This is a genomic window from Pseudomonas sp. 1176_21 (assembly GCF_052850635.1).
The window spans coordinates 57,099-168,655 of record NZ_VXCV01000009.1 but is presented as its reverse complement, the minus strand read 5'-3'; the positions used below and the strand labels follow the sequence as shown (position 1 = coordinate 168,655).

General features: G+C 61.0%; 110 protein-coding genes, 5 tRNA genes and 2 pseudogenes (2 of these 117 cut by a window edge). 80 read left to right on the top strand and 37 right to left on the bottom strand.

The features are described from left to right. Positions 1-922: the 5' portion of a TRZ/ATZ family hydrolase gene (locus FW760_RS20345; protein ID WP_043862674.1), read on the bottom strand. Its footprint begins 410 nt before the window's first position; only the first 922 of its 1,332 coding nucleotides appear in the window; it begins with the start codon at positions 920-922; its stop codon lies beyond the left edge, outside the window. 109 nt (positions 923-1,031) lie between these two features. Here FW760_RS20345 and mtnA point away from each other — a divergent pair, with 109 nt between their 5' ends. The 27 genes from mtnA (at position 1,032) to FW760_RS20210 (ending at position 33,661) form a co-directional block, all read left to right on the top strand. Next, positions 1,032-2,108: an S-methyl-5-thioribose-1-phosphate isomerase gene (gene mtnA / locus FW760_RS20340; protein WP_116055187.1), complete on the top strand. Its 1,077-nt coding sequence runs from the start codon at positions 1,032-1,034 to the stop codon at positions 2,106-2,108. A gap of 257 nt (positions 2,109-2,365) precedes the next feature. Then, positions 2,366-5,005, top strand: a complete 2,640-nt coding sequence (gene gyrA / locus FW760_RS20335; protein WP_104572072.1) for a DNA gyrase subunit A — start codon at positions 2,366-2,368, stop codon at positions 5,003-5,005. 99 nt (positions 5,006-5,104) lie between these two features. Continuing rightward, on the top strand, positions 5,105-6,190 hold the full coding sequence (serC, locus tag FW760_RS20330; RefSeq protein WP_043862751.1) for a 3-phosphoserine/phosphohydroxythreonine transaminase: 1,086 nt from the start codon (positions 5,105-5,107) through the stop codon (positions 6,188-6,190). After that, the gene (gene pheA / locus FW760_RS20325) at positions 6,190-7,284 is read left to right on the top strand and encodes a prephenate dehydratase (protein ID WP_043862677.1); all 1,095 of its coding nucleotides are present in this window, start codon (positions 6,190-6,192) and stop codon (positions 7,282-7,284) included. The genes serC and pheA overlap by 1 nt, the downstream gene beginning before the upstream one ends. A gap of 40 nt (positions 7,285-7,324) precedes the next feature. Continuing rightward, positions 7,325-9,562 (top strand): bifunctional prephenate dehydrogenase/3-phosphoshikimate 1-carboxyvinyltransferase, encoded by a 2,238-nt coding sequence (locus FW760_RS20320; protein ID WP_054915856.1) that lies wholly within the window; start codon positions 7,325-7,327, stop codon positions 9,560-9,562. After that, positions 9,559-10,245, top strand: a complete 687-nt coding sequence (cmk, locus tag FW760_RS20315; protein WP_043862679.1) for a (d)CMP kinase — start codon at positions 9,559-9,561, stop codon at positions 10,243-10,245. Before FW760_RS20320 ends, cmk begins: the two co-directional genes overlap by 4 nt. Before the next feature lie 124 nt (positions 10,246-10,369). After that, on the top strand, positions 10,370-12,046 hold the full coding sequence (gene rpsA / locus FW760_RS20310; RefSeq protein ID WP_043862680.1) for a 30S ribosomal protein S1: 1,677 nt from the start codon (positions 10,370-10,372) through the stop codon (positions 12,044-12,046). Positions 12,047-12,362: 316 nt separating this feature from the next. Continuing rightward, entirely contained in the window at positions 12,363-12,656 is a 294-nt protein-coding gene (gene ihfB / locus FW760_RS20305; protein WP_043862681.1) for an integration host factor subunit beta, read from the top strand. Between the two features lie 24 nt (positions 12,657-12,680). Continuing rightward, the gene (locus FW760_RS20300) at positions 12,681-12,941 is read left to right on the top strand and encodes a LapA family protein (RefSeq protein WP_116055185.1); all 261 of its coding nucleotides are present in this window, start codon (positions 12,681-12,683) and stop codon (positions 12,939-12,941) included. Positions 12,942-13,383: 442 nt separating this feature from the next. Next, positions 13,384-14,451: an LPS O-antigen chain length determinant protein WzzB gene (locus tag FW760_RS20295; RefSeq protein ID WP_116055182.1), complete on the top strand. Its 1,068-nt coding sequence runs from the start codon at positions 13,384-13,386 to the stop codon at positions 14,449-14,451. 599 nt (positions 14,452-15,050) lie between these two features. Next, positions 15,051-16,328, top strand: coding sequence for a Vi polysaccharide biosynthesis UDP-N-acetylglucosamine C-6 dehydrogenase TviB (gene tviB / locus FW760_RS20290; RefSeq protein WP_116055179.1), 1,278 nt, complete (start codon positions 15,051-15,053; stop codon positions 16,326-16,328). A gap of 59 nt (positions 16,329-16,387) precedes the next feature. Continuing rightward, positions 16,388-17,413, top strand: a complete 1,026-nt coding sequence (locus FW760_RS20285; RefSeq protein ID WP_116055430.1) for an NAD-dependent epimerase/dehydratase family protein — start codon at positions 16,388-16,390, stop codon at positions 17,411-17,413. Positions 17,414-17,513: 100 nt separating this feature from the next. Then, entirely contained in the window at positions 17,514-18,596 is a 1,083-nt protein-coding gene (gene rfbB, locus FW760_RS20280; protein WP_353227326.1) for a dTDP-glucose 4,6-dehydratase, read from the top strand. After that, positions 18,593-19,465, top strand: coding sequence for a glucose-1-phosphate thymidylyltransferase RfbA (gene rfbA, locus FW760_RS20275; protein WP_116055176.1), 873 nt, complete (start codon positions 18,593-18,595; stop codon positions 19,463-19,465). Before rfbB ends, rfbA begins: the two co-directional genes overlap by 4 nt. After that, positions 19,462-20,586 (top strand): DegT/DnrJ/EryC1/StrS family aminotransferase, encoded by a 1,125-nt coding sequence (locus FW760_RS20270; protein WP_116055174.1) that lies wholly within the window; start codon positions 19,462-19,464, stop codon positions 20,584-20,586. The genes rfbA and FW760_RS20270 overlap by 4 nt, the downstream gene beginning before the upstream one ends. After that, entirely contained in the window at positions 20,583-21,278 is a 696-nt protein-coding gene (locus FW760_RS20265; RefSeq protein ID WP_116055172.1) for a WbqC family protein, read from the top strand. Before FW760_RS20270 ends, FW760_RS20265 begins: the two co-directional genes overlap by 4 nt. A 101-nt stretch (positions 21,279-21,379) precedes the next feature. Next, positions 21,380-22,270 carry a hypothetical protein gene (locus tag FW760_RS20260; protein WP_147303889.1) on the top strand — a complete coding sequence of 297 codons (891 nt, stop codon included), beginning with the start codon at positions 21,380-21,382 and terminating at the stop codon, positions 22,268-22,270. Beyond that, complete coding sequence (locus FW760_RS20255) at positions 22,252-22,779, top strand: GNAT family N-acetyltransferase (protein ID WP_116055168.1); 528 nt, start codon at positions 22,252-22,254, stop codon at positions 22,777-22,779. The genes FW760_RS20260 and FW760_RS20255 overlap by 19 nt, the downstream gene beginning before the upstream one ends. Positions 22,780-22,792: 13 nt before the next feature. Next, positions 22,793-24,301 carry an oligosaccharide flippase family protein gene (locus FW760_RS20250; protein ID WP_446443932.1) on the top strand — a complete coding sequence of 503 codons (1,509 nt, stop codon included), beginning with the start codon at positions 22,793-22,795 and terminating at the stop codon, positions 24,299-24,301. Next, the gene (locus FW760_RS20245) at positions 24,286-25,536 is read left to right on the top strand and encodes a glycosyltransferase (protein WP_147303888.1); all 1,251 of its coding nucleotides are present in this window, start codon (positions 24,286-24,288) and stop codon (positions 25,534-25,536) included. The genes FW760_RS20250 and FW760_RS20245 overlap by 16 nt, the downstream gene beginning before the upstream one ends. Next, complete coding sequence (locus FW760_RS20240) at positions 25,520-26,542, top strand: EpsG family protein (RefSeq protein ID WP_116055161.1); 1,023 nt, start codon at positions 25,520-25,522, stop codon at positions 26,540-26,542. Before FW760_RS20245 ends, FW760_RS20240 begins: the two co-directional genes overlap by 17 nt. A 59-nt stretch (positions 26,543-26,601) precedes the next feature. Further along, entirely contained in the window at positions 26,602-27,741 is a 1,140-nt protein-coding gene (locus FW760_RS20235) for a glycosyltransferase family 4 protein (protein ID WP_116055159.1), read from the top strand. 92 nt (positions 27,742-27,833) lie between these two features. Continuing rightward, positions 27,834-28,958 carry a glycosyltransferase family 4 protein gene (locus FW760_RS20230; protein ID WP_116055157.1) on the top strand — a complete coding sequence of 375 codons (1,125 nt, stop codon included), beginning with the start codon at positions 27,834-27,836 and terminating at the stop codon, positions 28,956-28,958. Positions 28,959-29,030: 72 nt separating this feature from the next. Next, on the top strand, positions 29,031-29,627 hold the full coding sequence (locus tag FW760_RS20225) for a sugar transferase (protein WP_116055155.1): 597 nt from the start codon (positions 29,031-29,033) through the stop codon (positions 29,625-29,627). Beyond that, entirely contained in the window at positions 29,624-30,253 is a 630-nt protein-coding gene (locus tag FW760_RS20220) for an acetyltransferase (RefSeq protein ID WP_116055153.1), read from the top strand. Before FW760_RS20225 ends, FW760_RS20220 begins: the two co-directional genes overlap by 4 nt. Before the next feature lie 84 nt (positions 30,254-30,337). Beyond that, positions 30,338-31,516, top strand: a complete 1,179-nt coding sequence (locus FW760_RS20215) for a DegT/DnrJ/EryC1/StrS family aminotransferase (RefSeq protein ID WP_116055150.1) — start codon at positions 30,338-30,340, stop codon at positions 31,514-31,516. 150 nt (positions 31,517-31,666) lie between these two features. After that, positions 31,667-33,661, top strand: coding sequence for a polysaccharide biosynthesis protein (locus FW760_RS20210; RefSeq protein WP_116055427.1), 1,995 nt, complete (start codon positions 31,667-31,669; stop codon positions 33,659-33,661). Between the two features lie 461 nt (positions 33,662-34,122). Here FW760_RS20210 and FW760_RS20205 read toward each other — a convergent pair. Further along, positions 34,123-34,655 (bottom strand): annotated as a pseudogene (locus tag FW760_RS20205) (IS3 family transposase); the annotation flags it as partial. Between the two features lie 81 nt (positions 34,656-34,736). Then, positions 34,737-35,576 carry a lipopolysaccharide kinase InaA family protein gene (locus tag FW760_RS20200; protein ID WP_446443931.1) on the bottom strand — a complete coding sequence of 280 codons (840 nt, stop codon included), beginning with the start codon at positions 35,574-35,576 and terminating at the stop codon, positions 34,737-34,739. A 195-nt stretch (positions 35,577-35,771) separates the two neighbouring features. On the opposite strand from FW760_RS20200, the gene FW760_RS20195 reads away from it, so the two are divergent. Further along, positions 35,772-36,098, top strand: coding sequence for a ComEA family DNA-binding protein (locus tag FW760_RS20195; protein ID WP_043862694.1), 327 nt, complete (start codon positions 35,772-35,774; stop codon positions 36,096-36,098). A 107-nt stretch (positions 36,099-36,205) separates the two neighbouring features. Here FW760_RS20195 and FW760_RS20190 read toward each other — a convergent pair whose 3' ends face one another. Next, complete coding sequence (locus tag FW760_RS20190; protein WP_078479756.1) at positions 36,206-36,373, bottom strand: DUF2897 family protein; 168 nt, start codon at positions 36,371-36,373, stop codon at positions 36,206-36,208. Between the two features lie 181 nt (positions 36,374-36,554). Here FW760_RS20190 and pyrF point away from each other — a divergent pair, with 181 nt between their 5' ends. Then, complete coding sequence (gene pyrF / locus FW760_RS20185) at positions 36,555-37,256, top strand: orotidine-5'-phosphate decarboxylase (protein ID WP_054915847.1); 702 nt, start codon at positions 36,555-36,557, stop codon at positions 37,254-37,256. A 72-nt stretch (positions 37,257-37,328) separates the two neighbouring features. Here the strand turns inward: pyrF and FW760_RS20180 are convergent, their stop codons facing one another. Continuing rightward, positions 37,329-38,333, bottom strand: a complete 1,005-nt coding sequence (locus tag FW760_RS20180) for an MDR family NADP-dependent oxidoreductase (RefSeq protein ID WP_116055146.1) — start codon at positions 38,331-38,333, stop codon at positions 37,329-37,331. A 228-nt stretch (positions 38,334-38,561) separates the two neighbouring features. Between FW760_RS20180 and FW760_RS20175 the strand changes: the two genes are divergently transcribed. Further along, positions 38,562-39,323 (top strand): SDR family oxidoreductase, encoded by a 762-nt coding sequence (locus FW760_RS20175; RefSeq protein WP_054915845.1) that lies wholly within the window; start codon positions 38,562-38,564, stop codon positions 39,321-39,323. Between the two features lie 38 nt (positions 39,324-39,361). Here FW760_RS20175 and FW760_RS20170 read toward each other — a convergent pair whose 3' ends face one another. Then, entirely contained in the window at positions 39,362-40,555 is a 1,194-nt protein-coding gene (locus FW760_RS20170; protein WP_043862698.1) for a benzoate/H(+) symporter BenE family transporter, read from the bottom strand. Positions 40,556-40,700: 145 nt separating this feature from the next. Between FW760_RS20170 and FW760_RS20165 the strand changes: the two genes are divergently transcribed. After that, positions 40,701-41,303, top strand: coding sequence for a glutathione S-transferase family protein (locus tag FW760_RS20165; protein ID WP_100634492.1), 603 nt, complete (start codon positions 40,701-40,703; stop codon positions 41,301-41,303). 43 nt (positions 41,304-41,346) lie between these two features. On the opposite strand, the gene FW760_RS20160 is transcribed toward FW760_RS20165, so the two are convergent. From FW760_RS20160 to FW760_RS20140, 5 genes are all read right to left on the bottom strand, one after another. Beyond that, a complete protein-coding gene (locus FW760_RS20160) occupies positions 41,347-41,718 on the bottom strand; it encodes a glutathione S-transferase N-terminal domain-containing protein (RefSeq protein ID WP_043862700.1) in 372 nt (123 codons plus the stop codon). Between the two features lie 61 nt (positions 41,719-41,779). Further along, entirely contained in the window at positions 41,780-42,325 is a 546-nt protein-coding gene (gene folE, locus FW760_RS20155) for a GTP cyclohydrolase I FolE (RefSeq protein WP_054915843.1), read from the bottom strand. A gap of 69 nt (positions 42,326-42,394) precedes the next feature. After that, positions 42,395-42,952: a Smr/MutS family protein gene (locus FW760_RS20150; protein ID WP_043862702.1), complete on the bottom strand. Its 558-nt coding sequence runs from the start codon at positions 42,950-42,952 to the stop codon at positions 42,395-42,397. 52 nt (positions 42,953-43,004) lie between these two features. Continuing rightward, positions 43,005-43,322, bottom strand: a complete 318-nt coding sequence (locus tag FW760_RS20145; protein WP_116055144.1) for a hypothetical protein — start codon at positions 43,320-43,322, stop codon at positions 43,005-43,007. Between the two features lie 73 nt (positions 43,323-43,395). Continuing rightward, complete coding sequence (locus tag FW760_RS20140; protein WP_054915842.1) at positions 43,396-43,986, bottom strand: cysteine hydrolase family protein; 591 nt, start codon at positions 43,984-43,986, stop codon at positions 43,396-43,398. A 190-nt stretch (positions 43,987-44,176) separates the two neighbouring features. On the opposite strand from FW760_RS20140, the gene prmB reads away from it, so the two are divergent. Further along, positions 44,177-45,085, top strand: a complete 909-nt coding sequence (prmB, locus tag FW760_RS20135; RefSeq protein WP_054915841.1) for a 50S ribosomal protein L3 N(5)-glutamine methyltransferase — start codon at positions 44,177-44,179, stop codon at positions 45,083-45,085. Positions 45,086-45,173: 88 nt separating this feature from the next. On the opposite strand, the gene FW760_RS20130 is transcribed toward prmB, so the two are convergent. Together FW760_RS20130 and FW760_RS20125 are read right to left on the bottom strand one after the other, a co-directional pair. Then, entirely contained in the window at positions 45,174-45,971 is a 798-nt protein-coding gene (locus FW760_RS20130; RefSeq protein WP_054915840.1) for a hypothetical protein, read from the bottom strand. A gap of 106 nt (positions 45,972-46,077) precedes the next feature. Further along, entirely contained in the window at positions 46,078-47,040 is a 963-nt protein-coding gene (locus FW760_RS20125; protein ID WP_043862707.1) for an alpha/beta hydrolase, read from the bottom strand. A gap of 145 nt (positions 47,041-47,185) precedes the next feature. Here FW760_RS20125 and aroC point away from each other — a divergent pair, with 145 nt between their 5' ends. From aroC to FW760_RS20110, 3 genes are read left to right on the top strand one after another with little or no spacing between them, the layout of a single operon-like run. Next, a complete protein-coding gene (aroC, locus tag FW760_RS20120; protein WP_043862708.1) occupies positions 47,186-48,277 on the top strand; it encodes a chorismate synthase in 1,092 nt (363 codons plus the stop codon). 38 nt (positions 48,278-48,315) lie between these two features. Then, on the top strand, positions 48,316-49,467 hold the full coding sequence (locus tag FW760_RS20115; protein ID WP_043862709.1) for an MFS transporter: 1,152 nt from the start codon (positions 48,316-48,318) through the stop codon (positions 49,465-49,467). Continuing rightward, positions 49,464-49,991: an acireductone dioxygenase gene (locus FW760_RS20110; protein ID WP_116055142.1), complete on the top strand. Its 528-nt coding sequence runs from the start codon at positions 49,464-49,466 to the stop codon at positions 49,989-49,991. Before FW760_RS20115 ends, FW760_RS20110 begins: the two co-directional genes overlap by 4 nt. Positions 49,992-50,083: 92 nt before the next feature. Here the strand turns inward: FW760_RS20110 and FW760_RS20105 are convergent, their stop codons facing one another. Then, on the bottom strand, positions 50,084-50,356 hold the full coding sequence (locus tag FW760_RS20105) for a DUF3509 domain-containing protein (protein WP_043862711.1): 273 nt from the start codon (positions 50,354-50,356) through the stop codon (positions 50,084-50,086). Between the two features lie 273 nt (positions 50,357-50,629). Here FW760_RS20105 and FW760_RS20100 point away from each other — a divergent pair, with 273 nt between their 5' ends. Together FW760_RS20100 and FW760_RS20095 are read left to right on the top strand one after the other, a co-directional pair. Further along, complete coding sequence (locus FW760_RS20100) at positions 50,630-51,154, top strand: ankyrin repeat domain-containing protein (protein ID WP_054915837.1); 525 nt, start codon at positions 50,630-50,632, stop codon at positions 51,152-51,154. 59 nt (positions 51,155-51,213) lie between these two features. Next, a complete protein-coding gene (locus tag FW760_RS20095; protein WP_116055140.1) occupies positions 51,214-51,744 on the top strand; it encodes a hypothetical protein in 531 nt (176 codons plus the stop codon). Here FW760_RS20095 and FW760_RS20090 read toward each other — a convergent pair. Further along, complete coding sequence (locus FW760_RS20090) at positions 51,741-52,682, bottom strand: ZIP family metal transporter (protein ID WP_043862714.1); 942 nt, start codon at positions 52,680-52,682, stop codon at positions 51,741-51,743. The genes FW760_RS20095 and FW760_RS20090 overlap by 4 nt on opposite strands. A gap of 129 nt (positions 52,683-52,811) precedes the next feature. Here FW760_RS20090 and FW760_RS20085 point away from each other — a divergent pair, with 129 nt between their 5' ends. Beyond that, positions 52,812-53,003, top strand: coding sequence for a PLDc N-terminal domain-containing protein (locus FW760_RS20085; RefSeq protein ID WP_043862715.1), 192 nt, complete (start codon positions 52,812-52,814; stop codon positions 53,001-53,003). A gap of 49 nt (positions 53,004-53,052) precedes the next feature. On the opposite strand, the gene FW760_RS20080 is transcribed toward FW760_RS20085, so the two are convergent. Further along, positions 53,053-53,526 carry a methylated-DNA--[protein]-cysteine S-methyltransferase gene (locus tag FW760_RS20080; RefSeq protein WP_054915836.1) on the bottom strand — a complete coding sequence of 158 codons (474 nt, stop codon included), beginning with the start codon at positions 53,524-53,526 and terminating at the stop codon, positions 53,053-53,055. A 186-nt stretch (positions 53,527-53,712) separates the two neighbouring features. On the opposite strand from FW760_RS20080, the gene FW760_RS20075 reads away from it, so the two are divergent. The 5 genes from FW760_RS20075 (at position 53,713) to FW760_RS20055 (ending at position 59,408) form a co-directional block, all read left to right on the top strand. Further along, positions 53,713-55,800 carry an LTA synthase family protein gene (locus tag FW760_RS20075; RefSeq protein ID WP_043862717.1) on the top strand — a complete coding sequence of 696 codons (2,088 nt, stop codon included), beginning with the start codon at positions 53,713-53,715 and terminating at the stop codon, positions 55,798-55,800. Between the two features lie 125 nt (positions 55,801-55,925). Then, positions 55,926-57,239, top strand: a complete 1,314-nt coding sequence (locus FW760_RS20070) for a hypothetical protein (protein WP_116055138.1) — start codon at positions 55,926-55,928, stop codon at positions 57,237-57,239. Further along, a complete protein-coding gene (locus FW760_RS20065) occupies positions 57,236-58,570 on the top strand; it encodes a T6SS immunity protein Tli4 family protein (RefSeq protein WP_116055135.1) in 1,335 nt (444 codons plus the stop codon). The genes FW760_RS20070 and FW760_RS20065 overlap by 4 nt, the downstream gene beginning before the upstream one ends. Before the next feature lie 73 nt (positions 58,571-58,643). Continuing rightward, complete coding sequence (locus FW760_RS20060) at positions 58,644-58,880, top strand: hypothetical protein (RefSeq protein ID WP_043862719.1); 237 nt, start codon at positions 58,644-58,646, stop codon at positions 58,878-58,880. A gap of 198 nt (positions 58,881-59,078) precedes the next feature. After that, positions 59,079-59,408, top strand: coding sequence for a ribonuclease E inhibitor RraB (locus FW760_RS20055; RefSeq protein WP_043862720.1), 330 nt, complete (start codon positions 59,079-59,081; stop codon positions 59,406-59,408). A 42-nt stretch (positions 59,409-59,450) separates the two neighbouring features. Here FW760_RS20055 and FW760_RS20050 read toward each other — a convergent pair whose 3' ends face one another. Then, positions 59,451-60,266 (bottom strand): c-type cytochrome, encoded by an 816-nt coding sequence (locus tag FW760_RS20050; RefSeq protein WP_116055133.1) that lies wholly within the window; start codon positions 60,264-60,266, stop codon positions 59,451-59,453. A gap of 548 nt (positions 60,267-60,814) precedes the next feature. Between FW760_RS20050 and FW760_RS20045 the strand changes: the two genes are divergently transcribed. Continuing rightward, the gene (locus FW760_RS20045) at positions 60,815-61,543 is read left to right on the top strand and encodes an amidotransferase (protein ID WP_043862722.1); all 729 of its coding nucleotides are present in this window, start codon (positions 60,815-60,817) and stop codon (positions 61,541-61,543) included. A gap of 3 nt (positions 61,544-61,546) precedes the next feature. Here the strand turns inward: FW760_RS20045 and FW760_RS20040 are convergent, their stop codons facing one another. The 3 genes from FW760_RS20040 to FW760_RS20030 all read right to left on the bottom strand — a co-directional run bounded on the left by FW760_RS20040 (position 61,547) and on the right by FW760_RS20030 (position 64,141). Continuing rightward, a complete protein-coding gene (locus FW760_RS20040) occupies positions 61,547-62,518 on the bottom strand; it encodes a magnesium and cobalt transport protein CorA (RefSeq protein WP_043862723.1) in 972 nt (323 codons plus the stop codon). A gap of 43 nt (positions 62,519-62,561) precedes the next feature. Beyond that, positions 62,562-63,305, bottom strand: a complete 744-nt coding sequence (locus FW760_RS20035) for a lysophospholipid acyltransferase family protein (protein ID WP_043862724.1) — start codon at positions 63,303-63,305, stop codon at positions 62,562-62,564. A gap of 146 nt (positions 63,306-63,451) precedes the next feature. Further along, positions 63,452-64,141 (bottom strand): crotonase/enoyl-CoA hydratase family protein, encoded by a 690-nt coding sequence (locus FW760_RS20030; RefSeq protein WP_043862725.1) that lies wholly within the window; start codon positions 64,139-64,141, stop codon positions 63,452-63,454. Positions 64,142-64,215: 74 nt separating this feature from the next. Between FW760_RS20030 and FW760_RS20025 the strand changes: the two genes are divergently transcribed. From FW760_RS20025 to FW760_RS20015, 3 genes are all read left to right on the top strand, one after another. After that, positions 64,216-64,413, top strand: coding sequence for a hypothetical protein (locus tag FW760_RS20025; RefSeq protein ID WP_143516616.1), 198 nt, complete (start codon positions 64,216-64,218; stop codon positions 64,411-64,413). Continuing rightward, positions 64,409-64,498: transfer RNA gene (locus FW760_RS20020), tRNA-Ser, on the top strand. The genes FW760_RS20025 and FW760_RS20020 overlap by 5 nt, the downstream gene beginning before the upstream one ends. A 78-nt stretch (positions 64,499-64,576) precedes the next feature. After that, positions 64,577-65,092 (top strand): DUF6630 family protein, encoded by a 516-nt coding sequence (locus tag FW760_RS20015; protein WP_088514077.1) that lies wholly within the window; start codon positions 64,577-64,579, stop codon positions 65,090-65,092. Between the two features lie 88 nt (positions 65,093-65,180). On the opposite strand, the gene FW760_RS20010 is transcribed toward FW760_RS20015, so the two are convergent. Beyond that, positions 65,181-67,340: a TonB-dependent siderophore receptor gene (locus FW760_RS20010; protein WP_116055130.1), complete on the bottom strand. Its 2,160-nt coding sequence runs from the start codon at positions 67,338-67,340 to the stop codon at positions 65,181-65,183. Positions 67,341-67,443: 103 nt separating this feature from the next. Beyond that, on the bottom strand, positions 67,444-68,634 hold the full coding sequence (locus FW760_RS20005) for an MFS transporter (RefSeq protein ID WP_043862728.1): 1,191 nt from the start codon (positions 68,632-68,634) through the stop codon (positions 67,444-67,446). 106 nt (positions 68,635-68,740) lie between these two features. On the opposite strand from FW760_RS20005, the gene FW760_RS20000 reads away from it, so the two are divergent. Then, complete coding sequence (locus FW760_RS20000) at positions 68,741-69,628, top strand: LysR family transcriptional regulator (RefSeq protein WP_054915830.1); 888 nt, start codon at positions 68,741-68,743, stop codon at positions 69,626-69,628. 38 nt (positions 69,629-69,666) lie between these two features. On the opposite strand, the gene FW760_RS19995 is transcribed toward FW760_RS20000, so the two are convergent. Together FW760_RS19995 and FW760_RS19990 are read right to left on the bottom strand one after the other, a co-directional pair. Next, positions 69,667-70,149 carry a GreA/GreB family elongation factor gene (locus tag FW760_RS19995; RefSeq protein ID WP_043862730.1) on the bottom strand — a complete coding sequence of 161 codons (483 nt, stop codon included), beginning with the start codon at positions 70,147-70,149 and terminating at the stop codon, positions 69,667-69,669. Position 70,150: 1 nt separating this feature from the next. Then, positions 70,151-70,543, bottom strand: coding sequence for a hypothetical protein (locus FW760_RS19990; protein ID WP_043862731.1), 393 nt, complete (start codon positions 70,541-70,543; stop codon positions 70,151-70,153). A gap of 137 nt (positions 70,544-70,680) precedes the next feature. Here FW760_RS19990 and earP point away from each other — a divergent pair, with 137 nt between their 5' ends. Continuing rightward, the gene (gene earP, locus FW760_RS19985) at positions 70,681-71,814 is read left to right on the top strand and encodes an elongation factor P maturation arginine rhamnosyltransferase EarP (RefSeq protein WP_116055128.1); all 1,134 of its coding nucleotides are present in this window, start codon (positions 70,681-70,683) and stop codon (positions 71,812-71,814) included. Positions 71,815-71,862: 48 nt separating this feature from the next. Then, positions 71,863-72,435: an elongation factor P gene (locus FW760_RS19980; protein WP_043862733.1), complete on the top strand. Its 573-nt coding sequence runs from the start codon at positions 71,863-71,865 to the stop codon at positions 72,433-72,435. A 78-nt stretch (positions 72,436-72,513) separates the two neighbouring features. Here the strand turns inward: FW760_RS19980 and FW760_RS19975 are convergent, their stop codons facing one another. Next, positions 72,514-72,972, bottom strand: coding sequence for a MarR family winged helix-turn-helix transcriptional regulator (locus FW760_RS19975; protein ID WP_043862734.1), 459 nt, complete (start codon positions 72,970-72,972; stop codon positions 72,514-72,516). 51 nt (positions 72,973-73,023) lie between these two features. Next, a complete protein-coding gene (locus FW760_RS19970; RefSeq protein WP_054915829.1) occupies positions 73,024-73,980 on the bottom strand; it encodes a LysR family transcriptional regulator in 957 nt (318 codons plus the stop codon). A gap of 105 nt (positions 73,981-74,085) precedes the next feature. Between FW760_RS19970 and FW760_RS19965 the strand changes: the two genes are divergently transcribed. Beyond that, a complete protein-coding gene (locus tag FW760_RS19965; RefSeq protein WP_043862736.1) occupies positions 74,086-74,835 on the top strand; it encodes a sulfite exporter TauE/SafE family protein in 750 nt (249 codons plus the stop codon). 48 nt (positions 74,836-74,883) lie between these two features. Here the strand turns inward: FW760_RS19965 and FW760_RS19960 are convergent, their stop codons facing one another. Continuing rightward, positions 74,884-76,230, bottom strand: coding sequence for a class II 3-deoxy-7-phosphoheptulonate synthase (locus tag FW760_RS19960; RefSeq protein ID WP_054915827.1), 1,347 nt, complete (start codon positions 76,228-76,230; stop codon positions 74,884-74,886). Positions 76,231-76,358: 128 nt separating this feature from the next. Here FW760_RS19960 and FW760_RS19955 point away from each other — a divergent pair, with 128 nt between their 5' ends. After that, positions 76,359-77,114: a spermidine synthase gene (locus tag FW760_RS19955; RefSeq protein ID WP_043862738.1), complete on the top strand. Its 756-nt coding sequence runs from the start codon at positions 76,359-76,361 to the stop codon at positions 77,112-77,114. Positions 77,115-77,436: 322 nt separating this feature from the next. Beyond that, positions 77,437-79,138 (top strand): annotated as a pseudogene (locus FW760_RS19950) (DEAD/DEAH box helicase). A 105-nt stretch (positions 79,139-79,243) separates the two neighbouring features. On the opposite strand, the gene FW760_RS19945 reads toward FW760_RS19950, so the two are convergent. Then, positions 79,244-80,011 (bottom strand): DODA-type extradiol aromatic ring-opening family dioxygenase, encoded by a 768-nt coding sequence (locus FW760_RS19945; protein WP_116055126.1) that lies wholly within the window; start codon positions 80,009-80,011, stop codon positions 79,244-79,246. A 105-nt stretch (positions 80,012-80,116) separates the two neighbouring features. Here FW760_RS19945 and FW760_RS19940 point away from each other — a divergent pair, with 105 nt between their 5' ends. Continuing rightward, complete coding sequence (locus FW760_RS19940; protein WP_116055124.1) at positions 80,117-80,770, top strand: thiopurine S-methyltransferase; 654 nt, start codon at positions 80,117-80,119, stop codon at positions 80,768-80,770. A gap of 51 nt (positions 80,771-80,821) precedes the next feature. On the opposite strand, the gene htpX is transcribed toward FW760_RS19940, so the two are convergent. Together htpX and FW760_RS19930 are read right to left on the bottom strand one after the other, a co-directional pair. Beyond that, positions 80,822-81,709: a protease HtpX gene (gene htpX, locus FW760_RS19935; RefSeq protein ID WP_043862742.1), complete on the bottom strand. Its 888-nt coding sequence runs from the start codon at positions 81,707-81,709 to the stop codon at positions 80,822-80,824. A gap of 203 nt (positions 81,710-81,912) precedes the next feature. Further along, complete coding sequence (locus tag FW760_RS19930; RefSeq protein ID WP_043862743.1) at positions 81,913-83,124, bottom strand: pyridoxal phosphate-dependent aminotransferase; 1,212 nt, start codon at positions 83,122-83,124, stop codon at positions 81,913-81,915. A 165-nt stretch (positions 83,125-83,289) separates the two neighbouring features. Here FW760_RS19930 and msrB point away from each other — a divergent pair, with 165 nt between their 5' ends. Next, entirely contained in the window at positions 83,290-83,685 is a 396-nt protein-coding gene (gene msrB, locus FW760_RS19925) for a peptide-methionine (R)-S-oxide reductase MsrB (protein WP_043862744.1), read from the top strand. 26 nt (positions 83,686-83,711) lie between these two features. Further along, a complete protein-coding gene (locus tag FW760_RS19920) occupies positions 83,712-84,200 on the top strand; it encodes a glutathione peroxidase (RefSeq protein WP_043862745.1) in 489 nt (162 codons plus the stop codon). Here FW760_RS19920 and FW760_RS19915 read toward each other — a convergent pair. Then, positions 84,197-86,563 (bottom strand): response regulator, encoded by a 2,367-nt coding sequence (locus FW760_RS19915; RefSeq protein ID WP_446443930.1) that lies wholly within the window; start codon positions 86,561-86,563, stop codon positions 84,197-84,199. The genes FW760_RS19920 and FW760_RS19915 overlap by 4 nt on opposite strands. A 76-nt stretch (positions 86,564-86,639) precedes the next feature. Between FW760_RS19915 and FW760_RS19910 the strand changes: the two genes are divergently transcribed. Both FW760_RS19910 and FW760_RS19905 read left to right on the top strand, forming a co-directional pair. Further along, positions 86,640-87,527: an ATP-binding protein gene (locus FW760_RS19910; RefSeq protein ID WP_058541064.1), complete on the top strand. Its 888-nt coding sequence runs from the start codon at positions 86,640-86,642 to the stop codon at positions 87,525-87,527. Further along, a complete protein-coding gene (locus FW760_RS19905; RefSeq protein WP_054915824.1) occupies positions 87,527-88,009 on the top strand; it encodes a GAF domain-containing protein in 483 nt (160 codons plus the stop codon). The genes FW760_RS19910 and FW760_RS19905 overlap by 1 nt, the downstream gene beginning before the upstream one ends. 75 nt (positions 88,010-88,084) lie before the next feature. Here the strand turns inward: FW760_RS19905 and FW760_RS19900 are convergent, their stop codons facing one another. Continuing rightward, positions 88,085-88,852, bottom strand: coding sequence for a hypothetical protein (locus FW760_RS19900; RefSeq protein WP_043862749.1), 768 nt, complete (start codon positions 88,850-88,852; stop codon positions 88,085-88,087). 333 nt (positions 88,853-89,185) lie between these two features. Between FW760_RS19900 and FW760_RS19895 the strand changes: the two genes are divergently transcribed. The 5 genes from FW760_RS19895 to FW760_RS19875 all read left to right on the top strand — a co-directional run bounded on the left by FW760_RS19895 (position 89,186) and on the right by FW760_RS19875 (position 90,008). Then, positions 89,186-89,261, top strand: a tRNA-Glu gene (locus FW760_RS19895). Between the two features lie 2 nt (positions 89,262-89,263). Continuing rightward, positions 89,264-89,339: transfer RNA gene (locus FW760_RS19890), tRNA-Gly, on the top strand. Positions 89,340-89,441: 102 nt separating this feature from the next. Next, positions 89,442-89,517 (top strand) — tRNA-Glu (locus tag FW760_RS19885). Between the two features lie 3 nt (positions 89,518-89,520). Further along, positions 89,521-89,596: transfer RNA gene (locus tag FW760_RS19880), tRNA-Gly, on the top strand. 76 nt (positions 89,597-89,672) lie between these two features. Continuing rightward, positions 89,673-90,008: a hypothetical protein gene (locus FW760_RS19875; protein ID WP_116055120.1), complete on the top strand. Its 336-nt coding sequence runs from the start codon at positions 89,673-89,675 to the stop codon at positions 90,006-90,008. A gap of 116 nt (positions 90,009-90,124) precedes the next feature. On the opposite strand, the gene FW760_RS19870 is transcribed toward FW760_RS19875, so the two are convergent. Further along, positions 90,125-90,538, bottom strand: a complete 414-nt coding sequence (locus FW760_RS19870; RefSeq protein WP_043862897.1) for a PA2817 family protein — start codon at positions 90,536-90,538, stop codon at positions 90,125-90,127. Between the two features lie 76 nt (positions 90,539-90,614). Further along, positions 90,615-93,062: an acyl-CoA dehydrogenase gene (locus FW760_RS19865; protein WP_043862896.1), complete on the bottom strand. Its 2,448-nt coding sequence runs from the start codon at positions 93,060-93,062 to the stop codon at positions 90,615-90,617. Between the two features lie 187 nt (positions 93,063-93,249). On the opposite strand from FW760_RS19865, the gene FW760_RS19860 reads away from it, so the two are divergent. The 3 genes from FW760_RS19860 (at position 93,250) to FW760_RS19850 (ending at position 95,726) form a co-directional block, all read left to right on the top strand. Further along, the gene (locus tag FW760_RS19860; RefSeq protein WP_058541066.1) at positions 93,250-93,873 is read left to right on the top strand and encodes a glutathione S-transferase; all 624 of its coding nucleotides are present in this window, start codon (positions 93,250-93,252) and stop codon (positions 93,871-93,873) included. 144 nt (positions 93,874-94,017) lie between these two features. Next, the gene (locus FW760_RS19855; RefSeq protein ID WP_043862894.1) at positions 94,018-94,950 is read left to right on the top strand and encodes an ABC transporter ATP-binding protein; all 933 of its coding nucleotides are present in this window, start codon (positions 94,018-94,020) and stop codon (positions 94,948-94,950) included. Further along, on the top strand, positions 94,947-95,726 hold the full coding sequence (locus FW760_RS19850) for an ABC transporter permease (protein ID WP_058541067.1): 780 nt from the start codon (positions 94,947-94,949) through the stop codon (positions 95,724-95,726). The genes FW760_RS19855 and FW760_RS19850 overlap by 4 nt, the downstream gene beginning before the upstream one ends. Here the strand turns inward: FW760_RS19850 and FW760_RS19845 are convergent. Further along, on the bottom strand, positions 95,694-96,233 hold the full coding sequence (locus FW760_RS19845) for a DUF2062 domain-containing protein (protein ID WP_043862892.1): 540 nt from the start codon (positions 96,231-96,233) through the stop codon (positions 95,694-95,696). The genes FW760_RS19850 and FW760_RS19845 overlap by 33 nt on opposite strands. Before the next feature lie 140 nt (positions 96,234-96,373). On the opposite strand from FW760_RS19845, the gene FW760_RS19840 reads away from it, so the two are divergent. The 8 genes from FW760_RS19840 (at position 96,374) to murB (ending at position 103,196) form a co-directional block, all read left to right on the top strand. Beyond that, a complete protein-coding gene (locus tag FW760_RS19840; RefSeq protein WP_178083071.1) occupies positions 96,374-98,596 on the top strand; it encodes a DNA internalization-related competence protein ComEC/Rec2 in 2,223 nt (740 codons plus the stop codon). Between the two features lie 62 nt (positions 98,597-98,658). Further along, complete coding sequence (locus tag FW760_RS19835; RefSeq protein ID WP_162484877.1) at positions 98,659-99,294, top strand: MotA/TolQ/ExbB proton channel family protein; 636 nt, start codon at positions 98,659-98,661, stop codon at positions 99,292-99,294. Further along, complete coding sequence (locus FW760_RS19830; protein ID WP_078479738.1) at positions 99,291-99,722, top strand: ExbD/TolR family protein; 432 nt, start codon at positions 99,291-99,293, stop codon at positions 99,720-99,722. The genes FW760_RS19835 and FW760_RS19830 overlap by 4 nt, the downstream gene beginning before the upstream one ends. Continuing rightward, positions 99,722-100,732, top strand: coding sequence for a tetraacyldisaccharide 4'-kinase (gene lpxK, locus FW760_RS19825; protein ID WP_116055116.1), 1,011 nt, complete (start codon positions 99,722-99,724; stop codon positions 100,730-100,732). Before FW760_RS19830 ends, lpxK begins: the two co-directional genes overlap by 1 nt. Positions 100,733-100,769: 37 nt before the next feature. Continuing rightward, on the top strand, positions 100,770-100,955 hold the full coding sequence (locus FW760_RS19820; protein WP_003247142.1) for a Trm112 family protein: 186 nt from the start codon (positions 100,770-100,772) through the stop codon (positions 100,953-100,955). Further along, complete coding sequence (kdsB, locus tag FW760_RS19815) at positions 100,952-101,716, top strand: 3-deoxy-manno-octulosonate cytidylyltransferase (RefSeq protein WP_043862888.1); 765 nt, start codon at positions 100,952-100,954, stop codon at positions 101,714-101,716. Before FW760_RS19820 ends, kdsB begins: the two co-directional genes overlap by 4 nt. Then, the gene (locus FW760_RS19810; protein ID WP_116055114.1) at positions 101,716-102,180 is read left to right on the top strand and encodes a low molecular weight protein-tyrosine-phosphatase; all 465 of its coding nucleotides are present in this window, start codon (positions 101,716-101,718) and stop codon (positions 102,178-102,180) included. Before kdsB ends, FW760_RS19810 begins: the two co-directional genes overlap by 1 nt. Next, a complete protein-coding gene (murB, locus tag FW760_RS19805) occupies positions 102,177-103,196 on the top strand; it encodes a UDP-N-acetylmuramate dehydrogenase (RefSeq protein ID WP_116055112.1) in 1,020 nt (339 codons plus the stop codon). Before FW760_RS19810 ends, murB begins: the two co-directional genes overlap by 4 nt. 127 nt (positions 103,197-103,323) lie before the next feature. Here the strand turns inward: murB and rne are convergent, their stop codons facing one another. Beyond that, positions 103,324-106,536, bottom strand: coding sequence for a ribonuclease E (rne, locus tag FW760_RS19800; protein ID WP_104572096.1), 3,213 nt, complete (start codon positions 106,534-106,536; stop codon positions 103,324-103,326). Between the two features lie 743 nt (positions 106,537-107,279). Here rne and rluC point away from each other — a divergent pair. From rluC to sppA, 3 genes are read left to right on the top strand one after another with little or no spacing between them, the layout of a single operon-like run. Continuing rightward, complete coding sequence (rluC, locus tag FW760_RS19795) at positions 107,280-108,236, top strand: 23S rRNA pseudouridine(955/2504/2580) synthase RluC (protein WP_043862884.1); 957 nt, start codon at positions 107,280-107,282, stop codon at positions 108,234-108,236. Continuing rightward, the gene (locus tag FW760_RS19790) at positions 108,226-108,903 is read left to right on the top strand and encodes an HAD-IA family hydrolase (protein ID WP_116055110.1); all 678 of its coding nucleotides are present in this window, start codon (positions 108,226-108,228) and stop codon (positions 108,901-108,903) included. The genes rluC and FW760_RS19790 overlap by 11 nt, the downstream gene beginning before the upstream one ends. 6 nt (positions 108,904-108,909) lie before the next feature. Further along, complete coding sequence (gene sppA, locus FW760_RS19785; RefSeq protein ID WP_058541100.1) at positions 108,910-109,893, top strand: signal peptide peptidase SppA; 984 nt, start codon at positions 108,910-108,912, stop codon at positions 109,891-109,893. Between the two features lie 63 nt (positions 109,894-109,956). Here the strand turns inward: sppA and FW760_RS19780 are convergent, their stop codons facing one another. Further along, positions 109,957-110,535, bottom strand: coding sequence for a Maf family protein (locus tag FW760_RS19780; protein WP_058541072.1), 579 nt, complete (start codon positions 110,533-110,535; stop codon positions 109,957-109,959). Between the two features lie 95 nt (positions 110,536-110,630). Here FW760_RS19780 and FW760_RS19775 point away from each other — a divergent pair, with 95 nt between their 5' ends. The 3 genes in view from FW760_RS19775 to plsX are tightly spaced (at most 13 nt apart) and all read left to right on the top strand, a layout consistent with a single transcriptional unit that may run on beyond the window. Continuing rightward, positions 110,631-111,158: a YceD family protein gene (locus tag FW760_RS19775; protein ID WP_054915811.1), complete on the top strand. Its 528-nt coding sequence runs from the start codon at positions 110,631-110,633 to the stop codon at positions 111,156-111,158. 13 nt (positions 111,159-111,171) lie between these two features. After that, a complete protein-coding gene (gene rpmF / locus FW760_RS19770) occupies positions 111,172-111,354 on the top strand; it encodes a 50S ribosomal protein L32 (protein WP_010223221.1) in 183 nt (60 codons plus the stop codon). Between the two features lie 3 nt (positions 111,355-111,357). Then, a protein-coding gene (gene plsX, locus FW760_RS19765) for a phosphate acyltransferase PlsX (protein ID WP_078479736.1) crosses the window boundary here: on the top strand, positions 111,358-111,557 show its beginning. It continues 808 nt past the right edge of the window; 200 of the gene's 1,008 nt are visible here — the first part of the coding sequence; its start codon is at positions 111,358-111,360; its stop codon lies beyond the right edge, outside the window.

The window sequence follows — 111,557 nt, the reverse complement described above, 5'->3', positions numbered from 1 at the left end:
TGCCTATGGCTACGTTGACGCCAGCCTGCCACAGGCGTTCCACCGGGCAGAAGCCGCTGGCCAGCTTGAGGTTGGATTCAGGGCAGTGCACCACGCTGGTGTTGCTTTCTACCAGCAGGGCCAGGTCGTCGTCGCTGACCTGGGTCATGTGCACGGCCTGCAGGCGCGGGCCCAACAGGCCGATGCGTGCCAGGCGCGCCAATGGCCGCTCGCCGCACTGATCGATGGACTGCTGCACCTCGAAGGCGGTCTCGTGCAGGTGCATGTGCACCGGCGCGTCCAGCTCTTCGGCGATCACCCGGACCTTTTCCAGGTTGGCGTCGCTGACCGTGTACGGTGCGTGCGGGCCCAGGGCCACGGTAATGCGCGGATGGTGGCGCAGGTCGCCGAACAGCTCCACGCCCAGGTGCAGGCCTTCGTCGAAGGTGCGGGCGCCGGGAATCGGGAAGTCCAGCAACGGCACTGCGATCTGCGCGCGCATGCCGCTGTCGTGCACGCATTCGCTGGCGATCTTGGGGAAGAAGTACATGTCCGAGAAGCAGGTGATGCCACCCTTGAGCTGTTCGGCAATGGCCAGGTTGGTACCGTCACGCACGAAGGCTTCATCGACCCAGCGGGCTTCGGCGGGCCAGATGTGCTCCTGCAGCCAGGTCATCAGCGGCAGGTCGTCGGCCAGGCCGCGAAACAGCGTCATCGCGGCGTGGCCGTGGGCGTTGATCAGGCCGGGCGCGAGCAGGCAGCCGGGCAGCTCGCGCACCTCGGTGGCCTGCAGGCGCAGGGCGTCTTCGCGCGGGCCGATGAAGGCGATCAGGCCGTCGCGGATACCGATGCCGTGGCCCTTGAGAACCACCCCGGCCGGTTCGACGGGCACCAGCCACGAGGGCAGGAGCAACAGGTCGAGGGGAGGGGCAGGCTTGGGCATGTGCGAAAATCCCGGTATCGCGGAAGGTGGGGGCGAAGTATACCCGAGCGTCCGCGGCTGGGGCTCGTTATAATCGTGCGCTTTTGATGTCCGAATGACGGGGTGAGGCATGCGCGATCGACTGTTGGCTGCGGAGAAGGTGACGGCCATCGATTGGCGGGATGGTGCCCTGTATCTGCTCGACCAGCGTGCGCTGCCGTTCGAGCAGCGCTGGCTGGCGTATAACGATGCCGTCGGGGTGGCCGAGGCCATCCGCACCATGGTGGTGCGCGGCGCCCCGGCCATCGGCATCAGTGCGGCCTATGGCCTGGTGCTGGCGCTGCGCCAGCGCCTGGCGGATGGCGATGACTGGGAAATGGCTCTGGAAGAGGACTTCGAGCTGCTGGGCGAAGCCCGTCCCACCGCCGTCAACCTGTTCTGGGCACTGAACCGCATGCGCGAGCGGCTGTTGCGGATAAAGGCCGGGGATGACGTGCTGGCGATCATGCTGGCCGAAGCCGAGGCCATCCACGAGAGCGACCGTGAAGCCAACCTGACCATGGCCCAGCTGGGCGCCGAGCTGATTCGCAGGCACCAGGGCAGCGAGCAGGCCATCCTCACCCACTGCAATGCCGGCGCGCTGGCCACGGGCGGGTTCGGCACTGCGCTGGGGGTGATTCGCGCCGCGTACCTGGAAGGCATGGTGGAGCGGGTGTATGTGGCCGAGACCCGGCCCTGGCTGCAAGGGTCGCGGCTGACCGCCTGGGAGCTTGCCGGCGAAGGGGTGCCGGTGACCATCGGCGTCGATTCCGCCGCCGCGCACCTGATGAAGACCAAGGGCATCACCTGGGTGATCGTCGGCGCCGACCGCATCACTGCCAATGGCGACGTGGTCAGCAAGATCGGCACCTACCAGCTGGCGGTCAATGCCATGCACCATGGGGTTCGCTTCATGGTGGTGGCGCCCAGTTCGAGCATCGACCTCAATCTGGCCAGTGGCGAGGAGGTGATGCTCGAGGAGCGGGATGTCAGCGAGCTGCTGGAGGTGGGCGGCGAACGGGTCGGGGCCGGGGTAGAGGCCTTCAATCCGGTGTTCGATGTGACGCCGGCAGATCTGATCGACGTGATCGTGACCGAAAAGGGCATCGTCGAGCGTCCGGACACGGCCAAAATGGCGCAGTTGATGTGCCGCAAGCGGTTGCATTGAGGTCCGCGCCGCGCCCTTTGCCGGCAAGCCGGCCTCAGATCGGGCGGCGGTTTGCCATACTCCCAAGCCTATCGGGACTGTGGTAACATCCGACGGTTTCCAAGACCGCCTCCCGAGGCGGTCTTTACTGCGCAGATCCATGGCATAACTCGTTGATTTGTCGTAAGTCGCTGCCGGTCATCTGCTTGCAGCGGCGAGCTTCGTTCGTCCCATATGGATGTGACGAGGTTTCACCAGAAAAAGGAATCAGGCTTCTCATGGGCGAACTGGCCAAAGAAATCCTACCGGTCAATATCGAAGACGAACTGAGACAGTCCTACCTCGACTACGCGATGAGCGTCATTGTCGGGCGTGCACTGCCCGATGCGCGTGATGGCTTGAAGCCCGTGCATCGCCGCGTTCTGTTTGCGATGAGTGAACTGGGTAACGACTGGAACAAACCGTACAAGAAATCCGCCCGTGTGGTCGGTGACGTGATCGGTAAGTATCACCCCCACGGTGATACCGCGGTCTACGACACCATCGTCCGTATGGCCCAGCCGTTCTCGCTGCGCTACCTGCTGGTGGACGGCCAGGGCAACTTCGGTTCGGTGGACGGCGACAATGCCGCGGCCATGCGATACACCGAAGTGCGCATGACCAAGCTGGCGCACGAGCTGCTGGCAGACCTGCACAAGGAAACCGTCGACTGGGTGCCCAACTACGACGGCACCGAGCAGATTCCGGCGGTCATGCCGACCAAGATCCCGAACCTGCTGGTCAACGGCTCCAGCGGTATCGCCGTGGGCATGGCGACCAACATTCCGCCGCACAACCTCGGTGAAGTCATCGACGGTTGCCTGGCGCTGATCGACAACGCCGACATCACGGTCGATGAGCTGATGCAGTTCATCCCGGGGCCGGACTTCCCGACTGCCGCGATCATCAACGGTCGCCAGGGCATCATCGAGGCCTACCGCACCGGTCGCGGGCGCATCTACATGCGTGCCCGCTCGACGGTCGAGGACATCGACAAGGTCGGTGGCCGCCAGCAGATCGTGATCACCGAGCTGCCGTACCAGCTGAACAAGGCGCGGCTGATCGAGAAGATCGCCGAGCTGGTCAAGGAAAAGAAACTCGAGGGCATCACCGAGCTGCGCGACGAGTCCGACAAGGACGGCATGCGCATCGTCATCGAGCTGCGCCGTGGCGAAGTGCCGGAGGTGATCCTCAACAACCTCTATGCCCAGACCCAGCTGCAGGCCGTGTTCGGCATCAACATCGTGGCGCTGATCGACGGCCGTCCGCGGGTGCTGAACCTCAAGGACCTGCTCGAGGCGTTCGTGCGTCACCGCCGCGAGGTGGTCACCCGCCGTACCGTGTTCGAGCTGCGCAAGGCCCGTGAACGCGGTCATATCCTCGAGGGCCAGGCGGTCGCACTGTCCAACATCGACCCGGTCATCGCCCTGATCAAGGCTTCGCCGACGCCGTCCGAGGCCAAGGAAGCGCTGATCGGCACGCCGTGGGAGTCCAGCGCCGTGCAGGTGATGGTCGAGCGCGCCGGCGCCGATTCCTGCCGCCCGGAAACCCTCGACGAGCAGTACGGCCTGCGTGATGGCAAGTACTACCTTTCGCCCGAACAGGCCCAGGCCATCCTGGACCTGCGCCTGCACCGCCTGACCGGCCTGGAGCACGAGAAGCTGCTGGCCGAGTACCAGGAGATTCTCAAGCAGATCGGCGAGCTGATTCGCATCCTGAACAACGCCGAGCGCTTGATGGAAGTGATCCGCGAAGAGCTGGAGCTGATCCGCGCCGAATATGGCGACGTGCGCCGCACCGAGATTCTCGATGCACGCCTGGACCTGACCCTGGGTGACATGATCCCGGAAGAAGACCGTGTGGTGACTATCTCCCACGGCGGCTACGCCAAGACCCAGCCGCTGGCGGCCTACCAGGCCCAGCGCCGTGGCGGCAAGGGCAAGTCGGCCACCGGCGTCAAGGACGAGGACTACATCTCGCATCTGCTGGTCGCCAACAGCCACACCACGCTGCTGCTGTTCTCCAGCAAGGGCAAGGTGTACTGGCTCAAGACCTACGAAATCCCCGAGGCGTCGCGTGCCGCACGTGGCCGTCCGCTGGTGAACCTGCTGCCGCTGGGCGAGGGCGAGGTCATCACCACCATGCTGCCGGTGGAGGAATACACCGAAGGCCACTTCATCTTCATGGCCACCGCCAACGGCACCGTGAAGAAGACCCCGCTGGAGCAGTTCAGTCGTCAGCGCAGTGTCGGCCTGATCGCGCTGGAGCTGGACGAAGGCGACATCCTGATTTCCGCCTCCATCACCGATGGTGAGCGCGAGGTCATGCTGTTCTCCGATGCCGGCAAGGTCACCCGCTTCAAGGAGTCCGACGTGCGTGCCATGGGGCGTACCGCCCGCGGTGTGCGCGGCATGCGCCTGGCCGAGGGGCAGAAGCTGATTTCGATGATCATCCCCGAAGAAGGCAGCCAGATCCTCACCGCTTCCGAGCGTGGTTTCGGCAAGCGTACCGCCATCGCCGAGTTCCCCGAGTACAAGCGTGGTGGCCAGGGCGTCATCGCCATGGTCAGCAACGATCGCAACGGCCGTCTGGTCGGTGCGGTACAGGTGCAGGAAGGCGAGGAGATCATGCTGATTTCCGACCAGGGCACCCTGGTGCGTACCCGTGTCGGCGAAGTCTCCAGCCTGGGCCGCAATACCCAGGGCGTGACGCTCATCAAGCTGGCCAGCGACGAGACCCTGGTGGGTCTGGAGCGGGTGCAGGAGCCGTCCGACGAGGAAGACGACGAAGATTTCGTGGTGGATGCCGAGGCTGACGTGGACGCTGGCGACGGGTCGTCACTGGACGCTGCAGCTGACGAAGAGACGCCGCAGGAATAAATTGTAGTAGCGCAACCTATGGGAGCGGCTGTGGGGGCGGGCAGGCCCGCCACTGCGGTGTCTGCTCCCACAGACATCAAGAGCAGAGCGAGAGTGGATGTGAGCAAACGAGCCTTTAACTTCTGCGCAGGCCCTGCTGCGCTTCCTGAAGCTGTGCTGCAGCGTGCCCAGGCAGAAATGCTGAACTGGCGCGGCAAAGGCCTGTCGGTCATGGAGATGAGCCACCGTAGCGACGACTACGTGGCCATTGCCGAGAAGGCCGAGCAGGACCTGCGCGACCTGATGTCCATCCCCTCCAACTACAAGGTGCTGTTCCTGCAGGGCGGCGCCAGCCAGCAGTTTGCCGAGATCCCGTTGAACCTGCTGCCCGAGGGCGGTACGGCCGACTACATCGAGACCGGCATCTGGTCGAAAAAGGCGATCGAGGAAGCGCGTCGCTATGGCAACATCAATGTCGCCGCCAGCGCCAAGCCTTACGATTACCTGGCCATCCCGGGTCAGAACGAGTGGAACCTGACCAAGGACGCCGCCTACCTGCATTACGCCTCGAACGAGACCATCGGTGGTCTGGAGTTCGACTGGGTGCCGCAGACCGGTGACGTGCCGCTGGTGGTGGACATGTCCTCGGACATCCTCTCGCGTCCGGTCGACGTGTCGCAGTTCGGTTTGATCTACGCCGGTGCGCAGAAGAACATCGGCCCCAGCGGCCTGGTGGTGGTGATCGTGCGTGAAGACCTGCTGGGCCGTGCCCGCAGCAGCTGCCCTACCATGCTCGACTACAAGGTCGCGGCCGACAACGGCTCGATGTACAACACCCCGGCAACCTATTCCTGGTACCTCTCGGGCCTGGTGTTCGAGTGGCTCAAGGAGCAGGGCGGTGTCGCTGCCATGGAGCAGCGCAACCGCGCCAAGAAGGACCGCCTGTACGGCTTCATCGACAAGAGCGACTTCTATACCAACCCGATCAGCAGCAATGCCCGTTCCTGGATGAACGTGCCGTTCCGCCTGGCCGACGAGCGCCTGGACAAGGCGTTCCTGGCGGGCGCCGACGAGCGTGGCCTGCTCAACCTCAAGGGTCACCGTTCGGTGGGCGGCATGCGTGCCTCGATCTACAACGCCCTGGGCCTGGATGCCGTGGAGGCACTGGTTGCCTACATGGGTGAATTCGAGAAGGAACACGCCTGATGTCCGAACAGGAACTCAAGGCCCTGCGCGTGCGCATCGACAGCCTCGACGAGAAGATCCTCGAGTTGATCAGCGACCGTGCGCGCTGCGCCCAGGAAGTCGCCCGGGTCAAGACTGCGACCCTGGCAGAAGGCGAGGTGCCGGTGTTCTACCGGCCCGAGCGCGAGGCGCAGGTGCTCAAGCGCGTGATGGAGCGCAACAAGGGCCCGCTGGGCAACGAGGAAATGGCCCGGCTGTTCCGTGAAATCATGTCGTCGTGCCTGGCGCTGGAGCAACCGCTCAAGGTCGCCTACCTGGGGCCTGAGGGCACCTTTACCCAGGCCGCGGCCATGAAGCACTTCGGCCATGCCGTGATCAGCAAGCCGATGGCGGCCATCGACGAGGTATTCCGCGAAGTGGTCGCCGGCGCGGTCAATTTCGGCGTGGTGCCTGTGGAAAACTCCACCGAAGGTGCGGTCAACCACACCCTGGACAGCTTCCTCGAGCACGACATGGTGATCTGCGGCGAAGTCGAGCTGCGCATTCACCACCACCTGCTGGTGGGCGAGAATACCAAGACCGACAGCATCAGCCGTATCTACTCCCACGCCCAGTCGCTGGCCCAGTGCCGCAAGTGGCTGGATGCTCATTATCCGAACGTCGAGCGGGTGGCGGTATCGAGCAACGCCGAAGCTGCCAAGCGGGTCAAGGGCGAGTGGAATTCGGCGGCGATCGCCGGTGACATGGCGGCCGGGCTGTACGGTCTGACACGCCTGGCGGAGAAAATCGAAGACCGTCCGGACAATGCCACGCGCTTCCTGATGATCGGCAACCAGGAAGTGCCACCGACCGGTGATGACAAGACCTCGATCATCGTTTCGATGAGCAACAAGCCGGGTGCGTTGCACGAACTGCTGGTACCGTTCCACGAGAACGGCATCGACCTGACCCGCATCGAGACCCGTCCCTCGCGCAGCGGCAAGTGGACCTACGTGTTCTTCATCGACTTCGTCGGCCACCATCGCGACCCGTTGATCAAGGCGGTGCTGGAGCAGATCAGCCAGGAGGCGGTGGCCCTGAAGGTACTGGGCTCGTATCCGAAGGCGGTGCTCTGAGGTATGCCAATGCGTGATGTTCTGAACAGGGTCCTGCTCCGTGGTTGAAGTCGTAAAGCAAGGCGGGCCCGTCATTGGCCGGCTGGTGGTGGTGGGCCTGGGCCTGATTGGCGGCTCGTTCGCCAAGGGCCTGCGCGAAAGTGGCCTGTGCCGCGAGGTGGTCGGTGTCGACCTGGACCCGCAATCGCGCAAGCTGGCGGTCGAGCTGGGTGTGGTCGACCGTTGTGAAGAGGACCTGGCAGCGGCCTGTGTCGGGGCTGACATGATCCAGCTGGCGGTGCCGATCCTGGCCATGGAAAAGCTCCTGGCGCGCCTGGCGCAGCTTGACCTGGGTGCGGCGGTGCTGACTGATGTGGGCAGCGCCAAGGGCAACGTGGTGCGTGCTGCGCGCGAAGCCTTTGCCGAGAAACTGCCGCGTTTCGTACCTGGCCATCCGATCGCGGGCTCCGAGCAGAGTGGGGTGGAGGCCTCCAATGCCGCCCTGTTCCGTCGTCACAAGGTGATTCTCACGCCGCTGGCAGAAACCGACCCGGCCGCCCTGGCGCTGGTCGATCGCCTGTGGCGTGCACTGGATGCCGATGTCGAGCACATGCAGGTGGAGCGCCACGACGAAGTGCTGGCGGCAACCAGTCATCTGCCGCATCTGCTGGCTTTCGGCCTGGTCGATTCGCTGGCCAAGCGCAATGAAAACCTCGATATCTTCCGTTACGCTGCCGGTGGGTTCCGCGATTTCACAAGAATCGCCGGAAGCGACCCGGTCATGTGGCATGACATCTTCCTCGCCAACCGCGAGGCTGTCCTGCGCACACTGGATACATTTCGCAGCGACCTCGACGCCTTGCGCGACGCGGTCGATGCAGGGGATGGGCACCAGCTGCTGGGCGTTTTCACCCGCGCCCGGGTTGCCCGCGAGCATTTCAGTAAAATCCTGGCCCGTCGGGCCTATGTGGACGCTATGAACTCCAACGACCTGATTTTCCTGGCACAACCTGGTGGCCGCCTGTCCGGCCGTATTCGCGTACCAGGCGACAAATCGATTTCCCACCGCTCGATCATGCTCGGCTCCCTGGCCGAAGGCACCACCGAGGTGGAAGGCTTCCTCGAGGGTGAGGATGCGCTGGCGACCCTGCAGGCGTTCCGCGACATGGGCGTGGTCATCGAAGGCCCGCACCATGGTCGCGTGACCATTCACGGGGTGGGGCTCAATGGCCTCAAGCCGCCGCCTGGCCCGATCTACCTGGGCAACTCGGGTACCTCGATGCGCCTGCTGTCCGGCCTGCTGGCCGCGCAGCCGTTCGACACCGTGCTGACCGGCGATGCTTCGCTGTCCAAGCGCCCGATGAACCGTGTGGCCAACCCGCTGCGCGAAATGGGTGCGGTCATCGAGACCGCCGCCGAGGGGCGCCCGCCGATGACCATCCGCGGTGGCCATACGCTCAAGGCGCTGGATTACAAACTGCCGATGGCCAGTGCCCAGGTCAAATCCTGCCTGTTGCTGGCCGGCCTGTATGCCCAGGGCAAGACTACCGTCACCGAGCCTGCGCCTACCCGTGACCATACCGAGCGCATGCTGCGCGGTTTTGGCTACAGCGTGAGCGTCGATGGCCCTACCGCCTCGCTGGAGTCCGGTGGCAAGCTGACCGCCACCCACATCGAGGTGCCGGCCGATATCTCCTCGGCGGCCTTCTTCCTGGTCGCGGCCTCGATTGCCGAGGGTTCGGAGCTGGTACTGGAGCACGTCGGCATCAACCCGACCCGCACCGGTGTCATCGACATTCTGCAACTGATGGGCGGCGATATCACCCTGGAAAACCAGCGTGAAGTCGGCGGCGAGCCGGTAGCCGACCTGCGAGTGCGCGGCGCCAGGCTCAAGGGTATCGAGATTCCGGAGCACCTGGTGCCCCTGGCGATCGACGAGTTCCCGGTGCTGTTCGTGGCTGCGGCCTGTGCCGAAGGGCGTACCGTGCTGCGCGGCGCCGAAGAGCTGCGGGTGAAGGAGTCGGATCGCATCCAGGTCATGGCCGACGGCCTGCTGGCGCTGGGCGTGAAGTGCGAACCTACCCCGGACGGCATCATCATCGACGGCGGCAGCATCGGTGGTGGCGAAGTGCATGGGCATGGCGACCACCGTATCTCCATGGCCTTCAGTGTCGCCTCGCTGCGCGCTTGCGCGCCGATTCGCATCCATGACTGTGCCAACGTTGCCACCTCGTTCCCCAACTTCCTCGCGCTGTGTGCCGAAGTCGGCATCCGCGTAGCTGAAGAGGGCAAGTCGTGAACGCGCTGGCACCGGTCATCACCATCGACGGGCCTAGCGGTTCTGGCAAGGGTACCGTTGCCGGCATGCTGGCCCGCGAGCTGGGCTGGAAGCTGCTGGATTCCGGTGCTCTGTACCGCCTCCTGGCATTCGCCGCCGGCAACCACGGTGTCGACCTGACCAATGAAGAACTGCTGGTCAAGCTGGCCGCCCATCTGGACGTGCAATTCATCGCCGCCGAGCCGGGCAAGTTGCAGCAGATCATCCTCGAGGGGGATGATGTGAGCAATGTGATCCGTACCGAAACCGTGGGCGCTGGCGCATCGATGGTGGCTTCGCTGCCGGCGGTGCGTGATGCGCTGCTGCAGCGCCAGCGGGCGTTTCAGGAGTCGCCCGGCCTGATCGCCGATGGGCGCGACATGGGGACGGTGGTGTTTCCAGACGCGCCCTTGAAGATTTTCCTCACGGCCAGCGCCGAGGAGCGGGCGCGTCGTCGTTACTTGCAGTTGAAGGGCAAGGGCGATGATGTTAGTCTGTCGAGTCTGCTAGATGAGATACGTGCGCGTGATGAGCGCGACACCCAGCGCGCAGTGGCCCCGCTCAAGCCGGCGGCCGATGCAATCCAGCTGGATTCCACGGAATTGTCCATCGAACAGGTGTTGCAACGCATCAGAAGCGAGATCGCACTTCGCGATATCGCCTGATACAGGGCGGCATGCAGGGGCACCAGTCAACGTCCTGCAGGCTTTCCCTTTATATGAACGAAACCCACATTGTCTGGAATGTGGCTGATGGGCGTATGTCTCGCCCTAATCTACAGGAATTAAAATGAGCGAAAGCTTTGCAGAACTCTTTGAAGAAAGCCTGAAAACCCTCAACCTTCAACCAGGTGCGATCATCACCGGTATCGTTGTCGATATCGACGGTGACTGGGTTACTGTCCACGCCGGTCTGAAGTCCGAGGGCGTCATCCCGCTCGAGCAGTTCTACAACGAAGCTGGCGAGCTGACCATCAAGGTCGGTGACGAAGTTCACGTTGCGCTGGACGCGGTCGAAGACGGCTTTGGCGAAACCAAGCTGTCCCGTGAAAAAGCCAAGCGCGCCGAGTGCTGGATTGTTCTGGAAGCAGCTTTCGCCGCCGAAGAAGTGGTCAAGGGCGTTATCAACGGTAAGGTTAAAGGCGGCTTCACTGTCGACGTTAACGGTATCCGTGCGTTCCTGCCGGGCTCCCTGGTTGATGTCCGCCCAGTGCGCGACACCACCCACCTCGAAGGCAAAGAGCTGGAATTCAAGGTCATCAAGCTGGACCAGAAGCGCAACAACGTTGTCGTTTCCCGTCGCAGTGTCCTGGAAGCCGAAAACAGCGCCGAGCGCGAAGCTCTGCTGGAATCGCTGCAGGAAGGCCAGCAAGTCAAAGGTATCGTCAAGAACCTCACCGACTACGGCGCATTCGTTGACCTGGGCGGCGTTGATGGCCTGCTGCACATCACCGACATGGCCTGGAAGCGTATCAAGCACCCGTCGGAAATCGTCAACGTTGGCGACGAGATCGACGTCAAGGTACTGAAGTACGATCGTGAGCGTAACCGCGTTTCGCTGGGCCTGAAGCAACTGGGCGAAGACCCATGGGTTGCTATCAAGGCACGTTACCCAGAAAGCACCCGCGTCATGGCGCGCGTCACCAACCTGACCGACTACGGCTGCTTCGCAGAGCTGGAAGAAGGCGTGGAAGGCCTGGTACACGTTTCCGAAATGGACTGGACCAACAAGAACATCCACCCTTCGAAAGTCGTACAAGTCGGCGACGAAGTGGAAGTCATGGTTCTGGACATCGACGAAGAGCGTCGTCGTATCTCCCTGGGCATCAAGCAGTGCAAGTCGAACCCATGGGAAGACTTCTCTGGCCAGTTCAACAAGGGCGACAAGATCTCCGGCACCATCAAGTCGATCACCGATTTCGGTATCTTCATTGGTCTGGACGGCGGCATCGACGGTCTGGTTCACCTGTCCGACATCTCCTGGAACGAAGTGGGCGAAGAAGCCGTACGTCGCTTCAAGAAGGGCGACGAGCTGGACACCGTCATCCTGTCGGTTGACCCAGAGCGCGAGCGTATCTCCCTGGGTATCAAGCAGCTGGAAGACGATCCGTTCTCCAACTACGTTGCTGTCAACGACAAAGGCGCTATCGTAAAAGGTATCGTTAAAGAAGTTGACGCCAAGGGCGCTATCATCACCCTGGCCGACGATATCGAAGCCACTCTGAAAGCTTCCGAAATCAGCCGTGACCGCGTTGAAGACGCGCGTAACGTCCTGAAGGAAGGCGAAGAAGTTGAAGCCAAGATCATCAGCGTTGACCGCAAGAGCCGCGTAATCAACCTCTCCATCAAGTCGAAAGACGATGCTGAAGAGAAAGAAGCAATCCAGAGCCTGAAAGCCGCTCCGGAAGCTGCCGCCGATACCACCATGGCTGCACTGCTGCGCGAAGCAATGGCCAAACAGAACTGAGTTCTGCTTGATCATTAAAAAGGGCGACTTCGGTCGCCCTTTTTTGTGCCTGCGATTCATGTCTGTTTGCGGATGAGTCTGCAGGGGGTCCCATGCCTTCCTGTGTTCCGCCAGGGCGGATTCGTCCACGTCAGGGCGAAGCAAATGCGCCAATCCCTTGCCCCGCCTCACCTGCGGGCAGCGGCACTCACTTGTCACCCTTGTGTGCAAATCTTGAAAATTTTATTAAGTCAAGAACCACCCTGTTCAAATCAGCTAGGGCGTGCTACAAACAGAGTAAGCAATGATCTAGCTGCTTGATAAAGAAGGGAAAAATATGACGAAGTCGGAGCTGATCGAACGTATTGTCACCCATCAAGGGCTGCTTTCATCGAAGGATGTGGAGCTGGCCATCAAGACCATGCTTGAGCAGATGTCCCAGTGCCTGGCTACAGGGGATCGAATCGAGATCCGCGGCTTTGGCAGCTTCTCGCTGCATTACCGGGCGCCGCGCCTGGGTCGTAACCCGAAGACGGGGCAGTCGGTGAGTCTGGACGGCAAGTTCGTGCCGCATTTCAAGCCCGGTAAAGAGTTGCGTGATCGGGTCAACGATGAGGAGGAGGGCGCATGATGGCCGCTGAGCAAGGAGCAAGTCATGCGTAACCTCAAGCGTGTAGTGCTGGCGCTGGTGGTGCTGGCCGTTGCGGCGGTGGTGCTGCTGTTTGTGCTGGAGAACCAGCAGTCGGTGGCATTGGTGCTGTTTGGGTGGGCTGCGCCGGCGTTGCCGTTGTCGGTGGTGTGCTTGATTGCCTTGGTAGCTGGGTTGGTTGTCGGGCCGCTGATTGCCACTTACACCGGCTTGCGATCCAAGCTACTAACAAGTCGGCCGATGGCCAAGTCTACAATCTCCGACTAATGCCGCTGTCGTATCATTGGTACTTACATAGGGGTGGGAGACTTGTAGGAACTAATGATGTCTTTTTGGGTAGTCTGGCCGTACTTACATGAGTAGCATTTACCCGCCATGGCACCACTCAGGCGTTACAGGCCCCTGTCATCACCTGCAGCCTGCGCCTTGATCGTGGCCTCTTTCGGAAAGAGGGATTGGCCATCACCCCCATGTCTTGCAAGGGGTGAGGTGGTGGCTCACCCAATTCATCGCGGCTTTTCTTTGTCGGAATCGACCATTCTTAGCAGACTGATGACTGGGAGTGCATATATATTTTTGGTAATTCTTTTTTTTTTTTAATTTCTCACGTAGATTCCTACAGTTAACCGTCTCCCGCGCTGGAATAGGGCATGCACAGGCACTGGTCGAGCCTGGATTGAGAGATATCTTTGAAGGAAAATGAGATTAAATGAGTAGTGATAGCGAGAAGTTGATTGAAGATGATGAAATAGATCTGGTTAAGCTGATCAAAGGATTGTGGCAGCAAAAGATGTTGATCGTCGCGATGGCTGCGATGGTTGCTTTGGCGGCACTGGTTTATGTGCTGGTCGCAACACCAATCTATGAGGCCAAAGTGTTTGTCCAGCCCCCTACCCAAGAAGATATTGCCTACCTGAACTACGGGCGTGGTGGTGAGACCGATCTCGACAGGCTTTCTGTTAAAGATGTTTATGATGCCTACCTTCGTAACCTGCAATCCGAATTTCTGCGCAGAAACTTCTATCAGCGCGTGTATCTGCCCACCCTGAGCGCGAAAGAGCGCGAAGGCTCACAGGACAGGTTGTATCGAAATTTCAGCAAGTTATTAGTTGTGTCCGGCACCGGAAAAAATACGCCGGATCGCTATGTGGTGACAGTAGCGCTCCCTAATCCAAAGGATGCTGCTGATTGGGCTGCTGGCTATGCCAAGATGGCGGGAGACATAGCTAAGCAAGAAATATTGAACAATATTAGAAGTGAAGCGGCGGTGAGGGCCAACAACCTTCAATTTCAAATTACCAATGCGCAGAAAAGCGCAAGAGAACAACGTGAAGACGAAATACTGAAGCTGAAGGAGGCCCTGGCTGTGGCCAAGGCCATTGGTCTTGAAAAGTCCTCTATCATGTTTGGCAATATGTCCAGCGACGCCTTTAACGGTGCCCAGGGCTCCCTGAGCTATCTGCATGGCAGTAAGGCACTGAGTGCAGAAATCGAGAATTTGGAAAATCGTAAATCTGATGATCCATTTATTACGGATATTCGCAAGCAGCAAGCAGCATTGGCCTTCTATCGTTCGCTCGATGTCGACCCTGTGGCAGTAGCGACTTATCGGCAGGACGGTGTCGTCGAATCTCCGGATCAGCCAGTCAAGCCTAATAAGTCGCTTATCGTTCTGGCCGGTTTTATTATTGGCACATTGGCGGGTATAGGATTTGTTGTGGGGCTTGTACTGTGGCGTGAGGCAATTTCCCCAAAATTTGGCGATAGCCGAAGGTAGTGGTGCTTTGTATGCTTGACGCTGAGATGCACCGAGCTGATTGATGAGCGACGATAAAGGACGGTTGGTAGAGCGGTCGTGTGGCATGCTGTTAAGCTGTCTACTGCTACTGCTTAGATTGGTGGGGATAAACCCTTCAGCTTTGGTCCGAGAGCAGGAATGCAGCGCGAGTGAGACCTTGTTTCGGCGTCGCTTGATGCAGTACATGCTGACATTGCTCGGTGACCTTTTGCGCGCTGCCTTTGCCGGCCGAGTCAAGTCAGGTGTACTTGCGCGCGCAGTCCGTGCGAGAGGCTGTCGAGTGGAGCATCATGTTGAACCCTTCGTTGTTCTTCAGGTGGCTTTAGCGCGGGGTGGCGCCATCATGCATTTGGTTGGATCAGGGGGCGAAGGCGCCCGCACGGATTTGCGAAAATTTCGAATGGCAGATATGGCTCTGTAGGTACTCGCCATGATGGTTCAAGCCGATTTTTGAGCAGGCGTGCCTTCGTATCACCGTATTGGCACAGCAAGCGCGCTGGGAGTTACCGGTTCGGTTGGCCGGGCTTGAGCCACTGATCAACGTGCTTGAAAACTTCTTTAGTCTAATGGAATGTGAAATGGTCAAATTGAGTAACGTGAATCTCGCAGTCGTAGGTTTAGGGTATGTCGGGTTGCCCTTGGCTGCTGAGTTTGGAAAAAAACGTGCAGTAGTTGGTTTTGACATCAATCAGGCACGTATCCAGGCACTCAAGGGTGGACACGATACAACGCTGGAGGTCAGTGACGAGGAGCTTAACCAGGCCGTACAGTTGAGCTATGCCTGCGAAATAGAGTCGCTGAGGGAGTGCAACGTCTACATCGTCACCGTGCCGACCCCGATTGATGAGTATAAGAGGCCTGATCTTACTCCGTTGCTGAAGGCATCGGAAACCATAGGCAAGGTCCTGAAAAAGGGCGATATCGTCATTTACGAATCGACTGTGTACCCCGGTGCAACAGAAGAAGACTGTGTTCCTGTGCTTGAACAATTTTCTGGCCTGGTTTTCAACCAGGATTTCTATGCAGGCTACAGCCCCGAGCGCATCAATCCAGGCGATAAAGAACACCGCGTGACGACCATCAAGAAGGTTACTTCGGGTTCCACCCCTGAAGTCGCCGAGCTGGTCGACGCTCTCTATCGTGAGATCATTGTGGCTGGCACACACAAAGCCAGCAGCATCAAGGTAGCCGAGGCGGCGAAGGTCATCGAGAACACTCAGCGGGACCTGAATATCGCTTTGATCAACGAGCTAGCACTTATCTTCAACAAAATGGGTATCGATACTGAGGCGGTTCTGCAGGCGGCCGGTACCAAGTGGAATTTCCTCCCTTTCCGGCCGGGCCTGGTCGGTGGTCACTGTATTGGTGTGGACCCCTACTATCTGACGCACAAGGCGCAGAGTATTGGCTACCACCCAGAAATTATCCTGGCCGGACGCCGTCTGAATGACAGCATGGGTGCGTATGTGGTAGCACAATTGGTAAAAGAAATGGTCAAGCGGAGAATTCACGTCGAAGGGGCGCGTGTTCTGGTAATGGGCCTGACCTTCAAGGAAAACTGCCCGGATCTTCGCAATACCAAAGTAGTTGATATTGTCAATGAACTGGCAGAGTACAACATTCAGGCGGATGTCTATGACCCATGGGTTGATATAAAGGACGCTCAGCATGAGTATGGTCTTACGCCAGTTACAGCACCGTCAACGGGTACATACGACGGTGTGATCCTAGCGGTTGCTCACCAGCAATTCAAAGCGCTCGGAGCTGAAAAAATTCGCGAGTTTGGTAAGTCTGAGCACGTGCTGTATGACCTCAAATACCTTCTGACTGCCGAAGAGTCGGATTTGCGCCTATAAGCGCCCCGGAATATCCAGAACACTTCGCTTTTTAACCTTAGGTACTGCCAATGGCCGTCATGACTGCTTACGAACGTCTCATCCAAGACCTGCCACACTCGCCCAAGACCTGGCTGATTACAGGGGTGGCGGGCTTTATCGGTTCGAATATTCTGGAAGTTCTGCTCACGTTGAACCAGCGCGTAGTAGGCCTGGATAATTTCGCAACTGGGCACCAGCATAATCTCAACGAGGTCCAGAGGCAGGTCAGCGCACAGCAATGGGCGGGATTCAACTTCATAGAGGGTGATATTCGGAATCTGGCAGATTGCCGTACCGCGTGCGGTGATGTCGATTATGTGCTTCATCAGGCAGCCTTGGGCTCAGTTCCTCGCTCAATCAATGATCCTCTAGCCACCAATCACACCAATATTGACGGTTATCTCAATATGTTGGTGGCGGCCCGTGACGCAGGGGTCAAAAGTTTCGTCTATGCGGCCAGCAGTTCAACCTATGGTGATCATCCCGGATTGCCGAAGGTCGAGGATTTTATTGGAAAACCTCTCTCTCCATATGCCGTTACCAAATACGTGAATGAGCTCTATGCTGAGGTGTTCGCGCGCACTTATGGGTTTACTACTATCGGTCTGCGGTACTTCAACGTATTTGGCAAGCGTCAGGACCCTGAAGGTGCTTATGCTGCAGTTATTCCCAAATGGACTGCGGCAATGATAAAGGGAGAAGACGTTTATATAAACGGCGACGGCGAAACTAGTCGCGATTTCTGCTTCATCGAGAATGCCGTACAGGCCAACTTGTTGGCTGCGACTACGACGCAAGAAGCGGCGCGCAACCAGGTGTACAACGTGGCTGTCAGCGGGCGTACCAACCTCAATCACCTGTTTGAGTCGCTTAAGACAACCTTGGCTAGCAACGGCGTGACGTACGCCAAGGGTCCAGTTTATCGGGATTTTCGCGCCGGCGACGTACGTCATTCTCAGGCCGATGTCGGTAAGGCGCAACGTCTGCTGGGGTATGCTCCGCAGTTCGATATCGATAAAGGTATCGAAAAGGCAATGCCGTGGTATATCGCATTCCTTGGATAATTACAGCTCGGGCCGTGAGCCCGAATTGCATGTTTATACTTTGATTTGCCACCTTATTCAGCCAAGGTGGCAAACGTTGACATCTGGATAGTTCATTGTTATGAAAATTCTTGTCACTGGCGGTGCCGGTTTTATTGGTTCGGCGGTTATACGCCACATCGTGAACAATACCGGTGACAGTGTGATCAATCTAGACAAGCTCACCTACGCGGGGAACTTGCAGTCGCTGGATAGTGTGAGTGCCAGTGATCGTTATACATTTGAAAAGATAGATATCTGCCAGCGTAGCGAGTTGGATCGCTTACTGCTTGAGCATCAGCCAGATGCGATCATGCACCTAGCTGCCGAATCCCATGTAGATCGTTCGATAGATGGCCCCAATGTTTTCATTTTGACCAATATTGTGGGCACTTATACGCTTTTGGAAAGTGCCCGGCAGTATTGGCAAAGCTTGAGTGGGGCACGCAAGGAAAATTTTCGCTTTCACCATGTTTCTACTGATGAGGTTTACGGCGACTTAGAAGGGCCAGACTCCCTTTTCCAAGAAACCACACCATATGCTCCTAGTTCGCCTTACTCTGCGAGCAAGGCCAGCTCGGACCACTTGGTTCGAGCGTGGCATCGCACATATGGTCTGCCGACACTGATCACTAACTGCTCAAACAACTATGGTCCGTTCCATTTTCCGGAAAAACTCATCCCATTGATAATTCTCAATGCCCTGGAATGCAAGCCATTACCGGTGTATGGAAATGGACGGCAGGTTCGCGACTGGCTTTACGTTGAAGACCATGCCCGTGCACTTTATGCAGTCCTTACTCAAGGCGAGGTGGGTGAAACCTACAATGTAGGTGGTCACAACGAAAAGGAGAACATAGACGTGGTACACGCACTCTGTGATTTGCTGGATGAGCTTCGACCCTTGCAAGGGGAGCGAGCTGGGTCATATCGCGCGCTGGTGACGTATGTGAAGGACCGCCCTGGCCACGATCAACGCTATGCCATCGATGCCAGTAAAATTAAGCAGGCGCTCGGCTGGGTACCGCAGGAATCATTTGAAACAGGTATCCGAAAGACGGTCGAGTGGTACTTGGACAATCTGAGGTGGTGCCGCGCTGTGCAGGACGGCAGCTATCAACGCGAGCGGCTCGGAGCATCGGTTGAAGGAGTAGTAAACGTATGAAAGGCATTGTTCTCGCTGGCGGATCCGGTACTCGGCTCTACCCAATCACCAAAGGTGTGTCCAAGCAGCTGCTGCCAATCTACGACAAGCCGATGATTTACTATCCGCTCTCGGTACTTATGCTAGCTGGTATTCGCGAAATCCTGCTTATCAGCACCCAGGAAGATATAGCAGGGTATCAGCGGTTACTGGGCGATGGTACGGAGTTCGGTATCAACTTGAGTTATTCCATTCAGGAAAGGCCTGACGGTTTGGCACAGGCTTTCATCATTGGCGAATCTTTTATAGGAAATGATTCTGTATGCCTGGTGTTGGGCGACAACATTTTTTACGGCCAGGGGTTCAGCCCGCTATTGCGCCAAGCAGCGCGTTGTACGAAAGGCGCATCGGTGTTTGGGTACCAAGTAAAGGATCCGGAGCGTTTCGGTGTGGTTGAGTTCGACAAGAACCAGCGCGCTGTTTCTATCGAAGAAAAGCCATTGAAGCCTAAGTCACAATTTGCAGTAACCGGACTCTATTTCTATGACAATGAAGTTGTGGATATTGCCAAAGAGGTCAGGCCCTCTGCACGCGGGGAGCTAGAGATCACCAGCATCAATCAGGTGTACCTTGGGCGTGGGGAGTTGCGCGTGCAGCTGCTGGGGCGCGGCTTTGCGTGGCTGGATACCGGTACCCACGAAAGTCTGTTGGAGGCGAGTCATTTCGTCGAAACCATCGAAAAGCGTCAGGGCTACAAGGTTGCTTGCCTGGAAGAGATCGCGTTCAACAATGGTTGGCTGAGTGTCTCGGATCTGCAGCGGATCGGCCACTCACTCAGCAAGAACAGCTATGGTCAGTATCTCCTGTCGCTGGCCAAGGAGTCGATATGAGTGACAAACCAATTTACGTCACGCAGCCGTACCTGCCGCCGCTGGATGAGTTTGTTCCGTACCTCAAGGAAATATGGAACAATAAAACGCTTACCAATGGCGGCCCCATGCACCAGCAGTTGGAGCAGGCTTTGTGCGAGTACCTGGGGGTTGAGCATGTTGCGCTGTTCAATAACGGTACCATTGCACTGTTGACGGCGTTGCAGGCGCTGCGGGTAACAGGCGAAGTCATTACGACTCCCTATTCATTTGTGGCCACTGCGCATTCTCTTTTGTGGAACGGTATCAAGCCGGTATTTTCCGATATTGATCCCCACACGCTTAATCTTGATCCGAGCAAGATTGAGGCCGCCATCACCCCACATACCACTGCCATCATGCCCGTCCATTGTTATGGAAACCCATGCGATGTAGACGCCATCCAGCGCATTGCCGACAACTACAATTTGCGTGTTATCTATGATGCTGCGCACGCCTTTGGCGTCAAAGATGTGGGGGGCAGTGTGCTGCGACATGGCGATCTGAGTGTGCTGAGTTTTCACGCGACCAAAGTATTCAATACCTTCGAGGGCGGCGCAATCATCTGCCCAGATGCGAAAACTAAGAGGCGCATCGATCAGTTGAAGAACTTTGGTTTTGTTGATGAAGTGACAGTTGTAGCCCCCGGCATCAACGGGAAGATGAGCGAGGTGAATGCCGCGTTTGGGCTGCTGCAGCTCAAGCATATTGATAGCGCTATGACTCGACGCCGAGAGGTTGACGCGTTCTATCGCAAAAAGCTCAAGCATGTCAAAGGTATCAGTCTGGTAGAGGAGGTAGGTCAGGTGGTTGGCAATCACTCTTATTTTCCACTATTGGTCGAAGCAGGCTATCCGCTTAGTCGTGATGGCTTGTATCAAGCACTTAAGGATAGCAATATTTTTGCACGCCGCTACTTTTACCCCTTGATCAGTGATTTTCCCATGTACCGAGGCATGCAGTCGGCACAACGCGGCAATTTGCCTGTTGCAGCGAAAGTGTCAGATAAAGTGTTGTGTCTGCCGATATATCCTGCCCTTGAGGATGCCGAACTGCAGGCTGTAGTGACAGTGATCCAACGCGCGCAAGGTGGCGCAAGATGAAGCTGGCAATCATGCAGCCCTACTTATTTCCTTACACCGGATACTTTAATCTGGTTGCGCAGGTGGACAAGTTTGTATTTTATGACGACGTCAATTTTATCAAGAATGGATGGATAAACCGCAATCGGCTATTTTTGTCCGGTGATGTACGTTACTTTACAGTACCACTCTCGGGGGGTAGCCCTAACTTGAAAATCGCAGAAGTCAAGTGCCAGTCACAGGGCGCATGGTCGAGAAAGATCCTTGAAAGTATAAAGCAATCTTACGGCAAGGCCCCTCATTTCAATTCAACATTTGATCTGATAAAAGAGGTGCTAGAGACAAATCCGGAGTCTATTGCAATACTTGCCAAGCGTAGTGTCCAAATGATAGCCGAGCGCTTGGGATATTCGACCATTTTTGAACAGACCTCCAAAATTTACGATAATTCTGCGCTGAGTGGTATGTCAAGGGTAATCGATATCTGTGTCAAGGAGAGCGCTCATACCTATATAAACTTGCCTGGTGGTAAGGATTTATACGATCCACAGGCTTTCAAAGCAAACAGCATTGACCTGGTCTTCTCTCGACCTGGTTTTCTGGCGTACCAGCAGTTCGACCGTATTTTTCAGCCTGGATTGTCCATTCTTGATGTCATGATGTTCAACGATTTGACAGCCTGTCGCGAAATCATCGCTCAGGAGGTGGCATGATACATTGTGCGGTGGGCGGGTATTTTGAACTAGAGTTGCCACCTCCTGTCTCAATGCCCTACCCAGGGGCGTTGACCTTCCAATCGGCGCGTGGAGCCTTCATGGCATTGCTCGCTGCTGGTGCGCCGCGTCATGTTTGGATGCCTCGATACACCTGTGATGTCATGTTGCATACTCTTGATCAGGCTGGTGTTAGTTATTCATTCTACGGCTTGAATAACGACCTAACGATAAAAGACGACATCGTTCTGCTTGATGACGAGTGGCTCATTTATGTTAACTACTTTGGTCTGTGCACGGCCATTCAGCAGGAAATTTTAAGGCGTTTCAATCCTCTTCAGGTGGTGTTCGACAATGCACAAGCGTTTTTCTGTCCACCGCTGGAATGTCTGGCTACTCTATATTCGCCACGTAAATTTTTCGGTATCCCCGATGGTGGGTTGCTGGTGACCTCACTGAATATGAGTGCCTCTTATGCGACTGACGAGACATCCTTGCAGCGCTCATCTCATCTGCTACAGCGTCTTGGCGCCGGAGCGGAGGCGGGTTATCAAGCGTATCAGCGCGCTGAACAATCGCTTGATGGCGGAGTCGTGCCCAAACGCATGTCGCTGCTTACGACTCGTTTACTGTCCTCTATCGATGTGTACGAAGCTAGGAAACGGCGGGATGTAAATTTCGGTTTTCTGCACAGTAAATTTGGCGCTTTTAACGAGATGATGATTGCTGAGGCATTTGTGCAGGGGGCTTTGTGCTATCCCCTGTTGGTGAGTTGTGGGGAAGCGTTGCGAAATGAGTTGGTAAACAATCGTATCTATACCGCCAGGTATTGGTCAGATTGTCACCAGCGCACCGATGAGAATTCAATCGAGCGCCAGATGTGCGACCGACTGATCGCAATCCCTTGCGATCAACGTTACGGTATCGGTGAGTTGCAGCGAGTTGTTGACGTTGTCGAACGGGAGATGGCGAGATGCAAGAATATTACCTAAGAGAGCTATCCAGCGCCGATGCTGCGATTATTAATCGGTGGCGCAATGATCGTGCGCTGGTGGGGTGGCTGGGAGCGCCCTACAGGTACATCGCCGAGGAAGTTGATGCCAGCTGGGTGAGCCGCTACTTGGCGAATCGCAGCAACTGCGTAAGATTAGCTGTCTGCGTGAAAGGCACGAATCAGGTGATAGGGGCGGCTTATCTTCTTTCGATTGACTGGATCGCGAGAAGCAGCGAGTTTGCCATTTGGATTGGCGAGAAAGAGTTTCACTCCAAAGGAGTTGGTCGATTTTCAACGGAAAAGGTACTTGAGCATGCGTTCAATGACTTAAATTTGAATCGCGTTCACCTCACGGTGCTCGAACACAATAAGCGCGCTATTGAGCTCTACCAGAAAATGGGTTTTTCTGTGGAAGGTGTCCATCGAGAAGCTGTCTTCAAGGAAGGGAAATATTTTAATATGGTGGCCATGTCTATACTGGCAGCTGAGTTTTTTTTCCGTCCGTGAGCAGGTTGCCAAGTTGTCTCTTAGAAAAAATATTTTTGCAAGTTATTTTAGTCAGGGGTACGTCACCCTTATTGGTATTCTGATACTTCCCCTGTACGTCAAATATATGGGGGCGGAATCGTACGGGCTGATTGGCTTCTTCACGATGTTACAAGCCTGGTTTTCGCTGCTAGATATAGGCTTGACTCCGACGATCGGCAGGGAGACAGCTCGCTATCATGGTGGCGCTATGTCAGCGCTAGTCTTCCGCCAATTATTTCGCTCACTCAGCCTAATTTTTTTGGCAATAGCTATCAGCGGCGGTTTTTTGCTTTGGCTACTGTCGGGAGTGATCGCAGCGAGATGGCTGAATGTCCTGACGTTGCCAAAAAATGACGTGGTAATTGCCCTGCAAATCATGAGCATCAGTGTTGCGCTCCGCTGGATATGCGGTCTTTACCGGGGAGTGGTGACGGGAGCAGAACGGCTGGTTTGGTTAAGTGCATTTAATGCCGGAGTAGCGTCACTTCGCTTTTTAGGGGTGCTGCCGGTAATGTGGTATTTCGGCTTTACCCCGTATGTTTTCTTCCTCTACCAGTTGCTAATCGCGCTATTTGAACTACTGGGTTTGTGGCTGAAAAGTATGACCATACTGCCGAGAAAGGAGAGTCTGGCCGCTCCAATAGGCTGGTCCTTTAAGCCAGTTCGGCCAGTTCTGAAGTTCGCGTTGACGGTTGCCTTTACTTCTGCTGTATCAGTTGCAGTTACACAAACGGACAAGCTGGTGTTGTCTGGCGTTCTTTCGTTGGCGGCGTATGGGCATTTCACCTTGGCAGTGCTAGTGGCCGGTGGCATCATGATCATCAGTGGCCCGGTCAGCAGTGCGATAATGCCCCGCATGACCAAGCTGCATGCGCAGGGCGATCAGCAGGAAATGCTAAATGTCTATAGCACAGCTACCCAGTTGGTGAGCATTGTTGCTGGAAGCTGCGCCGTTACTCTTGCTTTTTTTTCTGCCCCTTTGTTGTATGCGTGGACGGGTGACCGGACGTTAGCCGCAGAAGCCGCACCTATTTTGAGTCTCTATGCGTTGGGCAATGGGTTTCTTGTCATCGCAGCGTTTGCCTATTATCTGCAGTATGCAATGGGTAATTTACGCTATCATCTCGCTGGTAATTTGGTAATGCTGGCACTATTGGTACCTAGCGTGGTGATCGGCGCTACATACTATGGGCCGATAGGGGCGGGCTATGTTTGGTTGTTACTCAACGTTGTGCTGCTGCTTTTTTGGGTGGCGTATGTGCATGGAAAGATGGTGCCAGGTTTTCATTGGCCCTGGCTGATGAATGGTGTCGTTGTTATTTACGCGCCAGCGTTTATCGTTGCTTTTACGATGTCCCGTTTTGAATTTGTATCAGACAATCGAGTTTTAAATTTAATTTACGTTTTTGGTTGTGGGTTCTTCATATTAGCAAGTGCTTTGCTGGCGTCGAAAAAATGTCGGTTATGGTTGGGGAGGAAGTTTGCGTGGATGAGCAAGTAATAATAGGTAAAGGCGAGCTCATAGTGTTCATGGGTGGCATGAACGCGATGCCGATGATGTATGCAGTTGAGTTGAAGAAGCTGGGGTTTGATGTACTATATTTCGTCGATGCAGCGCCTCAGGATATGTTGTCACGGCCTGAAAATCATTATCCCGAAATTTTCTACCCTTATCCGCGTTGGATCATTGAGCGCCGGTTGTTTAGTCAATTGCTTCTACCGCTCTTTCCTCGTTTTTCGGCATTTTATTACCGTTGGTATATACGCCGTCTGACTGGTAGAAAAAAATGCGTATTTGTCTTGAACGGTTTTTTCTCTTCGCTGTCGCCTTTCCTTTCTTCGGCGTCACGAAAAATTGCTTTAAGCCATGGATCTGATCTTGACGTGTGGGGAAATACGAATGGGGTCGATGAGCTGATTACAGGATTTGGAAAGAGATCATTCTTCAGGTTTTTGCCTGCGTCCCTGGCTGGAAGGTTGATCAAGATGATTGTAGGACGCCAGTATGAAGGATATCGACAGTCCAATGCCGTGCTTTACTTTCCAAAGGGATTTAACCATGCAGGCGACACTGTCGTGCAGTCGCTGGTTGACGCAGGTGTCCAGTATGTGAGTCGTCATGATATCTCTGACGAACCATTGAAGCGTTGTACACGTACATTTAAGGAGCCGGGTACTGTGCTAGAGATTTTTTCCGGTGTTAGGTTCCTATTCGAGACGTTTCCCAATGGGAATCGAGGTTACAACAAAGGCAACGATGTCATCATTGAGGGGCTGGCACTCTATTACTCGAGAAACAAGAACATACGCATACATTTCGTCAGCAAAGGTGAAGACGTTGGCGCTGCCAAGGCTTTATGTGAAAAGCTGGGAATAGACGCCGCAGTCGTCTGGCATGATGAAATGAAGCTAAGCGAGCTCCTGGCTTTGTATGAGGACTCGGATATTTGCTTTGATCAGGTAGGTGCCCACTGGATTGGCGCGGTTGGTGGTTATGCACTTTGGCTTGGCAAACCGCTTATTGCCAACGATGCTTCGCTGGTTGATTCCGGTGTATGGCCACACGAAAACCCAATCTGCTCGGCGAGCACCCCACAAGCGGTCTATGATTGGTTGGTGAAACTTGAGGACATTGGCATGCGGCGCGAAGTTGCCGAGAAGTCAAAGCGTTTCGTTGAAGCCCACATGATGCCCGGCTCTGTACTAAAGAAACTGTTCGATGTCGGAGCATCATAACATGATTAATGCTGCTGAATCGGCTCCTCGTGGGGCTGCGGTGCTTGACGCGCGCTTGAAGCGGCATCTCTATACCATTTTTGTATTGGCTATCGCGCTGGGTTATGGTTGGTGGCTGGCCTCATTGCCGCTAGATGTCTTCAAAGACCGCATAAACTATTTAAATTATGTTGATTTTTCGGCGTTGATCCTGCAGTCGAATTTTTCCCAAAGCTGGCTCGGCGGCCTGGCGAACGAGCCGGTCTGGTTACTGATTAATACTACTTTAGCGAATGTATTCCAGCCGGAGACAGCGTTGCGCATCATCATCGGTGGGCCTGCTGCTCTTATGGCTTACGTATTACTTCGTTCCAATCCCCGCTATTTTTTCTGGCTGTTGCTGTTTCTGTTTCTGCCTCAGGTGATAAAAAACCACATTGTTCATCTGCGTCAGGGGTTGGCAGTCAGTTTCTTTCTCGCAGGTTGGTTTGCAACGAGATGGCCACTTCGTTATTTTTTGATTTTGCTATCGCCATTTATTCATGCCTCTTTTTTCTTCATCGTTTTTTTCATGATTTTGTGTCATGTATTGAATTCGCTACGCTTTAGTTCCAGTTTGCGCAATCTGGTCTTTCTGGCGATAGGATCGCTTTTCGGCGTCGCAGTAGGTGGTATTGCAACCTTTATTGGTGCGCGACAGGGGCAAGCTTACGACTTTTCATCTGTAGAGGTCAGCGGGCTCGGCTTCATTTTCTGGTCCAGCATCCTATTGCTTTTTCTAGTACAAACGCGTGCATTTTTGCGCGACCAGGCGCTGGCCATTGCTATCGTTGTTTTCTATTTGAGCACCTATTTTCTAAGCGAAGTGGCTGGGCGTATTTTCGAAAGCGGGTTCGTTCTCGTGCTGTTGGCGGGATTGAGTCTACCGCGGCAATGGAGGCTGTTGTTCGTCGCGCTGATTTGCCTATACGGTGTGATAGGCTATGCCGGCCGACTTGATCAGCCCTGGCTGGGCTTCGGTTATTGAGCACATCGACATTTGCACTGACTGCGGATGTCCCGAACCGGATTGGAAGAGCAGGTCCTTTGAAAGTAGTTCATGTAATTGTCGGGCTGAATGTGGGCGGTGCAGAGCTGATGCTCAAGCGCTTGCTCGAAACTCACTCAACGCTCTCAGGCTATGAACATTCGGTCATTTCGCTGACCGACCTGGGGGTGATTGGGGCTCAACTGCGTGCGCAGGGCGTTACTGTGACAACACTCGGGATGCGCAAGTCGCTCGGCATACCCGCCACCCTTTTCTCACTCTACAGACAGCTTCGTCAGGCCCGTCCCGACATTGTCCAGACGTGGATGTATCACGCTGATTTGCTGGGTGGATTGGCTGCTCGACTTGCCGGTGTTCGACATGTGATTTGGGGTGTCCGCACAACCGATATTGGTAAGGGCGGGAAGAGGTCTACAATGCTGGTTCGCAGTATGTGTGCGCGGCTTTCCAGCTGGCTGCCCAGCGTTATCGTTTGTGCGGCGCAGGCTTCACGACAGGCACATATAGACGTCGGCTACGCTGCGGACCGAATGATGGTCATTCCCAATGGCTTCGATCTTACCAAATTGCAGGCCGACGTGTTTCAGCGCAAGCAACTACGCTCCTCTTTAGGTATCGGAGAGGGGGAGCTGATCGTTGGTAGTCTAGGGCGATTGAATCCGGTGAAGGATCATGCCAACTTCATTGCCGCAGCCGCAATTGTCGCGCGGCAGTTGCCAAATGCAAGGTTCCTGATGATCGGCCGAGGGCTTGCCGAAGATAATCCAGTAGTTGTCGACCTCCTAGCCAAAAGCGGGGTTGCGCTGCGTTTTGCATGTCTTGGCGAGCGTCAGGATGTATCCGTGTGTTTGAGTGCGATGGATGTTTTCTGCCTGCATTCGCGTACGGAAGGCTTTCCCAATGTTCTGGGCGAGGCCATGGCTATGGCATTGCCCTGTGTTACCACCGACGTGGGGGATGCACGTCATCTTCTAAGCGGCAATGGTATCGTGGTGCCCGCACAGGACAGTGCTGCTCTGGCCGAAGGTATGCTGTGCTTGCTGAGCATGGATGAAGCGGCCCGTGATGCCATGGGGCAGGCGGCCAAAGCGCGAATCGGCGAATGTTTCACTATCGCCAACAGTGCTGAAAAATTCAGAGGTGTTTACGATAATCTCGTTGGGGCGAAACCCCGGTAAAGCAAGCCCTTGCAGTGCGTTTCGGATATGCAGCGTATGCTGAACGGCGCGCCTAGCGTGGTACATGACCTGACAGTGGTGGTTATTAACAAATGGTTTTTCTTTTGGTTGCAAGTTTTCCTGACTCGCTGCTCACGTTTCGTGGCGCGTTGCTTAAGGCGCTCGCCCATCGTGGCGTCGGCATACATGTTGCTGCGCCTGGGTTGGGGGAGGGCACGGCATTGCGCAAGGAGCTGGAAACCCTTGGTTACCAGGCGCATGATATTCCGCTGAACCGAGTAGGCATGAACCCGCTGGCCGATGGCCGTACACTGTGGCACCTCTGGCGTTTGATGCGAAAAGTCAGTCCAGACACTGTGCTGGCGTACACGATAAAGCCCGTGATCTATGGCCTATTGGCGGCGCGATTGGCTGGCGTTGGTAAACGTTTTGCGCTGATTACGGGACTTGGTTACTCTTTCCAAGAGCCCAGAGACTACTCACAAGTGCGTGTGTTGCTACGCTTGCTGGTTGAGCGACTCTATGCTTTCTCGCTACGCGATGTTTCCACCGTATTTTTTCAGAACCCTGATGACAGACAACTGTTCAAGGAACGTGGTTTGCTCTCCAGCGACGCAAATGCGATAGTGATTAATGGATCTGGGGTTGATATTTCGAAATTCAGTGTTGTTCCGTCACCGGCCCAGATGAGTTTTTTGCTCATTGCGCGTTTGCTGGGCGACAAGGGAGTTCGCGAATACGCTGCAGCGGCACGACGTGTGCGTGCCACCAATCCGAATATCGCTTTCAATCTGGTGGGCTGGATAGACGATAACCCGGACGCTATCAATAAGGCGGAACTGGATGCGTGGATCGAGGAAGGTACCTTGAGTTATCTGGGCCGTATGACCGACGTGAGACCGGCCATCGCTGGCAGCAGTGTGTACGTGCTGCCGTCCTACCGGGAAGGCACGCCCCGCACTGTATTGGAGGCGATGGCTATGGGAAGGCCGGTCATCACAACTAATGCTCCAGGTTGTCGGGAAACCGTGCAGGACGGTTTGAATGGCTATCTGGTTGCCGTCAAGAGCGTCGATGAACTCGCCGCCGCCATGTTCAATTTCGTCAATAATCCTGAACGTGTTGATTCGATGGGGCAGGCGGCGCGCGATCTGGCTGTGGAAAAATACGATGTGAGAAAGGTTAATGAGATAATGCTTCAGGAGATGAATATCTGAGCTGGCAACCATTTGGGGCTTACTTTTTCGAACACCACACCATCGTTTGCCTAATTTCAGGTTTTAAATTCAATGTTGAAGCGTCTATTTGATCTGTTGTTGTCTTTACTCGGGCTCATGATCTTGGTCCCTATCTTTCTAATCATCTTTTGTGCGATCAAAAGTAAGCTTGGCTCGCCGGTACTGTTTCGCCAGGTCCGTCCTGGCTTGGATGGGAAGCCGTTTGAGATGATCAAGTTCAGAACAATGAAAGACGCCTTTGATTCCGCAGGAAGGCCGCTTGACGACGCGTTGCGCATGACGCGTTTCGGGCAATTTCTTCGCGCCAGCAGCCTAGATGAGCTCCCCGAATTGTGGAACGTCCTCAAAGGCGACATGAGCCTGGTGGGACCCCGGCCGTTGTTGATGGAATACTTACCTCTTTACGATCATGAGCAGTACCGTCGGCATAAAGTACGCCCGGGTATCACCGGATGGGCTCAGGTCAATGGGCGTAATGCGTTGAGTTGGGCCGACAAATTTTCGTTGGATGTTTGGTATGTGGACAACCGTACTCTTCTGTTGGATATCAAAATCATCCTATTGACCGTCAAAAAGGTGTTTCTGCGCGAAGGCATCAGTGCCGAAGGCGAAGTGACCATGTCTAAGTTTAACGGCAATAAGCAATGAGCCGTTTGGCCGTTCTTGGCGCAAGTGGTCACGGAAAGGTGATTGCAGATACTGCAGAGCAATGTGGTTGGGAAGTGGTCGAGTTCTTCGATGACGCTTGGCCAGAGATATCTCTTAACGGCCATTGGGCTGTGGTAGGCGCAGGTTCTGAGCTGCTCTACCGTATGGGTGATTATGATGGGGTGATTGTGGCGATTGGCAACAACGCCATACGGCAAGCCAAGCTCGATGCCCTCCAAGCCAATGGAGCAGAATTGGTGACGCTGGTCCACCCCGCCGCAGTTGTAAGCCGGTACGCCACCTTGGGAGTAGGTTCTGCAGTGTTTGCAGGAGCTGTACTGAACGCTGGGGCATGTATCGGTAGGGGAGCGATTCTCAACACAGGATGCAGTGTTGATCATGACTGCATCCTCGGCATGACTGTACACGTCAGCCCCGGCGCGCGTCTAGCGGGAGGGGTAATAATTGGTGAGGGTAGCTGGGTTGGTATCGGTGCCAGTGTAAAGCAGCTTGTGCGTATCGGTAGTCGCGTTACCGTGGGGGCCGGTGCCGTAGTGCTGGCCGACGTGCCTGACGACATCACGGTAGTGGGCGTGCCGGCTCGTCCAATTTACTTCAAATCTTGAAGTCATCGGTTCACGAGCGGTGTAAGCTTCCACTCTCTATATCACCCACCTTCGTCGAAATTTTCTTAGCTCCGGGAATTGATTGTGCTGAACACCTCTTTTTCTCCTTGGCCTTCTTTCACTGAAGAAGAGGCCGATGCCGTGTACAGAATTGTTCTGTCCAACAAGGTCAATTATTGGACAGGCCAAGAGTGCCGAAAATTCGAAGAGGAGTTTGCGAAGTGGGCAGGCACACAACATGCTGTTGCCGTTACCAATGGAACCGTTGCTCTGGACCTTGCACTGAGGGCACTAGGGATTGGGAGTGCGGATGAGGTCATCGTGACCTCGCGCACCTTCCTGGCCTCGGTGTCGAGCATTGTTAACGCCGGAGCAATCCCAATCTTCGCTGATGTGGATCGCGACTCTCAGAACATCACCGAGAGTACAATCCGTGCAGTTTTGACCCCGCGGACCAAGGCGATCATTTGCGTACACCTGGCCGGCTGGCCGTGTGATATGGACGCAATTATGGCACTGGCGGGAGAGTTCAATCTTGCCGTGATCGAGGATTGCGCCCAGGCTCACGGCGCGAGCTACAAGGGGCGGCCGGTCGGTTCGATCGGTCATGTAGGCGCCTGGTCGTTTTGCCAAGACAAAATCATGACCACCGCAGGTGAGGGTGGGATGGTGACAACCAATGACCGGGCGTTGTGGTCGCGCATGTGGTCGTACAAGGATCATGGCAAGAGCTGGGATGCCGTCTACGAGCGCAAGCACGAGCCAGGATTCCGATGGGTGCATGAAAGCTTCGGCACCAATTGGCGCATGCTGGAGGTGCAGGCGGCCGTCGGTAGAATCCAGCTCAGGCGTATGCCGCAATGGCATCAGCAACGACTGGCAAATGCTCAGCGTATCTGGGCATGCGCGAGGAAACTAGCGGGCCTGCGGGTGCCTGAAATCACAAGTGACTCGGTTCATGCGGCGTACAAATGCTACGTGTTTGTCGAGCCTGATACGCTGAGGGAGGGATGGAGTCGTGACCGTATCATTCACGAAATCTCCGCTGAGGGTGTTCCGTGTTTTTCGGGTTCGTGTTCCGAGGTTTACCTAGAAAAGGCCTTTGACAACACGCCGTGGCGCCCGAAAGAGCGCCTGAGCGTTGCTCAGGCGCTTGGAGAGACAAGTCTGATGTTTCTTGTTCATCCAACGCTGAGCGATGAGGAAATCAGCAAAACCTGTACAGTTTTGACTCAAGTTATTACTTCGGCGGTCGAGCCTTAAGTTTATCAAAGATCATTCTTGGATTTGATCTGTTTTCATTATGCAATGAGTGTTACCTGTGTTTGCACGGATGTAGCCTGCAGCGGGTTCAGGATGAGTAGCGTAAAAGTGGAGCGTAGTGTGGGGCGGAGTCAGGAGAGCAAACGAATGATGGACAAGATTCGGGCGGGAATGCTCGTGCTGCCTCGACGCCACAAGCGTGCCTTGCAAGTGGCGGCGGATATTGTGTTGGTGTGGGTGGCGTTGTGGTCGGCATTCGTAGTACGCCTGGGCATTGCCGGGGCGGTTGATCCTATCGTGACCCATGTGTGGTTGTTCATATCCGCACCGATTGTCGCTATCCCAATTTTCATTCGATTCGGATTGTATCGGGCGGTTATGCGCTACTTCGGCAATGATGCGCTTATCACCATTGTAAAAGCCGTTTCCCTATCCGCCCTGCTACTGGCTGCTGTCGTCTACTGGCACAGTAATCATACTGCTGTCGTGCCGCGCTCCATTGTCTTCAACTACTGGTGGTTGAGCCTGGTCATGATTGGCGGGCTTCGTTTGATCATGCGTCAGTATTTTCTTGGGGATTGGTTCGCAGCCAGCCAGCATGTCCCTTTCACCAGCCGAGAAAACGGGCTGACAAAAGTCGCCATTTACGGTGCCGGAGCTGCCGGAAATCAGTTGGTGGCGGCATTACGTATCGGCCGTGTGATGCGGCCGGTCGCATTTATTGACGATGATGCCAGCATCGTTGACAGGACGATTTCGGGGCTTCAGGTGTTCAGGCCGTCTCACATCCAGCGCCTTATCGATTTGACGGGCGCTCAGGAAATACTGCTCGCGATTCCGTCCTCTTCACGTTCCAGGCGTCGTGAAATTCTAGGGTTCCTTGAGGGCTTTCCGTTACACGTGCGAACGGTGCCCGGTTTTATGGACTTGGCCAGCGGTCGTGTCAAAGTCGATGATATTCAGGAAGTGGACATCGCCGACCTACTTGGGCGCGACCCAGTGCCTGCGCAGGAAACCCTTTTGTCGCATTGCATCAGAGGCAAGTCTGTTCTGGTAACGGGCGCGGGGGGGTCTATCGGTTCAGAGTTGTGTCGTCAGATTCTGAGTTTGAAACCAAAGATATTGTTACTTTTCGAACATGGCGAGTTTAATCTTTATAGTATCATGAGCGAACTTGAACAGCGCGTGCAACTCGAGTCGCTACCGATTCGGGTATTGCCGATGCTCGGAACGATACGCAGTCAGAAACAGCTGCTTGATATTATGAAAACTTGGAGTGTCGATACAGTCTATCATGCTGCCGCGTATAAGCATGTGCCCATGGTGGAACATAACATTTCTGAAGGTGTTATGAATAATGTCATCGGCACGTTGAATACTGCGCAAGCTGCGATACAGGCGGGCGTTTCAAATTTTGTATTAGTGTCGACGGACAAGGCTGTTCGACCCACCAATATCATGGGGAGTACCAAGCGTCTTGCAGAGCTCACGCTGCAAGCATTGAGCCGAGAGACGGCACCCGTGCTTTTTGGTAGCGGTAACAATGTAGCTCAGGTCAACAATACCCGCTTTACCATGGTTCGATTTGGCAATGTACTGGGATCTTCAGGTTCGGTCATACCGCTTTTCCATAGTCAGATCAAGTCAGGCGGTCCCATTACCGTTACCCATCCGAAGATTACTCGTTATTTCATGACTATTCCGGAAGCGGCTCAACTGGTCATCCAAGCGGGTTCAATGGGACTAGGGGGGGATGTGTTCGTGCTTGACATGGGGGAGCCGGTTAAAATAGCCGAGTTGGCGGAAAAAATGATCCATCTTTCCGGGTTGAGCGTCTGCTCCGAGCGTAACCCCAATGGTGATATCTCTATCGAATTTACTGGGCTGCGGCCTGGTGAGAAGCTATATGAAGAGTTGCTGATCGGCGACAATGTTGTCGCGACGTCTCATCCGATGATCATGAGCGCCAACGAAGACTACATTGGTTGGGACTTGTTAAAGGGAAAATTGAATGAATTACTTGCGGCTATTGCAGCAGATGATTACGGTAAAGTTCGGCAATTACTTAGGGAAACGGTAGCTGGTTACACTCCGGATGGCGAAATCGTTGACTGGCTGCATCAACAGCGTCGCATGGATCCGTAGCGCTCGAATCTTTTGGCATGTTGCAGCCGCATTGTTAGTTACGATCGTGGTTACGCCCTCTGCGGATTCTGTTCTGTTATCCGGCTACTGTCGGTTCGCCTGTGTCCTCGCTGAAATATGCACTGTTTATTGTTTAGAATTTTATTTTTCCACTAGCATCATAATGACGGTTTTAGTTGAAAAAGTTGTGCGGGGAATTGGTAGAAGTCGGTGGTGGGAATGTTCAGCGTTACCTGAATATGAACTGCCAGATTATAGTGATAAATGTAACGAAGCATATCCGAAAGATTTGGGCGGTTGCGAAGTAATCATGGTGGGCAATTATTGCTGTTTTTTTTTGGTAGTATGAGTGCAACGTCTTTCTGCTACGCTCAAATTGTATTGCACAAGGTGCCGGCGTGCTCTGGAGTAACACTTGTAGCGCGCTTCTCAATTTGTGTTGAATGTTGCCCATGTAGTGGTCAACTCATCCCGGACACGGCTTTGAGTTTTTCTTCAGCTTTCGCCGGAGCCAGTCCATCGTTGAAGTGATAGGGTCGGATCCAGTTGTAGTGGCCCATCAGGTACTGGCTAAGGTCTCGTTGAGCTTGCTGCCCGGTCAGGTAGCCCGTGGGCGGTATCCACTCTGATTCAAGCTGCGAAATACTGGCTCCATCGGCGCATTATCCCAGCAGTTGCCTCGGCGGCTCATACTCTGGCGCATGCGGTAGCGCCACAGTCTCGGGCGGAACTGACGACTGCCATATTGCGATCCCTGGTGGGAGTGAAACAGTAGCCCTTGAGGCTTTCCGCTTTGTTCGTAAGCCACGTCCAGCGCTTTGACCACGAGGTCTGCGTTCGGCTTTTCTGATAAGGCCCAGCCCACCACTCTGCGTGCATAGAGATCCAGGACAACTGCCAGATAATGCCATTTGCCCTGCGCCCAAACGTAAGTGATGTCGCCACGCCAGACCTGATTTGGCGCTTCGACATCAAACGCTCGGTTCAAGATGCTACCACCCGCATACAACAATCTGACATGAGCGGTAGTGCTTGACAGCGGCTTATTAGAGCCGCTTGATTCAAGTATTTGAAGTCAGCATAAATCTATTACCCCTTGCAAGAACACCTTTCGTCGCTCCTTGCGCCCCAGGTGCTGATGCTTCGCTACCTGGAAAGTGTCGATGAAGCGTTTTCTATCTACCTGTGAATGGGCTGTCAACGCGTCATATACCAACGCGTCATATCGTTCTTCCTCAATGAACCCATTAACTTCTCGCAGATAAAAGAATCCGAACTGGAACCCCAAGGTCTCACTCAGATACTCTGCCTCCTGAGCAAAGCAGTTCTCCAGATCAATGGCATACGTCGCGCCTACCCCCTCATTACACATCATCACATTCGCCGCCCACAGGTCCATGTGATAGATGCCAGTGCTGTTCAGAGAAAGCATCAGTTCGAACACCGCACCAATCACCCGCTCAACCTCCTCAGGCTTGGCCAATATCCACTGATAGCCATCGGTGTAGTTCTGCAGCAGCTCAGTGATGATGAAAAAATCATCCATCAAGCCAAAGCGCGACTTGGTATACCCGTACCCCACAACACCCGGCACGCTCGCACCACGACGATGGGCTTCCGCAGTATTGATCAACTCTTCGATCGGCCAGTCGAACATACCGCAACGCTTGCGTGTGCCACGTGCGAGACGGATTTTCTTCGGTAGGGTCTCCAGCACCTGGCGCTTGGCAAAAAGCAGCTGCTCGCCCGCGGGAAGGGGAGCGCTGACCCGTTTAGCTTGGCGCTTCTGGCTCAGTAACTGGGTGAATGCCTCAGTGGTCGATGCACTCACTGGTGTCTTTAGATGAAGCGTCGAGCGCTGATGTTTGAAGGTATACGGAAATCCATCAACCAGCTTGTTCTTCCCTTCGCGCACCGCTGCACATCCCGTGTAAGAGTTTTTCGACGGCCAAAACGGTAACATTTCCTACACATTTTTACATTTCTTTCACATCTTGTTTGAATCCTTTTGACCTTGACTGTGGATCAGTTGTTCTTGAGCCGCTAGGTTTTACAGGCAGCCAAGGAATCGCTGCCCTAGCAAGCTCACACACCAAGGAGTGCCACCGTTATGCGCAATACCTTTCTTGTTTCTCTGCTGCTCGCGCTGCTCAGCGCGTTCTCGCTGCCGTCGTTTGCGGCGGCCACCAAGGCCGCGGGCGACTTGCCAGTCACTACAGTCAGCGCAGCGCTCGCCTCAACCACCGTCAACCTGAACACTGCCGATGCGGCGACACTGCAGTCGTCGCTCGCAGGTATCGGCAAGGCCAAGGCTGAAGCGATCGTGGCCTACCGCGAAGCCAACGGCGCGTTCGAGTCAGTGGATGAGTTGCTGGAGGTGAAGGGGATCGGCCAGGCGCTGATCGAGCGCAACCGGGACAAACTGGCGGTCAAGTGACCTGAGGAGGGGCGGGTCGGGCAATGCTCGATCCGTTTTTATCATCAAATGGCATGGGCCCATCGCCGGCAATGCCGGCGCCTGCAGAAGGCGGGGAAGCGCCACGCTTATCGGTCTTGCGCGTCCTTGGCATCGGCTTCGGCATTGCGCTCATGCACGCGCTTGAGTTGCTCTTCGGTCAAGGGCAGCTTCTTCGCAGTATCACGCAGCATCATCAAGCCACCGACAATCGAGCCGATGGCAACCAGCAAGATCAACCAGGCATACCAGGGCATGAGCTTCTCCTTATCGACGGCGAATGGCGCCGCCTCTGTGATGTTGGACTCGACACGACCGTCGATGGTTCAAGTATAAGAGGCCCACCACCTGGGGGCGAATTCGCGATCACCGGCCCCCATTGGCACTGCGCATCGGCTACAATGCGCGCCGATTTCGACTTGCCCAGAGAGCCTGCCCATGTCCGCCTGTCAGACGCCTATCATCGTCGCCCTGGATTTCCCTACCCGTGACGCCGCCCTGAAACTGGCCGATCAGCTGGACCCCGCGCTGTGTCGGGTCAAGGTCGGCAAGGAGCTGTTCACCAGCAGTGCGTCGGGCATCGTTGAAACCCTGTGTGAAAAGGGCTTCGAAGTGTTCCTGGACCTCAAGTTCCACGATATCCCCAACACCACCGCCATGGCCGTGAAGGCCGCAGCCGAAATGGGCGTGTGGATGGTCAACGTGCACTGCTCTGGCGGCCTGCGCATGATGGCGGCCTGTCGCGACGTGCTGGACCAGCGCAGCGGGCCACAGCCGCTGTTGATCGGTGTGACCGTGCTGACCAGCATGGAGCGTGAAGACCTCGCCGGTATTGGCCTGGACATCGAGCCGCAGGAGCAGGTGCTGCGACTGGCCGCCCTGGCCGAGAAGGCCGGCATGGACGGCCTGGTGTGCTCTGCCCTGGAAGCCCCGGCCCTGAAGGCCGCGCACCCGTCGTTGCAGCTGGTGACTCCGGGCATTCGTCCTGCCGGCAGCGCCCTGGACGATCAGCGTCGTATCCTTACCCCGCGCCAGGCGCTGGACGCCGGCTCCGACTACCTGGTAATCGGTCGCCCGATCAGTCAGGCGGCTGACCCTGCTCAAGCGCTGGCTGCAGTGGTAGCCGAAATTCGCGGCTAAGCGACTCGGTTTTTCGCCAGCAAGGCTGGCTCCTACAAGGAGGAGCCGGCCTTGCTGGCGAAGGCGTTCCCCTTATACCTTCAACACCAGCTTGCCAAAGTTTTCCCCGCTGAACAGCTTCAGCAGCGCTTCGGGAAAGGTCTCCAGCCCCTCGACAACATCCTCCTTGCTCTTAAGCTTGCCGCTGGCCAGCCAGCCGGCAATTTCGTTGCCTGCGGTGCCGTACTTGGCCACATGGTCCATCACCACGAAACCTTCCATGCGCGCGCGGTTTACCAGCAGCGACAGGTAGTTGGCCGGGCCCTTGACCGCCTGCTTGTTGTTGTACTGGCTGATGGCACCACAGATCACCACCCGCGCCTTGAAATTCAGGCGACTGAGCACTGCATCGAGGATGTCCCCGCCGACGTTGTCGAAGTACACATCCACCCCTTTTGGGCACTCGCGCTTGAGTCCCTCCAGTACGTCTTCGGCCTTGTAGTCGATAACCCCGTCAAAGCCCAGTTCATCGACCAGGTAGCGGCATTTCTGCTCGCCGCCGGCAATCCCGACCACACGACAGCCCTTGAGCTTGGCGATCTGCCCGGCAATGCTGCCGACCGCTCCCGCTGCACCCGAGATCACCACGGTTTCGCCCGTCTTGGGCTCACCCACTTCCAGCAGGGCAAAGTAGGCCGTCATTCCCGTCATGCCCAGGGCGGAGAGATAACGTGGCAACGGTACCAGCCTAGGGTCGACCTTATGCAGGCCCTTGGGCTCGCCAATGAAGTAATCCTGTACACCAAGGGCTCCGCTCACCGTATCACCCACGGCATAGTCAGGATGCCTGGACGCCACCACTTCACCGACACCCAGTGCGCGCATGACCTCGCCGATACCTACAGGCGCAATGTAGGACTTGCCCTCGTTCATCCACCCGCGCATGGCCGGGTCCAGCGACAGGTACAGGTTCTTCATCACTACCTGTCCCTCGACAGGCTCGCTCACAGGCACGGTTTCAAAGGTAAAGTCATCACGTGTCACTGCCCCGGTGGGGCGCTTGGCAAGCAGGAAGCGGCGGTTGGTACTGTCAGTCATGGCAAGGTTCTCTCTGGAAGGCAAACCCTGTTGATAGGCCTGCATCGGCAAATCGGCAAGGTCCAGCCTTGTGGCGAATGGCGATTGATCCATCTGGATGATTGAGCCTAGCAGCTAAAATCACCCGGTTCGATGGTGTGTTCACTGCGTGCCTGATGATGCTGCCCAGGAGCCACCGCCGATGACTAGACTCCCGCCATTGTCCTCACTACGTTGCGGGAGTTATCGATGAGCATGACTTTTTCCGGCCAGGTTGCCCTGGTCACCGGGGCCGGCGCCGGCATCGGCCGGGCCACGGCGCTGGCATTCGCCGCACAAGGCCTGAAGGTCGTGGTGGCAGACCTGGACGTCGCCGGTGGCGAACACACGGTCGGGTTGATTCAGGCCGCCGGCGGCCAGGCACTGTTCGTACCTTGCAACGTTACCCGCGAGCAGGACGTGCAGCAGTTGATGGCGCGCACTGTCGAGGCATACGGTCGTCTGGACTACGCCTTCAACAATGCCGGTATCGAGATCGAGCAGGGGCGCCTGGCCGACGGCAGCGAAGCCGAGTTCGATGCGATCATGGGCGTCAACGTCAAGGGCGTGTGGCTGTGCATGAAGCACCAGTTGCCACTGATGCTCGCCCAGGGCGGCGGTGCGATCGTCAACACCGCATCGGTCGCCGGCCTGGGGGCTGCGCCCAAGATGAGCATCTACAGCGCATCCAAGCATGCCGTGATCGGGCTCACCAAGTCGGCCGCCATCGAGTACGCCAAGAAACTGATCCGGGTGAATGCGGTGTGCCCGGCGGTGATCGACACCGACATGTTCCGTCGTGCCTACGAGGCCGATCCACGCAAGGCTGAATACGCCGCCGCCATGCACCCGGTCGGCCGCGTGGGCAAGGTCGAGGAAGTCGCTGCAGCGGTCCTGTACCTGTGCAGCGACGGTGCGGCATTCACCACTGGCCAGGCTCTGGCAATCGATGGTGGTGCCACCGCTATCTAGCGGGTGGGGCAGGGGAGGGCCAGGCCCTCCCGTGTCGATCAGGCAGCCTTGCGCCAGTTCAGGATCATCAGCGTCAGTACCCCCGCCACAATCCCCCAGAACGCCGAGCCGATCGAGAACAGGGTAAAGCCCGAGGCCGTGACCATGAATGTGATCAAGGCCGCCTCGCGCTCCCTGGCCTCGCTCATCGCCACCGTCAGACCGTTCATGATCGAGCCGAACAGCGCCAGTGCGGCAATCGACAGCACCAGCTCCTTGGGCAACGCGGCGAACAGTGCCGCCAGGGTGGCGCCGAACACGCCGGCAATACCATAGAAAATCCCGCACCAGACCGCCGCGGTGTACCGCTTGCTCGGATCTTCATGGGCATGCGGCCCGGTACAGATCGCGGCGCTGATGGCCGCCAGGTTGATGCCGTGCGAGCCGAACGGGGCCAGCAGCAGCGAGGCCAGGCCCGTCACTGAAATCAGCGGCGAGGCAGGTACCTGGTACCCGTCCGCACGCAGCACCGCCACACCCGGCATGTTCTGTGAAGTCATCGCCACCACGAACAGGGGGATGCCGATGCTGATGGTCGCGGCCAGCGAGAACGACGGCGTGGTCCATACCGGTGTCGCCACCTCCAGGTGGAAGCCGCTGAAGTCCAGCAACCCCATCACTGCGGCGATCGCGGTGCCTACCACCAGCGCGGTCAGTACCGCATAGCGCGGCGACAGCCGCTTGATCAGCAGGTAGCTGAAGAACATCCCCAGCACCAGGGCGGTCCGATGCTGGGCTGCAACAAAGATCTCGCTGCCGATCTTGAACAGAATGCCGGCCAGCAGGGCCGCGGCCAGCGATGCCGGAATGCGCCGGACCAGGCGTTCGAAACTGCCTGTGAGCCCGCAGATCACCACCAGTACGGCGCAGGTGATGTAGGCGCCGATTGCCTCGCCATAGCTCACGCCGCCCAGGCTGGTGATCAGCAAGGCTGCGCCGGGGGTCGACCAGGCGACCGTGATGGGCGTGCGATAACGCAGTGAAAGGCCAATGCTGCATACCGCCATGCCGATCGACAGCGCCCAGATCCACGAGGAAATCTGCGCGGTGGTCAGGCCGGCCGCCTGGCCCGCCTGGAACATCAGCACCAGCGAGCTGGTATAGCCCGTGAGCATGGCAATGAAACCGGCGACCACCGCCGAGGGGGAGGTGTCGGCCAGCGGACGCATTGGCGCAGAGGTGGCGTCAGGCATGCAGTAATCCTTGTGCGGGTGTAAGCGGGTTTTTCAGACTACGCTGCGATAGGGCGAGTTTTGCCATACAGCAACCATTGCATTTAACCGTACAGTCGCCAACTATGGACGGCGGTTTCGTTTCAGCTTTGGAGAGGGGGGAACAATGTACAAGGTCTACGGGGATTACCAGTCGGGCAACTGCTACAAGGTCAAGCTGATGTTGCACTTGCTTGATATTCCGTACATATGGTGTCCCGTGAACATCCTCAATGGCGAGACCGAGCGCCCTGAGTTTCTGGTCAAGAACCCTAACGGAAAAGTGCCGGTGCTGGAGTTGGAGGACGGCAGTTATCTGTGGGAGTCCAACGCCATTCTTAACTACCTCGCCGAAGGTAGCCTGTTCCTGCCGAGTGAACCGCGTTTACGTACGCAAGTGCTGCAGTGGCAGTTCTTCGAGCAGTACAGCCATGAGCCCTACATTGCCGTGGCACGTTTCATCCAGTTCTACCTGGGCATGCCCGAAGATCGCGTCGATGAATACAAGTCGTTGCAGAAGGGCGGGCACAAGGCGCTGAAGGTGATGGAGAAACAGTTGCAGGAAACGCCCTACCTGGTCGGTGACAAGTACTCGATTGCCGATGTGGCGTTGTATGCCTACACCCATGTGGCCCACGAAGCCGGCTTCCTGCTGGATGATTACCCGAAGATTCGCGCCTGGCTGGAACGCGTGGCCTCGCATGAGCGGCATGTGCCCATGATCGATTGATGGTGTTTTGCCGGCAGGGAGCAGCCCTGCCGGCCAAGCGCTGTCAGACCGCCGAGAACCGCTGGTTCAGGTAATCGATGATCACCTTGGACTCGTACATCCAGGTGGTCTTGCCGTCTTCCTCGATGCGCAGGCACGGCACCTTGATCTTGCCGCCTTGCTCCAGCAGGGCCTGGCGATCCTGTTCGTTGTTCTTCGCGTCACGCAGTGCCACCGGCACGTTCAGGCGGTGCAGTGTGCGGCGGGTCTTCACGCAGAAGGGGCAAGCGTGAAACTGATACAGGCTCAGCCCCTTGGCCTGCTGCTCGACATTCGCCTGGGCGGCCGCATCACGCTTGAGCTTGCTCGGGCGGCTGACCCAGTCGAGGAAGACGATCAGCTGGCCAAGGCCAACCCGCAGTGCTTTGACGATCATGGCAACTCCTCACAATGAAAAAAGCCGACCTGGGCAGGTCGGCTCGCAGAACCTCGGCCGATTACTTGATCAGGCTGAGGAACTCGCTGCGGGTGGCAGCATTGTCGCGGAAGGCGCCGAGCATCACCGAGGTGATCATCGACGAATTCTGTTTTTCCACACCGCGCATCATCATGCACATGTGCTTGGCTTCGATCACCACGGCCACGCCCAGCGCGCCGGTCACCTGCTGAACCGCCTCGGCGATCTCGCGGCTGAGGTTTTCCTGGATCTGCAGGCGGCGAGCGTACATGTCGACGATGCGCGCCACCTTGGACAGGCCCAGCACCTTGCCGCTCGGGATATAGGCGACATGCGCCTTGCCAATGAACGGCAGCATGTGGTGTTCGCACAGCGAGTACAGCTCGATGTCCTTGACCAGGACCATTTCACTGTTGTCGGAGCTGAACAAGGCGCCGTTGGTCACCTCTTCCAGGGTTTGGTCGTAGCCGCGGCAAAGGTACTTCATGGCCTTCGCAGCCCGCTTGGGCGTATCGAGCAGGCCCTCGCGGGAAACATCCTCGCCGAGTTGGCCGAGAATCGCGGTGTAGTGCTGTTCCAGGGACATGGATCTACCTGTGGGATTTATCGCAAAAGCGAAGGGTACGGCGGCTGTGACGGCGCTGCAAGCGCGGCGTTACTCGTCACGCCCTTCAAGCATGGTCCGCTTGAGCATGACATACACCGCGCCAGTGCCGCCGTGACGCGCCTGGCACGAGGTAAAACCCAGTACCTGGGCATGCTGGCGCAGCCAGGTGTTGACGTGGCTCTTGATCATCGGACGCTTGCCATCGAGCCGCACCGCCTTGCCGTGGGTGACTCGCACGCAGCGCACCTCGAAGCGCGTGGCCTCTGCCAGGAATGCCCAGAGGGTCTCGCGGGCTTTCTCCACGGTCATGCCGTGCAGGTCCAGGCTGCCTTCGAAACCGATCTGGCCAAGCTTGAGCTTGCGCATCTGGCTTTCCTGCACGCCATCGCGGCTCCAGTGCAGGTCGTCTTCCGGGCCCACGTCGATGACGAACTGATCGGACAGGCCGTCGATCACCGTCTGGTCGCTGCGCACGGTCGCGGCCTGGCGCAGGCTGGCCAGTTGCTTGCGGTCGGCCTTGGGTTTGCCGGTGTCGGCGCGATCATGCCGGATCGGCTTGACGCCGTGCATCTGGCTCTTGAACAGGGAAAAATCGTCGTCTTGCATGTAAGCCTCCGCCTGGGCGGCGCAGTTTACGCGACTCCCCACAGGGTTGCAGTCAATCGTGTTTCTTCATCAGGTGCGGCGACAGGTTAAGCCCCCTGGCACGGCGCAGGCGCAGCCGGCTGCGGCGCCAGGACCAGACGCCCAGGTACAGCGACAGCAAGCCCAGGCCCAGCACCACGGCAGCGCCGGGACGGTTGTTGTTGAGCTCGCCCAGCGCCTCGGCATGGCCCAGCAGGCCAGCGACGCCGGCCATGGTCAGGAGCACGCCGAGTATCGCCAGCAGTGCCGAGAACGCCGTGGCCAGGCGTGCGCCCCAATTGCGTTGTTCGCGGTGACGCAGGCGCCTGGCGTCGAAACTGGATAACTTCATTCCGACTTTCCTCAAAGGGTATCCGGGGTTGGACCCGAACGCCCCAGAGTGGTTCCACTTGCCTGTCGGGTGGTCAGATCAGGCTGTTGACGGGTGCGACACAGGCAAAGTTGTCGGCCATGATCGCCATTTCGCTCTGCTGGATCTGTGCGGCCGGGATCACGCCGTCCTTGAACGGCAGGTCGCGGGTGGCGCAGCCGTCTTCGACCAGGGTGCAGCGATAGCCGTAGTCCTTGGCGCGGCGCACGGTGGTGCTGACGCTGGAGTGGCTCATGAAGCCGCACACGATCAGGTCCAGGTGGCCGTACTTCTGCAGCGTCTCGTGCAGGGTGGTGTTCTTGAAGGCGTTGGGCATGCGTTTTTCGATGACGACTTCATCGCCCTGCGGCTCCAGGCCCGGGATCCACTCGCCGCGCGAGCCCTGTGGGTCGAACAGGCCACCCACGGTGCCCAGGTGGCGCACATGCACCACGGGCCGGCCGGCCTTGCGTGCAGCCTCGAGCAGTTTGCCGATGTTGGCCACCGCTTCGTCCATGCCCGACAGCGCCAGGGGCCCGCTCAGGTACTCCTTTTGCGCATCGATAATCACCAGGCTGGCGTTGCTCAGCTTGGCCGGCGGATAACCGCGACCGCTGAGGTGGAACATCGTCGTTGGAACGGACATCAGGGGCTCCTTTGGATAGGGCTTTTCACCTATTGTCCCCTGCTTGGCGACTTATGTGAATGGCTTAGCGTGCATGCGGCGTGGATAGCGGCCTGCAGGCATGAGCACAATTGCGGCCAGAGGCGTATTGGCGGGCCCATTTGTGTTCCAGGCTGTTAGAATTGCCGGTCGTCTTTAAAGGAGTCTGCCCGTGATCACTTCCCGCCTGCGCACCCTGCGCGACCACATCCGTTGGGCTGTCAGCCGTTTTCATGAGCAGGGGCTGTTTTTCGGGCATGGCGCCGACAATGCCTGGGACGAGGCACGCCTGCTGGTGCTGGGTTCGGTGCATCTGCCATGGGAAGTGGCCGACGCCTATCTCGATTGCCGTCTTGAAGATGACGAGCTGGTCAAGCTGCAGCGCCTGCTCAAGCGACGTATCGAAGAACGCGTGCCGACCGCGTACCTGCTTGGCGAGGCGTGGTTCTGTGGCATGTCGTTCATCGTCGACGAGCGCGTGCTGATCCCGCGCTCCCCCATCGGCGAACTGATCGAAAAACGCTTCGAGCCATGGCTGGCTGCCGAACCCGCGCGCATTCTCGACCTGTGTACCGGCTCCGGCTGCATCGGCATCGTCAGCGCCGACGTGTTCCCCGAGGCCGAGGTGGTGCTGGCCGACCTGTCGTTCGAGGCGTTGGAAGTGGCCAACCAGAACATCGAGCGCCATGGTCTTGAAGAACGTGTATTCACCGTGCAGGGCGATGGGTTCGAGGGGTTGCCGGGGCAGCGTTTCGACCTGATCCTGTCGAACCCGCCGTATGTCGATGCCGAGGATTTCGCCGACATGCCCCAGGAGTACCACCACGAGCCGGAGTTGGGCCTGGCCTGCGGCAATGACGGTCTGGACCTGGTACGGCGCATGCTGGCCGAGGCGGCGGATCACCTGACCGAGAAGGGCCTGCTGATCGTCGAGGTCGGCAACAGCCAGGTGCATGTCGAGCAGTTGTACCCGGAGGTGGATTTCGCCTGGCTGGAGTTCGAACGTGGCGGGCACGGGGTGTTCATGCTCACGGCCGAACAATGCCGGCAGCATCAGGCGCTGTTTGCTTCGCGGGTGTAAGGGATACAGGTTTCAAGCCTGTCGCGGGTCAAGCCCGCCCCAACAGGGCCGCATTGCCGTGTTGGGGCGGGCTTGACCCGCAACGCTTTCAGCGGTTGGTGGCAATCCAGATCAGCAGCCCGGCCTGGAACACCGCAAAGGCCACCAGGCAGGTGATGGTGAAGCGCAACCCGCTGTCTTCGCGGCGGTACTTGTTGACCCGCTCATCGCGCTCGCGCAGTTGTGCTTCCTTCTCCTGCAGGTTCTGTTCGGCCTGCTGCAGCATGCCCGCAGCATCCAGGATGTCTACCTTCTGTACCTTGTCGGTATTCCAGCCACCCTTGAGCTGACCTGCCTGGACTTCCACGCAGCGCCCCTTCAGGTGCTGCGCATCGGCGTACTCGACCTCCAGGCCATGGCTGCGCAGCACCTGGTCGCGGCGCAGGCGTGTGTCTTCGTTGAGTGCGTCCTTGTTGGCCAGGGCCATGCCCTCGACCCGGTAGTGCGACCACTTGCGCTGTACCCAGTGCACCGCCTGCGACAACAGGAAGCGCCCCAGGCCACGGCTGACCGGCTCGATCTGCAAGCCACTGTCGGGGCCGATCTTGATCTGGTGCAACTCATGGTCCACCCAGATATCCAGGCGATTCTGCTCCTTGCGCACCTTCTGCCCAGGCAGGCGCACTTCCATGCGCAGCAGGCTGTGGGTCTTGTTGTGCCGTTCGGCATAACCGTACTGCACGAAGCGCAGCGGCCGCGCGCCGGTGTTGCGGTCGGTGGGCTGCGGGGACAGGCGCAGCATCTGGAAATGCTCGGGCACAACGTCCGCCCAGGGCAGCGGGGCCGCTTCCGGGGCTGGCGATTCGTCGGTCGCGTCTGGGGCGTCCTGGGGGGTGGCTTCAGTCATCACGGCGGTCCTTTTGTGCACAGCAGGCGGGTCGCAAGGGCGACGCCTGCACCGGCTTATCGGCCGCTTTGCGCAAGACTGGAGACACAATTTGCGCCAATTCGCTTCATGCCGCCGGCAATCGACGAATGAACTCGACGATCCGCTCGCCCAGGGCACTGGCCAGGGGCAGCTCGGGGTTGTTGTAGCTGTCGCGCTGCTGGCTCATGGCACGCGGGCTGATGCGCAGCATGTGGTTCATGCCGTCGATCAGTGCCAGTTCGGCGTCCGGCTTGGCAGCGTGCAGGCGCTCGGCATCCTCGACCTCGACCTGGACGTCGTTGCGCCCCTGCACGATCAACGCCGGCAAGTGGAGGCGGGCGAAGGCGGCGGCCGGGTCCTGGCGAAACAGCGAGATCAGGTACGGCTGCACGCTGGGGCGAAACACGTCGCGCAGGTGCAGCGGTACCTGGGTGCTGGGCTGGCCGGCCTTGAGCTGCTCGATCAGGCGTACGGCCTGGGCTCGCTCGGTCGCCGGCAGGCGTTCACCCAGTTGCTCGCGCAGTACCTGATCGACCGGGCGCCCGCTGCCTGCCACTGAAATTACCGCGCTGGCGCCGGCCTGTTCGGCCGCGAGGCTGGCGATCAGTGCGCCCTCGCTGTGACCCAGCACGATCAGCGGGCCAAAGCGAGGGTCGGCCTTGAGCAGATGGCCCCAGGCAACGGCATCGGCCACATAGCGCTCGACGCTGAGGTTGCGTTCGTCGGGGGTTGCCGCGCGGCTGGCGGCCACCCCGCGCTTGTCGTAGCGCACGCTGGCAATGCGGTTGTTGGCCAGCAGCAGGGCCAGGCGCTTGAGGTTGTCGATACGTCCGCCGGCGGGATTGTTGCCGTCACGGTCGGTGGGGCCGGAGCCGGCGATGATCAGCACCACCGGTGGCGGCGTGTCGCTGCGCGGCAACAGCAGGCTGCCCTGCAGGGTGCCGTCGTCGGTCACCAGGCTGATCGGTCGTTGCAGTACCGTGGGGGCAGCAGCCTGGGCCAGGCCGGTAAACAGGAGGAACAACAGGGCGAACGTGCGCAGCATCATCAGGCCATTAGCGAGGAGGTGGCGTTTTGACTCGTCCGGCGGCATTAGGTTCGCGCCCGGAGGTGATCTAAGGGTATACCCTGCGTATACTGGTTGGCCTTGTTACCATCCAGTTAAAAATCAGGCTGAACGCGGAGCGCCCTGCATGTCCGGCAATACCTACGGCAAGCTGTTCACTGTCACTACCGCTGGCGAAAGCCATGGTCCGGCGCTGGTCGCCATTGTCGATGGCTGCCCTCCGGGCCTGGAGCTTTCGCTGGCCGATCTTCAGCACGACCTGGACCGGCGCAAGCCCGGTACCAGCCGGCACACCACTCAGCGCCAGGAGCCCGACGAGGTCGAGATTCTCTCTGGCGTGTTCGAGGGCCGTACCACCGGCTGCGCCATCGGCCTGCTGATTCGCAACACCGACCAGAAGTCCAAGGACTACTCGGCGATCAAGGACCTGTTCCGCCCGGCCCACGCCGACTACACCTATCACCACAAGTACGGCGAGCGCGACTACCGTGGCGGCGGCCGCAGCTCGGCCCGTGAAACCGCGATGCGCGTGGCTGCCGGTGCCATCGCGAAGAAGTACCTGGCCACCCAGGGCATCCGCATCCGCGGCTACATGAGCCAGCTGGGTCCTATCGAAATCCCGTTCAAGACCTGGGAGTCGGTGGAGCACAACGCCTTCTTCAGCCCCGACCCGGACAAGGTGCCGGAGCTGGAGGCCTACATGGACCAGCTGCGCCGTGACCAGGACTCGGTGGGTGCCAAGATCACCGTGGTCGCCGAAGGCGTGATGCCCGGCCTGGGCGAGCCGATCTTCGACCGCCTCGACGCCGAGCTGGCCCATGCGCTGATGAGCATCAACGCGGTCAAGGGCGTGGAGATCGGTGCCGGCTTCGACAGCGTGGCCCAGCGCGGCACCGAACACCGTGACGAACTCACCCCCGAAGGGTTCCTCAGCAACAATGCCGGCGGCATCCTGGGGGGCATCTCCTCGGGGCAGCCGATCATTGCGCACCTGGCACTCAAGCCGACCTCCAGCATCACCACCCCGGGCCGTTCCATCGATGTGGATGGCAACCCGGTGGAGGTCATCACCAAGGGCCGTCACGACCCCTGCGTCGGCATCCGTGCCACCCCTATCGCCGAGGCGATGATGGCCATCGTGCTGATGGATCACCTGCTGCGCCACCGCGGCCAGAACGCCGATGTGCGGGTAGCCACCCCGGTGCTGGGCCAGCTGTAGTGCACCTGCCCGACGTCGACGCCACGGCCCGCTGAGCCGTGGCGCCGATTCCCTACTGGCGGCTGTCCAGCTTCTACCTGTTCTATTTCGCCTTGCTGGGTTCGACAGCGCCGTTTCTGGCGCTGTATTTCGATCACCTGGGGTTTTCCAGCGCGCGCATCGGCGAGTTGGTGGCCATCCCCATGCTGATGCGCTGCGTGGCACCGAACCTGTGGGGCTGGTTGGGCGATCGCAGCGGCCAGCGCCTGCTGATCGTGCGTCTGGGGGCCTTGTGCACCCTGGCCAGCTTTTCGTTGATCTTCGTGGCCAAGAGCTACGCCTGGCTGGCGCTGGTAATGGCCCTGCACGCGTTCTTCTGGCATGCGGTACTGCCGCAGTTCGAGGTCATCACCCTGGCCCACCTGCAAGGTCAGACTGCGCGCTACAGCCAGGTGCGGCTGTGGGGGTCGATCGGTTTCATCCTCACCGTGGTGGCCCTGGGGCGATTGTTCGAATGGTTGAGCCTGGACATCTACCCGGTGGCGCTGGTGGCGATCATGGCCGGCATCGTGCTGGCCAGCCTGTGGGTGCCCAATGCCCAGCCGCCAGGCCAGCACGAGCGCAGCGATGGTGGCGGCTTTCTCAGGCAACTGGCCAGCCCTGGCGTGGCCGCGTTCTACGTGTGCGTGGCATTGATGCAGTTGAGTCACGGCCCGTATTACACCTTTCTCACCCTGCACCTGGAGCGCCTGGGCTATGCCCGCGGCACCATCGGCATGTTGTGGGCGCTGGGGGTGGTGGCCGAGGTGCTGATGTTCCTGGCCATGAGCTGGATCCTGGCGCGGTTCTCGTTGCGTCGGGTGCTGTTGGCGAGCCTCTTACTGGCGGCCTTGCGCTGGTGGCTGCTGGGGACCTTTGCCGAGTATCCGGGCGTGCTGCTGTTCGCCCAGTTGCTGCACGCCGCCACGTTCGGCAGTTTTCACGCGGCCGCCATCGCCTTCGTGCAGCGCAGCTTCGGCGCTCGCCAGCAGGGCCAGGGGCAGGCGCTGTATGCGGCCCTGGCCGGTACCGGCGGTGCGCTGGGTGCCCTGTATTCGGGCTACAGCTGGAACGCCCTGGGCGCCACCATCACCTTTAGTATTGCCAGCGTCGCGGCGCTGGTCGCAGCCGTTATCATTGCGTTTCGAATGACAGAGGAAAAGGCCCCATGAGCAGCCTGAGCGTGTTTCACCAGTCCACCCCGGACATTCCCAACAAGGTGCTGACCCACCTTGAAGACATCGCCGCGACACTGGCCGAGCAGGGGATAAGGTTCGAGCGCTGGACGGCGCAGTCGCCTGTGCAGGCCGATACTGGCCAGGCCGGTGTGCTGGCCGCCTACCAGGTGCAGATCGACCGGCTGCAACATGAAGGCGGATACCGCGCCGTCGACGTGATCAGCGCCAGTGGCGATCCGATGAGCGAACTGCTGGACGAACATGTGTATTCGGATGACCTGGTGCGTTTCTTCGCAGCCGGGCGCAGCCTGGTCAGCGTGCGGGCAGGGGAGTACGTGCATGCGGTGGTGTGCGAGAAGGGAGATCTGATCATGGTGCCGGCGGGGTTGCGGGTATGGATCGATGGCGGGGACAACCCGCACTTCGTGGCGGTGCGACTGTTCAATCGGCCTGAAGGGGTAGTGGCGCAGTTCACGGGGGAGAAGCTGGCCGAGCGTTACGCGCGATTGGACGATTGATCACGCCGAGGCCACTGGCTTGCAAGCCAGCGCTCACAGGAACCAAGGTGATCCTGTGGGCACTGGCTTGCCAGCAAAGGCCGCTACGCAATTCAGCGATAGGTCGGTAGTGCGAACCGCTGTTGGCTTTGCAGCATCGAGATCACCGGCAGCTCGCTGGCCTGCTCGGCCAGGTCGCGGCGGATCGCGCTGATCGCCCACGACAGTTGCTCGGCACTGTGCAGCTGGCCATACGAAATCGAGCGCTTGACCTGTTTGCCGTCGGCGGCGCGCAACGTCAGCAGTACACCGCCATCAGGGCGAGCCTGGGTGGTGACGTCGTAGGCGGAAAATACCGAGGCGAATTTTTGCTGGATGAGGTCCATATCAGCTCCTGACTGTTGTGTGGCAGACATGAAGTGATAGGTGCAGCGACCGTGCCAGTTTTCCTTGATTAAAAAAAGCTTATAAAACAATGACTTAAAGTTGTCGTGCGCAATGGGTGCCGTGCATTCTGCATGGTCGTGCAATTTGCACAGTGCATTTTGCAGTGCCTTGCGGCCAATAGATTCGCTCTGTCGACCTGATGGGATTTGCGAGGTTGACCCAAAGCCTTCCCTGACAAAGACTTGGGCTCTACCGCAGCCAGGAGGTTCCCGATGACCGACCACCCAACCCCCACCCCGATGAACGACGATGAAGCCGCAGCCTTTGCCGAAGAAGTGTTCGATCGGGCGCGCAAGGGGGACGCCGACATGCTTGGCCGTCTGCTGGAGAAGGGCCTGCCGGTCAACCTTCGCAATGGCAACGGCGACACGCTGCTGATGCTTGCCAGCTACCACGGCCACCTTGAGGCGGTGAGGGTGCTGCTTGAGCACGGCGCAGACCCGCAGATTGCCAATGACAAGGGCCAGTTGCCGATTGCCGGTGCCGCTTTCAAGGGCAACCAGGCGATGATCGAGCTGCTGGTGGAGAAGGGCGCGCTGATCGATGGAGCGTCTGCCGATGGCCGTACCGCGCTGATGCTGGCCGCGATGTTCAACCGCACCTCCATCGTCACCTACCTGCTCGGCAAGGGCGCGAACCCCAATCACCGCGACGCGCAGGGCGCCACCGCACTGGTTGCCGCGCAAACCATGGGCGCACCCGACACCGTCGCCCAGTTGCAGGCGCTGGCCGGCTAACTGCCAGGGGGCTTTTGCGGCTATCCTTGGCGACTTTTTTCGCCTCGCAGGGCCCCCGCATGAAAAACCAACTGGTCGAACTCATCGGCAAAATCAGCTCCGGCTGCCTTCCGGACGCCGAAATCGAGCGCATCGCCGACGAAGCTGCGCAGGCCTATGCCGACCCGCAGGCGTTCCTGGCGGCCAACCCCGACATCAACTACGACGACACCTTCCCGATCCCGCTGGGGGAGTGGGTGGTGATCGGCAGCCTGCCCGATACCGTGCTGTTCCAGGCCGACACCTACAGTGACCTGTTCCAGCAGATCACCGACTCGTTCGGCAAGGACGTTGCCTTCAACATCAAGCCCAAGCAACTGGTCAAGGTCGAGCCGCTCACGGCACTCAACCGCATCCAGGTGCAGATGGGCAGCATGAACAAGGAAAACGGCGGCTACACCCTGGTCAACATCAGCCACTTGCTGGACGACGAATTGCAGATGGTGCTGGTGTACGGCAACGACGTGCCGCGGGTGCTGGAGCTGTGCGCCGAGGTCGGCATCGCCGCGGCGCCTTCCCTGGAGGCGCTGCGGGTCGCGGTACACGTCTAGCCCAGCGCGGTATCCAGGAACATCATCACCGCGAAGCCGCCCATCAGGCCCAGGGTGGCCGAGGTCTGGTGGCCATTGCGGTGGGTTTCGGGGATCACCTCGTGGGATACCACGAAAATCATCGCCCCGGCCGCCAGGCCCATGCTCACCGGGTAGGCGATGGCAAAACCGGTGGAAATGCCCAGGCCGATCACTGCCCCGATCGGCTCCATCAGCCCCGAGCCGACCGCCACCAGCGCAGCCTTGAGGTTGGACAGGCCGGTGGCGCGCAACGCCAGTGCCACGGCCAGGCCTTCGGGAATGTCCTGGATGGCGATGGCGGTGGTCAGCGGCAGGCCCACGTTGAGGTCGCCGTTGGCAAAGCCCACGCCGATGGCCATGCCCTCGGGCAGGTTGTGCAGGGTGATCGCCAGCACGAACAGCCACACCCGGTTGATGCGTTCCGACTGTGGGCCGCAGGGGCCGGTGCTTTCGTGCTCATGGGGTGTGAAGCGGTCCAGGCCCAGCATCAGCAGCACCCCCAGGCCCATGCCGACCACCACGGTCAAGGCCGCGAAAGGGCCGTTGCCGGTGATTTCACGCGCAGCCTCCAGGCCCGGCAGAATCAGCGAAAACGAACTGGCGGCGAGCATCATGCCGGCGGCGAAGCCGAGCATCACATCCTGCGAGCGGGCGCTGACGTCGCGCAGCACCACCGCCAGCACCGCGCCCAGCGCCGTGGCGCCAAACCCTGCCAGGCCGCCGAGCAGGGCCATGTGCAGGTTGTCCTTGTTGTCGCCGTGCACCGCGTTCCAGGCACTGGCGACCAGCAGGCCGAGCACGGCGAGCAGGCTCAGGGCCAGGCCGGCACTGAGCCATGGGGTGGCCTGAACCTGGTGCAGCCAGGCGCTGCGCAGGGAGGTCGGGTTGGCGTTGGCGGAGCTTTGGGCGGGTGGCATGGAGGCCTCTGTGGTACGGAGTCGATCAATCGAGTGTAATCACTGGGCGGCGTGTGCGACGAGCGGTTCGCCGCTATGGGGCCGATAGCCAGCTACGCTGAAGGCAGGTTCAATCATGGGAGTATCACCATGGGGTCGACGTTCAATGGGTTGGTGGGGCTGGTCATTCTGGCGCTGGATATCTGGGCGATCATCAACGTGATCAAGAGCGGCGCCAGTGGCGGGGCCAAGGTGCTGTGGATCCTGCTGATCCTGCTGCTGCCGGTGCTGGGCCTTATCATCTGGGCGATTGCCGGGCCACGGGGCAACGTTAGGCTGTAGCGCCAGTCCAGGCTCTTGTGGGCGTGGGCCTGCCCGGCGATGCGGCGGCTCAGATCAACCAGGCGCCCTCAAGCTGCAACAACTGCTGCTTGCGCTCCAGGCCACCTGAAAACCCGGTCAGGCTGCCGTCGCTGCCAATCACCCGGTGGCACGGCACGATTACCGCCACCGGGTTGGCGCCGTTGGCCGTGCCTACCGCGCGTATCGCCTTCGGCCGCCCGACTCGCTGCGCCAGTTGTGCATAGCTGGTGGTGGTGCCATACGGAATCTGCTGCAGCGCCCACCACACCGCACGTTGAAATTCGGTACCCCGTGGCGCCAGGGGCAGTTCGAAACGCTGGCGCCGACCTTCGAAATACTCGTCGAGCTGTCGCGCCACCGTATCCAGCTGCGCGCCCGCCGGCTGCCAGCTTTCGGCCAGTTGCCAGGGGTGGGCGCTGTCCATGTGCAGCAGGTGCAGACCTTGTTCATCACCGGCCAGCAGCAACTGGCCGATAGGGCTGGGGTGGTAGCGAAAGTACATGGTGAGTGGCTCCGGGCATGTCTGGCCCACACGATACCCGAACACTGAGCTATTGTTCGAGGCGCGGTTTTCAACATAATTTTCACATTCGATTGCTGACAATCCGCGCGCGAATTTCCGTTCGTCCAAGGGCCACGCAATGTCCCGGCCCTCATAAAAATCTGAACCCTAGGGATCTTCCTGTCCATGGCTAACACGGATGCCTTGAGTCATCAGCGAGCCGCTTCGCGCCCGTTGCTGCAACCAACGCTCAAATCACACCTCGCCTATACCTTGCTGTGCGGCCTGGTGATCATGCTGATGCTGAGCCTCGTGCGCCTGGCGCTGCTGCTCTACAACAGCGACATGATCGGCGACACCCCGCTCTCGACCGTCGCTGAAGGCTTTCTCAACGGCCTGCGCTTCGACCTGCGCGTGGTGGTATACCTGAGCATTCCGCTGCTGCTGGCGATCCTCAGCGCTCGCGCCATGGCCGCCCGTGGCCTGTTTCGCGTATGGCTGACCCTGGCTTCCAGCGTGGTGATGTTCCTCGGCCTGATGGAGATGGACTTCTACCGCGAGTTTCACCAGCGTCTCAACGGCCTGGTGTTCCAGTATGTGAAGGAAGACCCCAAGACCGTTCTGAGCATGCTCTGGTACGGTTTTCCGGTGGTGCGCTACCTGCTGGCCTGGGCCTTTGGCACCTGGGTGCTGAGCCTGCTGTTCAAGGGCATCGACCGTCTTACCCGCCCGCGCGGCGAGTACTCCAGCAACGTCGCCGGCCTGCGCAGCGTGGCGCCCTGGTACCTGCGTGGCGCGGTATTCGTGGTGATCCTGCTGGTGGCCGTGATCGCCGCCCGTGGCACCCTGCGCCAGGGCCCGCCGATGCGTTGGGGTGACGCGTTCACTACCGACTCCAATTTCGTCAATCAGCTGGGCCTTAACGGCACCCTGACCCTGATCGACGCCGCCCACAGCCGTTTTGGCGAAGACCGCGGCAACATCTGGAAGGCCACCCTCGACCAGAGCCAGGCCCAGCAGACCGTGCGCGACATGATCCTGACCGAGCACGACCAGCTGGTGGATGCCGACAGCGCGGCGATCCGCCGTGACTTCACCCCGCCTGCGGCCAACAGCCTGCCGATCAAGAACGTCGTGGTAATCCTGATGGAGAGCTTCGCCGGCCACTCGGTGGGCGCGCTGGGCAGTACCACCAACATCACCCCGTACTTCGACAAGCTGGCCAAGGAAGGTCTGCTGTTCGACCGTTTCTTCTCCAACGGCACCCATACCCACCAGGGCATGTTCGCCACCATGGCCTGCTTCCCGAACCTGCCAGGCTTCGAATACCTGATGCAGACGCCGGAAGGCGGCCACAAGCTGTCCGGCCTGCCGGCGCTGCTCAGCGCCCGGGACTATGACGACGTGTACGTCTACAACGGCGACTTCGCCTGGGACAACCAGTCCGGGTTCTTCGGCAACCAGGGCATGACCACCTTCATCGGCCGCAATGACTTCGTCAACCCGGTGTTCTCCGACCCGACGTGGGGGGTGTCCGACCAGGACATGTTCGACCGCGGCGCACAGGAGCTTGCGCACAACTATGGCAAGAAGCCGTTCTATGCCCTGCTGCAGACCCTGTCCAACCACACTCCGTATGCGTTGCCCAAGGACCTGCCGGTGCAGCCGGTGACCGACCAGGGCCGCCTGAACGAGCACCTGACCGCCATGCGCTACTCGGACTGGGCGCTGGGCCAGTTCTTCGAGAAGGCGCGCAAGGAGCCGTACTTCAAGGAAACCCTGTTCGTGATCGTCGGCGACCACGGCTTCGGCAATGCCCAGCAGGTCACCGAACTGGACCTGGGCCGCTTCAACGTGCCGCTGCTGCTGATTGCGCCGGGCATCCAGGAAAAGTTCGGTGCGGTCAGCCACACCGTGGGCACCCAGGTCGACATCGTGCCGACCATCATGGGCCGACTGGGGGGCGAAACCCGTCATCAGTGCTGGGGGCGTGACCTGCTCAACCTGCCGGCCGGCGATGAAGGCATCGGCATGATCAAGCCATCGGGCAGTGAGCAGATCGTCGGCCTGGTGCAGGGCGATCGCATTCTGATCCAGTCCAAGGACATGTCGCCGCGCATGTACCGTTACCAGCTTGGGGCCAACTTCAAGGCCGAGGTGATCGAAAGCCCGGACCAGGCACAATTGAGCCGCAAGCTGGAGTCCTACATCCAGACCGCGACCAAGAGCCTGCTGGACAACACTGCCGGCGTGACCCACAGCACGCCGCAATGACGCACGGGCTGTTGCACTGACCAGGACCCCGGCTTGCCGGGGTCTTGGCTTTTCGGGCCGTGGGTGCTCAAATCACGCGCCTCAGCAAGAGGGGCCGACAGCGGTCCCGCAAAAAGGATGTTTGCGTGCGTGTGTTCGTGTTGCTGGTTTGCCTGTGCCATTCGATCCAGGCGGTGGCTGATGCCGTATCGCCTGCGCCCCAGATGGCTCAGGAATGTGTAGGGCGCTCGCGCTTTGTGGTACCGGCCAGCCTGGAGTGGCAAATGAGCGGTCTTCGCCTGGGCGAGCCGTTCGCCCGCTTCATGCCTGGTGGCGATACGTGGCAGGCCGACTACGGCGCGCCGGAGTTCTCCGGGGAATCGCACCTGGTCACCATCGATGTGAGCCCGCTCACTACCCGTGAGCTGTACGACCGCCTCAAGGATCGTCTGGTCCTGAGCCGGGCCAATGCGCAGGGCGAGTTCATCATGGCCGAGCAGACACGCATCGGGAACCTGATGACCCCGTACCTCAAGGCCCAGAAGCCGAGCGAGTACTACGCCTTGAACGAACGGTACAAGGCACTAGCGCGCACCTTCGAGCGCATCGACAAGATCCCTGGTGAACGGGCGTCGCTCGAGGCGATGATCGCCGATTTCGCGGGCAAGGGCTGGCCAGTGGACACGCTGCAGGCGCGGCTTGAGCGGCTCAACCGTGAAGACGCGGGGTACCCCGTCTCCGATCGCTTCAAGTGGCAAGTCCTGCCGGACTTTGCCCTGGAGGATGGCTATGCGGTGTACAACGAGCATGGGTTGACCGTGGTGCTGTGGCGCCAGTCGCGCGTCTACAAGCTCAACTTCGGTTACATCGAACGTGGAGTGAGCAACGAGCAGGTGCTGCAGCGGCTGGACCCGCATGTGCGCCGTGTGCTCGCCGCCTTGCGTCCACGCGCCGCCTTCGAAGTGCCTCGGCAACCGGGTATATGCCTGCCGTTCGGCTTTCTGGCCGATGACGGCACAGCCCCCTATGTGGTGCGCGCCGCGTGGTTCGGGCGGCACCAGGAGGCGGTCCGCTACGACCTTCAGGTGGCCAGCCAGTCGCTGCGCGAGCAGTTCGAGGCCCGGCGGGCCGCCGACCTGTCGCTCGATCGCGCTGATTTCCCCGTACTTGAGCAACTGCCGGAACGCCAGTTCCGGCTGGGGCAGATGACCATCCTGCAAACCACCACGCTGACCAAGTGGTACCTCGAACACGAAACGGATCGCCGCGAAACATTCCAGCTGCGCGCAGCGCACCTGGGCGCCACGCCCGTTCCTTCGATGATCCTGCAAGTGGACCAGTTGCACAGCCGCGACGGCCTGAGCCTGAAGCTGTTGGAGACAGAAGCCGTCGAGATACTGGCGCAGGTACAGGCCCTGCCGAACGCACCGCAAGTGGCACAGAAAAGGAAACGTACATGAAGTCGTTACACATGAGCTGGATGTGGCTGGCGTTGCTGGCAGCGCCCCTGTCGGCGCTGGGTGAGCCGGATTACCAGACGCCGCCGGGTTGGCGTACCGAGTGCATGGGACGGGTGCAGTTCGATGTGCCCAAGGAGATTGCCTGGCACCTTGCCGGGGGCTACTGGCAAAAGCCGGACTTCGACCCCGTGCGCCCAACCATCGCCCCGGGTGGCCAGCAGATCATGTATGGCGAGGGCGTGACACCCGAGCAGGCCTACCTGGTGAAGATCGAAGTCAGCCCCGTGACGGATCGCAATGTCTTCGATCGCCTGCAGCTTATCCACGGGCCTAATCGCGGTTCGGCGCAAACACGCGTGGTACGTGCGCAGATCGACGCGCTGCAAGCCCAGATCGATGCAAAAAAGGCTGACGACGAAGACTATTCCGCGTTGCTTGAACAGCATCGCGCCCTGGACGACACCATTACGCGAATCAACTGGGTGAGCACCGAGTTGTTCGTACTCAACGACATGATCCGCGAGTTCTCGGCCACGGGGCGCCCCACCGTCAAACTGGAGGCTGAACGCGCAGCTTATCTCGAGGAACAGGCCAAGTGGCCGACCGACGCATTATTCGAGCAAGAGCGCTTTCTGGACCTGGGGATAGCAGATACGTTCGCCGACTGGGTGCCGGGTGAGATGACGGCCCATCTCTGGCGTAACCAGCGCATCTATCGCTTTGTATTTCATGCAGGGTCGGACGCTGCCGGCGTACCGGTCTCACTGGAACGTGTCGAGCCCAGGGCACGTGCCTTGCTGGCGGCCTTTCGAACCCGCGAGCAATACGAAATCCCGCAGCAGCGCGGCTTTTGCCTGCCGTTCGGGTTCATTGCCGACGATGGCGCCCCGCATCATTCGATAACGCTGGGCTTCAACCCCGTGGGCAACCCGAACCTGCTGCACCGCCTGAGCATGGGGCGCGAGATCAGGAAAGACGCCGATTTCATGCCGAAGCTGTTGGAGCAGGTGATCTCCAGGCGGTTTCCAACGCTCGTCCAGACCGACATCTTCGGCCCGCTGCGCGTGCTTGTCGGCGCCCTCGACGGCAATCTTCGCGGTGCGCGCTACAAGGCCTATGATGCGTACCACAAGCCGGTGGATTACGAAACGTTCACGCTCGACGGCGACGCTCCGCCCACTGGATACCAGCCTGGCGTAGGGCTGACGGTGCTCGATGATCATTCCCAGCCGCAGCTTGCGTTCGAGCGCACCCGCGTCGATATGCTGCAGACCCTGAAAAGCATCCGGGCGCTGCCGGGCGGCCATCGTTTTGCGCCGCAGGCCGACTGAACAACCGCCCAGGCGCGGGGTCAACGGAAGGTAAGGCTGATTCACCCTGAGTCGCGTTACTGAGGAGAATCCAATGAAAGCGTGGGTAATTACCTTTGTTGACCAGAAAGGCGAAAGGACCTCGCTGTCGTTTGACGCCGAGCAGCAGCCCAGTATCGAAGAGGCGGCTCGGGTGATTCGCGCCCACCTCTATCCTGTCGTGGACAAGGCGGACCTCAATGATTTCGAGGGCCGCGTGTCGATGCCCACTGCCGAATGGCTGAAGCAGGACAGCGGCGTGGAGATCAAGGAAATCAAAGAACAGCCCTGAGCGCTCGCGCTACTGGCATACCCTTATGATTGGCGCTAGTCTGCAGCCAGGGTCACGGGTTATTTACCCAGCCGGCCCTTTTCCCTTAAACCATCGCTGCATCCGCTACATCCGCTCGAGTTGCCCACCCACGTTTGGCAGGGTGGGTCAGTGCGTAATGCACTGAAAGTCTATCCATCGCGACGAGGAGGACGATTCATGAGCAGCCCGTATGAGGACATCAGCAGCACGGTTCTACGCCGCATGAAAGAAGGCGGTTTCGATTTTGCCCAGATCCATCCCATCGAGTTCTATGCGGTGTTCCCGGACGAGGAGCGGGCGCGCAGGGCCGCAGGCAAGTTTCGTGGTGAATCGATCAACACCCAGGTACGCGAAAGCGACGAGGGGTGGCAGCTGGAGTTGAGCAAACTGATGTTCGCCACCTATGGCGGCATCGGCGAGTTCGAGCATGACTTCGAGCTGGCAGTTTCCCCTTTGGGCGGCCAGATACAGGGCTGGGGCGTCAAGCAGGAGCGACTGCTGGCCTGAACCTGTGTATCCGCGGGGCGGCCATGCCGCCCCCATCCATTTTCAGGGTACTTCCACCCCGGACCGCTTGCGGCTGGCCATGTGCGCCAGGTACCCCAGCAACTGGTCCAGTTCTGCGTCGCTGATCACCGTTTCGGCAAAGCCGGGCATGCGCGCCTGTGGCCACTGGCGCAGGCTTTGCGGGTTGCGGATGTAACGGCGCAAGAACGTCGGCTGGAAGTACTCGGTGGGGTTGAAGGGCAGGTTCAGGTCGGGCCCGAACTGCGCATCGCCGGCACCGTTGAGTCGGTGGCAGGCCAGGCAGTTTTTCTGAAACACGGCAAAGCCCAGGTTGACCGGGTCGTCCTCACGCAGTTGCGGGTCTGGCAGCAGTGCCGGGAAGCGCGATGCCACAGGGGCCAGGCGGCGAATGGTGGCAAGCTGGAAGGGCCATTGTTCGGGGCTGATCCGGCCTGCCTGCGGTTGGGTCCACACCAGGTAGAAGGGCCCGGCGCTGCCTTTGCCCTTGCTCAGGGCTGGCCATGGGTGGGCGGGGTCCTCGATGGCCAGCCAGGCGCGTGCCGGGCCGTTGCCGAGCAACGGGGCAGCGGGCAGTTCGGCGGCAAAGCCATCCAGCGCCACGGCCTGCAGATGATCGCCGGGGGCTACGCCCTCCAGCAGCGCCACCATGGGCACGGCGCGGTAGTGCATGGTCTTCTTGTAGGAAACGTCACCGTCGATGCGGATATTCCGCGCCTGCGGGTGAGCCAGCAGTTGAGCGGTGCTCCACTGGCGCTCGGCGCCGCCCAGGTTCAGGGTCAGCTGTGCGGCGTGCAGGGGCAGGCTCAACAGCAGGATCAGGGCAAGGCAATGACGCATCGGGTGCTCTCCAACCATTCAGGCCGGCAGGATACACCAGCGTTGCGATGATGCCTGGTTACAGAACGGGTGGGCTTCAGCCGAACAGTCGTGTGAGGTTGGGCACGATCAGCAGCAGCGTCGTGGCGAAGAGGATGAGGCCGGCTTGACGTACTTTGGAGTGCTTGAACATGGCGGTCTGCCTTTTTGTTGTTATTCCTGAATGCCGTGTGGCGTCCTTGGCCAGGGTCCGTGATAACCCGCGAGCGCTGTCGAAATGTCCGCGTTGCCCCCGCATCGGACCTGCTTTGCTTCGATATACAACTAACCTTAGGGTCAACGTCACCCGTGTTTTAGAACGCTTTCGTATTAAATGGTGGGTTCTAAGGCACTACGGCTATGAGGCCAAGGGCCATCCGGCGACCATCCCTTCAGCTAGACACGTGCGTGCGCTCCGGGGCATGGCCTGCACAGTGTGACCGTTCGTCCGAGTGAACACTTGCCTCCGAGCGCCATTCGCGGCAGGCTCTAGCGACACTTTGTGCCTCATGTCGTTCGGGACTAAATCTATGTCGTTACGCATCTGCATCCTGGAAACCGATGTCCTGCGACCCGAGCTGGTCGATCAGTATCAGGGCTACGGACGGATGTTCGAGCACCTGTTCACCCATCAGCCGATTGCCGCCGAATTTCGCGTGTACAACGTGATGAACGGTGAATACCCCGACGACGACGAGGTGTTCGACGCCTACCTGGTGACCGGCAGCAAGGCCGACTCGTTTGGCGACGACCCGTGGATCGCCAGGCTCAAGACCTTTCTGCTGGACCGCTACAAGCGCGGCGACAAGCTGCTGGGCGTATGCTTCGGCCACCAGTTGCTGGCCCTGTTGCTGGGCGGGCGCAGCGAGCGCGCGCACCAGGGCTGGGGGGTGGGAACCCACCGCTACGTGATGGCGGCCAAGGCGCCGTGGATGAGCCCGCAGGTGGAGGAACTGACCCTGCTGATCAGCCACCAGGACCAGGTTACCCAGCTGCCCGAAAACGCCACGGTGATCGCCTCCAGCGACTTCTGCCCCTATGCCGCCTATCACATTGGCGACCAGGTGCTGTGCTTCCAGGGCCACCCCGAGTTCATCCACGACTATTCCCGTGCCTTGCTCGAGCTGCGCCAGCAGCACCTGGGCCCTGAGGTCTACAGCAAGGGCGTGGCCAGCCTCGACCAGCAACACCAGGGCACCACGGTGGCCGAGTGGATGATGCGCTTTGTCGCGCACAAGCCACAGGGCAGCGCGGCCTGAGGCCTACAGCCAGCCGGAGCGCTTGAAGCTGGCGAACAGTGCCGTGCAGCCCAGGGCGATGACCCCCAGCACGGTGAAGTAGCCGTAGTGCCAGCTCAGCTCCGGCATGTTCTGAAAGTTCATCCCGTAGATACCCGCCACGGCGGTGGGGAAGGCCAGGATCGCCGCCCACGCGGCGAACTTGCGCTGGGTGATGCTCTGGCGTGACGACTCCAGCAGCATGCCGATCTCGATGGTCTGGCTGGCGATGTCGCGGATGCTCGACAGGTCTTCCATCTGCCGCGTCACGTGGATCTGCACGTCGCGAAAATACGGGCGCATGTTCTTGTCGATGAACGGGAAGGCCAGGCGCTGCAGCTCTTCGCTGATCTCGACCATCGGTGCCACATAGCGGCGCAGGCGCAGGATGTCGCGACGCAGGCCGTGCAGGCGGCGGATATCGTCTTCCTGCAGCGAACTGCTGAGTACGTTGTTTTCCAGCTCTTCGATCTCGCTGTGAATCGCCTCGCTCACCGGCTGGTAGTTTTCAGTGACGAAGTCGAGCAGTGCGTACAGCACGAAGTCTTCGCCGTGCTCGAGCAGCAGCGGCCGGGCCTCGCAGCGCTGGCGTACCAGGGCATAGGATTTGGAGTGGCCGTTGCGGCAGGTGATGATGTAGCCGTTGCCGGCAAAGATATGCGTTTCGATGAACTCCAGCCTGCCGTCCTGGCGTACCGGCGAATAGGTCACGATGAACAAGGCATCGCCGAAGGTTTCAAGCTTGGGCCGGCTGTGCTTTTCCAGCGCATCCTCGATTGCCAGTTCATGCAGGTTGAACTGGCGCTGCAGATTGGCCAGTTCCTGCGCGGAGGGCTCTTCCAGCCCGATCCACACGAAGTGCCCCGGTTTGCTGGCCCACTCGGCGCCCTCGTCGAGGCTGATGTTGGTGACTTTTCTACCGGCGCTGTAGACCGCTGCCGCTACGACTCGACCCATGGTTGTGCCTTTCCCCCGTTATCATGCCCCTAGCTTGGTATGACTACGACAAATCGGCAACTGCGCGGCTGGCCTGCAGTTCTTTTTCCATCAGGTCGATGCAGCGCTGCATCTGTTCGCGGCACTGCTCGGCCAGGGCGGGAACATCCTGGTGGGTCATGCCGGTGGTGGAGATCGGCGCCAGCGAGCGGATGATCACCTTCTGCTTGCGCCAGCCGTTGAGGTTCAGGCGCCTGGCGTAGCGGCTCACGCACACCGGCACGATGGGCACGCCGGCTTCGATGGCCATGTGGAACGCGCCTTTCTTGAAGGCCAGCAACCGATCGCCGGCGTTGCGCGTGCCCTCGGGGAATACCCAGATCGAGGTGTCCTGTTCCTGCAGGGTGCGGGTGGTGGTCTGCATGGCGCGTCGGGCCTGGTAGGCGTTGCTGCGATCGACCAGCACATTGCCGCCCAGCCAGAACAGTTGGCCGAACAGGGGGATCCATTTGAGGCTCTTCTTGCCGATGCACACCGTGCGCGGCGGCACCACGTGACCGAGCACGAACAGGTCATGGTTGGATTGGTGGTTGGCCACGATCACGCAGCCCGGGGGCTGGTCGAACAGCGGGCCGACTTCGGCCTGTACCTGCAGGCGCATCAGCCAGGTGGCGGGCCAGCCATACAGGCGCGCGAACACGCGGCTGTTGTCGGGGTTGAAAGGCCGACACAGGCCGATGAGCACACCCAGTATGCCTACCAGAACAAAATGCAGGCCCAGGAGGGGCATGCGGATCAGAAACAGCATTGTGGTTAACCCCGGACAAAACGCGGCGCAGTGTACGGTTGTGCACAGCCCGGGGCAAACTTAAAGCTTCGCCGGCAAGGCCGGCTCCTGCAACGGTTGCGTCCCCTGCAGGAGCCGGCCTTGCCGGCGAATGGCGCGACCCGCTATCAGACCGGGTGTTCCTGGTCGCGAATGATCGCGTCGTCCAGCAGGTCCAGCAGCGCCTTGCGCACCTTTAGCTTGGTCTTCTTGTGCGCGTTCATGTTGATGGTCTTGAGTTGCTGCGCCGCTGCCAGGGCGGTTGCGTGCAACTGCTCCACCGGCACCACCTTGTCGAGGAAGCCGGCATCCACGGCACTGGCCGGGTCGAACATCTCGGCATTGATGACCGAGCGGTGGAAGGCCGAGCGACGCAGGCGATCACGCGCCAGCTCGATGCCGGCGTGGTGCATGGTCATGCCGATCTGCACTTCATTCAGGCCGATGCGGAACGGGCCTTCGACGCCGATGCGGTAGTCGGCCGACAGCAGCAGGAATGCACCCTTGGCCACGGCGTGGCCGGGGCAGGCGACGATCACCGGGAACGGATGCGACAGCAGGCGCCGGGAGAGCGTCGAGCCGGCGGTCACCAGCGCGATGGAGGCCTGTGGCCCAGAGGTCATCACCTTGAGGTCGTAGCCACCGGAGAGGATGCCCGGCTGGCCGGTGAGGATGACGACGGCGCGATCCTGCACGGCACGGTCCAGTGCATCGTTGAAGGCTGCGATCACGTCCGGTGAAATGGCGTTGACCTTGCCGTTGTTCAGGGTCAGCGTCGCGATGCCGTCTTCCAGTTGGTAGGTAACCAGCTCACTCATGACAGAGTTCCTTTAGGTGGGTGGGGCTGACGTTACCCAGCTGCCGCGGTCAGGTAAAGCACCAAGGCTGACCGATGAGTCAGGCGCAGCACGCCGGCCCCGGCACCACGGGCTTCGTGCATGGACCACAGCCGAACCACGCCAGAGATTGGCAGCTTTGCCACTGCTGGCTTAAGCGCATGAATATTCTGAAAAAAACCTTTGCCATTCAAAGTGCTTTCGACTACATTAGCGCGCCTCGACAGGCTGAACAGCTTGGCGAGAACCGGTGAAGTGTCCGAGTGGCTGAAGGAGCACGCCTGGAAAGTGTGTATACAGGAAACTGTATCAAGGGTTCGAATCCCTTCTTCACCGCCATATTCAGATACGCGAAGAGCCCCCGAACTTGAAAGAGTCCGGGGGCTTTTTGTTGGGCCATTGAAAAGGAAGTTTCAGATGCTTGCAGAGTGCTTTTCCGAACAGCAGATTCTTGCCGCCGAGCAATTGATTGCTCTTGTCAGCCCCACGCCCGAAATGGCCGCCGAGCATCTTCAGGCGTTTCGCGAGCTGGAGCTGGACGAGGATGACATCGAAGAGTTCGAGGATGATCCCAAGCAACTGATGTGGATGGTCAAGGACATCGCCGACTGGGAGTCGGTGTTCTACGTCGACTGGAAGGACACCGAGTCGTTCGTGCAAAGCGTCCAGCAACTGGCAGAAGCACGTGACGCCCAGGTGACCTTTGGCGTGGATGACCCGGAAGATGAAGACTTCCTGGAAAACCACAGCGTGTCGCAACTGATGGCGCTGGCCCATGCCGAGCTTCAGAAGCAGGGCCTGGTGCTGTGGAACTGGTCGACGCTGGAGGACTGCTACAGCGGCTTCATCACCACCCCGGCCGCGGCGGCCGACCTGAGCGAAATCGCCGGGATACTGGAAGTGCAGTTCCGCGAGGGTAGCGAGCCGTTCTGATCGGCTGCGCGCTGTTCGCCAGCCAGGCTGGCTTCTGCAGGCAACGCGAACGCCTGTGCAGGAGCCGGCCTTGCCGGCGAACGCATTCTCAGAAGCTCACAGCAGCCGACACCCGCGCAGTTCGCGGCGCGCCCTGAAACAGGTAGCCGTCGCCCAGATATTCCCCCGCGTCCCTCCAGTAGCGCCGATCGAACACGTTATCCACTGTCAGGCGCAGCACCGTGTCATACCCGCCGATGCGCGTGCGATAGCGGCTGCCAATGTCGAACACCGCATAGCCACCCACCGCCACCGTACCTGCCTGGTTGGCATACTTGCTCGCGCTGTAGCGCGCCCCACCCAGCAGCGCCAACCCCGGTACTCCCGGGAGGCTGTAGTCGGCCTGCAGCGCCGCGCGCAGATTCGGCACGTTCAGCGCCTGATGGTCGTCGTACGCCCGCGTGCCGCTGCCGCCGACCCGTGCACGAATGGCCGCGGCACTGGCGTTGATCTGCAGGTTCGACGTTACCCAGCCGCTGGCCGCCAGCTCCAGGCCGGTGTTCTTCTGCTGCCCCTGCTGCACGTAGGTGAAGTCACCGCTGCCGTCCGGCTGGGCATACTGATACCCCTGGCGCAGCTGGAACAGCGCCGCGCTCAGGCTCATGCGCTGCCATTCACGCTTGATACCCAGTTCGAGCTGGCGTGACGTGGTGGGGGCCAGGATGTCCTGGCTGTTGAGCGCGAACCACGGCGCGGCATTGCCCGACGACAGCCCCTTGCTGTAGCTGGCGTACAGCGAAATGTCCGCGCGCGGCTTGTAGATCAGCGCGGCGTTGGGCAGCAGTTCATATTGCCGGGTATGCCGGCGCAGGTTGCCATCTTCACCAAAGGCCTGCTCGTCCAGGCGTACAACGCGCGCACCGAGTACCGTCTGCCAGTGTTCGTCGAAGCTGATTCGGTCGCTGGCGAACAGGCCGTACTGGCGGCTGTCGAGGCGGCGTTCGCGGTGGCCCGGGCTGCCGTCGAAGGGCTCCAGTGCCGGCGTAGGCTGGTAGATGTTGCCGCTGCCGATCCACTCGTTGAACGTCGGTCGCTGGTCGACAGTGCGCCGTTGCGCGCTGCTGCCGACCGTCAGCTCGTGCTCCAGGCCCGCCAGGGCAAACAAGCCGTTGAGAGTGACCTGTGCCTCGTCGGTGCGCCGGGTATCGTCCGGGCTGCGGTAGTCGTAGATGTCGTAGTCGCCCTCGGGGCTGAAGTAGTTCGGCACCTTCGAGCCTGCGCAGCTGGCCGCGCCGTAGCAGCCCCAGGCGAACGCGCTGTAGTCGTCGATCACCACGCGGCTGCGCGAAGCGCTCACGCTGCCGGTCCAGGTGTCGCTGAAGCGGTATTCGAAGCGACCGCCCAGGTTCAGCGAGTCGATCTGCACCGGCTTGGCCCAGTGCTGATAGGCCAGGCGATCGTCGGGGTCGATGCCGTGGGGCAGGCGGTTGCCGCCGAGCAACTGGTAGCCGGGCACCGAGCGCTGCTCGCGCTGCTGGTACTCGACATCCAGTTGCAGCAGCGCATCCGGGTTCACTTGCCAGTCGAAGGCCAGCGAAGCGAAGTCGCGCTGGCCGTCGGCATGGTCGACGTAGGAGCGGATATCTTCATGGGCCAGGTTTGCGCGCAGGCCGAACTGGCGTTCGCTGCCAAACCAGCCGCCCAGGTCGGTGGCGATGTAGCGCTCGCCCAAGGCCGTGCTCGATACCGTGAGCGAACGGATGTCCTGCGGGCGCTTGGTCACATAGTTGATCAGCCCACCGGGTTCGGCTACTCCGATTTGCAGGCCCGACAGCCCCTTGAGCAACTCGACCTGCTGCTTGTTCTCGAGCGCCACGTTCTGCTCGCCGGCGATGGTCTGGCCGTTGATGGTGTAGCTGTGGGCGGCGTCCAGTTCGAAGCCGCGCACGTTGAAGTTCTCGTAGTAGCCGATGGGCGCATAGCTCTCGCCGACCGAGGCATCGCTTTGCAGCACCTCGCTGAGCAGGCGCACCTGGCGGTCCTGCAGCAACTGTTCGGTGAATACCGACACCGAGGCGGGGGTGTCGAGCAGCGGCGCCGCGCCAAAGCCGGCCACCGAGGCCTGGCGTGGCTGGTAGCCGTCCTCGAGCACATCGGACACGCTCAGGGGCGCGAGGGTGATGCCGCTGTCGGCCAGGGTGGTGGACGAGCTCAGGGCCAGGCCGAGGCTCAGCAGCCCCAGGGGCAGGCGAGGGTGGTGCAGGGTCATGCGCAGGTTCCTTGAAGGCCAGCAACAGGCGCGCCGGCAGGCGGGGCGCCATGTTACCTGAAGGGGGCCTGCGGGTAGGAGCCAGCCTTGCTGGCGAACGCCGTTAGGCGGCCTTCACCTGAGCCGAGCGGCGCTCCACCCACAGCCACACCACCAGCGCCACGCCGCCGATCACCAGCCCCGCCACCACGATGCCGTTCCAGCCGTGGGCCTGGAACAACTGCGTACCCAGCAGCGAGCCCAGTGCGCCACCGATGAAGTAGCAGGTGATGTACCCGGCATTGAGTCGGTTGCGCGCCTCGGGGCGCAGGGCGATCACCGCGTTCTGGTTGCTCACGTGCACCAGCTGTACCGCCAGGTCGAGTACCAGCACGCCAATCAGCAGGGCGGCGAGCGACACCTGGGCGAAGGCCAGCGGTACCCAGGCCAGCACCAGGGCCAGCAGCCCCACGGTGGTGCCCAGCGAGCCCTTGCCGCGGTCGGCCAGGCGCCCGGCCCAGTTGGCGGCCAGGGCGCCGGCCGCACCGGCCAGGCCGAACAGCCCGATCACCGCATCGGAGTAGTGGTAAGGCTCGGCTGCCAGCAGAAACGCCAGGGGTGTCCAGAACAGCGCGAACAGGCAGAACGACAGCAGCCCCAGCAACGAGCGCAGGCGCAGCACCGGCTCATCCACGAACAGGCGGAACACCGAACCGATCAGTGCGGGGTACTTGAGCCCGGCGTGCTGGTGGCGCTCGGGCAGGGCCCTGGCCAGGGCGATGGCGCTCAGGGCCATGAGCGCAGCGGCCAGCAGGTAGATGCTGCGCCAGTCACCCAGGGTCGCCATGAACCCGGCAGCGGTGCGCGCCAGCAGAATGCCCAGCAGCAGACCGCTCATCAGCGTGCCGACCACTCGCCCGCGCTCGGACGGGTCGCTCAGGCCGGCGGCCATCGGCACCAGTACCTGCGCCACCACCGAGAACAGCCCGGTCAGGGTGGTGCCGATCAGCAGCCACATCAGGCTGGGGGCGAAGGCGCTGATCAGCAGGCCGACCGTGGCGATGGCGATCATGCTGACGATCAGGCGGCGTTGTTCGAACAGGTCACCCAGCGGCGCGAGCAGCAACAGGCCGGCGCCGTAGCTCAGCTGGGCGGCAATCACGATGCTGCCGGCGGTGGCGGTGGTCAGGCCGAAATGCTGAGCGATGCTGTGCAGCAAGGGCTGCGCATAGTAGTTGCTGGCCACGGCCAGGCCGGTGGCGGTGGCCATCAGCAGAATCAGGGCGCGGCTCAGGTGAGTTGTGGCGGGGGCCATGGACCGTCTCGTTGTCAGGGGGGAAGGGGAGTGCATTATCGAAAATGCGCTAGCATGACGCCAATGAATCGTTTAGATCCCATCAATCTCTTGTACAGATGGAAAGATGAACCTCAAGCAGATCGAATACGCGCTGGCGGTGGCCGATACCGGTAGTTTCACCCGTGCGGCCGAACGTTGTCATGTGGTGCAGTCGGCTTTGAGTCATCAGGTGGCGCGCCTGGAGTCGCAACTGGGCACCTTGCTGTTCGAGCGCAGCTCGCGCCGGGTGCGCCTTACACCTGCCGGCGAAGCCTTCGTGCTCAGCGCACGCACGGCGCTGGAGGCCACCCGGCGCATCGCCGAGGACGTGGCCGCAGCCTGTGGCGAAGTGCGCGGGCGCTTGTCCATCGGCGAGATCAGCTCGCTGACCGAGCTGGACCTGGTGGACCTGCTGGCCGGTTTTCACGGGCAGTACCCGCAGGTGGACATTCGCTGGCTGATCGGCAAGAGCGAGCTGCTGATTGCCGATGTGCGCGAACGGCGCCTGGATGTGGCGTTCATCGGCGTCTGGCCGGGGGAGCCGCTGGCGGGGGTGGCGTCGCGCCTGCTGGCGGCCGAGGAGCTGGTGGCGGTGCTGCCGCTGCAGCACCCGCTGGCAGGCATCGGGCGTCTGGCGCTGGAGCAACTGGAAGACCAGCCTCTGGTGGACTTCCAGGCTGGCAGCGGCGCGCGTCGACAGACCGACGAGGCATTTGCCGCCGCAGGGGTGCGTCATCGGGTGCAGTTCGAGGTGGGCAGTATCGGTCTGATCGAGAAGTTCGTGCAGCGTGGCCTGGCCCTGGGGCTGGTACCGGCAAGGATCGCCGCAGGCTTCAAGGGCGTTGCCGCAGTACCGGTGTGCGATGCCCCGGTGCGCCACCTGTACGCGATCTGGTCGACCACCCCGACGCCGGCGGCGCGGGCCTTCGTCCAGTTGCTGGAGCAGAACCTGGCGGCAAGGGCAAGCCATTAGCCGTGGAGGCCACTTCGCTGGCAAGCCAGCGAAGTGCTTCAGAGCACTTCCACCAATTCGTAGACCTGGCGCCCATTGCCCAGTACCAGCACCACCTCGTCGCCCTCGAGCTTGCCCATCAGGCTTTGCCCCAAAGGTGAGCGCGGGGTGATCACCGTGATCAGCGCCTGCCCTTCGCCGATTTTCAGCCCTGCCGCTTCCGGCCCGAGGAACACGCGCTGCTGGCGATCCTGTTCGTCGGCCAGCAGCACCAGGTTGCTCAGTTGCACGCCGGCCTCGGGGTCGTAGTCGCGCAGGGTCAGTTGCTGGTACGCCAGCCGTGCCTGGCGAATCTCCTCCATGCGCCGGGCCTGCCCGGTGGCCAGGTACGAGGCTTCCAGGCCGAGGGTGTCGTACTTGTTCTCGGCGATGTTCTCCTCGGCAGTGGCCGCTTCATACGCGGTCTGCGCAGCACGTTGCGCCACGTCGAGGTCGACGCCCAGGCGCTCGATGATGCGCGCCAGCAGGTCGGTCTTGTTCATCTCAGTTGCAGAACTCAAGGACATTGGCGCGGCTTTTCTCGGTGGGGGCGGTACGGTTCTGTTGCAGCCAGAACTGGCATCTGGGGTTGGACAGGTTGCGCGGGCTGCCCTGGGCCTGCTCCTCGGCCTGCTGCACCGCCTGATCGTGCAGGATCTGCTTGTACTGCTCGAACATGCGGTTCTGCTCCGGCGACTGCTGCGGCGCCACGGCCGGCGCGGGCGGGGCGATCACCTCGTGCAGGGGCTGGCGCAGGTCGGGCAGGTACTGCCAGCCCAGCCACAGGGTCAGCATGATGGCGACGAAACCCAGCCACAGGCCGATGGCCACGCACAGGATCAGTTGCAGCGGGTTTTGCGAAATTTTCAGTTCACGGCGACGCGCACGGTACGACATGGCAGCCTCCTGGCCAGGACAATGGCGGCGATTGTCGCATGCAGCGCGGGTTTTATTCAGCCTCGCTACTGTTGTCTGCAATGATTAACCCGGACAATCGGCGCTTTTTGTTTCCGGCTCAACGCGAGGTGCCTGCCATGAAACCGACCTGGGATATCTTCTGTTGCGTCGTCGACAACTATGGCGACATCGGCGTCACCTGGCGCCTGGCCCGGCAACTGGTGGCCGAACACGACGTGGCGGTGCGCCTGTGGGTGGATGAACTGGCGGCCTTCGTGCGCCTGTGCCCCGAGGCGGACGCCCAGGCCCGGCAGCAATGGCAGCAAGGCGTCGAGGTGTGCCTGTGGCCGGCCGACTGGCAGCCGACGGCAGTGCCGGACGTGGTGATCGGTGCCTTCGGCTGCCACTTGCCAGCGGCCTATGTCCAGGCCATGCAGGACCGCACCGTGCCGGCAGTGTGGCTGAACCTGGAGTACCTGAGCGCCGAGGGCTGGGTGGAAGGCTGCCACGGTCTGCCGTCGCCCCAGGCCAATGGTCTGCGCAAGGTGTTCTTCTTTCCGGGGTTCACGCCCGGTACCGGCGGGTTGCTGCGCGAAGCCACGTTGCTGACGCGGCGCAAGGCGTTCGAAGACGACCCGCAGGCCCGTCAGGCATTCCTGCGCGGCCTGGGCGTGAGTGTGCATGAGGGTGCACGGCTGATCTCGTTGTTCGCCTATGAGAACCCGGGCCTGGCCAGTTGGCTCGATGTGCTGGCCGCCGACACCCGCCCCAGTCACCTGCTGGTGCCCGAGGGGCGCATCCTGGGGGATGTGCAGGCCTGGCTGGGCGAGAGCGGGCTGGGGGTGGGCAGTGTGACGCAGCGTGGGGCGCTGACGGTGCAGATCCTGCCCTTCGTCAGCCAGGATGACTATGATCGGCTGCTGTGGTGCTGCGAGTTCAATGCGGTGCGCGGCGAGGACTCGTTCGTGCGTGCTCAGTGGGCCGGGCGGCCACTGCTGTGGCATATCTATGTGCAGGAAGAGTACGCCCACTGGGAAAAGCTCGAGGCCTTTCTGGACCATTACACCCAGGGCATGTCGGCCCCGGCAGCCGCCGCGCTGGTGGCGCTGTGGCGGGCCTGGAACATGGATCGCGACATGGGCCAGGCGTGGCGCGAGCTGCTGGCGCACTGGCCGGAACTGAGCGCCCACGCCGAGCGCTGGTGCGCCGCGCAGGCCGCTCAGCCGGACCTTGCCACGGCGCTGGTACAGTTTTGTCGAAATTCGCTATGATATGCGGCCTCGATTTTTGTAAATCCATCCAAATTCGGATATCTCGCAATGAAAACTGGTAAAGAGCTGAAACCCGGTACCGTGATCCGTATCGACAACGACCCTTGGCTGGTTCAGAAAGCTGAATTCACCAAATCGGGCCGTAACAGCGCGATCATGAAGACCAAGCTGAAAAACCTGCTGACCGGCTACAAGACCGAAACCGTCTACAGCGCCGACGACAAGCTGGACGACGTGATCCTCGACCGCAAAGAAGCGACCCTGTCCTTCATCAGCGGCGACACCTACACGTTCATGGACACCACCGACTACACCATGTACGAGCTGAACGCCGAAGACATCGAAAGCGTTCTGCCTTTCGTTGAAGAAGGCATGACCGATGTGTGCGAAGCCGTATTCTTCGAAGACCGCCTGGTTTCCGTAGAGCTGCCGACCACTATCGTGCGTCAGGTGGACTACACCGAAGGTTCCGCCCGTGGCGATACCTCCGGCAAGGTCATGAAGCCTGCCAAACTGAAGAACGGTACCGAGCTGTCGGTTGCCGACTTCATCGAGATCGGTGACTGGATCGAGATCGACACCCGCGAAGGTGGCTCCTACAAGGGCCGCGCCAAGGTTTAAACCTGGCGATCTGCGCGAACACGAAAACCCGGCCAAGGCCGGGTTTTTTTATGCCCTGCGTGCGCGGCTGCGGCGCCGTCAGAGGCTGTTCTGCAGGTTGTCGCGCAGCGCCAGCAGCTCGGCCTGCAAGCGTTGCAGGCGCTCCAGCGAGTGGCCGCTGGCGCCCAGGATGCACGGCGGTATCGAGCGTGCCTGCGCTTGCAGGGCACGCCCCTGGGCAGTCAGTTGCACGATCACCACGCGCTCGTCCTCGCGGCTGCGGGTGCGCTTGAGCAGGCCCTCGGCTTCCAGGCGCTTGAGCAGGGGCGTGAGCGAGCCGGGGTCGGTCAGCAGGCGATGGCTGATTTCGCCGACGGTCAGCCCGTCCTGCTCCCATAGCACCAGCATGGCCAGGTACTGCGGGTAGGTCAGGCCCAGTGCCTGCAGCAGTGGCTTGTACACCTTGGTCATGAGCAGTGACGTGGAGTGCAGGGCGAAGCACACCTGATTGTCGAGCAGCAGCTCATCGTAAACGGGCGCTTTGGAGGTGGCGTTCATGCGGCTCCTTTCTATCTGGTCCATGAAATGGTGGCGCGCATGCTATGCGCGCTATTGCCAGCGCAGCTCGCTCTGCAGTGCCAGGTCCCAGGGAGGGATGGGGCTGAAGCGGCTCTTGAGGAATTCGAGCAGCAAACGGCTGCGAGAGTTCGTTTCATGTTCAAGGCGCAATGCATAGACACCGCTGGTTTCGGCCGGGGGCAGCCCGTTCTCGCAGAACAGCGGCAGCAGGTCGCCGCGCAGCAGGTACTCGCTGATCAGCCAGGTGGGCAGGTGCGCGATGCCCAGGCCCGCCAGGGCGCCGAACAGCAGGGTCTCGGCGTTGTTGGCGCTCATGCGCATGCGCGAGGGGCGCAGCAGACGCATCTGCCCGTCCACCGCGAAGCGCCAGGCGAAGGGTGGGGCCAGGCCATCCCAGTCCAGCCCGTCGTGCTCTGGCAGGTCGCAGGGGCTGGCAGGCACGCCGCGGGCCTGCAGGTAGGCGGGGCTGGCGCAGGCAATGCGCACCATGTACGCCAGTGGTGTTGCCACCAGCCGGGTATCGGCCAGAGGGCCTGCACGCAGCACCAGGTCGACTTCGCCCAGGTGCGCGCCCTGCAGGTCGACGAAGCTGTCGATCAGGCGCAGTTGTACATCCAGGCCCGGGTACGCCACCAGAAAATCGGCGATGGCCGGTGCCAGGTGGCGGCGGCCGAACGCCGAAGGCGCATCGATGCGGATCAGGCCTTCCGGTGCATTGCTCAGCGACACGGCCTCGGCGCGGGCCAGACGCAGCTCTTCGACGATACGCCGGGCGCGTTCGGCGAATGCATTGCCGGCGGGCGTGGGGCGTACCGCATGGGTGCTGCGCACGAACAGGCGGCTGCCCACGGCGGCCTCCAGGGTATCGATGCGTCGGGCCACCGCCGAAGGGGTCAGCGGGTGGCGCCGCGCTGCGGCAGAAAAGCTGCCGCTTTCGAGCACATCGAGAAACAGGCTCAGGTGTTGGGTGAGGGCGTCCGGGGTCATGGTGATTGCTTGTGCGAATTGGGCACAGCCATTGTGCGTTGCTGTGCGTTTCCCCGCTAGCCCGCCATCGGTAGCATGGCGCTATTGCAGAGCAGAGAGGCGAGCATGGTCGAGTGGTTGATGTACATCGTATTGGGAGCAGGGCTGGGTACCCTGGGCGGGCTGTTCGGGATCGGCGGCGGCCTGATCGCGATCCCCGTGCTGGGCGTGCTGTTCGGCCTTGACCAGCAACTGGCCCAGGGCACCGCGCTGGTGATGGTGGTGCCGAACGTGTTGCTGGCGCTGTGGCGCTATCACCAGCGCAATCGCATCGAGCTGCGTCATGCATTGCCCTTGTCGCTGGCCGGCTTCGTGTTCGCCTGGCTCGGCTCGATCTGGGCAGTGGGGTTGGATGCACAGGCCATGCGCGTCGGCTTCGTGGTGTTTCTGGTGGCGCTGACGGTGTGGAACCTGGTGCGCATGTTCACTCGCAACGCGCCGCCTTCGACCGAGTTGCGCCAGCCCTGGCCCTGGCTGGGTGTGCTGGGCGGGGGTGCCGGTGTGGTCGGCGGGCTGTTCGGGGTAGGGGGCGCGGTGGTCGCCACACCGGTGCTGACCAGTGTGTTCGGCACCACCCAGGTGGTTGCCCAGGGCCTGTCGCTGGCACTGGCGGCGCCCAGTACCTCGGTCACGCTGCTGACCTACGGGCTGCACCAGCATGTGGACTGGAACATGGGCATCGCGCTGGCACTGGGCGGCTTGCTGAGTATCAGCTGGGGCGTGAAGCTGGCCCATGCGCTGCCGGAAAAGGTCCTGCGCTCGTTGTTCTGTGTGTTTCTGGTGGTGTGCGCGTTGATGCTGGGCTTCAGGGTCTGAAGCCCGCCGCGGGTCGAGCCGGCACGGCCGTCGAGAGCCGTGCAGGTGTCAGCGCCGTACCTGCTTGAGCGTTTCGGCGATCAGGAACGCCAGCTCCAGCGACTGGTCGGCGTTCATGCGCGGGTCGCAGTGGGTGTGGTAACGGTCCGACAGCGCGTCTTCGGTGATCGGCCGGGCGCCGCCGATGCATTCGGTGACGTTCTGACCGGTCATCTCGATGTGAATGCCACCGGCATGGCTGCCTTCGGCCTGGTGCACCTGGAAAAACTGCTTGACCTCGCCCAGGATCTGCGCGAAATCGCGGGTCTTGTAGCCGCTGCTGGCCTTGATGGTATTGCCGTGCATCGGGTCGGAGCTCCACAGCACCTTGCGCCCCTCGCGCTCGACGCTGCGGATCAGCCCCGGCAGGTGCTCGCCGACCTTGTTGGCCCCCATGCGCACGATCAGGTTGAGCCGGCCCGGGTCGTTGGCCGGGTTGAGGATGTCGATCAGGCGGATCAGCTCCTCGGTGTTCATGCTCGGGCCCACCTTGACCCCGATCGGGTTGTTCACCCCGCGCAGGAACTCCACGTGGGCGCCGTCCAGCTGACGGGTGCGATCACCGATCCAGAGCATGTGCGCCGAGCAGTCGAAGTAGTCGCCGGTCAGGCTGTCGCGCCGCACGAAGGCTTCCTCGTAGTTGAGCAGCAGCGCCTCGTGCGCGGTGAAAAAGCTGGTTTCGCGCAGTTGCGGCGAGCTGTCCATGCCGCAGGCGCGCATGAAGGCCAGGGTCTCGTCGATGCGGTCGGCCAGCTGGCTGTACTTTTCGGCCAGCGCCGAGTTGGCGATGAAGTCCAGGTTCCACTTGTGCACCTGGTGCAGGTCGGCGAAACCACCCTGGGCGAAGGCGCGCAGCAGGTTGAGGCTGGCGGTGGACTGGTGATAGGCCTGCAGCAGGCGCTCCGGGTCGGGCACGCGGCTGGCAGGGTCGAAGCCGATGCCGTTGACGATGTCGCCCCGGTAGGCCGGCAGGGTCACCTCGCCGATGGTTTCGTCATTGGACGAGCGCGGCTTGGCGAACTGCCCGGCCATGCGCCCCACCTTGACCACCGGGCAGCCGGCGGCAAAGGTCATGACGATGGCCATCTGCAGCAGCACCTTGAAGGTGTCGCGGATTTTCGCTGCCGAGAACTCGGCAAAGCTTTCGGCGCAATCGCCGCCCTGCAGCAGGAAGGCACGGCCTTCGGTCACTTCGGCGAACTGGCGGCGCAGCTCGCGCGCCTCGCCGGCGAACACCAGCGGCGGGTAGCTGGCCAGGGTCTGCTCGACCTTGAGCAGGTGCGCTGCATCGGGGTAGTGCGGTTGCTGCTGGATCGGCAGGGCACGCCAGCTATCGGGACTCCAGGGTTGGCTCATCACAGGCTCGGTTTCTATCGGAAAAGGGCTGTGAACATGCTAACACCTGGACCCTGCCTTGTTGCATCGCCTGTATTGACGGACAATGGTCGTTTTTGCTTGGGCACATGCAGGTGTCGGGAGAGAGCATGACAGAGGAACGGGTAGAGCGGCTGCTGGCGCAGGTGCACGACGAGTTCGGCACCATCAGCGTGCTGGAAGTCGAGGACTACCGCTTTCTCGAGTTTGGCGAGGCCATCGAGCAGAGCTGCGTATTCACTGCCGACCCGAGCTGGCTGGAGTACGACTATACCCGCGCCATGCTGGTGGGCGCGCTGTGCCACTGCGAGCCTGAAAGCGCGCTGTTTCTCGGCCTGGGTGCCGGTACCCTGACCCAGGCCTGCCTGAAGTTCCTGCCCCTGGAGGACGTGGAGGCCATCGAGCTGCGTCCCGAGGTGCCGCGCCTGGCCATCGAGTACCTGGGGCTGGACGATGATCCGCGCCTGTACATCCGCGTGGGTGATGCGGTCGAGCTGCTGGAGACGGCCGAGCCTGCCGACCTGATCTTCGTCGACCTCTACACCGACCACGGGCCCGGCGTCGGCCACCTGGCCTGGAAGTTTCTCGAGGACTGCCAGAAGCGCCTGAACCCCGGCGGCTGGCTGGTCATCAACCAGTGGGCCACCGATGACGGCAAGCCGCTGGGCGCTGCGCTGTTGCGCGGGCTGTATCACCGCCATTACTGGGAGCTGCCGGTGAAGGAGGGCAACGTCATCCTGCTGGTGCCCGCCGACCTCGACCAGACCCTCGACCGGGAGGCGCTCACCGCGCGCGCCCGGGCTCTTGAACCGCGCCTGGGCTACTCCCTGCAGCGCCTGATCGAGGTGATCCGACCGGCATCTTGAATAAATCGTTTCAGCTCCGGCCGCGCCGCCAACAGACGCGTGGGCCTCGATCATCGGCAAGGGCTGTCGATTCGAGGCCTCCGGGCTTCTCTTCCCTGTAAAAAAGTCTCACGCGATGCAGGAAATCGGGTATAGTACGCGCCGGTCTTTTACCGGACCTCGTTCAGGTAGTGCAATTCCCCGAAGCCAGCTTCGGCTGCGCGTCCGCACCGCGGACTCTGCCTTGACGTTCCTTTTTTTCTTCAATCGTTTTCGCAAATCCCCGCCGACAAAGCTGCCAGGGTGACCTTCGGGTCTTACAAGGCATGTGCAGCTTTGGAGCATGGGTCTTTGCGGATGCACTTAGAGGCAGACCCATGACCCAGGAAACCGGCGGCTTCGCCGCTCTCGATCTTCATCCAAGTATTGTTGCCGCCGTTATCGCCACTGGCTACGAAGAGCCATCGGCCATTCAGCAGCAATCGATCCCGATTATTCTTGCCGGTCATGACATGATCGGTCAGGCGCAGACAGGTACCGGTAAAACCGCTGCCTTCGCTCTGCCAATCCTGCACCGCATCGACCCGAGCAAGCGCGAGCCGCAAGCCCTGATCCTGGCGCCAACCCGTGAGTTGGCGCTGCAAGTAGCTACCGCATTCGAAACCTACGCCAAGCAGATGCCGGGCGTTACCGTGGTAGCGGTATACGGTGGTGCCCCGATGGGCCCACAACTCAAAGCAATCCGTAACGGCGCGCAGATCGTCGTCGCTACCCCTGGCCGTCTGTGCGACCACCTGCGTCGCGACGAGAAGGTGCTGGCTACCGTCAATCACCTGGTGCTCGACGAAGCTGACGAAATGCTCAAGCTGGGCTTCATGGACGACCTGGAAGTCATCTTCAAGGCCATGCCGGAAACCCGCCAGACCGTACTGTTCTCGGCCACCCTGCCGCAGTCGATCCGTGCGATCGCCGAGCGTCACCTGCGTGACCCGAAACACGTCAAGATCCAGACCAAGACCCAGACCGTGACTGCCATCGAGCAGGCACACCTGATGGTCCACGCCGACCAGAAGGTCTCGGCGGTACTGCGCCTGCTGGAAGTCGAAGAGTTCGATGCACTGATCGCCTTCGTACGTACCAAGCAAGCCACCCTGGACCTGGCCAGCGCCCTGGAAGCCAAAGGCTACAAGGCTGCCGCGCTCAACGGTGACATCGCCCAGAACCAGCGTGAGCGCGTCATCGACTCGCTCAAGGACGGTCGCCTGGACATCGTCGTCGCTACCGACGTCGCTGCCCGTGGTCTGGACGTACCGCGCATCACCCACGTGTTCAACGTCGACATGCCGTACGATCCGGAGTCCTACGTTCACCGTATCGGCCGTACCGGCCGTGCCGGTCGCGAAGGTCGTGCACTGCTGCTGGTCACCCCGCGTGAGCGCCGCATGCTGCAGGTGATCGAGCGTGTGACCGGCCAGAAGGTTGCCGAAGTTCGTCTGCCCAACGCCCAGGCCGTACTGGACGCGCGCATCAAGAAGCTCACCAACAGCCTCGCGCCGCTGGTTGCCGATGCAGAAGCTACCCACGGTGATCTGCTCGACCGCCTGACTGCCGACATCGGTTGCAGCCCGCGTGCCCTGGCCGCGGCCCTGCTGCGCAAGGCCACCAATGGCCAGGCGCTGACCCTGGAAGCCGTCGAGAAAGAGCAGCCGCTGGTGCCGACTTCGGCCCCACGCGGTGATCGTCCTGCCGGTGAGCGCTCCGAGCGTGGCGAGCGTGAGCGTCGCGCGCCGATGCCACTGGGTGAAGGTCGTGCACGTTGCCGTACCGCGCTGGGTGCGCGTGACGGTATCGCGGCCAAGAACCTGCTGGGTGCGATCCTCAACGAAGGCGGCCTGGCCCGCGAAGCGATCGGTCGCATCCAGGTGCGCGACAGCTTCAGCCTGGTCGAGCTGCCGGAAGATGGCCTCGAGAAGCTGCTGACCAAGCTCAAGGACACTCGCGTTGCCGGCAAGCAGCTGAAGCTGCGTCGTTATCGCGAAGATTGATCTTCGAGTGAAATGAAAAATCCCCGACTGGTTCGGGGATTTTTTTTGCCTGGGCGGCCTGTTTCGCCTGCAGGGGCCGGCCTTGCCGGGGAAAGGGCTGCCGCCTCAGTCGAACCGATAGATATCCATTCCCAGTGCTCCCAGGGTAAAGCCCTGGTGCTCGATCGCGAACCGCTCGCCCGCGCCGCGGGCAAAGTACAGCGGCAGCAGGTGCTCGTCGCTCGGGTGGTTGCGCACCGCAAACGGCGCCTGCCGGCGATAGTCATGCAGGGCCGACATGTCGCCCGCAGCCAGCTTGTCGATCATCCAGTCGCGAAACGCCAGTGCCCAGGGCTCTACGCTCTCGGGGCCGGCACGCCAGTCGAGTTCGCGCAGGTTGTGGGTAATGCTGCCGGAGCCGATCAGCAGCACGCCTTCCTCGCGCAGGGCCGCCAGTGCCTGGCCTACCTGTTGCTGGTACGCCGGGCCGTGCTGGCTGGGCAGTGATACCTGCACCACCGGTATGTCCGCCGCCGGGTACATCAGCGACAGGGGCACCCACGCGCCATGGTCGAAAGGCCGCTTGGCGTCGAGTGTTGTGGGCAGCCCGGCTTCATTGAGCCGTTGCCTTACCTGTTCGGCGAGCTGTGGGTCGCCGGGGGCAGGGTACTGCACGGCATACAAGGCGGCCGGAAAGCCGCCGAAGTCGTGCCAGGTGGGTGGGTGCGGGTTGCTTGTCACGCGCAGTTCGGTGGTTTCCCAGTGCGCAGACATCACGACGATCGCTCTGGGGCGCGGCAGTTGCGCCGCCAGGCGGGCAAGTGCCGGACCGCTGGCACCCGGTTCCAGTGCCAGCATGGGAGAGCCATGGGAGATAAACAGGCTGGGCAGCATCGGGGTGGTCCTGAAGGTTAATATGCAGCCATCTTCAGGCAGATCATTGATCTAAATCTAATATAAGTTTTTGCGGTATTTAATCGAATTTATCGAGGTAAGGTTATGCAGCCCGCGTTCTGGCACAACCGCTGGGAGAACGATCTGATCGGCTTTCACCAGCAGCAGGTCAACCCGTATCTGCAGCAGCATTGGCCCGCACTGGGCATTGCGCCTGGTGCCCGTGTACTGGTGCCGCTGTGCGGCAAGAGCCTGGACATGGCGTGGCTGGCCGCGCAAGGCCACGACGTGCTTGGGGTGGAGTTGTCCGAGCGGGCGGTGAAGGACTTTTTTTCCGAGCATGAGCGGGAGCCGCAGGTTTCGCAGCAGGGGGCCTTCACGGTCTACCGCAGCGAGGGCATCGAGTTGTGGTGTGGCGATTTCTTCGCACTGACCGCGGGTGACGTGCGGGGCTGTACGGGCCTTTACGACCGTGCCGCGATCATCGCCTTGCCGCCTGCCATGCGCGAGCGGTATGTGGCGCATCTGCAGCAGTTGCTGCCGTCGCCTTGCAAGGGCCTGTTGATCACTCTTGACTACGATCAGGCGGTCACTGACGGTCCGCCCTTTGCCGTGCCCGATGAAGAGGTCGAGCGCCTGTTCGGCGAGCAGTGGCAGTTGGCGATCGCCGCGCAGGACGACGTGTTGGCGCAGAGCCCCAGGTTCATCAAGGCGGGTGCTGATCGGCTGCTGGAGCGGGTGTACCGTCTGCAACGCTGAAATGAAAAAGGGCGACCCGTGGGTCGCCCTTCCTGTTTGCCTGCTGCTCGCTTAGCCGCGACGACGCAGGGCTTCGATACGATCTTCCAGCGGCGGGTGACTCATCAGCAGGCCTGCCAGGCCCTGCTTGAGGCCACCATTGATGCCGAAGGCATTCAGGGTGTCAGGCATGTGCACAGGCACGCCCTGTTCAGAACGCAGGCGCTGCAGCGCGCCGATCATCGCGTTGGTGCCGGCCAGGCGGGCGCCGGCTTCGTCGGCGCGGAACTCGCGCTTGCGCGAGAACCACATGACGATGATGCTGGCCAGGATACCCAGGACCAGTTCGGCAACGATGGTCGCGATGTAGTAGGCAATGCCCTGGCCTTCTTCGTTCTTGAAGATCACCTTGTCGACGAAATTGCCGATGATGCGTGCGAAGAACATCACGAAGGTGTTGACCACACCCTGTACCAGCGCGAGGGTCACCATGTCGCCGTTGGCGACGTGGCCGATCTCGTGGGCCAGCACGGCGCGGACTTCATCACGCGAGAAACGCTCGAGCAGGCCCTGGCTGACCGCGACCAGCGCATCGTTGCGATTCCAGCCGGTAGCGAAGGCGTTGGCCTCATAGGCCGGGAAGACGCCCACCTCGGGCATCTTGATGCCTGCCTGGCGGGAAAGCTCTTCGACGGTCTGCAGCAGCCATTGCTCATGGTGGGTGCGCGGCTGGGTGATGATCTGGGTACCGGTGCTCATCTTCGCCATCCACTTGGAGATGAACAGCGAGATCAGCGAGCCGGCAAAGCCGAACACAGCGCAGAAAATCAGCAACTGGTCGAGCTTGAGGTCAACCCCGTTTGCCGCCATGAACCCGTTGAAGCCGAACAGGCTCAGGGTGATGCTGGCAATCAGCACGACCGCAAGGTTGGTGGCCACAAACAGCAAAATGCGCATCATGGTTGTTACGTTCTCCTGACGGATAGAAAGCTTGCGTATGCGGGGTATATAAGGTGCGCGCTCCGTGTATTCAACCGGGCGACTATTTCAAACTGTGTACTTGTGCGGGCAGGCGCGGAGAATGCCAGGTGCGCGAGCCAGAGCGGCAGGCTTGAGGTTGGCCCGTGGCCTGCGCCAGGGCTGGCGCAGGCAGGCATTCGGGCTTACTGCTGGTAGGTCTTGAGGAAATTGCCGATGCGACCGATCGCCTGCTCCAGGTCATCGACACGTGGCAGGGTCACGACGCGGAAGTGGTCGGGCCACGGCCAGTTGAAGGCGGTGCCTTGCACGATCAGCAGTTTTTCCGACAGCAGCAGGTCGAGGGCGAACTTTTCGTCATTGAAGATCGGGCAGACCTTCGGGTCGATGCGCGGGAAGGCATACAGGGCGCCCATCGGCTTGACGCAGCTGACCCCTGGAATGTCGTTGAGCAGCTCCCAGGTACGGTTGCGCTGCTCCAGCAGGCGACCTGGCGGCAGCACCAGGTCATTGATGCTCTGGTAGCCGCCCAGTGCGGTCTGGATGGCGTGCTGGCTCGGCACGTTGGCGCACAGGCGCATGTTGGCCAGCATGTCGATGCCTTCGATATAGCTCTGGGCGTGCTGCTTGGGCCCGGACAACGCCAGCCAGCCGGAGCGGAAGCCCGCCACCCGGTACGACTTGGACAGGCCGTTGAAGGTCAGGCAGAGCAGGTCGGGGGCCAGCGAGGCGGTGCAGATGTGCACGGCATCGTCGTACAGGATCTTGTCGTAGATCTCGTCGGAGAACACCACCAGGTTGTGTTGGCGGGCGATTTCCAGCATGCCCAGCAGCAACTCGCGCGAGTACACCGCGCCAGTGGGGTTGTTCGGGTTGATGATCACCATGGCCTTGGTGTTGGGGGTGATCTTGGCCTTGATGTCGGCAAGGTCGGGGAACCAGTCGGCCTGCTCGTCGCACAGGTAGTGCACCGGGTTGCCGCCGGCCAGGCTCACCGCAGCGGTCCACAGCGGGTAGTCCGGGGCCGGGATCAGCACCTCGTCGCCGTTGTTGAGCAGGGCCTGCATCGACATCACGATCAGCTCGGACACGCCGTTGCCCAGGTAGATGTCCTCGATGCCGACACCTTCGACCTGCTTCTGCTGGTAGTACTGCATCACCGCCTTGCGCGCGCTGAACAGGCCCTTGGAGTCGCTGTAGCCCTGGGCGGTGGGCAGGTTGCGAATCACATCCTGGAGGATCTCGTCGGGCGCCTCGAAACCAAAGGGCGCCGGGTTGCCGATGTTCAGCTTGAGGATGCGGTGGCCTTCCTCCTCCAGGCGTTTGGCGTGCTTGAGCACCGGGCCGCGAATGTCGTAGCAGACATTGGCGAGCTTGTTCGATTTGCTGACCTGCATGATGTGATCCCGATTAGAAAAGATCGCCGCGCATTGCGCTGTGAAAACGTTTGAAATGCGTGTAACGCGGGTGCCAGACTGACGTCTGATGAGGCGCAATAATACGTGCCACCCGCGTTGTCGAAAAGACGCAGTGCGGGGTTTTTAATTCAGCGAGGCCTGGTGATGGAAAAGATCGAGAAAACCCTGGAAGAATGGCGTGCGATGCTCGACCCCGAGCAGTACAACGTGTGCCGCCTGAAGGGCACCGAGCGCCCGTTCAGCGGCAAGTACAACAGCACCCGCACCGATGGCGTCTACCATTGCATCTGCTGCAACAAGCCGCTGTTCGATTCCAGAGCCAAGTTCGACTCCGGCTGCGGCTGGCCCAGCTTCTACGAGCCTATCGCCGACAACGCGATGGTCGAGATCCGCGATACCTCACATGGCATGATTCGCACCGAAGTCACCTGCGCCACTTGCGATGCCCATCTGGGCCATGTGTTTCCCGACGGCCCGCCGCCCACCGGTCTGCGCTACTGCATCAACTCGGTGTGCCTTGACCTGGTGCCGCGACAGTAACCCACCCGAACGCAGGAGACGCGGTCATGGCCGACAACAGTTTGCTCAATATTCCCTGCACCACCCTGCGGGGCGAGCAGAAAACCCTGGCGGATTACCCGGCAAGGGCGGTGCTGGTGGTCAATACCGCCAGCCAGTGCGGGTTCACGCCACAGTACAAGGGCCTGGAGTCGCTATGGCAGCGCTATCGCGAGCGCGGCCTGGTGGTGTTGGGCTTTCCCTGCAACCAGTTCGGCAAGCAGGAGCCGGGCGATGAGCTGGCGATATCGCAGTTCTGTGAAGCCAACTTTGGCGTGAGCTTTCCCCTGTTCAGAAAGGTCGAGGTCAATGGGGCGGGAGCGCATCCCCTGTTCGCCGCGCTCAAGCAGAGGGCTCCCGGCCTGTTCGGTTCGCAGGCGATCAAGTGGAATTTCACCAAGTTCCTGGTCGATCCGCAGTCGGGTGCCGTGAGCCGTTATGCGCCCAGCACCAAGCCCGAGGCGCTGGCGGGCGATATCGAAAAGCTGCTGCGCTAGGTTTCAGGGGCTGTTGGCGGCACCCAGTGATCGATCAGCGCCAGCAACTCTTCGCGGCGAAAGGGTTTGGCCAGGTAGTCGTTCATGCCTGCCGCCCGGCAGCGTTCGCGTTCCTCGGGCATGGCGTTGGCGGTAAGTGCCACGATGGGCAGGTCGGGCCAGCGTCCGCTCTGGCGTATGCGTCGGCTGGCCTCGTAGCCGTCCATCACCGGCATGTTGCAGTCCATCAGCACCAGGTCGAAGGCGGCTTGCTCCAACTGCTCCAGGGCCTCCCCGCCGTGGGCGGCCACGATCACCTCGCAGCCCAGCTTGCCCAGCATGCCCTTGGCGACCAGCTGGTTCACCGGGTTGTCTTCCACCAGCAGGATGCGGGCACGACGCTCGCTGGTCTGGGTGCCTGCCTGGGCGACCGGGCCTGCATCTTCACTGCCCTGCAGAATGCGCTGCAAGGTCTGGTACAGGGCGTTGCGGGCCAGCGGGCGGGCCTGCTGCTGCAGCGGTGCCAACTGGGCGGCTTCTTCCCCCGGCAGGAAGTTGCCATAGGCGGTCACCAGCAGGATTGGCGCCTTGAGTGACGGACGCAGGCCGAACAGGCCATCCAGGTTGTCGGTGACCAGCAGGTCGGGCTCCAGGTCGACCAGGCTGTCGATGCTGTCATGGCGCGAGTACGTCAGCCCCCAACGTGGCAGCAGGCTCTGCAGCAGTTCGGCAAGGCCGCTGCTGGCGCTGCTGATCGCCACCACCTTGCCGCGCAGGGGAGCGGGTGCAATCGCCGGGGTGTGGGAGGCCAGCGGCAGCTCGACACTGAACTGGCTGCCGAAGCCAGCTTCCGAACTGATGCTCAGGCGCCCCTGCATGGCTTCGCAGAGGTTGCGGGTCAGCGCCAGGCCCAGGCCGGTGCCGCCATACTGGCGGGTAATGCCGGCACCGGCCTGGGTGAAAGGCTGAAAGATCCTGACCTGGGCTTCCAGCGGGATGCCGATGCCCGTGTCGCAGACCTCCAGGCGCACGCCGCCGGGGTAGGTGCCCAGGCGAACGTCGACACGCCCGAAACGGGTGAACTTGAGCGCGTTGGACAGCAGGTTGCTGACGATCTGGCGCACCCGCGTGGGGTCACCCAGCACGCTGCTGGGAAACTGCGGATCGATCAGGCAGGTCAGCTCCACGCTGGGCGCCGCGTTCTGCGACAGCAGGTTGGCGGTGTCTTCCACCAGGGCGCCGAGGTCGAAGGGGATGCGCTCCAGCTCCAGCTGGCCGGCGTCGAACTTGGACAGGTCGAGAATATCGTTGAGCAGTTCCACCAGTACCTTGCCCGAGTCGTGGGCGATGGACAGCTGCTGGCGTTGTTCGGCGTTGAGCGGGCTGTCCAGCGACAGCGCGATCATGCCCAGCAGACCATTGAGCGGGGTGCGGATCTCGTGGCTCATGTTGGCCAGGAATGCGGCACGGGCCTGGGCCATGTCCAGCGCTCGGCGTCGCGCCTGCTCCAGTTCCTCGTTGGACTGGCTCAGGCGGGTGTTGCTGGACTTGAGTTCGTTGGTACGGGCCGAAACGATGTTTTCCAGCTCGTTGAGGTAGTCGGTCAGGCGGTTTTCGGCGTTGCGCCGCTGCTGGATCTCGGTGGCCATGCTCACGAACTGCTGGTTGGCGACCTTGACCAGCACGCCGATCTCGTCCTGTTCGTGACCGGGCGGGAAGGCCAGCTTGTTCTGGTTGGGGGCGCGCGCATTGCTGTTGCTCAGGGCGCTGATCACCCGCACCAGCGGCTTGGTCAGCATGAAATAGAACAGTGCCAGCAGGATGCCGGTCAGCACCAGGCTGCGCACGAACCCGTTGAGCAGCGTTACTTCGGCCCGCTTCAGAAAGCGGCTGCCGAAGGCGAAGGTGTCGACTTCAAGATACAGGGTGCCGAGGTATTCGCTGGGCATCTGGTCGAGCATCAGGCGATCCTGGAACTGCCGGCTCTGGCCGAAGAGAAAATCACTCACTACCCGATAGCTGCTTTGTTCGCGCGGGCGCTGCACATCGGACAACACGCTGTCGGTGTTGTCGATCAGGCGCGCACGGGTGATGGCGGGGGATTTGAGCAGGCCCAGGGTCAGTTCGTTGGCCAGTTCCGCGTCGAGGTTGTAGGCAATGCGCGAGGCGGGGTTGTGGCTGATTTGCAGCAGTGCCTGCATCTCGCGATTGATAGAGGCGTCTTCGCTGGCATAATCGATGCCGATCTGGATGAGACTGAGCAATGTTCCCAGGATGAAACCGACCAGGACCGTCAGCCGGGCTTGCTTGTAAGACAGGCGATTGGTGAACTTGATATCCATGTATCCCGAGCCAGTTCCACTTTCCGTGCGCTGCGCAAGCATAGCCGATCACCCCCGGTAGCTGGCAGGTACTGTCGCACATTCAGGCTTTCCCAAGAATCTGTGTCGAGGACATAACGTGGACTCTCGCTTGAATGCTTTCCTGGAGCGCGCCGAATCGGTATTGGCGCGTCTGGAACCGCTGCTGCCGGCATTGCGCCCCAGCATCGATTGGACCCAGTGCCTGGCTGCCCGTTGGCAGCGCGAAGGGCGCAGCGGTTTTCTGCTGCCGCTCGAGGTCAGCCTGGACATGCGCCTGACCGACCTGATCGGTGTCGACAGGCAGCGTGAACAACTGGGCCGCAATACCCGCCAGTTCATCGACGGCATGCCGGCCAACCACGCGCTGCTGTGGGGCTCGCGCGGCACCGGCAAGTCGTCGCTGGTGCGTGCCTTGCTGGCAGAGTACGCCCCACAGGGGCTGCGCCTGATCGAGATCGAGCGTGACCACCTGGCGGACCTGCCGCGGGTGGTGGAACAACTGCACAAACTGCCACAGCGTTTCGTGCTGTTCTGCGATGACCTGTCGTTCGAGGCCGGGGAGGGCGACTACCGCGTGCTCAAGAGCGTGCTGGACGGCTCCCTCGAGCAGGCGCCGGACAACGTTCTGCTGTATGCCACCTCCAACCGTCGGCACCTGGTGCCGGAAAAGCAGAGCGACAACGAGAACTGGAAGATGGTCGACGGCGAGCTGCACCCCAGCGAGGCCGTCGAGGACAAGATTGCCCTGTCGGACCGCTTTGGTCTGTGGCTGTCGTTCTACCCGTTCACCCAGGAGCACTTCCTTGATGTGGTCGAGCACTGGATCACCCAGTTGGCGCTGGCGCCAGGTCTGGTCTGGGCACGGGATGAAGAGCTGGACAAGGCCGCGATCCGCTGGGCAACCGGCCGCGGCAATCGCAATGGCCGCTGCGCCTATCAATTTGCCCGCTATTGGGTGGGCCTGAAACTGCTGGAGCAACAGTAATGATCGATTTGAATGCAGTGGGGGGCGGCCAGTGCGGCTATGACCTGCTGGCGGCGCAGCTGGAGGCACTACTGGACGGGGAGCGGGATTTCATTGCCAACGCTGCGCAGCTTTCCGCCTTTCTGTACAGCCAGGTCGAAGACCTGAACTGGGCAGGTTTCTACCTGGCGCGCGGTGAAGAGCTGGTACTGGGGCCGTTTCAGGGGCAGGTGGCGTGTGTACGCATCCCGTTCGGGCGCGGGGTGTGCGGGGCTGCGGCGGCTACACGCCAGACCCAGCGTGTGGAGGATGTGCATGCCTTCCCGGGGCATATTGCCTGTGACAGCGCCTCCAACAGCGAGTTGGTGATCCCTCTGGTCAAGGACGGAGCGCTGATCGGCGTACTGGACCTGGACAGCCCTGTACTTGCACGCTTTGGTGAGCAGGATCAGGCCGGGCTGGAGCGTCTGGCGCGGATTTTCCTGGATTCGACGGACTGCTGAGGCGGGTAGAGGCGTTGCGCCCATTCGCCAGCAAGGCTCCTGTCGGGGGCTGCTGGCGAATGGGTTGTGTTGCAATCAGTCGTAGATGACTTTCTTCTTCCAGTCTTCTTCGGTGTCGGACTTCAGCCCTTCGGTCAGTGGGTTGACCTCGTCTTCGGTTGGCTGGTTCTGGCTCAGTACCATGGCGTTGGCGCGTGCCAGCAGTTTGTCCATATAGTCGAGCTGCTCGCGGTAGAGCACCGGATCAGGTTGCTTGCGCAGGTACTGCACGCCCCGTTCGAACGCCAGGCGGGCCTGCCCCGGCTGGTTCTGCTGCAGCGCATGCTGCCCCAGGTTGTTGAAGAACTCGATGTGCAGCAGCACCAGGATATGGCGAATTTCCTTTACCCAGTACTTGGCTTCGTTGGTCGGCAGGAAGCCTTCCTGGGAGGCGCGCACCACCTGGCTGTGCAGGGCTTCGAGCAGAAAGCGTACATCCTTGGCACGGGCTTCGGTCTGGATCGGGCCGGGAGGGTTGTTCACCGGTATGCCATCGCCCAGGGCAATCAGGCCCTGGAGCTCGCTGATGCGTGCCTGGATTTCACGGTTGTGCTTGTCCAGGGCCAGGCGGCGCTGATTCAGGTTCAGTTCGAGGCGGGTCAGCAGCAGCTTGAGTGCCGGGGTCATCAACTGGCCGGGGAAGGTTTCGGTGATTTCGCCACAACGACGCAAGCGGTCGGCCAGCTCGATCTTGAGGCGGGCTCGTTCCAGCTTGTTGCTCTCGACTACATTGTTCAGGTAGCCAATCACGATCAAGAGTGCGATACCCGCTACTATAAGCAGGGTGATCAGAAGTGGTGTCACCGTTAACGCCTCATACAGGAAGGTTTGCCGTTTGAGTGTAGTGGCTTCGCTTTTGCCCGGATAGAGCTGTTTGGCAGTTGAGCAGGGCGGATTGCTGGCATTTTGCCTTGAGGTGCCGCCAGCACTGGGCCGCGTCGCGTATGTGCGTCAGAAAATAATCGTCAAGGCTCAGGCGCGCTGCGGCCTCCGTGGCAGCGTAAAGCAGGGCGAAGTCATTGATTTAAATAAATTTATATCTAGGGGTTGACGACTTCTCAAAGCACCCCTAGAATGCGCGCCACTTGCAGCGTAAAGCACACAGCGAAACGCGGCAGGGAGTGAATGTTGTAGCGTGTCCCCTTCGTCTAGTGGCCTAGGACACCGCCCTTTCACGGCGGTAACAGGGGTTCGAGTCCCCTAGGGGACGCCATTGCGGGAATAGCTCAGTTGGTAGAGCACGACCTTGCCAAGGTCGGGGTCGCGAGTTCGAGTCTCGTTTCCCGCTCCAATTTTAAGCAGCTTTGCTTCAGGGCAGGGCTGAGTGAAACCAGAAAGCATCTTCGGGTGTATTTCTGGAACTGAAACACTACACCATGGTGTTTCAGGCAGTGTCCCCTTCGTCTAGTGGCCTAGGACACCGCCCTTTCACGGCGGTAACAGGGGTTCGAGTCCCCTAGGGGACGCCATTTGCGGGAATAGCTCAGTTGGTAGAGCACGACCTTGCCAAGGTCGGGGTCGCGAGTTCGAGTCTCGTTTCCCGCTCCAAATTCAAAGAAAACGCCGTTCGTATGAACGGCGTTTTTTTTTGCATAAAAAACGCCGCGCGATGGCAGGGAGCAGCATGAAAATCATCTGTGTGCCGTTGAGCCGAGGCGCCATGTCGCGGCTGGATACCGATACCTGTACGGATGCAGACCTGCTAGATGTTCAGCTGGATGCAGAGGAGTTCGAAGCCGTGTGGCGATCGGGGCTTTTCACGCAGGCCAATCGAGCGCTGGCGCTGAACATCGATGAGTACGAAGATGAAAGGATTCTAGGCACTGTGCAGTTGGCGGCATTCAGTGCGTTGGTGTCGGCCTGTATCCAAGCCTGCCCCGAGGTCGGTGCACTGCTGAAGGTGGAGGCGCAGGTGCGAACCGCACTCGAGCTCGATACCGGCGTGTACTTTTTCTTCTGAGCCCGTTCAAGCACACGCAGTCATGTGAATGCGCTTTGTGCGGGACGTGGTCATCCTGCCGAAGGGGGGGGGCTACCTGCCAGTTCTGCTGGCCGCGCTGACAGGTAGCTTGCGCATCAGTGCTTGCTGTCGTCACCCGACATGCTCAACAACTGCTTCTCCTGGTTCCAGTCGAACGGTTCGTCGTTCTGCTCGGCTTCGTAGCGGCGTTCTTCCAGCTCCTGGTACATGGCCAGTTCTTCTTCCGGCATGTAGTGCAGGCAATCGCCGCCAAAGAACCACAGCAGGTCGCGGGGGATAAGGTGCGCGATCTGCGGGTAGCGCTGGATGACCTGGCAGATGAGGTCCTGACCCAGGTAGGTGCTCTCCGGGTCGACCGGCAACTGTTGCATCAGGTCGTCGAAACGCTCCAGAAACAGCGCGTGGCTTTCTTCCGGTACCTGTTCGGCCTCACCCAGGGCTGCAAGGATGGTGCGCAGGTGGGTGAGCAGGGCGAGGTGGTATTCCAGTTGAGCAGTGGCGTTGGCCATGCGGGCGATCCTCTAGAGCAAAATCGGGCGCGGGAGTATAAGGCTCCCCGCGCCCGATGTCCCGTTGGTGTGATGCTCAGCGCACCTTGCCCTCGGTGGGCAGCAGCTCGTCCTTGCTGAACGCATCCACGTCGATCACACGGCGCCGTGCGGCTTCGGCCTCGTGCAGGCTTTGAGCTTCGCCGGCCTGCAAGGTGTTGGCGTGCAAGGCTGCGTCGATCAGCGATTCGCCGGGAGCCGGCGCCAATTGGCCGCCCTTGTGGGCCTGGTGCAGCTTCTTGTGCAGCGGGGCGCTGGCCCTTAGCAGGTCGCTGGCCTGTTGCAACGCGCCCACCGGGTCGCTTGCATCGGTGGGGCGATAGCAGCCAGCCAGCAGTTGTTCGAGTGCCGGATCACCCTTGGCGCGACCCAGCAGCGCAGCAACCTCGGCATCCAGTTCGTCCGACGGGCCGGTATGACGGCGCCCGAACGGGAACACCACCAAGCGCAGCGCGCCACCGAGGAACCGATTGGGGAAGTTGTCGAGCAGGCGGTCCAGGGCTTTTTCGGCCTGGCCCAGGCTTTCTTCCATGGCCCAGCGCAACAGCGGCCGCAGGTACTCGGGCGAATCGAGATCGTGGTAGCGCTTGAGGGCTGCCGAACCCAGGTACAGGTTGCTCAATACGTCGCCAAGGCGCGCCGACAGGCGCTCACGGCGTTTCAGCTCGCCACCGAGCAGCATCATGCACAGGTCGGCCAGCAGGGCGAAGGCCGCCGCCTGGCGATCGAGTGCGCGAAAGTATCCCTGGCTCAATGCATCGCCGGGTGCCTTTTCAAAGCGCCCCAGGCCCAACCCAAGGACCAGCGTGCTGGCCGCGTTACCCACCGCGAAGCCCACATGCCTGAGCAGCAGGGCGTCGAACTCCTTGAGCGCCTGGTCGTGGTCTTCACGTGCTGCCAGGGCCATCTCCTTGAGCACGAACGGGTGGCAGCGAATCGCCCCCTGGCCAAAGATCATCAGGTTGCGCGAGAGGATGTTGGCGCCCTCGACGGTGATGAAGATCGGTGCCCCCTGCCAGCTGCGACCCAGGTAGTTGTTCGGGCCCATGATGATGCCCTTGCCCCCGTGCACGTCCATGGCGTGCTGGATGCATTCGCGCCCCCGTTCGGTGAGGTGGTACTTGAGGATCGCCGACAGCACCGAGGGTTTTTCACCCAGGTCCACCGCGTTGGCGGTGAGCATGCGTGCGCTGTCCATCAGCCAGGCATTGCCGCCGATGCGGGCCAGAGCCTCCTGAATGCCCTCGAACGCGGCCAGCGGTACGTTGAACTGCTCGCGCACCTGTGCGTACTGGCCCGTTACCAGGCTGGTGTACTTGGCGGCACCGGTACCGACTGCCGGCAAGGAGATCGAGCGTCCCACCGACAGGCAGTTCATCAGCATCATCCAGCCCTTGCCGAGCATCTCCTGCCCGCCAATCAGAAAACTCAGCGGGACGAACACGTCCTTGCCGCTGTTGGGGCCGTTCATGAACGCGGCGCCCAGCGGCAGATGGCGCTGACCGATCTCGACACCTGGGGTGTCGGTCGGGATGAGAGCCAGGCTGATACCCAGCTCCTCCTTGTCACCCAGCAGGTGATCGGGGTCGTAGGCCTTGAACGCTAGACCCAGCAGCGTCGCCACCGGGCCCAGGGTGATATAGCGCTTCTCCCAGTTCAGGCGCAGGCCCAGTACTTCCTCGCCCTGCCACTGGCCCTTGCAGATGACCCCGGTGTCGGGCATGGCGCCGGCGTCGGAGCCGGCCAGCGGACCGGTGAGGGCGAAGCACGGGATGTCGTCACCGCGGGCCAGGCGGGGCAGGTAATGGTTGCGTTGCTCGTCGGTGCCGTAGTGCAGCAGCAGTTCGGCCGGGCCGAGCGAGTTGGGCACCATCACCGTGGAGGCCAGGTCGCCGCTGCGGGTGGCCAGTTTCATCGCGACCTGTGAATGAGCGAAGGCGGAAAAGCCCTTGCCACCGTATTCCTTGGGAATGATCAGGGCAAAGAAGCCATGGGTCTTGATGTGCGCCCAGGCTTCGGCGGGAAGGTCCATGTCCTGGCCGATCTGCCAGTCGCTGACCATGGCGCAGAGCTCCTCGGTGGGCCCGTCGATGAAGGCTTGCTCTTCTGCGCTCAGTTGCACCTTGGGATAGGCCAGCAGGGTGTTCCAGTCGGGGCGGCCACTGAAGAGCTCGCCGTCCCACCAGACCGTGCCGGCATCGATGGCCTCACGCTCGGTCTGCGACATCGGCGGCAAGGTTTTGCGAAACCAGCCGAACAGCGGGGCAGTCAGCCATTTGCGGCGCAGATCGGGCAGCACCAGGGGCACGGCAGTGGCCACCAGCAGCAGCCAGAAGATCGTCAACAGCCAGCCGGGGGCATGGCTGAATGCGCCCATCGCCACCAGGTAGACGGCAACCACGCCCAGTGCGGGCAGGGGGGCAACCCGCCGGTGCGCCAGGTAGGCAATACCGACCACCAGCACCACTAACCACAACAGCAACATATGCTTTCCTCCGTGAGCTCCAGAAATAGCTATCCGACAGAGCTTAGACCGCCTGTGCCAAACAACCCGTCAGAACAGTGACAGGACGTGACCTGTGGAAGTTCGCGTTTTCGGGCCGCGGGCCAGCGATTGTCAGCCTCGCCAGCTCGGGTAGACTGAGTGCCCACCGCCTATGTCAGGAGTCGTCATGCTGAAGATCTGGGGACGCAAGAACTCGTCAAACGTCAGGAAGGCGCTGTGGTGCGCCCAGGAGCTGGGCCTGGGTTACCAGTCGATCGATGCCGGTGGCGAGTTCGGCGTGGTCGACGAGCCGCACTACCGTGCCCTCAACCCCAACGGCCGGGTGCCGATGATCGAGGATGGCGAGCTGGTGCTGTGGGAATCCAATACCATCGTGCGCTACCTGTGTGGCCGGTATGCCCCAAACACTGACTGGTACCCCGCCGACCCGGCGGCCCGGGCCAGCGCAGACAAGTGGATGGACTGGACCACGTCATCGCTGGCTACGCCATTTCGCCCGTTGTTCTGGGGCATCCTGCGTACCCCGTCTGACCAGCAGGACTGGGTGCAGATCAACGCCGCGCACAAGCAATGCGCCGAACTGCTGTCGATCGCCGATCAGGCCCTGGCCACGCAACCCTACCTGTCGGGGGAAGCGATCGGCATGGGCGACATCCCGCTGGGCTGCTTCGTGTATGCCTGGTTCGAGATGCCCATCGAGCGTCCGGAAATGAAGCACCTGCGTGCGTGGTACGAGCGCCTCAGGCAACGGCCGGCCTACCAGGCGGCGGTAATGACCGCGCTGACCTGAACCTGTCGATTACCCTGATAGTCAATATCGATACACTTCACTGTACTTGCGTGGCCTGGGCAAGCACCATGGCCACATTCGTCGCGGTCGGCCCTGTCTGACCGCCTGCCTTGTGAACCCTTCAACCTGGTGTGTAGACCTGCTATGAGTTCTGCTCTGTCCATTCGGCAGCTAACCAAGACCTACGGCAATGGCTTCCAGGCCCTCAAGGGCATCGACCTGGATGTCGCCGAAGGTGATTTCTTCGCCTTGCTCGGCCCCAATGGCGCCGGCAAATCCACCACCATCGGCATTCTCTCGACCCTGGTCAACAAGACCAGCGGCACGGTGAATGTGTTCGGCCATGACCTGGACCGAGAGCCAGCCGCGCTCAAGCGCTGCATCGGCGTGGTGCCCCAGGAGTTCAACTTCAATCAGTTCGAAAAGACCTTCGATATCGTCGTGACCCAGGCGGGTTACTACGGCATCCCGATGAAGGTGGCCAGGGAGCGCGCCGAGCAGTACCTGACCCAGCTGGGCCTGTGGGACAAGCGTGACGTGCCATCGCGCTCGCTGTCCGGCGGCATGAAGCGCCGCCTGATGATTGCCCGCGCGCTGATCCACGAACCGCGCCTGCTGATCCTCGACGAGCCTACCGCTGGCGTCGACATCGAGCTGCGCCGTTCGATGTGGAGCTTTCTGACCGAGCTCAACCAGAAGGGCATTACCATCATCCTGACCACCCACTACCTGGAAGAGGCCGAGCAGCTGTGCCGCAACATCGGCATCATCGACCACGGCACCATCGTGCAGAACACCAGCATGCGTCAGTTGCTGGGCACGTTGCATGTGGAGACCTTCCTGCTCGACCTCAAGCATGACCTGGCCCAGGCGCCGCAACTGGCCGGCTACCCGTGCCGGCTGATCACTCCGCACACCCTGGAAGTGCAGGTGGACAAGGACGTGGGCATCACCGCGCTGTTCGGCCAGTTGGCCCTGCAGAACATCGAGGTGCTGAGCCTGCGCAACAAGACCAATCGTCTCGAGGAGCTGTTCGTGTCCCTGGTGGAAAAAAACCTGGCGAAGGTGGCGGTATGAGTTCGGAACTGCGCGCCAACCTGGTTGCCCTCAATACCATCGTCTATCGAGAAGTGCGGCGGTTCACGCGGATCTGGCCGCAGACCCTGCTGCCCCCGGCGATCACCATGGTGCTGTACTTCGTGATCTTCGGGAACCTCATCGGCCGGCAGATCGGCGACATGGGTGGCTTCACCTATATGGAGTACATCGTGCCGGGCCTGATCATGATGTCGGTGATCACCAATTCCTACGGCAACGTGGTGTCGAGTTTCTTCGGCAGCAAGTTTCAGCGTTCGATCGAGGAGCTGATGGTGTCGCCGGTGTCGCCGCACACCATCCTCATCGGCTACACCCTGGGCGGCGTGCTGCGCGGGTTGGCGGTGGGAGTGATCGTGACCCTGCTGTCGCTGTTCTTCACCCATCTGCAGGTGCATCACCTGGGCGTGACGGTGCTGGTGGTGGTGCTGACCGCGACGATCTTCTCGCTGCTGGGCTTCATCAACGCAGTGTTTGCGCGCAACTTCGATGACATCTCGATCATCCCGACCTTCGTGCTCACGCCGCTGACGTACCTGGGTGGGGTGTTCTACTCCATCACCCTGCTGCCGCCATTCTGGCAGACCGTGTCGCTGGCCAACCCGGTGCTGCACATGGTCAACTCGTTCCGCTACGGCATCCTGGGCGTCTCGGACATCCGCATCGGCGTGGCCATCACCTTCATGCTGGTGGCCACCGCGGTGCTGTACATCGGCTGCGTGCGCCTACTGGTCAGCGGGCGAGGAATGCGCAGCTGATTTCTGCTTGCGCCTGCGCCACTGCCTGCCCACCCACCAGCGCCAGTAGAGCATGGTCAGGCAGTAGGCCAGCGCCCCCAGCAGCACGCCGCACACCACCGAGCCCAGCAGAAAGGGCTGCCACAGCGTCGACAGCTGGTCGGTGATCCATTCGAAGGTGAGTTCCTCAGGCAGCGTGCGTGGCGGTATCTGCATCAGCCATGCCCCCACCTGGTAGGTGCAGTAGAACACCGGCGGCATGGTGATGGGGTTGGTCAGCCACACCAGGCTGACGGCGATGGGCATGTTGCCACGCACCAGAACCGCCAGGCTGGCGGCCAGCAGCATCTGCATCGGGATAGGGATGAAGGCTGCGAAAAGGCCTACGGCCATGGCCCGTGCCACCGAATGGCGATTCAGGTGCCAGAGGTTGGGGTCGTGCAGCAGCCGGCCGAGAAAGCGTAAGGATTTATGTTCCCGAATGCTCGTCGGATCTGGCATGTAGCGTTTGAAAAGTCGACGCGGCATGTGGGCTCTCGGCGTTCTGAAGTGGCCAGTATGCACGGATTGTAAACAGCGCCAATTCAGACTTTGTGACAATTAATAAGCAAGGTGCGGGCCTGGGTGATCTAAGCCTCTGGGGTGAGATCTGCTCAGGAGCTTTACCCATGCGCACAAGGATGTTGGCGCTGGCCTTGGGGCTGTTGGCGCTCAACGTGCTACCTGCCTTGCCGTCGGTCGGCTGGCTCTGGGGCATCGGCATGACGGGAGTGTTATGCCTGGTGTGTCGATGGGCAGTGCCCGGTCTGTTCCTGCTTGGTTTTGCCTGGGCCTGTTGCTCGGCGCAATGGGCGCTGGACGATCGACTGCGGCCCGAGCTGGAGGGGCGCACCCTGTGGCTGGAAGGTCGGGTAGTGGGCCTGGCGCAGCAGGGTCCACATTCGGTGCGTTTCGAGCTGGCCGAAGCCTCCTCGCGCCGCGCCCAGTTGCCGCAGCGGCTGAGCCTGAGCTGGTTTGGCGGGCCGCCGGTCAACAGTGGCGAGCGTTGGCGCCTGGCGGTGCAGCTGCAGCGCCCCTCCGGCCTGCTCAACCCCCATGGGCCTGACCAGGAAGCGGCCATGCTGGCTCGGCGAATCGGTGCCACCGGCCGCGTAAGGGCAGGTGAACGACTGGCCCCGGCCAGCCATGCGTGGCGTGATTCGGTGCGCCAGCGCCTGCTCGGGGCTCAGGCCCATGGGCGCGAAGGTGCGCTGGCGGCGCTGGTGCTGGGTGACGGCGGGGCGCTGGCACAGGAGGACTGGCAGGTGCTCCAGGCAACCGGCACGGTGCACCTGCTGGTGATTTCCGGTCAGCACATCGGCTTGCTGGCCGGTCTGGTGTACGGCCTGGTGGCCGGGTTGGCACGTGTGGGGGCATGGCCCAGGGCGCTGCCCTGGCTACCCTGGGCGTGCGGCCTGGCGTTTGCGGCGGCCCTGGCGTACGGCTTGATGGCGGGCTTTCAGGTACCGGTACGACGCGCCTGCATCATGCTGGCGGTGGTGCTGTTGTGGCGCCTGCGTTTTCGCCACCTTGGGGCCTGGATTCCCTTGCTGCTTGCCCTCAACGGTGTATTGCTGGTGGAGCCATTGGCCAGCCTGCAGCCGGGGTTCTGGCTGTCGTTCGCAGCGGTGGCGGTGCTGGTGTATGTGTTCGGCGGCCGGCTGGGGGCCTGGAACCCCTGGCTGGCATGGTGCCGGGCCCAATGGCTGATCGCGATCGGCCTGTTGCCGGTGCTGCTGGCGCTGGGGCTGCCGATCAGTCTCTCGGCACCGCTGGCCAATCTGGTTGCGGTGCCCTGGGTCAGTATCGCGGTGTTGCCCCTGGCGCTGGCCGGCACACTGCTGCAGGGGCTCCCGTTGCTGGGGGAGGCCCTGTTGTGGCTGGCTGGAGGATCGCTGGCAGCCTTGTTCTGGACACTGGCACAGGTGGCGCATTGGCAACCGGCCTGGACACCGGTCGCCTTGCCGATATGGGCATGGTTGATGGTGGGCGGTGGCGCGGTACTGCTGCTGTTGCCGGGCGGGCTGCCGATGCGGGTGCTGGGCTGGCCCTTGCTGCTGCTGGCCGGCTGTGCGCCTCGCAACGAGATCGCCCATGGGCAACTGGAGGTGTGGCAGCTGGATGTCGGCCAGGGCCAGGCGTTTGTGCTGCGTACCCGTCACCATGCGATGCTGTATGACGCAGGCCCGGCCACCCGTGGCAGCGACCTGGGTGAGCGGGTGGTCGTGCCGACTCTGCGCAAGCTGGGGGTGCGCGAGCTGGACCTGGCGCTGATCAGCCATGCCCATGCCGACCATGCCGGCGGCGCCCTGGCGGTGCAGCGCAGCGTGCCGCTGGTGCGTGTGGTGGGCGGCGACCCGGATGAGCTGCCCGGGCAACTGCAGGCCCAGGCCTGCGCCAGTGGCGAGCAATGGCAGTGGGATGGCGTGCTCTTCAGCCTGTGGCGCTGGCAGCAGGCCGGCGACAGCAATCAGCGCTCCTGTGTGTTGCACGTGGATGCCGGCGGCGAAACCCTGCTGCTTACCGGTGACATCGATGCCCAGGCCGAGCGCGCCTGGCTGCGCGAGTCGACAGCCGGCCCGGTCGACTGGTTGCAGGCGCCCCATCATGGCAGCCGCACCTCGTCGAGCCAGGCCTTTCTCGAGCGAACCCGGCCACGGGGCGTGCTGATTTCGCGAGGGCGCCACAATGCATTCGGGCATCCGCACGCACAGGTGATGGCGCGTTACCAGGCGCTGGGTATCACCGTGCACGACAGCGCCCTGCACGGGGCGGTGCGCCTGGTGCTGGGCAGCTTTGGCCAGGCGGTCGGGCAACGCAGCCAGCGCCGCTTCTGGCGGGAGCCGACATGACGCTGTTCGGCCCCGTGGCCCCCTATGGTAAAGTGGCGGACTTTTTCGAGGGGGTCGCTACTGTGTGGGAATTGGTCAAGTCCGGTGGCTGGATGATGCTGCCGATCATTCTGAGTTCCATCGCTGCCATGGCTATCGTCGCCGAACGCCTGTGGACCCTGCGCGCCAGTCGTGTCACCCCGCCGCACCTGCTCGGCCAGGTGTGGCGCTGGATCAAGGACAAACAGCTCACCAGCGAGAAGCTCAAGACCCTGCGCGCCGACTCGCCGCTGGGCGAGATCCTGGCCGCGGGCCTGGCCAACTCCCGCCATGGTCGCGAAATCATGAAGGAGTGCATCGAGGAAGCCGCCGCCCGTGTCATCCACGAGCTGGAGCGCTACATCAACGCACTGGGCACCATCGCCGCCATGGCGCCGCTGCTGGGCCTGCTGGGCACCGTGCTGGGCATGATCGATATCTTCAGTGCCTTCACCGGGTCCGGCATGACCACCAATGCCTCGGTATTGGCGGGGGGGATCTCCAAGGCGTTGATCACCACCGCAGCCGGCCTGATGGTGGGTATCCCGGCAGTATTCTTCCATCGTTTCCTGCAACGGCGCATCGATGAGCTGGTGGTGGGCATGGAGCAGGAGGCCATCAAGCTGGTGGAAGTGGTCCAGGGGGACCGTGATGTCGACCTGAGCGAGGGCAAGGCGTGAAATTCCGGCGCAAGCCACGGGAGACCGTGGACATCAACCTCGCTTCGCTGATCGACGTGGTGTTCATCCTGCTGCTGTTTTTCGTGGTGACCACCACCTTCACCCGTGAAACCCAGTTGCGTGTCGAACTGCCCGAGGCGGTCAGCGGCGCTCCGGCGCCCGACACCGAGGCCAAGCAGCTGGAAATCACCATCAGCGCCGAAGGCGTGTACTCGGTCAACAACCACCTGTTGCCCAAGAGCGACCTGGGCACCCTGACCGAGGCCCTGCAGAAGGAATCACAGGGCGACACCAAGATGCCGCTGTCGATCAGCGCTGACGGCAAGACTCCGCACCAGGCCGTGGTCACCGCCATGGATGCCGCTGGCAAGCTCGGCTTCAGCCAGTTGCGCATGACCACGGTCGAGGCCGCCCAGGGGACACCTTGATGGCGCTTGCCGATCGTCTGTTGCATGCCTGGTATGCCGGCCACCCGGCATTGGTATTGTTGCGCCCGCTCGAGGCCCTGTACCGTCGGGTGGTGCGGGGCAAGCGCGAGCGTTTTCTGGCCGGGCAGGGCGACATCTATAGCGCACCGGTGCCGGTGCTGGTGGTGGGCAACATCACCGTGGGTGGCACCGGCAAGACCCCGCTTATCCTGTTTCTGATCGAGCACTGTCGCCAGCGCGGCCTGCGCGTGGGGGTGGTCAGCCGAGGCTATGGGGCCACTGCGCCGCAACTGCCGTGGCGCGTGCGTGCCGATCAACCGGCCGAACAGGCCGGTGACGAACCCTTGCTGATCGTGCAGCGCACCGGCGTGCCGCTGATGATCGACCCCGATCGCAGCCAGGCCGTGCGGGCCTTGCTCGACGCCGAGCCGCTGGACCTGATCCTGTGCGACGACGGCATGCAGCACTACCGCCTGGCGCGTGATCTCGAGCTGGTGCTGATCGACGCGGCCCGCGGCCTCGGCAATCGCCGCTGCCTGCCTGCCGGGCCGCTGCGTGAGCCGGTGGAGCGCCTGGATGAAGTGGACGCCGTGCTCTACAACGGCGCCCTCAGCGACCGTGATGATGGCTTTGCCTTCACCCTGGCCCCTACGGCACTGGTCAACCTGCGCAGCGGCGAGCGACGAGGCCTTGAGCATTTTGCGCCGGGCCAGGCATTGCACGCGGTGGCCGGCATCGGCAACCCTCAGCGATTTTTCAACACCCTGCAGGGGCTGGGCTGGCAGCCTGTGCCGCATGCGTTTGCCGACCATGCGGCGTACAACGCCCAGGCCCTGAGCTTCACCCCGTCATTGCCGCTGGTCATGACTGAGAAGGATGCGGTGAAATGCCGTGCTTTCGCCGCCGATGACTGGTGGTATCTTGCGGTCGACGCACTGCCTTCGCCGGCCTTCGTGGCCTGGCTCGACGCGCAACTGGCGCGTCTGCTGCCCGGGCCTCGCCAGCCCTGACATTTTCTTTTTCCGGCCACAGGCCTGAGGAATATCCATGGACACCAAATTGCTCGACATCCTTGCTTGCCCGATCACCAAAGGCCCGCTCAAGCTCAGCGCCGACAAGACCGAGCTGATCAGCAAGGGGGCCGGCCTGGCGTACCCGATTCGTGACGGTATCCCGGTGATGCTCGAGAGCGAAGCCCGAACCCTGACCGATGACGAGCGCCTGGACAAATGAGCCTGGATTTCACCGTTGTGATTCCAGCACGCCTGCGCTCCACCCGTCTGCCGGGCAAGCCATTGCTGTCGATTGCCGGCAAGCCGATGGTGCAGCACGTCTGGGAGCAGGCGCGCAGAAGCAGCGCCACCCGCGTGGTGATTGCCACCGATGACCCGAGCATCGTCGCTGCATGCCAGGGGTTTGGCGCCGAGGTGCTGCTGACCCGTGAGGACCACCAGTCGGGCACCGACCGCCTGGCCGAAGTCGCCACCCAGCTGGGCCTGTCGGCAGATGCGATCGTGGTCAATGTGCAGGGTGACGAGCCGTTGATTCCCCCGGCGATCATCGACCAGGTGGCGGCCAACCTGGCGGCGCATCCTGAAGCGGGCATTGCCACGCTGGCCGAGCCGATCGAAGACGTCGAAGTGCTGTTCAACCCCAATGCGGTCAAGGTGAGCACCGACCGCAACGGCCTGGCCCTGACCTTCAGCCGTGCGCCCTTGCCGTGGGCGCGTGATGCGTTTGCCCAGAGCCGCGAGCAATTGCCGGCGGGTGTGCCTTATCGCCGGCATATCGGCATGTACGCCTATCGCGCAGGCCTGTTGCAGGACTTCGTCGCCTGGGGCCCGTGCGGCCTGGAGCAGACCGAGTCGCTGGAGCAGTTGCGTGCGCTGTGGAATGGCGTGCGCATCCACGTGGCCGATGCCTTGCAGGCGCCGCCTGTGGGCGTCGACACACCTGAAGACCTGGAGCGCGTTCGGCGCTTGCTGGAGGCCTGATGCGCGTCCTGTTCGTATGCCTGGGCAACATCTGCCGCTCGCCGACGGCCGAGGGCGTGTTGCGCCATCAGTTGAAGCTGGCAGGCCTCGAGGATCAGGTCGAAGTGGCCTCGGCGGGTACGGGAGACTGGCATGTGGGCAAGCCGCCCGACAGCCGAACCCGCCGCACTGCGCTGGCGCGCGGCTACGACCTGTCCGCACAGCGTGCACAGCAGGTGAGCGCGCAGGACTTCAGCCGGTACGACCTGATCCTGGCTATGGACACCAGCAATCTCGGCCACCTCAAGGCGCTGCAACCGTCTGCCGGTACCGCCGAACTGGACCTGTTCCTGCGCCGCTACGAGGGTGAGCTGGATGAAGTGCCCGACCCTTACTACGGCGGCGAAGAGGGCTTCGAACAGGTGCTTGATCTCATTGAGCTGGCTTGTAGCAAGCTGGTGGTCGAGCTGAAGGGCCGGCTATGAGCGTGCAGGTGCAATCGCAGGTTTCACTCAAGCCTTACAACACCTTCGGAATCGAGGTGAAGGCGCAGTATTTCGCCCAGGCACACAACGATGACGAAGTGCGCCAGCTGCTGGCGCACGCAGCCGAACAGCACCTGCCGGTGCTGGTGATCGGTGGCGGCAGCAACCTGCTGCTGACTGCCGATATCCAGGCGCTGGTGCTGCGCATGGCCAGTGTCGGTGTGCGGATACTGTCGGATGATGGCCTGCGCGTGGTGGTCGAGGCAGAGGCGGGTGAGCCCTGGCATCCCTTCGTGCAGTGGACCCTGGCCCAGGGACTGTCGGGGCTGGAAAACCTCAGCCTGATCCCCGGTACCGTCGGGGCGGCGCCGATGCAGAACATCGGCGCCTATGGCGTGGAGATCAAGGACGTGTTTGCCGGGCTGACGGCACTGGATCGGGAAACCGGCCAGTTGCACGAGTTTGCGCTGGAACAGTGTGATTTTGCCTACCGTGACAGTGTGTTCAAGCGTAATCCCGGGCGCTGGCTGATCCTGCGGGTTCGCTTCGTGCTCAATCGCGCCGAGCACCTGCACCTGGACTACGGCCCGGTACGCCAGCGGCTGAGTGAGCAGGGCATCGGTCAGCCGACCGCACAGAATGTCAGCGATGCCATCTGCAGCATTCGTCGCGAAAAACTGCCAGACCCGGCCGAGCTGGGCAATGCCGGAAGCTTCTTCAAGAACCCGGTGGTGAGCGCTGAACTGGCGCAGCGCGTGCGCGAGGCGTATCCGGATGCGGTAGGTTATCCACAGGCCGATGGTCAGGTAAAGCTGGCGGCGGGGTGGTTGATCGAGCAGGCGGGCTGGAAGGGGTTTCGCGAGGGCGATGCCGGGGTGCACCGTTTGCAGTCGCTGGTGCTGGTGAACTACGGGCAGGCCAGTGGCAAGCAGTTGCATGCGCTGGCGCAGCGGATTCAGGCTGATGTGCTGGCGCGCTTCGGCGTCGCGCTGGAGATGGAACCCAACTTGTATTGACTGGGCGACTTGTTCGCTGGCAGCGCCGATTCCTGCGGGTTCGGCGTTGTTGGTGACACATCCACCACCAGGCATCAGGCAACAAAAAGCCCCGCCAGTTTGCACTGGCGGGGCTTTTTAATGGCCGTCAGACGAGCGGTTTATGCTCTTCTGCAGCTTCCTGCGACTGCTCGGCAGCAGCGGCGGCCGCTGCGGCTTCAGCTTCGCGCTTGCGGCGACGCACTTCACGCGGGTCGTTCGGTGCACGGCCGTTGGCCAGCGTGACGACCGGTGCCTCAACCTCGGCAGGCTCGGCGATCGGTGCCTGTGCCTCGGCGACCGGTGCTGGCTCAGCGGCAATGACCGGCTCGGCTTCGACTGCAGCCGGCGCTTCAGGCTCGCTCGGCAGGGCGATGACCGGCTCGGCAGCTACAGGTGCCTCGACGGGCGCTTCGACAGCTGGCGCCTGCTCAGGGGCTTGAGCCGGTGCTTCCACCAGAGCCTCTACCTTGGCCTCGGCCTCGATCTGGGCCTCGACTGGTTGCGGAGCAACTTCGACGACAGGCTCGATGCTCGACTCGACTGCCTGCACCGGTGCTTCGAACGGTTGTTCGATCACAGGGGCGATGGCCGCTTGTTCAGCAACAGCTTCTTCGGCAGCGGGCTGTTGAACGGTTTCGTTCGACTCGGTGCTGGTTTCGACAACCACTGGTTCGACGGTGCCGGCCTCGAAAGGCGTTTCGGCCACGACGGCTGGGGTGTCATCGACAGCAGCAGTTGCACGCTCGGCCTGAGCGTTGGCCTGGGCCTCGGCGTCGGCACTGATGTTGCTGGTGGCAACGGCGGCAGTCACGGCCAGGCCGGCAGCCAGTTCCACGCCCGAAGGCTGCGCATTGCCTTCGCTACGTTTTTCCGCGGCAGCAGGTTGTTCGCCAGCTTGTTCGGCGCCTTCTTCGGTGCCGTCTTCGCTGCCTTCGACCACATTGCCGTTGGCATCACGCTGACGCTCACGACGGTTGCTGCGACGACGCTGACCGCGCGAGCGACGACGTGGACGATCGCCTTCGGCGCCTTCCTGGTTGTCATCCTGCAGCAGCTCTTCGTTTGGCAGTTGCTCTTCGGCCGCATCCTCGACCGGCTCGGCCGGGCGTGGCTGACGCTCTTCGCGTGGCGGACGCGGTGCGCGCTCCTCGCGAGGGGCACGTTCTTCACGTGGTGCGCGCTCTTCACGCGGTGCACGCTCTTCACGTGGCTGACGCTCTTCGCGCGGGGCGCGCTCAGGACGTTCTTCGCGAACGGCCGGGGCCGGGGTGGCATCCAGAGGCTCACGCAGTTCGCGTACCGGGCGATCTTCGCGTGGGCGACGGTCTTCGCGTGGGGCACGCGGCTGACGTTCTTCACGCGGGGCGCGTGGTGCGCGTTCTTCGCGGGTCGAGGTCTCTTCACGGGCTTCGCGAGGCTGGCGTTCTTCACGCGGCTCACGTGGCGCGCGCTCGGCACGCTCTTCGCGTGGCTTGCGCTCTTCATCGCGACGACCGTTGCGGTTGCGGCTCTGCTGGCGACCGTTGCGACGCTCCTCGTTGCGCTGAGGACGCTCGGTGGCAGGCTTCTCGGTTACCACCGGTGCGGCGGCCACAGGTTCTTCCTTGCCGGCGAACAGGCTGACCAGCGACTTGACCAGGCCCTTGAACAGGCTTGGCTCTGGCAGGGCGTGTACCGGGGCGGCTGGGGCAGCAGGGGCTTCCGGAGCCGGTACCGGAGCATTGGCGCGGGCCGGTGCAGTCTTGACCGCGGCTTCCTGGCGAACCAGGGTGCGGGTGGCGGCAGCCGGTTGCACTTCTTCGGTTTCGGTCGCAGCGATTTCGTAGCTGGACTGGTTGTTCAGGGCTTCCGGGCTGTCGTCGCGCAGGCGCTGCACTTCGAAATGCGGGGTTTCCAGGTGGTCGTTCGGCAGAATGACGATACGCGCCCGGGTGCGCAGTTCGATCTTGGTGATCGAGTTGCGTTTTTCGTTGAGCAGGAACGCGGCGACCGGGATCGGCACCTGGGCACGCACCTCGGCAGTGCGATCCTTCAGGGCTTCTTCCTCGATCAGGCGCAGGATTGCCAGCGACAGCGACTCGACGTCACGGATGATGCCGGTGCCGCTGCAGCGCGGGCAGACGATGCCGCTGCTTTCGCCCAGGGAAGGGCGCAGGCGCTGGCGGGACATTTCCAGCAGGCCGAAGCGCGAAATGCGGCCGACCTGTACGCGGGCACGGTCGGCTTCCAGGCACTCGCGCACCTTTTCTTCGACGGCGCGCTGGTTCTTGGCCGGGGTCATGTCGATGAAGTCGATGACGATCAGGCCACCGATGTCACGCAGACGCAGTTGGCGGGCGATTTCCTCGGCCGCTTCCAGGTTGGTCTGCAGGGCGGTTTCCTCGATGTCGCTGCCTTTGGTGGCGCGCGCCGAGTTGATGTCGATGGACACCAGGGCTTCAGTCGGGTCGATCACGATCGAGCCGCCCGATGGCAGGTCGACGACGCGCTGGAAGGCGGTCTCGATCTGGCTTTCGATCTGGAAGCGGTTGAACAGCGGCACGCTGTCTTCGTACAGCTTGATCTTGCTGGCGTACTGCGGCATCACCTGGCGGATGAAGGTCAGGGCTTCTTCCTGGGCGTCGACGCTGTCGATCAGCACTTCGCCGATGTCCTGGCGCAGGTAGTCGCGGATGGCGCGGATGATGACGTTGCTTTCCTGGTAGATCAGGAACGGCGCTGCGCGGTCGAGGGACGCTTCCTTGATGGCGGTCCACAGTTGCAGCAGGTAGTCCAGGTCCCACTGCATCTCTTCGCTGCTGCGGCCCAGGCCGGCAGTGCGAACGATCAGGCCCATGTCGGCAGGGGCAACCAGGCCGTTGAGCGCTTCGCGCAGTTCGTTGCGCTCTTCGCCTTCGATGCGACGGGAGATGCCGCCGGCACGCGGGTTGTTAGGCATCAGGACCAGGTAACGACCGGCCAGGCTGATGAAGGTGGTCAGGGCGGCGCCCTTGTTGCCGCGCTCTTCCTTCTCGACCTGGACGATGACTTCCTGGCCTTCGCTCAGCACTTCCTTGATGTTCACCCGGCCTTCGGGCGACTTCTTGAAGTATTCGCGGGAGATCTCCTTGAGGGGCAGAAAGCCGTGGCGCTCGGAGCCGAAATCGACGAAGGCGGCTTCAAGGCTGGGCTCGATGCGGGTGATCTTGCCCTTGTAGATGTTGGCTTTTTTCTGCTCGCGTGCACCGGACTCGATGTCCAGATCGTAGAGGCGCTGGCCGTCTACCAGAGCAACACGCAACTCTTCGGGTTGAGTCGCGTTAATCAGCATTCTTTTCATGTAGTACCGTCGGTTTCCGGGCTGCCGGAAACGGCGTTCGGCACACACGACTTCTCACGGTCGGTGTCAGGGTGCGTCAGGGGTGGCGGACCATCCCGTGTCCAGCGGCTTGCGGTCGGACTGGTCGCCCAGTGCTGCCGAAGTCGCGACGACGCGTCCTGCTAGCTGTGGTGTCAAATGCACTCAGTCAGGAGGAGGAATCAGCCTTCGGCCGTGGACACCCTGGGGCATCTTGATCAAGACCGGGTCCGGTCGCGGGCCAGAGGGCCTGTGGACTGGACGCAGTGCTACACGGTCCGACGGTTGTGCATCTCCACCCTACACGTATCCCTGATAATTCGGGTGCTGCCGCGCGCTGAATCCGCAACGGGTTGCAGTTATCGCCAGCTCCATACGGGAGCCCGCGCTTTCTATGGCTAAGGCTGGTATTTCCGAAGCATTCGCCGTGACTGCGTGAAAGCGACTGCACTGAAGGAGTGGGCATCGAAAAAAACGTGCAGGAGGGTCAAACACCGCTCTTGTTGTTTTTTATCGGTCTTCTCTCATCGGCGCTGGTAGCGATTCCAGGCACTTCTGTAAACTGGCGAAAGCCCCGTCGGACGGCCTCGCGTCCTCGAGAATTGCGTAGGTCAGGGCCGGCTCAAAGCCATTGGTCCGCTGGCCAGCCGCTTTTGGCGGCGTTCGCGACTATAGCAGCAATCATTAAGTGCTTCAAATCCATAAAAAATTGTTATGATTCGCAAATGACGACTACTACCCCTCCGACCTCCGGCGTCCAGCTGATCGAGGTCGCGCCGGAACTTGCCGGCCAACGGATCGACAACTTCCTGATCACTGCACTCAAGGGAGTTCCCAAGACCTTGATTTATCGCATTTTGCGCAAAGGCGAAGTGCGGGTGAACAAGGGACGGATCAAGCCAGAGTACAAATTGCAGGCCGGCGATATCGTGCGCGTGCCGCCCGTTCGTCTGCCTGAGCGTGACGAGCCGGTGCCGCTGGCACAGGGCCTGCTTCAGCGACTCGAAGCGGCCATCGTGTACGAAGACAAGGCCCTGATCGTGCTCAACAAGCCTGCTGGCATCGCCGTGCACGGCGGCAGCGGGCTGAACTACGGTGTGATCGAAGCCTTTCGTCAGTTGCGCCCGGATACCAAGGAGCTGGAGTTGGTGCATCGGCTCGATCGCGATACCTCCGGTCTGCTGATGATCGCCAAGAAGCGCAGCATGTTGCGCCATCTGCATGCCGCGTTGCGCGGTGACGGCGTCGACAAGCGCTACATGGCGCTGGTGCGTGGTCACTGGGCCACGGCCAAGAAGCAGGTCAATGCGCCGCTGCTCAAGAGCAACCTGCGTTCCGGCGAGCGGATGGTGGAAATCAACGACGAAGGCAAGGAGGCGCTCACCCTGTTTCGCGTGCTGCGCCGTTTCGGCGATTTCGCGACCATGGTCGAGGCACGCCCGATTACTGGCCGTACCCACCAGATTCGCGTGCATACCCTGCATGCCGGGCATTGCATCGCCGGCGACAGCAAGTATGGCGACGAGGATTTCACTCGCGAGATCCGCGAGCTGGGCGGCAAGCGCCTGTTCCTGCATGCCTATGCGCTGACCGTGCCGTTGCCCGATGGCGGCGAGCTGAAGCTGGAGGCGCCGGTGGACGACATGTGGGCCAAGACCGTGGAGCGTTTGAGTGCGCCGTGATTACGACCTGCTGATCTTCGATTGGGACGGCACGCTGGCCGATTCGATCGGGCGCATCGTCGAAGCGATGCATCGCTCGGCCGAGCGTGCCGGCTATGCGCTGTGCTCGGACGAGGCGGTCAAGGGCATCATCGGCCTGGCGCTGCCCGAGGCGATCAGCACGCTGTACCCGCATCTGGATCAGCCTGAAGTCATGGCGTTTCGTCAGCATTACGCCGACATCTATATGGCCCTGGATACCCAGCCGTCGCCGTTGTATCCCGGCGTGGTCGAGGCCCTCGAGTCGTTCAGGGCCGATGGCTATCGCCTGGCAGTCGCTACCGGCAAGGCGCGTCGCGGCCTGGACCGGGTGCTGGTGGCCAATGGCTGGGAAACGTTCTTCGACATTACCCGGGCTGCCGACGAAACCATGGGCAAGCCGCACCCGCGCATGCTCGAGGAGATCCTGGCCCATTGCCAGGTGCCGGCGAGCCGTGCGTTGATGGTGGGCGATTCGTCGTTCGACCTGCTGATGGCGCGCAATGCCGGCATACATTCGGTGGCGGTGGGGCATGGGGCGCTGTCGCTCGAGGCATTGAGCGTTTACGAGCCGCAGTTGTCCATACAGCACTTTTCACAATTGCAGGCGTGGCTAGGCCGAACCGCTGCAATCGAATTTCCAGGGTAGGTGAGCATGACTGACGAGTGGAAGGCGCCTGACGCCGAAAAGAACGAAGAGCGCACCAGCTGGAAGCTGCTCGAGAAGACCTTGCTGGCGGGCGTGCAGGAGCAGCGTCGGGCCCGGCGCTGGGGTATTTTTTTCAAGCTGCTGACGTTCGTGTACCTGTTCGGCATCCTGGCCCTGTTTTCGCCGCTGATGGATATCGACAAGACCGCCGCTCGTGGCGCGAGCCATACGGCGCTGATCGAGGTGCGCGGGATCATTGCGGACAAGGAGCCGGCCAGCGCCGACAACGTGATAGCCAGCCTGCGTGCGGCCTTCGACGACGCCAAGACCAAGGCGGTGGTGCTGCGTATCAACAGCCCGGGCGGCAGCCCGGTGCAGTCTGGCTACATCTATGACGAGATTCGTCGTCTGCAGGCCGCCAAGCCGTCGGTCAAGGTGTACGCGGTCATCAGCGACCTGGGTGCGTCGGGTGCCTACTATATCGCCAGTGCGGCTGACCAGATCTATGCCGACAAGGCCAGCCTGGTGGGCTCGATTGGTGTGACGGCAGCTGGCTACGGCTTTGTCGGCACCATGGAGAAGCTGGGTGTCGAGCGTCGTACCTATACGGCGGGTGAGCACAAGGCCTTCCTTGATCCATTCCAGCCGCAGAAACCGGACGAAACGGCCTTCTGGCAGGGTGTGCTGGACACTACCCACAAGCAGTTCATTGCCAGTGTGAAGCAGGGGCGCGGCGAGCGGCTCAAGGACAAGGAGCATCCCGAGCTGTTCAGCGGGCTGATCTGGTCGGGTGAGCAGGCCGTGCAGCTGGGGCTGGTGGACGCCCTGGGCAATGCCGATTATGTGGCGCGTGAGGTGGTGGGGGAGAAGACCCTGGTTGATTTCACCGTCGAAGAGTCGCCGTTTGATCGCTTCTCCAAGCGCCTGGGTGCCAGCGTCGCCGAGCACCTTGCCATGTGGATGGGCTTTCAGGGGCCGGCACTGCGCTGAGTGTGCTGATTAATGAAAAACCGGCCAGATGGCCGGTTTTTTATTGCTGGTATTGGCTTGCCCTCACGGTATGCTCACCCCTTCCTTGAGCAGCATGTCGACCAGTCGGATCAGCGGCAGTCCCACCAGGCTGGTGGCATCGCAGCCGTGGGTGCTTTGGAACAGGCTCACCCCCAGCCCTTCGCACTTGAAGCTGCCGGCGCAGTCGTAGGGTTGTTCCGCGCGCAGGTAGCGTTCGATGCGTGGCAGGTCCAGTTCGCGCATGTGCACGGTAAATGGCACGCAATCGACCTCGCAATGGCCGCTCTGAGTATTGAGCAGCGCCACGCCGGTCAGGAAGGTGACGTGATTGCCGCTCGCAGCCAGCAATTGCTCGCAGGCCTTTTCGAAGGTGTGTGGCTTGCCCAGAATCTGTTCGCCCAGCACGGCAACCTGGTCGGAGCCGATGATAAGGTGCCCCGGATGGCTGGCAGCCAATGCCTCGGCCTTGTGCCTGGCCAGGCGCTTGACCAGCTCTGGGGCGGGCTCTTCGCCGATGCGCTGTTCGTCGATATCGGGCGCTGCCCAGGCAAAGGGCAGTTGCAGTCGCGCCAGCAATTCGCGCCGGTAGGGTGAGCTGGAAGCCAGTAACAAGGGCAGCATGATGAACTCCTGAGCAGGTGCGCCGATTCTAACATGTTGAACGGGGCCGAATTTCCTTTGACAGGGGCGGGGGGCATCCCTAGAATGCTGCGCCTATGTTGAATGACCCGATTCCACCTCACGTTGACCCGCGCAAATTGGCCGATCGTGGTGTTTCTCTCGAAGGAACGCTGCTACTCGCCGATTTGGAGAGACTCTGCGACCCGCTTTCCGACGATGTCGGTACGGTGCAGGCTAAATTCGATTTTGAGCGAGACGAACAGAAAACCGTGGTTATCCACAGTGCTCTGACCGTCGAGGTCAAGATGGTTTGCCAGCGTTGTCTTGAGCTGGTCACCCTGCCGATCCACAGCGAATCTACATATGCTGTGGTGAAAGAGGGTGCGAATACCCAGTCGTTACCGAAAGGTTATGACGTGCTGGAACTGGGCGAAGATCCTTTGGATCTGCAAGCATTGGTCGAGGAAGAGCTTCTGCTCGCCTTGCCCATCGTGCCTGCTCATCATCCGGAAGAATGCCAGCAGCCGGCGGGCGCCGATGAGCCCGAACCGAGCAAGGACGAGGTAACGCGGTCCAACCCGTTCAGTGTATTGGCGCAGTTAAAGCGTGACCCAAACGTTTAGGAGTTAATCAATTATGGCTGTTCAGCAGAACAAAAAATCCCGCTCTGCCCGTGACATGCGCCGTTCGCACGACGCTCTCTCGGAAAACGCTCTGTCCGTAGAGAAAACCACTGGTGAAGTGCACCTGCGTCACCACGTATCGCCAGAAGGCGTATACCGTGGTCGCAAAGTGATCGACAAGGGCGCTGACGAGTAATCCTTGTCCGCTCAGATCGCGATTGACGCAATGGGCGGGGACTTCGGTCCCCGCAGCATTGTTCAGGCCAGCATTGCTTGCCTGTCGGCTACTCCCTCGCTGCACCTGACCCTCGTCGGTCAACCCTCCCTCCTTGAAGATCTGATCGCTGGCCAGTCGGCAGCGGATCGCGCGCGCCTGCATATTGTGCCGGCCAGCGAAGT

Coding starts and splice junctions, on each gene's coding strand:
- FW760_RS19860 (WP_058541066.1), top strand. CDS start 93,250: ATGCTGAAGATCTGGGGACGCAAGAACTCGTCAAACGTCAGGAAGGCG.
- rpsA (WP_043862680.1), top strand. CDS start 10,370: ATGAGCGAAAGCTTTGCAGAACTCTTTGAAGAAAGCCTGAAAACCCTC.
- FW760_RS20145 (WP_116055144.1), bottom strand. CDS start 43,322: ATGAAGTTATCCAGTTTCGACGCCAGGCGCCTGCGTCACCGCGAACAA.
- FW760_RS19945 (WP_116055126.1), bottom strand. CDS start 80,011: ATGCTGCCCAGCCTGTTTATCTCCCATGGCTCTCCCATGCTGGCACTG.
- pyrF (WP_054915847.1), top strand. CDS start 36,555: ATGTCCGCCTGTCAGACGCCTATCATCGTCGCCCTGGATTTCCCTACC.
- gyrA (WP_104572072.1), top strand. CDS start 2,366: ATGGGCGAACTGGCCAAAGAAATCCTACCGGTCAATATCGAAGACGAA.
- FW760_RS19995 (WP_043862730.1), bottom strand. CDS start 70,149: ATGAACAAGACCGACCTGCTGGCGCGCATCATCGAGCGCCTGGGCGTC.
- FW760_RS20045 (WP_043862722.1), top strand. CDS start 60,815: ATGTCGTTACGCATCTGCATCCTGGAAACCGATGTCCTGCGACCCGAG.
- pheA (WP_043862677.1), top strand. CDS start 6,190: ATGTCCGAACAGGAACTCAAGGCCCTGCGCGTGCGCATCGACAGCCTC.
- FW760_RS20065 (WP_116055135.1), top strand. CDS start 57,236: ATGAAGTCGTTACACATGAGCTGGATGTGGCTGGCGTTGCTGGCAGCG.
- rluC (WP_043862884.1), top strand. CDS start 107,280: ATGACGACTACTACCCCTCCGACCTCCGGCGTCCAGCTGATCGAGGTC.
- FW760_RS20040 (WP_043862723.1), bottom strand. CDS start 62,518: ATGGGTCGAGTCGTAGCGGCAGCGGTCTACAGCGCCGGTAGAAAAGTC.
- FW760_RS20285 (WP_116055430.1), top strand. CDS start 16,388: ATGACTGCTTACGAACGTCTCATCCAAGACCTGCCACACTCGCCCAAG.
- FW760_RS20060 (WP_043862719.1), top strand. CDS start 58,644: ATGAAAGCGTGGGTAATTACCTTTGTTGACCAGAAAGGCGAAAGGACC.
- FW760_RS19970 (WP_054915829.1), bottom strand. CDS start 73,980: ATGACCCCGGACGCCCTCACCCAACACCTGAGCCTGTTTCTCGATGTG.
- htpX (WP_043862742.1), bottom strand. CDS start 81,709: ATGATGCGCATTTTGCTGTTTGTGGCCACCAACCTTGCGGTCGTGCTG.
- mtnA (WP_116055187.1), top strand. CDS start 1,032: ATGCGCGATCGACTGTTGGCTGCGGAGAAGGTGACGGCCATCGATTGG.
- FW760_RS20110 (WP_116055142.1), top strand. CDS start 49,464: ATGAGCAGCCTGAGCGTGTTTCACCAGTCCACCCCGGACATTCCCAAC.
- rfbB (WP_353227326.1), top strand. CDS start 17,514: ATGAAAATTCTTGTCACTGGCGGTGCCGGTTTTATTGGTTCGGCGGTT.
- tviB (WP_116055179.1), top strand. CDS start 15,051: ATGGTCAAATTGAGTAACGTGAATCTCGCAGTCGTAGGTTTAGGGTAT.
- FW760_RS20180 (WP_116055146.1), bottom strand. CDS start 38,333: ATGACTGACAGTACCAACCGCCGCTTCCTGCTTGCCAAGCGCCCCACC.
- FW760_RS20150 (WP_043862702.1), bottom strand. CDS start 42,952: ATGCAAGACGACGATTTTTCCCTGTTCAAGAGCCAGATGCACGGCGTC.
- FW760_RS19965 (WP_043862736.1), top strand. CDS start 74,086: ATGGTCGAGTGGTTGATGTACATCGTATTGGGAGCAGGGCTGGGTACC.
- FW760_RS19960 (WP_054915827.1), bottom strand. CDS start 76,230: ATGAGCCAACCCTGGAGTCCCGATAGCTGGCGTGCCCTGCCGATCCAG.
- FW760_RS19775 (WP_054915811.1), top strand. CDS start 110,631: ATGTTGAATGACCCGATTCCACCTCACGTTGACCCGCGCAAATTGGCC.
- FW760_RS20270 (WP_116055174.1), top strand. CDS start 19,462: ATGAGTGACAAACCAATTTACGTCACGCAGCCGTACCTGCCGCCGCTG.
- FW760_RS19915 (WP_446443930.1), bottom strand. CDS start 86,563: ATGCTTGCGCAGCGCACGGAAAGTGGAACTGGCTCGGGATACATGGAT.
- FW760_RS20190 (WP_078479756.1), bottom strand. CDS start 36,373: ATGCCCTGGTATGCCTGGTTGATCTTGCTGGTTGCCATCGGCTCGATT.
- FW760_RS20105 (WP_043862711.1), bottom strand. CDS start 50,356: ATGGACCTCATCCAGCAAAAATTCGCCTCGGTATTTTCCGCCTACGAC.
- FW760_RS20300 (WP_116055185.1), top strand. CDS start 12,681: ATGCGTAACCTCAAGCGTGTAGTGCTGGCGCTGGTGGTGCTGGCCGTT.
- FW760_RS20025 (WP_143516616.1), top strand. CDS start 64,216: ATGAGTCAGGCGCAGCACGCCGGCCCCGGCACCACGGGCTTCGTGCAT.
- FW760_RS19905 (WP_054915824.1), top strand. CDS start 87,527: ATGATCGATTTGAATGCAGTGGGGGGCGGCCAGTGCGGCTATGACCTG.
- FW760_RS20075 (WP_043862717.1), top strand. CDS start 53,713: ATGGCTAACACGGATGCCTTGAGTCATCAGCGAGCCGCTTCGCGCCCG.
- FW760_RS20095 (WP_116055140.1), top strand. CDS start 51,214: ATGAAAAACCAACTGGTCGAACTCATCGGCAAAATCAGCTCCGGCTGC.
- FW760_RS20240 (WP_116055161.1), top strand. CDS start 25,520: ATGTCGGAGCATCATAACATGATTAATGCTGCTGAATCGGCTCCTCGT.
- FW760_RS20230 (WP_116055157.1), top strand. CDS start 27,834: ATGGTTTTTCTTTTGGTTGCAAGTTTTCCTGACTCGCTGCTCACGTTT.
- FW760_RS19990 (WP_043862731.1), bottom strand. CDS start 70,543: ATGTCGTACCGTGCGCGTCGCCGTGAACTGAAAATTTCGCAAAACCCG.
- FW760_RS20030 (WP_043862725.1), bottom strand. CDS start 64,141: ATGAGTGAGCTGGTTACCTACCAACTGGAAGACGGCATCGCGACGCTG.
- lpxK (WP_116055116.1), top strand. CDS start 99,722: ATGGCGCTTGCCGATCGTCTGTTGCATGCCTGGTATGCCGGCCACCCG.
- sppA (WP_058541100.1), top strand. CDS start 108,910: ATGACTGACGAGTGGAAGGCGCCTGACGCCGAAAAGAACGAAGAGCGC.
- folE (WP_054915843.1), bottom strand. CDS start 42,325: ATGTCCCTGGAACAGCACTACACCGCGATTCTCGGCCAACTCGGCGAG.
- FW760_RS20165 (WP_100634492.1), top strand. CDS start 40,701: ATGTACAAGGTCTACGGGGATTACCAGTCGGGCAACTGCTACAAGGTC.
- FW760_RS20265 (WP_116055172.1), top strand. CDS start 20,583: ATGAAGCTGGCAATCATGCAGCCCTACTTATTTCCTTACACCGGATAC.
- murB (WP_116055112.1), top strand. CDS start 102,177: ATGAGCGTGCAGGTGCAATCGCAGGTTTCACTCAAGCCTTACAACACC.
- FW760_RS19780 (WP_058541072.1), bottom strand. CDS start 110,535: ATGCTGCCCTTGTTACTGGCTTCCAGCTCACCCTACCGGCGCGAATTG.
- FW760_RS20050 (WP_116055133.1), bottom strand. CDS start 60,266: ATGCGTCATTGCCTTGCCCTGATCCTGCTGTTGAGCCTGCCCCTGCAC.
- FW760_RS20160 (WP_043862700.1), bottom strand. CDS start 41,718: ATGATCGTCAAAGCACTGCGGGTTGGCCTTGGCCAGCTGATCGTCTTC.
- FW760_RS19855 (WP_043862894.1), top strand. CDS start 94,018: ATGAGTTCTGCTCTGTCCATTCGGCAGCTAACCAAGACCTACGGCAAT.
- msrB (WP_043862744.1), top strand. CDS start 83,290: ATGGAAAAGATCGAGAAAACCCTGGAAGAATGGCGTGCGATGCTCGAC.
- FW760_RS20005 (WP_043862728.1), bottom strand. CDS start 68,634: ATGGCCCCCGCCACAACTCACCTGAGCCGCGCCCTGATTCTGCTGATG.
- FW760_RS20090 (WP_043862714.1), bottom strand. CDS start 52,682: ATGCCACCCGCCCAAAGCTCCGCCAACGCCAACCCGACCTCCCTGCGC.
- FW760_RS20260 (WP_147303889.1), top strand. CDS start 21,380: ATGGCATTGCTCGCTGCTGGTGCGCCGCGTCATGTTTGGATGCCTCGA.
- FW760_RS20130 (WP_054915840.1), bottom strand. CDS start 45,971: ATGACTGAAGCCACCCCCCAGGACGCCCCAGACGCGACCGACGAATCG.
- FW760_RS20210 (WP_116055427.1), top strand. CDS start 31,667: ATGGACAAGATTCGGGCGGGAATGCTCGTGCTGCCTCGACGCCACAAG.
- FW760_RS20010 (WP_116055130.1), bottom strand. CDS start 67,340: ATGACCCTGCACCACCCTCGCCTGCCCCTGGGGCTGCTGAGCCTCGGC.
- FW760_RS20140 (WP_054915842.1), bottom strand. CDS start 43,986: ATGTCCGTTCCAACGACGATGTTCCACCTCAGCGGTCGCGGTTATCCG.
- FW760_RS19975 (WP_043862734.1), bottom strand. CDS start 72,972: ATGAACGCCACCTCCAAAGCGCCCGTTTACGATGAGCTGCTGCTCGAC.
- FW760_RS19980 (WP_043862733.1), top strand. CDS start 71,863: ATGAAAACTGGTAAAGAGCTGAAACCCGGTACCGTGATCCGTATCGAC.
- FW760_RS20000 (WP_054915830.1), top strand. CDS start 68,741: ATGAACCTCAAGCAGATCGAATACGCGCTGGCGGTGGCCGATACCGGT.
- FW760_RS20085 (WP_043862715.1), top strand. CDS start 52,812: ATGGGGTCGACGTTCAATGGGTTGGTGGGGCTGGTCATTCTGGCGCTG.
- FW760_RS19955 (WP_043862738.1), top strand. CDS start 76,359: ATGACAGAGGAACGGGTAGAGCGGCTGCTGGCGCAGGTGCACGACGAG.
- FW760_RS19875 (WP_116055120.1), top strand. CDS start 89,673: ATGAAAATCATCTGTGTGCCGTTGAGCCGAGGCGCCATGTCGCGGCTG.
- FW760_RS20195 (WP_043862694.1), top strand. CDS start 35,772: ATGCGCAATACCTTTCTTGTTTCTCTGCTGCTCGCGCTGCTCAGCGCG.
- ihfB (WP_043862681.1), top strand. CDS start 12,363: ATGACGAAGTCGGAGCTGATCGAACGTATTGTCACCCATCAAGGGCTG.
- FW760_RS20035 (WP_043862724.1), bottom strand. CDS start 63,305: ATGCTGTTTCTGATCCGCATGCCCCTCCTGGGCCTGCATTTTGTTCTG.
- FW760_RS19870 (WP_043862897.1), bottom strand. CDS start 90,538: ATGGCCAACGCCACTGCTCAACTGGAATACCACCTCGCCCTGCTCACC.
- kdsB (WP_043862888.1), top strand. CDS start 100,952: ATGAGCCTGGATTTCACCGTTGTGATTCCAGCACGCCTGCGCTCCACC.
- FW760_RS20100 (WP_054915837.1), top strand. CDS start 50,630: ATGACCGACCACCCAACCCCCACCCCGATGAACGACGATGAAGCCGCA.
- FW760_RS20255 (WP_116055168.1), top strand. CDS start 22,252: ATGCAAGAATATTACCTAAGAGAGCTATCCAGCGCCGATGCTGCGATT.
- FW760_RS19840 (WP_178083071.1), top strand. CDS start 96,374: ATGCGCACAAGGATGTTGGCGCTGGCCTTGGGGCTGTTGGCGCTCAAC.
- FW760_RS20170 (WP_043862698.1), bottom strand. CDS start 40,555: ATGCCTGACGCCACCTCTGCGCCAATGCGTCCGCTGGCCGACACCTCC.
- FW760_RS20055 (WP_043862720.1), top strand. CDS start 59,079: ATGAGCAGCCCGTATGAGGACATCAGCAGCACGGTTCTACGCCGCATG.
- FW760_RS20080 (WP_054915836.1), bottom strand. CDS start 53,526: ATGTACTTTCGCTACCACCCCAGCCCTATCGGCCAGTTGCTGCTGGCC.
- rpmF (WP_010223221.1), top strand. CDS start 111,172: ATGGCTGTTCAGCAGAACAAAAAATCCCGCTCTGCCCGTGACATGCGC.
- FW760_RS20125 (WP_043862707.1), bottom strand. CDS start 47,040: ATGATGCTGCGCACGTTCGCCCTGTTGTTCCTCCTGTTTACCGGCCTG.
- FW760_RS19920 (WP_043862745.1), top strand. CDS start 83,712: ATGGCCGACAACAGTTTGCTCAATATTCCCTGCACCACCCTGCGGGGC.
- rne (WP_104572096.1), bottom strand. CDS start 106,536: ATGAAAAGAATGCTGATTAACGCGACTCAACCCGAAGAGTTGCGTGTT.
- FW760_RS19865 (WP_043862896.1), bottom strand. CDS start 93,062: ATGTTGCTGTTGTGGTTAGTGGTGCTGGTGGTCGGTATTGCCTACCTG.
- rfbA (WP_116055176.1), top strand. CDS start 18,593: ATGAAAGGCATTGTTCTCGCTGGCGGATCCGGTACTCGGCTCTACCCA.
- FW760_RS20175 (WP_054915845.1), top strand. CDS start 38,562: ATGAGCATGACTTTTTCCGGCCAGGTTGCCCTGGTCACCGGGGCCGGC.
- earP (WP_116055128.1), top strand. CDS start 70,681: ATGAAACCGACCTGGGATATCTTCTGTTGCGTCGTCGACAACTATGGC.
- FW760_RS19850 (WP_058541067.1), top strand. CDS start 94,947: ATGAGTTCGGAACTGCGCGCCAACCTGGTTGCCCTCAATACCATCGTC.
- FW760_RS20225 (WP_116055155.1), top strand. CDS start 29,031: ATGTTGAAGCGTCTATTTGATCTGTTGTTGTCTTTACTCGGGCTCATG.
- FW760_RS20015 (WP_088514077.1), top strand. CDS start 64,577: ATGCTTGCAGAGTGCTTTTCCGAACAGCAGATTCTTGCCGCCGAGCAA.
- FW760_RS20295 (WP_116055182.1), top strand. CDS start 13,384: ATGAGTAGTGATAGCGAGAAGTTGATTGAAGATGATGAAATAGATCTG.
- FW760_RS19940 (WP_116055124.1), top strand. CDS start 80,117: ATGCAGCCCGCGTTCTGGCACAACCGCTGGGAGAACGATCTGATCGGC.
- FW760_RS19845 (WP_043862892.1), bottom strand. CDS start 96,233: ATGCCGCGTCGACTTTTCAAACGCTACATGCCAGATCCGACGAGCATT.
- aroC (WP_043862708.1), top strand. CDS start 47,186: ATGTCCGGCAATACCTACGGCAAGCTGTTCACTGTCACTACCGCTGGC.
- FW760_RS19810 (WP_116055114.1), top strand. CDS start 101,716: ATGCGCGTCCTGTTCGTATGCCTGGGCAACATCTGCCGCTCGCCGACG.
- FW760_RS19930 (WP_043862743.1), bottom strand. CDS start 83,124: ATGCAGGTCAGCAAATCGAACAAGCTCGCCAATGTCTGCTACGACATT.
- FW760_RS19820 (WP_003247142.1), top strand. CDS start 100,770: ATGGACACCAAATTGCTCGACATCCTTGCTTGCCCGATCACCAAAGGC.
- FW760_RS20220 (WP_116055153.1), top strand. CDS start 29,624: ATGAGCCGTTTGGCCGTTCTTGGCGCAAGTGGTCACGGAAAGGTGATT.